The sequence below is a fragment of the Halomonas sp. TA22 genome (genome assembly GCF_013009075.1).
GTDB lineage: Bacteria > Pseudomonadota > Gammaproteobacteria > Pseudomonadales > Halomonadaceae > TA22.
Map to the genome: position 1 here is coordinate 629,212 of NZ_CP053108.1, position 112,453 is coordinate 741,664.

108 protein-coding genes and 1 pseudogene (2 of these 109 running past the window's edge) are annotated in these 112,453 nt (G+C 63.9%); 63 read left to right on the plus strand and 46 right to left on the minus strand.

What is annotated here, in order from left to right; translation table 11 throughout:
• Both HJD22_RS02820 and HJD22_RS02825 read right to left on the minus strand, forming a co-directional pair.
• A protein-coding gene (locus HJD22_RS02820; RefSeq protein ID WP_208656889.1) for an ABC transporter substrate-binding protein crosses the window boundary here: on the minus strand, window positions 1–365 show its 5' end (the start). 931 nt of this gene lie to the left of the window's left edge; 365 of the gene's 1,296 nt are visible here — the first part of the coding sequence; it begins with the start codon at window positions 363–365; its stop codon lies off the left edge, out of view.
• Window positions 365–1,534 (minus strand): ABC transporter ATP-binding protein, encoded by a 1,170-nt coding sequence (locus HJD22_RS02825; protein ID WP_208655656.1) that lies wholly within the window; start codon window positions 1,532–1,534, stop codon window positions 365–367. The genes HJD22_RS02820 and HJD22_RS02825 overlap by 1 nt, the downstream gene beginning before the upstream one ends.
• Window positions 1,535–1,761: 227 nt before the next feature.
• On the opposite strand from HJD22_RS02825, the gene HJD22_RS02830 reads away from it, so the two are divergent.
• The 3 genes from HJD22_RS02830 (at window position 1,762) to HJD22_RS02840 (ending at window position 4,965) form a co-directional block, all read left to right on the plus strand.
• Entirely contained in the window at window positions 1,762–3,357 is a 1,596-nt protein-coding gene (locus HJD22_RS02830; protein ID WP_208655657.1) for a carbon-nitrogen hydrolase family protein, read from the plus strand.
• Between the two features lies 1 nt (window position 3,358).
• Entirely contained in the window at window positions 3,359–4,195 is an 837-nt protein-coding gene (locus HJD22_RS02835) for a zinc-dependent peptidase (RefSeq protein WP_208655658.1), read from the plus strand.
• 65 nt (window positions 4,196–4,260) lie between these two features.
• A complete protein-coding gene (locus tag HJD22_RS02840; protein ID WP_208655659.1) occupies window positions 4,261–4,965 on the plus strand; it encodes a TVP38/TMEM64 family protein in 705 nt (234 codons plus the stop codon).
• A 16-nt stretch (window positions 4,966–4,981) separates the two neighbouring features.
• Here the strand turns inward: HJD22_RS02840 and HJD22_RS02845 are convergent, their stop codons facing one another.
• Both HJD22_RS02845 and HJD22_RS02850 read right to left on the minus strand, forming a co-directional pair.
• A complete protein-coding gene (locus tag HJD22_RS02845) occupies window positions 4,982–6,292 on the minus strand; it encodes a glycosyltransferase (RefSeq protein ID WP_248730074.1) in 1,311 nt (436 codons plus the stop codon).
• Window positions 6,293–6,382: 90 nt separating this feature from the next.
• Entirely contained in the window at window positions 6,383–7,294 is a 912-nt protein-coding gene (locus HJD22_RS02850) for a LysR family transcriptional regulator (protein WP_208655660.1), read from the minus strand.
• A 131-nt stretch (window positions 7,295–7,425) separates the two neighbouring features.
• Here HJD22_RS02850 and HJD22_RS02855 point away from each other — a divergent pair, with 131 nt between their 5' ends.
• Window positions 7,426–8,499: a tartrate dehydrogenase gene (locus HJD22_RS02855; protein WP_208655661.1), complete on the plus strand. Its 1,074-nt coding sequence runs from the start codon at window positions 7,426–7,428 to the stop codon at window positions 8,497–8,499.
• A 41-nt stretch (window positions 8,500–8,540) separates the two neighbouring features.
• On the opposite strand, the gene HJD22_RS02860 is transcribed toward HJD22_RS02855, so the two are convergent.
• The 8 genes from HJD22_RS02860 to HJD22_RS02895 form a co-directional block, all read right to left on the minus strand.
• Window positions 8,541–9,704 (minus strand): alpha-hydroxy acid oxidase, encoded by a 1,164-nt coding sequence (locus tag HJD22_RS02860; RefSeq protein ID WP_248730075.1) that lies wholly within the window; start codon window positions 9,702–9,704, stop codon window positions 8,541–8,543.
• A gap of 25 nt (window positions 9,705–9,729) precedes the next feature.
• A complete protein-coding gene (locus tag HJD22_RS02865; protein ID WP_208655662.1) occupies window positions 9,730–10,725 on the minus strand; it encodes a D-glycerate dehydrogenase in 996 nt (331 codons plus the stop codon).
• Window positions 10,726–10,769: 44 nt separating this feature from the next.
• Complete coding sequence (locus HJD22_RS02870; RefSeq protein WP_208655663.1) at window positions 10,770–12,326, minus strand: UxaA family hydrolase; 1,557 nt, start codon at window positions 12,324–12,326, stop codon at window positions 10,770–10,772.
• 72 nt (window positions 12,327–12,398) lie between these two features.
• A complete protein-coding gene (locus HJD22_RS02875) occupies window positions 12,399–13,316 on the minus strand; it encodes a dihydrodipicolinate synthase family protein (RefSeq protein ID WP_208655664.1) in 918 nt (305 codons plus the stop codon).
• A 23-nt stretch (window positions 13,317–13,339) separates the two neighbouring features.
• Window positions 13,340–14,461: a mandelate racemase/muconate lactonizing enzyme family protein gene (locus HJD22_RS02880; protein WP_208655665.1), complete on the minus strand. Its 1,122-nt coding sequence runs from the start codon at window positions 14,459–14,461 to the stop codon at window positions 13,340–13,342.
• Window positions 14,462–14,492: 31 nt separating this feature from the next.
• A complete protein-coding gene (locus HJD22_RS02885) occupies window positions 14,493–15,995 on the minus strand; it encodes a tripartite tricarboxylate transporter permease (RefSeq protein WP_208655666.1) in 1,503 nt (500 codons plus the stop codon).
• 33 nt (window positions 15,996–16,028) lie between these two features.
• Complete coding sequence (locus HJD22_RS02890; RefSeq protein ID WP_208655667.1) at window positions 16,029–16,496, minus strand: tripartite tricarboxylate transporter TctB family protein; 468 nt, start codon at window positions 16,494–16,496, stop codon at window positions 16,029–16,031.
• Window positions 16,497–16,526: 30 nt separating this feature from the next.
• On the minus strand, window positions 16,527–17,498 hold the full coding sequence (locus HJD22_RS02895; RefSeq protein ID WP_208655668.1) for a tripartite tricarboxylate transporter substrate binding protein: 972 nt from the start codon (window positions 17,496–17,498) through the stop codon (window positions 16,527–16,529).
• A gap of 159 nt (window positions 17,499–17,657) precedes the next feature.
• On the opposite strand from HJD22_RS02895, the gene HJD22_RS02900 reads away from it, so the two are divergent.
• Together HJD22_RS02900 and HJD22_RS02905 are read left to right on the plus strand one after the other, a co-directional pair.
• The gene (locus HJD22_RS02900; RefSeq protein ID WP_248730076.1) at window positions 17,658–19,391 is read left to right on the plus strand and encodes an IlvD/Edd family dehydratase; all 1,734 of its coding nucleotides are present in this window, start codon (window positions 17,658–17,660) and stop codon (window positions 19,389–19,391) included.
• Between the two features lie 104 nt (window positions 19,392–19,495).
• Entirely contained in the window at window positions 19,496–20,185 is a 690-nt protein-coding gene (locus tag HJD22_RS02905) for a GntR family transcriptional regulator (RefSeq protein WP_208655669.1), read from the plus strand.
• Window positions 20,186–20,221: 36 nt separating this feature from the next.
• Here HJD22_RS02905 and wrbA read toward each other — a convergent pair whose 3' ends face one another.
• A complete protein-coding gene (wrbA, locus tag HJD22_RS02910; protein WP_208655670.1) occupies window positions 20,222–20,821 on the minus strand; it encodes an NAD(P)H:quinone oxidoreductase in 600 nt (199 codons plus the stop codon).
• Window positions 20,822–20,978: 157 nt separating this feature from the next.
• Between wrbA and HJD22_RS02915 the strand changes: the two genes are divergently transcribed.
• The 6 genes from HJD22_RS02915 to HJD22_RS02940 all read left to right on the plus strand — a co-directional run bounded on the left by HJD22_RS02915 (window position 20,979) and on the right by HJD22_RS02940 (window position 26,973).
• Window positions 20,979–22,031, plus strand: a complete 1,053-nt coding sequence (locus HJD22_RS02915) for a succinylglutamate desuccinylase (RefSeq protein ID WP_208655671.1) — start codon at window positions 20,979–20,981, stop codon at window positions 22,029–22,031.
• 99 nt (window positions 22,032–22,130) lie between these two features.
• A complete protein-coding gene (locus HJD22_RS02920) occupies window positions 22,131–22,901 on the plus strand; it encodes an ABC transporter ATP-binding protein (RefSeq protein WP_208655672.1) in 771 nt (256 codons plus the stop codon).
• Window positions 22,902–22,935: 34 nt separating this feature from the next.
• Entirely contained in the window at window positions 22,936–23,637 is a 702-nt protein-coding gene (locus tag HJD22_RS02925; protein ID WP_208655673.1) for an ABC transporter permease, read from the plus strand.
• A 1-nt stretch (window position 23,638) separates the two neighbouring features.
• Window positions 23,639–24,364 carry an ABC transporter permease gene (locus tag HJD22_RS02930; protein WP_208655674.1) on the plus strand — a complete coding sequence of 242 codons (726 nt, stop codon included), beginning with the start codon at window positions 23,639–23,641 and terminating at the stop codon, window positions 24,362–24,364.
• A 150-nt stretch (window positions 24,365–24,514) separates the two neighbouring features.
• Window positions 24,515–25,285 (plus strand): transporter substrate-binding domain-containing protein, encoded by a 771-nt coding sequence (locus tag HJD22_RS02935; protein WP_208655675.1) that lies wholly within the window; start codon window positions 24,515–24,517, stop codon window positions 25,283–25,285.
• A 218-nt stretch (window positions 25,286–25,503) separates the two neighbouring features.
• Window positions 25,504–26,973, plus strand: a complete 1,470-nt coding sequence (locus HJD22_RS02940) for a DASS family sodium-coupled anion symporter (protein WP_248730077.1) — start codon at window positions 25,504–25,506, stop codon at window positions 26,971–26,973.
• A 13-nt stretch (window positions 26,974–26,986) separates the two neighbouring features.
• On the opposite strand, the gene cadR is transcribed toward HJD22_RS02940, so the two are convergent.
• A complete protein-coding gene (gene cadR, locus HJD22_RS02945) occupies window positions 26,987–27,445 on the minus strand; it encodes a Cd(II)/Pb(II)-responsive transcriptional regulator (RefSeq protein ID WP_208655676.1) in 459 nt (152 codons plus the stop codon).
• A gap of 81 nt (window positions 27,446–27,526) precedes the next feature.
• On the opposite strand from cadR, the gene HJD22_RS02950 reads away from it, so the two are divergent.
• Window positions 27,527–29,719, plus strand: a complete 2,193-nt coding sequence (locus HJD22_RS02950; RefSeq protein WP_208655677.1) for a cation-translocating P-type ATPase — start codon at window positions 27,527–27,529, stop codon at window positions 29,717–29,719.
• Here the strand turns inward: HJD22_RS02950 and HJD22_RS02955 are convergent.
• On the minus strand, window positions 29,713–30,441 hold the full coding sequence (locus HJD22_RS02955; protein ID WP_208655678.1) for a gamma-glutamyl-gamma-aminobutyrate hydrolase family protein: 729 nt from the start codon (window positions 30,439–30,441) through the stop codon (window positions 29,713–29,715). The genes HJD22_RS02950 and HJD22_RS02955 overlap by 7 nt on opposite strands.
• Before the next feature lie 124 nt (window positions 30,442–30,565).
• On the opposite strand from HJD22_RS02955, the gene HJD22_RS02960 reads away from it, so the two are divergent.
• The 3 genes from HJD22_RS02960 to HJD22_RS02970 all read left to right on the plus strand — a co-directional run bounded on the left by HJD22_RS02960 (window position 30,566) and on the right by HJD22_RS02970 (window position 33,919).
• Entirely contained in the window at window positions 30,566–30,982 is a 417-nt protein-coding gene (locus tag HJD22_RS02960) for a gamma-glutamylcyclotransferase family protein (protein WP_208655679.1), read from the plus strand.
• Window positions 30,983–31,003: 21 nt separating this feature from the next.
• Window positions 31,004–31,804 (plus strand): TraX family protein, encoded by an 801-nt coding sequence (locus tag HJD22_RS02965; RefSeq protein WP_208655680.1) that lies wholly within the window; start codon window positions 31,004–31,006, stop codon window positions 31,802–31,804.
• Between the two features lie 96 nt (window positions 31,805–31,900).
• A complete protein-coding gene (locus HJD22_RS02970) occupies window positions 31,901–33,919 on the plus strand; it encodes a PhoX family phosphatase (RefSeq protein ID WP_208655681.1) in 2,019 nt (672 codons plus the stop codon).
• Between the two features lie 87 nt (window positions 33,920–34,006).
• On the opposite strand, the gene HJD22_RS02975 is transcribed toward HJD22_RS02970, so the two are convergent.
• Window positions 34,007–35,128, minus strand: coding sequence for a 5-(carboxyamino)imidazole ribonucleotide synthase (locus HJD22_RS02975; protein ID WP_208655682.1), 1,122 nt, complete (start codon window positions 35,126–35,128; stop codon window positions 34,007–34,009).
• 55 nt (window positions 35,129–35,183) lie between these two features.
• Complete coding sequence (purE, locus tag HJD22_RS02980; protein ID WP_208655683.1) at window positions 35,184–35,690, minus strand: 5-(carboxyamino)imidazole ribonucleotide mutase; 507 nt, start codon at window positions 35,688–35,690, stop codon at window positions 35,184–35,186.
• Window positions 35,691–35,888: 198 nt separating this feature from the next.
• On the opposite strand from purE, the gene HJD22_RS02985 reads away from it, so the two are divergent.
• Window positions 35,889–36,437, plus strand: coding sequence for a CAP domain-containing protein (locus HJD22_RS02985; RefSeq protein WP_208655684.1), 549 nt, complete (start codon window positions 35,889–35,891; stop codon window positions 36,435–36,437).
• Window positions 36,438–36,525: 88 nt separating this feature from the next.
• On the opposite strand, the gene HJD22_RS02990 is transcribed toward HJD22_RS02985, so the two are convergent.
• From HJD22_RS02990 to HJD22_RS03005, 4 genes are all read right to left on the minus strand, one after another.
• Window positions 36,526–38,559 (minus strand): TRAP transporter permease, encoded by a 2,034-nt coding sequence (locus HJD22_RS02990; protein WP_208655685.1) that lies wholly within the window; start codon window positions 38,557–38,559, stop codon window positions 36,526–36,528.
• A 10-nt stretch (window positions 38,560–38,569) separates the two neighbouring features.
• Entirely contained in the window at window positions 38,570–38,974 is a 405-nt protein-coding gene (locus tag HJD22_RS02995) for a DUF1850 domain-containing protein (protein WP_248730082.1), read from the minus strand.
• Between the two features lie 176 nt (window positions 38,975–39,150).
• Window positions 39,151–40,110 (minus strand): TAXI family TRAP transporter solute-binding subunit, encoded by a 960-nt coding sequence (locus HJD22_RS03000; protein WP_208655686.1) that lies wholly within the window; start codon window positions 40,108–40,110, stop codon window positions 39,151–39,153.
• 199 nt (window positions 40,111–40,309) lie between these two features.
• Window positions 40,310–40,849 carry a YaeQ family protein gene (locus HJD22_RS03005; RefSeq protein WP_208655687.1) on the minus strand — a complete coding sequence of 180 codons (540 nt, stop codon included), beginning with the start codon at window positions 40,847–40,849 and terminating at the stop codon, window positions 40,310–40,312.
• A 240-nt stretch (window positions 40,850–41,089) separates the two neighbouring features.
• Between HJD22_RS03005 and HJD22_RS03010 the strand changes: the two genes are divergently transcribed.
• From HJD22_RS03010 to HJD22_RS03025, 4 genes are all read left to right on the plus strand, one after another.
• Window positions 41,090–41,359 carry an XRE family transcriptional regulator gene (locus HJD22_RS03010; protein ID WP_208655688.1) on the plus strand — a complete coding sequence of 90 codons (270 nt, stop codon included), beginning with the start codon at window positions 41,090–41,092 and terminating at the stop codon, window positions 41,357–41,359.
• A 218-nt stretch (window positions 41,360–41,577) separates the two neighbouring features.
• Window positions 41,578–42,447 carry a putative selenate ABC transporter substrate-binding protein gene (locus HJD22_RS03015; RefSeq protein WP_208655689.1) on the plus strand — a complete coding sequence of 290 codons (870 nt, stop codon included), beginning with the start codon at window positions 41,578–41,580 and terminating at the stop codon, window positions 42,445–42,447.
• Window positions 42,447–43,100 carry an ATP-binding cassette domain-containing protein gene (locus HJD22_RS03020; protein ID WP_208655690.1) on the plus strand — a complete coding sequence of 218 codons (654 nt, stop codon included), beginning with the start codon at window positions 42,447–42,449 and terminating at the stop codon, window positions 43,098–43,100. The genes HJD22_RS03015 and HJD22_RS03020 overlap by 1 nt, the downstream gene beginning before the upstream one ends.
• Before the next feature lie 19 nt (window positions 43,101–43,119).
• Window positions 43,120–44,610: an ABC transporter permease gene (locus HJD22_RS03025; RefSeq protein WP_208656895.1), complete on the plus strand. Its 1,491-nt coding sequence runs from the start codon at window positions 43,120–43,122 to the stop codon at window positions 44,608–44,610.
• Here HJD22_RS03025 and HJD22_RS17755 read toward each other — a convergent pair.
• Window positions 44,591–44,752, minus strand: a complete 162-nt coding sequence (locus HJD22_RS17755; protein WP_248730078.1) for a hypothetical protein — start codon at window positions 44,750–44,752, stop codon at window positions 44,591–44,593. The two genes, HJD22_RS03025 and HJD22_RS17755, sit on opposite strands and share 20 nt — an antisense overlap.
• 114 nt (window positions 44,753–44,866) lie before the next feature.
• Window positions 44,867–46,564, minus strand: coding sequence for a dihydroxy-acid dehydratase (gene ilvD, locus HJD22_RS03035; RefSeq protein WP_208655691.1), 1,698 nt, complete (start codon window positions 46,562–46,564; stop codon window positions 44,867–44,869).
• Window positions 46,565–46,681: 117 nt separating this feature from the next.
• Here ilvD and HJD22_RS03040 point away from each other — a divergent pair, with 117 nt between their 5' ends.
• Window positions 46,682–47,374, plus strand: coding sequence for a hypothetical protein (locus HJD22_RS03040; RefSeq protein ID WP_208655692.1), 693 nt, complete (start codon window positions 46,682–46,684; stop codon window positions 47,372–47,374).
• Here the strand turns inward: HJD22_RS03040 and HJD22_RS03045 are convergent.
• Both HJD22_RS03045 and HJD22_RS03050 read right to left on the minus strand, forming a co-directional pair.
• The gene (locus tag HJD22_RS03045; RefSeq protein ID WP_208655693.1) at window positions 47,371–47,967 is read right to left on the minus strand and encodes a peroxidase-related enzyme; all 597 of its coding nucleotides are present in this window, start codon (window positions 47,965–47,967) and stop codon (window positions 47,371–47,373) included. The genes HJD22_RS03040 and HJD22_RS03045 overlap by 4 nt on opposite strands.
• Window positions 47,968–47,977: 10 nt before the next feature.
• Window positions 47,978–49,477, minus strand: coding sequence for a CoA-acylating methylmalonate-semialdehyde dehydrogenase (locus tag HJD22_RS03050; RefSeq protein ID WP_208655694.1), 1,500 nt, complete (start codon window positions 49,475–49,477; stop codon window positions 47,978–47,980).
• Window positions 49,478–49,676: 199 nt separating this feature from the next.
• Here HJD22_RS03050 and HJD22_RS03055 point away from each other — a divergent pair, with 199 nt between their 5' ends.
• Window positions 49,677–50,621, plus strand: coding sequence for a LysR family transcriptional regulator (locus HJD22_RS03055; RefSeq protein ID WP_208655695.1), 945 nt, complete (start codon window positions 49,677–49,679; stop codon window positions 50,619–50,621).
• Between the two features lie 20 nt (window positions 50,622–50,641).
• Here HJD22_RS03055 and HJD22_RS03060 read toward each other — a convergent pair whose 3' ends face one another.
• From HJD22_RS03060 to HJD22_RS03085, 6 genes are all read right to left on the minus strand, one after another.
• Window positions 50,642–52,132, minus strand: a complete 1,491-nt coding sequence (locus HJD22_RS03060; RefSeq protein ID WP_208655696.1) for a YdiU family protein — start codon at window positions 52,130–52,132, stop codon at window positions 50,642–50,644.
• A gap of 104 nt (window positions 52,133–52,236) precedes the next feature.
• Complete coding sequence (locus tag HJD22_RS03065) at window positions 52,237–53,397, minus strand: DcaP family trimeric outer membrane transporter (RefSeq protein WP_208655697.1); 1,161 nt, start codon at window positions 53,395–53,397, stop codon at window positions 52,237–52,239.
• A gap of 89 nt (window positions 53,398–53,486) precedes the next feature.
• Window positions 53,487–54,752 (minus strand): TRAP transporter large permease, encoded by a 1,266-nt coding sequence (locus tag HJD22_RS03070; RefSeq protein ID WP_208655698.1) that lies wholly within the window; start codon window positions 54,750–54,752, stop codon window positions 53,487–53,489.
• Complete coding sequence (locus tag HJD22_RS03075; RefSeq protein ID WP_208655699.1) at window positions 54,749–55,306, minus strand: TRAP transporter small permease; 558 nt, start codon at window positions 55,304–55,306, stop codon at window positions 54,749–54,751. The genes HJD22_RS03070 and HJD22_RS03075 overlap by 4 nt, the downstream gene beginning before the upstream one ends.
• Window positions 55,307–55,313: 7 nt before the next feature.
• Entirely contained in the window at window positions 55,314–56,300 is a 987-nt protein-coding gene (locus HJD22_RS03080) for a TRAP transporter substrate-binding protein (protein WP_208655700.1), read from the minus strand.
• Window positions 56,301–56,413: 113 nt separating this feature from the next.
• Window positions 56,414–57,088: a GntR family transcriptional regulator gene (locus HJD22_RS03085; protein ID WP_217267809.1), complete on the minus strand. Its 675-nt coding sequence runs from the start codon at window positions 57,086–57,088 to the stop codon at window positions 56,414–56,416.
• 152 nt (window positions 57,089–57,240) lie between these two features.
• Here HJD22_RS03085 and dctP point away from each other — a divergent pair, with 152 nt between their 5' ends.
• From dctP to HJD22_RS03110, 5 genes are all read left to right on the plus strand, one after another.
• Complete coding sequence (dctP, locus tag HJD22_RS03090; RefSeq protein WP_208655702.1) at window positions 57,241–58,251, plus strand: TRAP transporter substrate-binding protein DctP; 1,011 nt, start codon at window positions 57,241–57,243, stop codon at window positions 58,249–58,251.
• Window positions 58,252–58,318: 67 nt separating this feature from the next.
• Window positions 58,319–58,840, plus strand: coding sequence for a TRAP transporter small permease subunit (locus HJD22_RS03095; protein WP_208655703.1), 522 nt, complete (start codon window positions 58,319–58,321; stop codon window positions 58,838–58,840).
• 1 nt (window position 58,841) lies between these two features.
• A complete protein-coding gene (locus tag HJD22_RS03100) occupies window positions 58,842–60,176 on the plus strand; it encodes a TRAP transporter large permease (protein WP_208655704.1) in 1,335 nt (444 codons plus the stop codon).
• Between the two features lie 13 nt (window positions 60,177–60,189).
• The gene (locus tag HJD22_RS03105) at window positions 60,190–61,548 is read left to right on the plus strand and encodes a malonyl-CoA decarboxylase (RefSeq protein WP_208655705.1); all 1,359 of its coding nucleotides are present in this window, start codon (window positions 60,190–60,192) and stop codon (window positions 61,546–61,548) included.
• Window positions 61,545–63,071, plus strand: coding sequence for a malonyl-CoA synthase (locus tag HJD22_RS03110; RefSeq protein ID WP_208655706.1), 1,527 nt, complete (start codon window positions 61,545–61,547; stop codon window positions 63,069–63,071). Before HJD22_RS03105 ends, HJD22_RS03110 begins: the two co-directional genes overlap by 4 nt.
• Before the next feature lie 40 nt (window positions 63,072–63,111).
• Here the strand turns inward: HJD22_RS03110 and HJD22_RS03115 are convergent, their stop codons facing one another.
• From HJD22_RS03115 to HJD22_RS03125, 3 genes are all read right to left on the minus strand, one after another.
• Window positions 63,112–64,602, minus strand: coding sequence for an amidase (locus HJD22_RS03115; RefSeq protein WP_208655707.1), 1,491 nt, complete (start codon window positions 64,600–64,602; stop codon window positions 63,112–63,114).
• Between the two features lie 33 nt (window positions 64,603–64,635).
• Window positions 64,636–65,334 carry an ABC transporter substrate-binding protein gene (locus tag HJD22_RS03120; protein WP_217267810.1) on the minus strand — a complete coding sequence of 233 codons (699 nt, stop codon included), beginning with the start codon at window positions 65,332–65,334 and terminating at the stop codon, window positions 64,636–64,638.
• Window positions 65,335–65,398: 64 nt separating this feature from the next.
• The gene (locus HJD22_RS03125; protein ID WP_208654196.1) at window positions 65,399–66,889 is read right to left on the minus strand and encodes a M81 family metallopeptidase; all 1,491 of its coding nucleotides are present in this window, start codon (window positions 66,887–66,889) and stop codon (window positions 65,399–65,401) included.
• A 153-nt stretch (window positions 66,890–67,042) separates the two neighbouring features.
• Between HJD22_RS03125 and HJD22_RS03130 the strand changes: the two genes are divergently transcribed.
• The 6 genes from HJD22_RS03130 to secF all read left to right on the plus strand — a co-directional run bounded on the left by HJD22_RS03130 (window position 67,043) and on the right by secF (window position 73,568).
• Window positions 67,043–67,984 (plus strand): LysR family transcriptional regulator, encoded by a 942-nt coding sequence (locus HJD22_RS03130; protein ID WP_208654197.1) that lies wholly within the window; start codon window positions 67,043–67,045, stop codon window positions 67,982–67,984.
• Between the two features lie 110 nt (window positions 67,985–68,094).
• Window positions 68,095–69,135 (plus strand): tRNA preQ1(34) S-adenosylmethionine ribosyltransferase-isomerase QueA, encoded by a 1,041-nt coding sequence (gene queA, locus HJD22_RS03135; protein WP_208654198.1) that lies wholly within the window; start codon window positions 68,095–68,097, stop codon window positions 69,133–69,135.
• A 45-nt stretch (window positions 69,136–69,180) separates the two neighbouring features.
• Entirely contained in the window at window positions 69,181–70,296 is a 1,116-nt protein-coding gene (gene tgt, locus HJD22_RS03140; RefSeq protein WP_217267811.1) for a tRNA guanosine(34) transglycosylase Tgt, read from the plus strand.
• A gap of 44 nt (window positions 70,297–70,340) precedes the next feature.
• Window positions 70,341–70,667, plus strand: coding sequence for a preprotein translocase subunit YajC (yajC, locus tag HJD22_RS03145; RefSeq protein ID WP_208654200.1), 327 nt, complete (start codon window positions 70,341–70,343; stop codon window positions 70,665–70,667).
• A 127-nt stretch (window positions 70,668–70,794) separates the two neighbouring features.
• Window positions 70,795–72,645, plus strand: a complete 1,851-nt coding sequence (gene secD, locus HJD22_RS03150; protein WP_208654201.1) for a protein translocase subunit SecD — start codon at window positions 70,795–70,797, stop codon at window positions 72,643–72,645.
• An 11-nt stretch (window positions 72,646–72,656) separates the two neighbouring features.
• Window positions 72,657–73,568, plus strand: a complete 912-nt coding sequence (gene secF, locus HJD22_RS03155; protein WP_248730084.1) for a protein translocase subunit SecF — start codon at window positions 72,657–72,659, stop codon at window positions 73,566–73,568.
• A gap of 78 nt (window positions 73,569–73,646) precedes the next feature.
• On the opposite strand, the gene HJD22_RS03160 is transcribed toward secF, so the two are convergent.
• Window positions 73,647–74,441 carry an inositol monophosphatase family protein gene (locus tag HJD22_RS03160; RefSeq protein WP_208654202.1) on the minus strand — a complete coding sequence of 265 codons (795 nt, stop codon included), beginning with the start codon at window positions 74,439–74,441 and terminating at the stop codon, window positions 73,647–73,649.
• A 184-nt stretch (window positions 74,442–74,625) separates the two neighbouring features.
• On the opposite strand from HJD22_RS03160, the gene trmJ reads away from it, so the two are divergent.
• From trmJ to der, 14 genes are all read left to right on the plus strand, one after another.
• The gene (trmJ, locus tag HJD22_RS03165; protein ID WP_208654203.1) at window positions 74,626–75,405 is read left to right on the plus strand and encodes a tRNA (cytosine(32)/uridine(32)-2'-O)-methyltransferase TrmJ; all 780 of its coding nucleotides are present in this window, start codon (window positions 74,626–74,628) and stop codon (window positions 75,403–75,405) included.
• A gap of 130 nt (window positions 75,406–75,535) precedes the next feature.
• Entirely contained in the window at window positions 75,536–76,402 is an 867-nt protein-coding gene (gene cysE, locus HJD22_RS03170; protein WP_208654204.1) for a serine O-acetyltransferase, read from the plus strand.
• Window positions 76,403–76,491: 89 nt separating this feature from the next.
• Window positions 76,492–76,962: a Fe-S cluster assembly transcriptional regulator IscR gene (gene iscR, locus HJD22_RS03175; protein ID WP_208654205.1), complete on the plus strand. Its 471-nt coding sequence runs from the start codon at window positions 76,492–76,494 to the stop codon at window positions 76,960–76,962.
• A gap of 76 nt (window positions 76,963–77,038) precedes the next feature.
• A complete protein-coding gene (locus HJD22_RS03180; protein WP_208654206.1) occupies window positions 77,039–78,187 on the plus strand; it encodes an aminotransferase class V-fold PLP-dependent enzyme in 1,149 nt (382 codons plus the stop codon).
• A 41-nt stretch (window positions 78,188–78,228) separates the two neighbouring features.
• Window positions 78,229–78,555 carry an iron-sulfur cluster assembly accessory protein gene (locus HJD22_RS03185; RefSeq protein ID WP_208654207.1) on the plus strand — a complete coding sequence of 109 codons (327 nt, stop codon included), beginning with the start codon at window positions 78,229–78,231 and terminating at the stop codon, window positions 78,553–78,555.
• Window positions 78,556–78,766: 211 nt separating this feature from the next.
• The gene (gene ndk, locus HJD22_RS03190) at window positions 78,767–79,195 is read left to right on the plus strand and encodes a nucleoside-diphosphate kinase (RefSeq protein ID WP_208654208.1); all 429 of its coding nucleotides are present in this window, start codon (window positions 78,767–78,769) and stop codon (window positions 79,193–79,195) included.
• A 61-nt stretch (window positions 79,196–79,256) separates the two neighbouring features.
• Entirely contained in the window at window positions 79,257–80,387 is a 1,131-nt protein-coding gene (gene rlmN, locus HJD22_RS03195) for a 23S rRNA (adenine(2503)-C(2))-methyltransferase RlmN (protein ID WP_208654209.1), read from the plus strand.
• Window positions 80,388–80,541: 154 nt separating this feature from the next.
• The gene (gene pilW, locus HJD22_RS03200; RefSeq protein ID WP_208654210.1) at window positions 80,542–81,234 is read left to right on the plus strand and encodes a type IV pilus biogenesis/stability protein PilW; all 693 of its coding nucleotides are present in this window, start codon (window positions 80,542–80,544) and stop codon (window positions 81,232–81,234) included.
• A 79-nt stretch (window positions 81,235–81,313) separates the two neighbouring features.
• Window positions 81,314–82,345: a RodZ domain-containing protein gene (locus tag HJD22_RS03205; RefSeq protein ID WP_208654211.1), complete on the plus strand. Its 1,032-nt coding sequence runs from the start codon at window positions 81,314–81,316 to the stop codon at window positions 82,343–82,345.
• A gap of 7 nt (window positions 82,346–82,352) precedes the next feature.
• Window positions 82,353–83,468, plus strand: coding sequence for a flavodoxin-dependent (E)-4-hydroxy-3-methylbut-2-enyl-diphosphate synthase (gene ispG / locus HJD22_RS03210; RefSeq protein ID WP_208654212.1), 1,116 nt, complete (start codon window positions 82,353–82,355; stop codon window positions 83,466–83,468).
• Window positions 83,469–83,501: 33 nt separating this feature from the next.
• Window positions 83,502–84,794, plus strand: a complete 1,293-nt coding sequence (gene hisS, locus HJD22_RS03215; RefSeq protein WP_283101552.1) for a histidine--tRNA ligase — start codon at window positions 83,502–83,504, stop codon at window positions 84,792–84,794.
• Between the two features lie 64 nt (window positions 84,795–84,858).
• Window positions 84,859–85,518 (plus strand): tetratricopeptide repeat protein, encoded by a 660-nt coding sequence (locus HJD22_RS03220; protein ID WP_208654213.1) that lies wholly within the window; start codon window positions 84,859–84,861, stop codon window positions 85,516–85,518.
• Window positions 85,515–86,666, plus strand: coding sequence for an outer membrane protein assembly factor BamB (gene bamB, locus HJD22_RS03225; RefSeq protein WP_208654214.1), 1,152 nt, complete (start codon window positions 85,515–85,517; stop codon window positions 86,664–86,666). The genes HJD22_RS03220 and bamB overlap by 4 nt, the downstream gene beginning before the upstream one ends.
• Window positions 86,663–88,066 (plus strand): ribosome biogenesis GTPase Der, encoded by a 1,404-nt coding sequence (gene der / locus HJD22_RS03230; protein WP_208654215.1) that lies wholly within the window; start codon window positions 86,663–86,665, stop codon window positions 88,064–88,066. The genes bamB and der overlap by 4 nt, the downstream gene beginning before the upstream one ends.
• A 75-nt stretch (window positions 88,067–88,141) precedes the next feature.
• Here der and HJD22_RS03235 read toward each other — a convergent pair whose 3' ends face one another.
• Entirely contained in the window at window positions 88,142–89,245 is a 1,104-nt protein-coding gene (locus tag HJD22_RS03235; protein ID WP_208654216.1) for a PQQ-dependent sugar dehydrogenase, read from the minus strand.
• The gene (locus tag HJD22_RS17760) at window positions 89,242–89,700 is read right to left on the minus strand and encodes a hypothetical protein (protein ID WP_208654217.1); all 459 of its coding nucleotides are present in this window, start codon (window positions 89,698–89,700) and stop codon (window positions 89,242–89,244) included. Before HJD22_RS17760 ends, HJD22_RS03235 begins: the two co-directional genes overlap by 4 nt.
• 145 nt (window positions 89,701–89,845) lie before the next feature.
• Between HJD22_RS17760 and HJD22_RS03245 the strand changes: the two genes are divergently transcribed.
• The gene (locus tag HJD22_RS03245) at window positions 89,846–90,469 is read left to right on the plus strand and encodes a hypothetical protein (RefSeq protein WP_208654218.1); all 624 of its coding nucleotides are present in this window, start codon (window positions 89,846–89,848) and stop codon (window positions 90,467–90,469) included.
• Here the strand turns inward: HJD22_RS03245 and HJD22_RS03250 are convergent.
• The gene (locus tag HJD22_RS03250) at window positions 90,466–91,329 is read right to left on the minus strand and encodes an ATP-binding protein (RefSeq protein ID WP_208654219.1); all 864 of its coding nucleotides are present in this window, start codon (window positions 91,327–91,329) and stop codon (window positions 90,466–90,468) included. The two genes, HJD22_RS03245 and HJD22_RS03250, sit on opposite strands and share 4 nt — an antisense overlap.
• Window positions 91,330–91,485: 156 nt before the next feature.
• Between HJD22_RS03250 and HJD22_RS03255 the strand changes: the two genes are divergently transcribed.
• Window positions 91,486–92,289 (plus strand): M48 family metallopeptidase, encoded by an 804-nt coding sequence (locus tag HJD22_RS03255; protein WP_208654220.1) that lies wholly within the window; start codon window positions 91,486–91,488, stop codon window positions 92,287–92,289.
• Between the two features lie 15 nt (window positions 92,290–92,304).
• Window positions 92,305–92,562 carry a hypothetical protein gene (locus HJD22_RS03260; protein ID WP_208654221.1) on the plus strand — a complete coding sequence of 86 codons (258 nt, stop codon included), beginning with the start codon at window positions 92,305–92,307 and terminating at the stop codon, window positions 92,560–92,562.
• Between the two features lie 18 nt (window positions 92,563–92,580).
• Here the strand turns inward: HJD22_RS03260 and aroE are convergent, their stop codons facing one another.
• The 5 genes from aroE to HJD22_RS03285 all read right to left on the minus strand — a co-directional run bounded on the left by aroE (window position 92,581) and on the right by HJD22_RS03285 (window position 97,237).
• The gene (aroE, locus tag HJD22_RS03265) at window positions 92,581–93,393 is read right to left on the minus strand and encodes a shikimate dehydrogenase (RefSeq protein ID WP_208654222.1); all 813 of its coding nucleotides are present in this window, start codon (window positions 93,391–93,393) and stop codon (window positions 92,581–92,583) included.
• Window positions 93,390–94,340: an oxygen-dependent coproporphyrinogen oxidase gene (gene hemF, locus HJD22_RS03270; RefSeq protein WP_208654223.1), complete on the minus strand. Its 951-nt coding sequence runs from the start codon at window positions 94,338–94,340 to the stop codon at window positions 93,390–93,392. Before hemF ends, aroE begins: the two co-directional genes overlap by 4 nt.
• 32 nt (window positions 94,341–94,372) lie before the next feature.
• Window positions 94,373–94,942, minus strand: a complete 570-nt coding sequence (locus tag HJD22_RS03275) for an L-threonylcarbamoyladenylate synthase (RefSeq protein WP_208654224.1) — start codon at window positions 94,940–94,942, stop codon at window positions 94,373–94,375.
• Between the two features lie 50 nt (window positions 94,943–94,992).
• Window positions 94,993–96,078 carry a DNA-processing protein DprA gene (gene dprA / locus HJD22_RS03280; protein ID WP_208656750.1) on the minus strand — a complete coding sequence of 362 codons (1,086 nt, stop codon included), beginning with the start codon at window positions 96,076–96,078 and terminating at the stop codon, window positions 94,993–94,995.
• 61 nt (window positions 96,079–96,139) lie between these two features.
• Window positions 96,140–97,237 carry a LysM peptidoglycan-binding domain-containing protein gene (locus tag HJD22_RS03285; protein WP_208654225.1) on the minus strand — a complete coding sequence of 366 codons (1,098 nt, stop codon included), beginning with the start codon at window positions 97,235–97,237 and terminating at the stop codon, window positions 96,140–96,142.
• 240 nt (window positions 97,238–97,477) lie between these two features.
• Between HJD22_RS03285 and def the strand changes: the two genes are divergently transcribed.
• From def to HJD22_RS03340, 11 genes and pseudogenes are all read left to right on the plus strand, one after another.
• Window positions 97,478–97,990, plus strand: a complete 513-nt coding sequence (def, locus tag HJD22_RS03290; protein ID WP_208654226.1) for a peptide deformylase — start codon at window positions 97,478–97,480, stop codon at window positions 97,988–97,990.
• Window positions 97,991–98,110: 120 nt separating this feature from the next.
• A complete protein-coding gene (fmt, locus tag HJD22_RS03295; protein ID WP_208654227.1) occupies window positions 98,111–99,112 on the plus strand; it encodes a methionyl-tRNA formyltransferase in 1,002 nt (333 codons plus the stop codon).
• Complete coding sequence (gene rsmB, locus HJD22_RS03300) at window positions 99,109–100,437, plus strand: 16S rRNA (cytosine(967)-C(5))-methyltransferase RsmB (RefSeq protein ID WP_208654228.1); 1,329 nt, start codon at window positions 99,109–99,111, stop codon at window positions 100,435–100,437. The genes fmt and rsmB overlap by 4 nt, the downstream gene beginning before the upstream one ends.
• A 122-nt stretch (window positions 100,438–100,559) precedes the next feature.
• On the plus strand, window positions 100,560–100,766 hold the full coding sequence (locus HJD22_RS03305) for a dodecin (RefSeq protein ID WP_208654229.1): 207 nt from the start codon (window positions 100,560–100,562) through the stop codon (window positions 100,764–100,766).
• A gap of 87 nt (window positions 100,767–100,853) precedes the next feature.
• Window positions 100,854–102,230, plus strand: a pseudogene (gene trkA / locus HJD22_RS03310) (Trk system potassium transporter TrkA); the annotation flags it as partial.
• A gap of 46 nt (window positions 102,231–102,276) precedes the next feature.
• Window positions 102,277–103,725, plus strand: a complete 1,449-nt coding sequence (locus HJD22_RS03315; protein WP_208654231.1) for a TrkH family potassium uptake protein — start codon at window positions 102,277–102,279, stop codon at window positions 103,723–103,725.
• A gap of 68 nt (window positions 103,726–103,793) precedes the next feature.
• Window positions 103,794–105,038 carry a TraB/GumN family protein gene (locus HJD22_RS03320; RefSeq protein WP_208654232.1) on the plus strand — a complete coding sequence of 415 codons (1,245 nt, stop codon included), beginning with the start codon at window positions 103,794–103,796 and terminating at the stop codon, window positions 105,036–105,038.
• A 275-nt stretch (window positions 105,039–105,313) separates the two neighbouring features.
• Entirely contained in the window at window positions 105,314–106,417 is a 1,104-nt protein-coding gene (locus tag HJD22_RS03325; RefSeq protein ID WP_208654233.1) for a TRAP transporter substrate-binding protein, read from the plus strand.
• A gap of 1 nt (window position 106,418) precedes the next feature.
• Window positions 106,419–106,928: a TRAP transporter small permease subunit gene (locus HJD22_RS03330; RefSeq protein WP_208654234.1), complete on the plus strand. Its 510-nt coding sequence runs from the start codon at window positions 106,419–106,421 to the stop codon at window positions 106,926–106,928.
• A complete protein-coding gene (locus HJD22_RS03335) occupies window positions 106,928–108,253 on the plus strand; it encodes a TRAP transporter large permease subunit (RefSeq protein ID WP_208656751.1) in 1,326 nt (441 codons plus the stop codon). The genes HJD22_RS03330 and HJD22_RS03335 overlap by 1 nt, the downstream gene beginning before the upstream one ends.
• Before the next feature lie 36 nt (window positions 108,254–108,289).
• Window positions 108,290–109,876: a gamma-glutamyltransferase family protein gene (locus tag HJD22_RS03340; protein WP_208654235.1), complete on the plus strand. Its 1,587-nt coding sequence runs from the start codon at window positions 108,290–108,292 to the stop codon at window positions 109,874–109,876.
• Between the two features lie 30 nt (window positions 109,877–109,906).
• On the opposite strand, the gene HJD22_RS03345 is transcribed toward HJD22_RS03340, so the two are convergent.
• The 3 genes from HJD22_RS03345 to HJD22_RS03355 form a co-directional block, all read right to left on the minus strand.
• Window positions 109,907–110,671 (minus strand): tRNA-uridine aminocarboxypropyltransferase, encoded by a 765-nt coding sequence (locus tag HJD22_RS03345; RefSeq protein WP_208654236.1) that lies wholly within the window; start codon window positions 110,669–110,671, stop codon window positions 109,907–109,909.
• A 75-nt stretch (window positions 110,672–110,746) separates the two neighbouring features.
• On the minus strand, window positions 110,747–110,905 hold the full coding sequence (locus HJD22_RS03350) for a hypothetical protein (RefSeq protein ID WP_208654237.1): 159 nt from the start codon (window positions 110,903–110,905) through the stop codon (window positions 110,747–110,749).
• On the minus strand, window positions 110,902–111,633 hold the full coding sequence (locus tag HJD22_RS03355) for a Sir2 family NAD-dependent protein deacetylase (protein ID WP_208654238.1): 732 nt from the start codon (window positions 111,631–111,633) through the stop codon (window positions 110,902–110,904). Before HJD22_RS03355 ends, HJD22_RS03350 begins: the two co-directional genes overlap by 4 nt.
• Before the next feature lie 178 nt (window positions 111,634–111,811).
• Here HJD22_RS03355 and HJD22_RS03360 point away from each other — a divergent pair, with 178 nt between their 5' ends.
• Window positions 111,812–112,453, plus strand: the 5' portion of a protein-coding gene (locus HJD22_RS03360; RefSeq protein ID WP_248730095.1) for a pseudouridine synthase. Its footprint extends 144 nt past the window's final position; only the first 642 of its 786 coding nucleotides appear in the window; its start codon is at window positions 111,812–111,814; the stop codon falls past the right edge of the window.

The following is a 112,453-nucleotide window of genomic DNA, read 5'->3' on the forward strand; positions in this document are numbered from 1 at the left end:
TCGCGCTCCTCGTCACTCTCGATCACCTCATCGAAGGCGACGATGGCATCCTGCTCCAGCAGCTCATAGAGGTCGATGGAGAACAGTACCGAGAGCTGCGGCGCGTCGTTCGCCTCGATGGCCGACATGGCGCGCACCCGGGTATCGTCGTAGTTGCCGGCGTAGATGGCTTCCACCGAGATGCCGGGGTGCTCGGTCTCGAAGTCGGCAACCAGCTCGTCGATCACCTCGGTCAGCGCGCCGCCGACCGACACCGGGTAGTACATGGTCAGGGCAACCTGCTCCGGCTGGGCGCAGGCCTGCCCGGCCGCCAGCAGTGTGGTCGTGGCGATGGCCAGGCCACTCAGGGGGAAACGACGCGACATCATGAATTGACTCCTGGGGGTGTGGTCCCGAAACGGGACGACTGAATCGGTGACTTGTCCGCGCGGGGAGCGCGTGCCGCCATGAGATCGATACCGTGCAGGTCGTCGCGACGCCTGTCGTCGCTGGCGGAGAAGAGGTGCGCCGCGCTGGCACGCCACTGCAGACAGCAATGTCTCCCGCCTCCCGCTGGCCGAATACCGGACAGGCGGGCACGCAGCTCCTGGGTGCCGACCTTCATGCGCAGGATGGTATCGGCGCCCAGGTACTCCTCGTCGATGATCTCGGCTGGCACGCCCGGCTCGCCGGGCGCGACCACGCGAATGTCCTCGGGGCGCACGCCCAACCGGCAGCCAGCCGCCTCGCTCGGGGCGACGAGGCAGCCGGGTTCGCCCTCGATGACGGCACCTCCCTCGCCGGCAGCGAGCGTGACGAGATTCATCGCCGGGCTGCCGATGAAACTCGCCACGAAGGCCGTGACCGGACGGCGGTAGAGTTCGGCGGGCGTGCCCTGCTGCACGATGCGACCGGCGCGCATCAAAATCACCCGGTCGCCCATACTCATCGCCTCGACCTGGTCGTGGGTGACGTAGATCACCGTCATGCCGAGACGCTGCTGCAGGGCCCGGATCTCGCGGCGCATCTCGCCACGCAGGCGGGCATCCAGGTTCGAGAGTGGCTCGTCCATCAGGCAGATGGGGTGTTCGGAGATGATTGCCCGGGCCAGGGCCACGCGCTGGCGCTGGCCGCCGGAGAGCTGTGCCGGCTTGCGATCCAGGTAGGCGTTCAGGTCGACTAGGCTCGCCACCCGGGCAAGGCGATCGCGCCGCTCGGCCTTGGGCACGCCACGGCTGCGCAGGCCGAAGACGATGTTGTCGGCCACGCTCAGGTGAGGAAACAGCGCATAGGACTGGAACACCATGCTCAGTCCGCGATCGCCCGGCGGCAGCGCGGTGACGTCGCGCCCGCCCATCTGGATGCGCCCGCTCGTGGCCTGCTCGAGACCCGCAATCATGCGCAGCGTGGTGGACTTACCACAGCCGGAGGGGCCGAGCAGAATCACGAACTCGCCCGGAGCCACGTCGAACGACACGCCATCGACGGCGGCAACGCCATGCCAGTGGCGGGTCACGTTTTCGAGCCGGATACGCGGATTGTTATTGTTATCCATGGCCTGCCCATGCGTGGCAGCGATAGTCTGCCGAGAAGTAGCCGGTGAGCGGGTGGTCAACGCCTAGCGTAGTCATGATTCTCGCTCCTGTGTTGCGTCCAATGGTCGAGGGCGAGCGTGACAGTCAGATGAAGGGGGCGTGTCAGCGATATGACACGCCGTAGGAGCCGGCAATCGGGGAGCTCATGCTAGAATGGTTGATCATTTCGCTCAGGAACACGACGTCCATGTCTCTAGACGATCTGCATCTCAATCTGCGTAATCTGACCCCTGATGACTATCCGCAGCTCAAGACGCTGATGGACTCGGTCTATGACGACATCGGCGGTGCCTGGCCCAAGCCCACCATCGACAAGCTGATCAAGGAGTTCCCCGATGGGCAGATCGTCATCGAGGATGACAAGACCATCGTCGGCGTGGCCCTGACCGCGCTGGTCGACTACGACGAGTTCTCCAACCCGCACAAGTACGACGACCTGATCGGCAAGCGCGAGACGATCCTCAACGACGCCAAGGGCGATGCCATGTATGGGCTCGACGTGCTGATCCATCCGGATTATCGCGGCTATCGCCTGGGCCGGCGCCTTTATGAGGCACGCAAGGAGCTGTGCCGCTCGATGAATCTGCGAGCAGTGCTGGCCGGTGGGCGTATTCCCAATTACCACGAGTATGCCGACGAGCTCTCGGCCACCGAGTACATCGCCAAGGTGGCGCGCAAGGAGATCCACGACCCGATCCTGTCGTTCCAACTGGCCAACGACTTTCTGGTCAAGCGCCTGCTGCACAAGTACCTGCCCGAGGATGAGAAGTCCCGGGGCTTCGCTACCCTGCTGGAATGGAGCAACATCCTCTACGAACCCGCTGCCCGGGTGCTGGAGACGCGCCGCACGCAGGTGCGCGTCGGCGCGGTGCAGTGGCAGATGCGCGAGCTCCCCTCGGTGGAGGCGGTACTTCAGCAGATCGAGTACTTCGTCGACGCGCTCTCCAGCTACCAGAGCGACTTCGCGGTATTTCCCGAACTCTTCAACGCACCGCTGATGGGACTGCAGGACCGCGCTGCCCAGCTCGACCAACTTTCGGCGATCCGATTTTTGTCCGGTTTCACCGAACAGTTCAAGAGCGAGCTGTCGCGCATGGCGGTCTCCTACAACATCAATATCATCGCCGGCTCGATGATCGAGGAAGCGGAAGACGGCAAGCTCTACAACGTTGCTTATCTCTGCCACCGAGACGGCTCGCTGGAGCGCCAGTCCAAGCTGCACATCACGCCCCAGGAGCGGCGCGACTGGGTGATCGAGGGCGGCGACGAACTGCGCGTGTTCGAGACCGACGCCGGTCGGGTCGGCATCCAGATCTGCTACGATGTGGAATTCCCCGAGCTCTCGCGGCTGCTTGCCGAACAGGACATGGATATCCTGTTCGTACCGTTCTGGACCGACACCAAGAACGGCTATCTGCGGGTACGCCACTGTGCCCAGGCCCGCGCCATCGAGAATGAGTGCTACGTGGTGCTGTGCGGAAGCGTAGGCAACGTGCCGGCGATCAAGAACCTCGATATCCAGTACGCCCAGTCGTCGGTGTTCTCACCCTCGGACTTCGCCTTCCCGCATGACGCGGTGCTCGCCGAGACCACCCCCAATACCGAGATGATCATGTTCTCCGACCTCGACCTGACGCGGCTCAAGGTGGTGCGCAACGAGGGCTCGGTGACCAACCTCAAGGATCGCCGCAAGGATCTGTTCGACCTGCGCTGGCGCGACTGGTCGTGGAAGTCCGGTGGTCGGCCGGTGGATGGCCGTACGTCCGGCAAAGATGAGAGCTAGGATGATCGACAAATGGCGCCAGTGGCGGGCCGAGCGCTTCGAGGCCCGCCACCCCTTCCCGAGCGAGGCGTGGCAGGAGGCGCGCACGCGGATTCCGCTGCTCACCGCGCTGGATGACGAGGAAGCCGCCCGGCTTGGCCCACGGGCCTGGCGCTTCGCCCATCGCAAGCGCCTGACGCTGCACCCCGCGCTTGCCGAGACCACCGGTTTCGACCTGCCGGCGCGCCTGGCGCTGGCGGGTCAGGCCTGCCTGATGACGCTCAACTGGGACGAGCACGAGCATGACGAGGCGTTCGCCAATGTGCACGAGATACTGGTGCTGCCCGAGGCGTTTCGCCGCCAGGTCGAGGAGATGGACGAGTTCGGGGTGATGCATGAGTACGTAGACGAGCGCGCCGGCGAGACCTCCTACCAGGGTCCGGTGGTGGTCTCCTTCCCCGACCTGATGGCAAGCGGCGACTGGACCGGCTTCAACGTGCTGATCCACGAGATGGCGCACAAGCTCGACATGGGCAACGCGTGCGACATCGACGGTTTTCCACCGCTCCCCCGAGAGATCGACGCTCGGGAGTGGCATCGGATCTTCTCCGGCGTATGGAATGACCTGCAGGCACGGCTCGAGCGCGGCGAGCAGACGCCCATCGACGACTACGCGGCAAGCCACCCCGGCGAATGTTACGCGGTGTGCTGCGAGCACTTCTTCAGTGCTCCGGACATGCTTGCCGAGGCGTATCCCGATCTCTATGCATTGATGGCGCGTTACTTTCGCCAGGATCCGCTGGTGCGCCTGCCTCACCCCAGCGGGCAGGTATTCGCCGATGACATCCCATCTCACTGACCAGGCACGCTTTGCCATCCTGACGTATGCTGACGAGGCCTAACTGAAGGGAATCGATTCGGCACATGCCTAAAAAGCTTGTATTGATCGGCGCTCTGCTGATCATCCTCATTGCCCTGGGCGTGCTGTGGCAGTGGCTTGCCATGCAGGACGTTCTCACGGTACGCAATCTCATGGATGCCGTGCGCCGCTCCGCTTCTTGGCGGGACTCGCCCTGGTCGATCTTTCTGGTAATAGGCATCTATACGGCAGGTTCACTGGTGATGTTCCCGTTGAGCATCCTGGTCGCCCTTACCGGGCTGCTGTTCGGCCCTCTGTGGGGCTTTGGCTATGCGCTGGCCGGCGCCATGGTCGCCGCCGCTGCCACCTACTGGGTGGGTCGTCGGCTGGGACGTGACGCCCTGCTGCACTATGGTGGGGAGCGCCTCAACGGCTTGTCGCGCTACCTGGCCGGCCGCGGCATTCGCACCATGACGCTGGTCAGCCTGGTGCCTATGGCACCCTTCACGCTGACCAACATGCTTGCCGGCGCCTTCCATATCCGATTTCGCGACTACATGCTCGGCTCACTGATCGGTAACGTGCCGGGGCTGGCCACGCTGACCATCCTCGGCAATCAGCTCGGCTCGCTGCTCACTGCGGACAACCGCCAAGAGATGCTATGGGCAGCGCTAGGTGTCGCCGCCGGGCTTGGCGTGCTTTACGGGCTCAAGCGTTATTACACCAGGAAAGCGGAAACGGCTCGTAAGGCCAAACAGCGCCAGCCCTAGCCGGCATTGATGCCGGCTATTTCGCGGCGGGATCCTGCAACACCGCATGCTCCAGCGCCTCATCCAGCGAGGCGTCGCTATTGAGCAGTGAGCGAATGACCCGACCGCGATGGCGCAGCATGTGCCACTCCGCACCGAGCCGGCTGCGCACTCGCTCCCAGGTATTGTCATCGGCATGGGTGAGCGGACCGCCGCTGGCGATCGCCTTGCGATAGACCTCCAGGCAGCGCGAGGTGCAGCGGCTCTCATCAAAGGTGGCGGCGATTTGCAGCGCCGCCTGACGCATCGGCGTGCGGCAGGCCGGATCGGCCAGCTCCAGGAGCGCCTGGGCCATGGTGACGCTGTCATCACTGGCCAGCAATCGACCCGCCTCGCCGTCGCGCAGCACCTCTCGAACGCCAGGGGCCTCCACCGCCACCACCGGCAACCCTGCGGCCATCGCCTCCACCAGCACCATCCCCTGGGTTTCGCTATGCGAGGCGAAGGCAAACACATCCATGGCATGGTAGGCATCGATCAGCGCCTGGCCATGCAGCCTGCCGGTACAGTGGAGACGTGCCTGTACCCCCAGCCGCTCCGCCTCGGCCTGCATCAGACTGCGAGCATCCCCCTCGCCTACCACCAGAAAGTGGGCATCGTCTCGCTCGGCCATCAGTTTCGCCACGGCACGCGCCAGAAACGGCAGGTTCTTCTCCTTGGCCAAGCGTCCCACATGGCCCACGACGTAGGCAGTGTCAGCAATGCCCAGGCGACGGCGCAGCTCGGCTCCACTGCCCTGGCCGAAACGACGGGTGTCCACACCACTGGGCACCACCGTGACTCGCGAGTTGGCACCGCGGCGCAGCAGCAGATCGCGAATACTCTCGCTGGGGGCGATCACGGCATCGCACAGCTGGGTATATTCGGTCGACAGCGCCACCGCAAAGCGCTGCATGCGCGGCGAGTCGCCGGGTACGTAGTGGGTATAGTGCTCATAGAGCGTATGGTGGGTGAAGACCAGCGGCAGGCCATAGGTCACGGCGGCCCGGGCTGCGGTATCGCCAAGCAGGAAGGGGTGATGGGAATGAAGGATATCGGGCTCAAAGGCCTCGATTGCCTCGGAGAGCTGGCCAGGAATCGGCACCGGTAGCGAAAAGTCGCTGCCGTTGAAGTGCTGAACCGCCACGGCGCGAAAGACATCCTCTTCCGGTACCTGCCCCTCCATCTTAGGTGCCACCACCAGCACCTGGTGCCCCTCATCCCGCAGGCGGTTCTTGAGTCGTTGAACGGACTCGCTCACGCCGCCCACGATGGGGCGGTAGGTATTGGTGAACATCAATATATTCAAGCCATCTTCCCTGCAATAGCTGGCCAACGACGTATGCTTCCCATCATACCTTTCTCCTTCCCGGCGGCCACCTGTTCACGCCTTTCGATCTCATGGCAGCGCCGGCACCCTGCCGGCCATCTCTTCCTCAAGATAGCCGATAAAGGCCCGGATACGTGCCGGCACGTGGCGCCGCTGCGGATAGACCGCATAGAAATCGGCGCGTATCCCCCGCCACTCCGGCAACAGCGGCAACAGCCGGCGCGCTTGGAGATGTTCGTGCACATCCCACCAAGAGCGCAGCATTATGCCATGTCCCTCCAAGGCGAGGTGAGTGATCACCTCCGCATCGTTGCTGGCCAGGCGCCCTTTCACCTTGACGGTCTGCTCCTCCTGCCCCGTATGGCGTTCGAAGCGCCATAGCGCGAAGTCGCTGTCATTCTCGCGTACCAGCAGGCACTGATGCTGAATCAGGTCGGCGGGTGACGTGAGTGCCGGCATCCCTTCCACATAGCCGGGGGCGGCACACAGGACCCGTCGGTTGGCGAGGAGTCTCTGGGCGATCAGCCGCGAATCGGGTGGCTCCCCGACCCGGATACCGATATCGAAGCCTTGATCGCTCAGGTTGAGGGGGAAGTTGGTCAGCTCGAGCCAGCCTTCGACTTGAGGATGTCGGGCGCAGAACGCCGAGAGTAGCGGTGCGATATGCTGGCGCCCGAAGCCGAAGGTGGCGTTGATGCGCAGCCGCCCGGAAAGCGCCCCGCGACGCTCACCGAGCGCTCCCTCAAGCTCGGCCAGCTCGTCGAGGATCGAGGCGCCACGGGCCAGGTAGAGTTCACCTTCGGCAGTCAGTGTCAGACGCCGTGTCGTCCGGCTGGCAAGTTCCACTCCAAGCCGCGCCTCGAGCTGCTTGAGGCGCTTGCTGACCGCCGAGAGCGAAAGCCCAAGCTCGCGGGCAGTGAGGGTCAGGCTGCCGCACTGGGACAGCCGCTGAAAGAAGGCCAGGTCGTCGAGCTGAGTCATGCCAGCCCATTCTCCACTTGAAAGCAACAATACCTTTCACTCTAGCCTGATTATCAAAGACAAAACAGTGGCTAGACTGTCGAGGCGACAAGCGACACACAACACGCACGCCACTGCCCAGGAGATTTCCCATGACGCACCGCATTGCAGTGATCGCCGGCGACGGTATCGGCACGGAAGTGATGCCCGAGGGGCTACGCGCCGTCAAGGCCGCCGCCCAGCGTTTCGGTATCGATCTAGAGTTTCAACACTTCGAGTTCGGCAACTGCGATTACTATCTCGAACACGGCCAGATGCTTCCCGACGATTGGTTCGACCAGCTCAAGGACTTCGATGCACTGTTCTACGGTGCGGTGGGCTGGCCCGAGAAAGTGCCGGACCATATCTCGCTGTGGGGCTCGCTGCTGCAGTTCCGCCGCCAGTTCGACCAGTACATCAACCTGCGCCCCTGCAAGCTGATGCCCGGCATCAAGAGCCCGCTGGCCGACCGCAAGCCCGGCGACATCGACTTCTATGTGGTGCGCGAGAATACCGAGGGCGAATACTCAAGCGTCGGCGGCAAGATGTTCGAGGGCACCGAGCGTGAAGTGGTGATCCAGGAGACCGTGATGACCCGTGTCGGCGTCGACCGCGTGCTCAAGTATGCCTTCGAGCTGGCCCAGACCCGCCCGCGCAAAAAGCTCACCTCGGCCACCAAGTCCAACGGCATCTCGATCACCATGCCCTACTGGGACGAGCGGGTGAAAGCGATGGCCAAGGGGTATCCGCAGATCAGTGTCGATCAGTTCCACATCGACATCCTCACCGCCAACTTCGTCATGCACCCCGACTGGTTCGACGTGGTGGTGGCAAGCAACCTGTTCGGCGACATCCTCTCCGACCTGGGCCCGGCCTGTACCGGCACCATCGGCGTGGCGCCGTCGGCCAACATCAACCCAGAGGGCAAGTTCCCGAGCCTGTTCGAACCGGTCCACGGCAGCGCCCCCGACATTGCTGGCAAGGGCATCGCCAATCCCATCGGCCAGATCTGGTCCGGCGCGATGATGCTCGAGCACCTGGGTTACAAGGAGGCCGGCGATGCCATGGTCCAGGCGATCGAAGCGATACTCGCCGAGGCGGATAGCGCAGTGCTGACGCCCGACATCAAGGGCCAAGGCTCTACCCAGAGCCTGGGACGAGCGATCGCCGAGCGTATAGCGGGCTGATGCCAGGCGGCATCCGTGCCTTCGGATGCCGCCTGCCTCGCTCAGCGGGATGGGTACAAATGCTCCTGTCCGAGCTCATCGATTCGGGTGACTCCCAGCAATGCCATATTGCGCGCCACTTCTTCCCGAAGCAGGCCAATGGCATGGGCGACGCCTGCCTCCCCCGCATAGGCCGCCGCGTAGTTGAAGGGACGCCCGACAAAGACGAAGCGCGCACCAAGCGCCAGTGCCTTGATCACATCAGTTCCGCGCCGGAAGCCGCTATCGATCATCACCGGGATATCATCCACCGCCTCGACCACCCCGGGCAGTGCGCGCAGTGTACCTAAGGTACAATCTAGCTGGCGGCCGCCATGGTTGGAGACGATGATACCGTCGGTGCCAGTATCCTGCGCCTGCCTAGCATCGTCGGGATGCAGGATGCCCTTTACGATGAGCTTGCCCGGCCACACCTCACGCACCCTCTTCAGATAGCGCCAGGTGAGATGGCTGCGGCCGGAAAAATCACGATTCACATGCTTGGCAATGACCGGGATGCCCCGGGTCGCATAGTTGTTCTCGAAGTGCGGAACACCATGCCTGGCCAGGGTACGCAGGAAGGTGCCGAACAGCCAGCGTGGGCGCATCAGGCCGTCATAGGCCAGTCGCAGGCTGGGGCGTAGCGGCGACGAGAAGCCGCTGCGCCGGTTATTGTCGCTGTTGGGCGGTACCGGATAGTCTACCGTGATGACAAGGTGTCGGAACCCTGCCAGTTCGACTCGTTCAATCAGTGCCTCGATTCCCGCAATGTCACCCGGCAGATACGCCTGAAACCAGTCGGTGCCACCCTCATCGGCGACCTCTTCCATGCGGATCAGTGATGTGCCGCTCAAGATCATGGGAATCTCAGCGCTCGCGGCAGCCCGGGCCTGGACGATATCGCCGCGATAGGCGGAAAGCGCACTGATACCCATCGCCGCGATGCCGAAAGGGGCCGCATAACGGCGGCCGAACAGCTCGGTGGCGGTGGAGGCCTGCGAGACATCGACCAGGCCGCGAGGCAGAAAACAGTAATCGCTGAAGGCCGCGCGGTTGGCGGCCAGGGTGCTCCCCTCTTCCGCAGCATTGGCCACGTAACCGAAAATGGGACGCGGCAGATGGCGCCTCGCGGCGCGCTCGAAATCGTTGAGATGGTATATCTTCGCCAGTCGTCTTCTTGTACTCACTGTGTCTGCCTGCCTCTCCAGAGGTTCAATGCCGCTCGAATAGCACCGCTGCGCCCACTTCCTTGTTGACTACATTGATCGGTCGCTCTCCCCGAAGCGCCAGGAACAGATTGTCCACGGCACGCTGCGCCATGGCAGCGCGCGTCTCGTGGGTCGCCGAGCCGGTATGCGGCAGCGTGACGACCTGCACCAACTGCAGCAGAGGCGAATCCGACGGCAACGGCTCGCGCTCGTAGACGTCGAGCCCGGCACCCGCGATCCACTCCTCCCGTAGCGCCTGAACCAGGGCCGCCTCGTCGACCACCGGCCCACGGGCGATGTTGACGAAGATGGCCGAGGTCTTCATGCGCCGGAAGGCGTCGCGGCCGATCAGGTGGTGCGTCTCGGCCGTGAGCGGCACCGTCACGCAGACGAAGTCCGAGGTTTCCAGCAATTCATCGAGCGAGCAGCGCCTCGCGCCCAGCTCGACTTCCAGCACGGGCTTGGACGAGGCGTTGCTGTAGAGAATCGGCATGCCGAACCCGAGCGCACCGCGGCGCGCCACGGCGGCACCGATTCTCCCCAGGCCGACCAGACCCAGTGTCTTGCCGTGAACGTCGCGGCCGAAATGCTTCTCGCCAATATGCCCCTGCCATTCGCTCCGCCGTACAAAGCCATCCAGTTCAGGTATCCGCCGGGCCGCGGCCATGATCAGGGCGAAGCCGGTGTCGGCGGTCGTCTCCGTCAGCACGTCGGGCGTGTTGCACAGCAGGATGCCGCGCCGCGCCATCTCATCGACGGGAAAGTTGTCGTAGCCGACCGAGATGGTGGCAACGACCTCAAGGCTTGGCGCCTCGTCAAGCATCTCCGGTGTGATGGACAGCTTGCCACCGATCAGCCCATGGGCGCGACGCAAGGCCTCGCCAAAAGCAGCCTGGTTCGTCTCGTCGAGATCGGGAAAATAATCGACATCGAATTCACGCTCGAGTTGCGCGAGATGCGTTTCATGCAGGCGGCGCGCCGCCACGACCCGTTTGCGCATGGCGCTCTCCTTGTTGGTCGGCCGTATCGTTGCCAGCATATCCCCTAACTCATGATACCGATGTGCCACGGCACGAATTCATTGTCGCCAAGCCCGAGCAGTTCGCTCTTCGAGCGCTGCCCCGAGGCGGTGGCCAGCATCAACGCGAAGATGCGCTGACCCATGGTCTCGATATCGCATGTGCCGTCGAGAATCTCGCCGCAGTTGAGATCCATGTCGTCGCACAGCCGCTCGTACATGGGCGTGTTGGTGGCCAGCTTGAGGCTCGGCGTCGGCTTGGCACCGAACATCGAACCGCGCCCGGTGGTGAAGGCGATGAGGTTGGCACCACCGGCGATCTGGCCGGTAATCGATACCGGGTCGTATCCCGGCGTGTCCATGAACACCAGCCCCTTGGCGGAGACCGGCTCGGCGTAACGATAGACTGCCATCAACGGGCCAGTGCCGCCCTTCATCGATGAGCCCAACGACTTCTCGAAGATATTGGCCAAGCCACCCATCTGGTTGCCGGGGCTGACCTTGCCGTTGATCTGCACGTCGCGGCCGACCGAGTATTCCTCTTTCCACCAGCGGATGCGCTCCACCAGCTTCTCGCCAATCTCGCGGCTCGCCGCACGGCGCGTCAGGGTGTGCTCCACGCCATAGATCTCGGGAGTCTCGGAAAGTATCGCCGTGCCGCCGTGGCGCGCCAGGATATCGACGGCGCGTCCCAGGGCGGGATTGGCGGTGATCGAGGAGAAACCGTCCGAACCGCCGCACTGCAACCCCACGGTCAGGTGCGCCGCCGACACCGGCTGACGCTCGATCCGGTTGGCCTCGGGCAGCAGCGCCCGTACCGCCTCGATGGCGGCCTCGATCGTCCGTGTCGTGCCCCCCATCGCCTGCATGGTGAAGGTCTGCAGACGGCTGCCTCCATCGAGACCTTCGTCTTCCATCAGCCCCTGGATCTGGTTTCGCTCGCAGCCGAGTCCGATCACCAGCACTGAGGCGAAGTTGGCATGCCGTGCGTAGCCGGCCAGGGTGCGCCGCAACAGCGCCATGGGTTCGCCGGTCATCTCCATGCCGCAGCCCAGCGAGTGAGGGAAGGCGACCACGCCATCGACGTTGGGGAACTCGGCCAGGCGCTCCTCAGTGAACCAGTCGGCTACCTTGCGCGCCACGGTCGCCGAGCAGTTCACCGTGGAGAGGATGCCGATGTAGTTGCGCGTGGCGACCTGGCCGTCTGCGCGCACGATGCCGTCGAAGGTGGCGACATCGGCCTTCGGCAGGCGATCGGTGGGCACGTACGCCTCGGCGTGACGATAATCGCGGTCGAACTCCTCGAAAGCCACGTTGTGGCTGTGCACCATGTCGCCCGGCTCGATGTCGCGGGAGGCGAAGCCGATGGTCACGCTGTACTTGAGAACCGGCTCGCCCTGGCGGATGGCGCGGGTCGCCAGCTTGTAGCCGGCCGGCACCTGGGCGCGGCTGGTCACGCCTTCGCTGGGCAGGAAGGTACCGATACCTACCTCCTGGCGGGCGACCACCACGTTGTCGTCGGGGTGCAGGCGTACGATGGGTCCGGCAACACGTTTTTCAGCGGCCTGGAGTGAGGTCGTCATGGCGTTTTCTCTGGAATGACCCCGGCCGGAGACGCGGGCCGGGGTGGAGTGTCGATGGAAGCCGGCCGGGTATCAGCCGGCACGACCGGGCATGGTGAAGCCCCGGGCGTCGAGCGCCTGTTTGAGCGACTGGCACTGTGCGTCGTCGAGCTCGACCAGCGGCGGGCGTACACGGCGCCAGGCGGCATCGTCACCATACAGGGCGGTAGCCGCCTTGAGCGCCGGAATCATGGGAAAGCGCTCGAACTCACCGCGCAACGCGGAGAGCGCCGTCTGGCGCGTGTCGGCATCGGCTTCCCGCCAGGCACGGGCGAGTTCCGCGATTGGCCCGGGATTGACGTTGGCCGTGGCGCTGATGCACCCCGCACCACCGGCGCGCAGGGTATCGAGCAGGAAATGCTCGCTGCCGGCGTAGACGTCGATTTCCCCGCCGAAGGCGTCGATCAGCGCCTGGGTGTTGCTCCATTCCCCGGAGCTATCCTTGATGCCGGCAATGGTATCGGGGTAGGCCGTGTGCAGCCGCTCAATCAAGTCCAAGGTCAGCGGCACTTGGGAAACCGGCGGTATGTGATAGAGATACACCTTGAGCGACGGCGACGCGACGCGCTCGATGACCTCCGCGAAGTAGCGATAGAGGCCTTCGTCGGAGACACCCTTGTAGTAGAACGGCGGCAGCATCAGCACCCCGGCGCAGCCGTTGTCGACGGCGTGGCGGGTGAGCTCGACCGCATCGCCGATGGCGCAGCTGCCGGTGCCGGGCATCAGCTGCTCACCGGCGATGCCGGCCTCGGCGAGGGTATCGATGAGCGCGCGCTTCTCGCCTACGGTCATCGAGTTGGCCTCGGAGTTGGTACCGAAGATCGCCAGGCCGACATCGTTGTCGAGCAGCCAGCGGCAGTGCGTGGTGAAGCGCCGGGAATCGGGCGCCAGGTCATCGGTGAAGGGAGTGACTACTGGCGACCATACACGGCCTGTACGGGGCTGATTCATGTAGCGTCCTCGCGTTGTGGTGGCTACTGCCAAGCATCAATAGCGTAGCGCTCAAGCGCCTCGGTTTCGAAGTCGAAGCCCAGCCCCGGCTTGGTTGGCAATGCCAGCCGTCCGTCGGCGAACTCGAGCTGGGTGTCGATCAGCCGGCGGAAATTAAGCACCTGGTCGTCGGCGAAGTATTCGACGAAGGGCGCGTTGGGCGCCGCAGCCACCAGGTGAACGTGCAGGTCGTGGAACCAGTGCGGGCAGACCTCGACACCGTAGCTGGCGGCGGTGGCGACGATGCGCCGGAACTCGGTGATACCGCCGCACACGGCGGCATCGGTCTGCAGGATCATCGCCGCCTCCTTGTCGAGCAGTTCCTTGAAGCGCCAGCGCCCGGCCTCGATCTCGCCGGTCGCCACCGGCACCGGGGTGCGCTCGGCCAGGCGTCGATGGTTGTCGATATCGTCGGGGCTGAACGGCTCCTCGATCCAGTAGGGGTCGTAGGATTCAGCCATACGCATGAAGGCGAGCGCCGAGGGCAGGTCGCGCCAGGCATTGTTGGCGTCCATCATTACCAGCACGTCGGGGCCGACCGCCTCGCGCACGGCGGCCAAACGTGCCTCCTCCCCGGCCAGGGCCTCTCGCCCGACCTTGAGCTTCACCGCCGTGAAACCCTGTTCCACGTAGCCGCGCATCTCGTCGGCCAAATGCTGCGGCGTCTTGCCCTCCAGGTAGTAACCGCCGCTGGCATAGGCCGGCACGCTCTCGGTCTCGTTGGCCCCGAGCAGCTTGTAGAGCGGCAGGTTGGCGGCACGCGCGTTGCGGTCCCACAGCGCCGTATCGAGGATACTGATGGCACGCATCACCGAGCCGGTGCGGCCGTGCAGAAGCGCTTCCTGATACATCTCGCGCCACAGCCCTTCCACGCGATGGGTATCCTGGCCGACCAGCAACGGCTTGAGCAGGTCACGCACGGCATGGACGACCAGGTGCCCGGCGTTGCTGCCGCCATAACAAAAACCGATCCCCTTGTGGCCATCGTCTCCAGTGACCTCGACCAGGGCGTAATCGCGCTTGTGCACGCGGCGGTTGGAGAAGCTCGTCGGGTTGTCCAGCGGCACGCTGACCATGCGCGCCTTGACGTCAATAATGGTAGCCATAGTGTTTCGCTCTCGTGATTTGACGTTGTGATCAAGCGGTTTTCTTGAAGCGGGATAACGTAGCGCCCAACAGCGGAGTGGCTTGGAGGACGGAGAACAGTGCCAGCAGCAGCAAGCCGAACGCTATCGGGCTCTTGACGAAGATCAGGAAACTGCCGCCGCCAATCAGCATCGACTGTTGAAAACTGGTTTCCATGACAGGCCCGAGAATCAGGCCAACCACCATCGGTGCGGGTGACATGCCGGCCTTAATCATCCAGTAGCCGAACAGGCCGAAGGCAAACATCAGGCCCACATCGAAAAAACTGTTGTTGATGGCGAAAGAACCGACCACGCAGAGCACGATGATGGCGCACGCCACGAAACCATCTGGCACCTTCGTCACGCTGACGCAGAGGCGGGTGAACATGAGACCGACCGCCAGCAAGGCAAAGTTCGCCACGATGACGGCCCAGATAAGGGTATAGGTCACTTCACCATGCTCGGTCAGCAGATTGGGACCGGGCAATATCCCATGGACCATCAATGCCCCCAGCAGGATGGCGGTAGAGGAGCTTCCCGGGATGCCAAGGGCAATGGTCGGAATCAGCGAACCGCCCACCACCGAGTTATTGGCCGACTCCGGTGCAGCGAGGCCGGCAACGTCACCCTTGCCAAAACGGCTCTTGTCCTTGGCAAAGCGCTTGGCTTCGTTGTAGGCGAACCAGCTTGCCGTATCGCCGCCGGTGCCGGGGATCAACCCAGTGACAATGCCTATCACGCCCGAACGGAAGATATTGGGCATCAGCGATACGATTTCCTTGGCCTTTGGCAGGAGTCGGTCGGTGATCTTGTTGGCCACTTTCTTGGCATTTGATCCGTTCTTCTCGATCAAGAGCAACGCTTGGGGAATGGAGAACAGGCCAATGAGCGCCACGGTGAAACTGATCCCCGAGAACAGATTCATCTGCCCAAACGTCATCCTCGGCGTACCAGTGATCAGATCCATGCCCACCGTGCTCACCAGCAGACCGATTCCCCCGGATAACAGACCGGACACTACCGAGCCTTGCGAGAGAGACCCAATGATGGTGATGCCCAGCACGGCGACGGCAAAGAGTTCGATCGGACCGAACTTCAATACCAGAATGCCCAGTAAGGGGGCTGCCACGAGCAACGCGAGGCCGCTCATGAGACCACCGCAGAAGGAAGCGAACAGTGAAATGCCCAGCGCCTTGCCGGCCTTGCCCTGCTGGGAGAGAGGATAGCCGTCAAGCACGGTGGCGGCAGCAGCCGGCGTCCCGGGGGTATTTAGCAAGATGGCCGCGATCGACCCCCCATAGGACGCCCCCACGTACAAGGAGGCCAGCATGCTCAACCCGGCCCCTGGATCCATACTGAAGGTAATTGGCAGCAGCAACGCCAAGGCCATGGTGGCCGAAAGGCCAGGCATGGCGCCTACGAACATTCCAAGCAAGGTGCCACCAATAATAAGTAGCAAGTTGCTCCATGATAGGACATTCGATATTCCAACAAGCAACATGCCTGTGTCCATAATCCACTCCATCTTCAATACTGGCGTTATACGTTATAAGGAAGGCAGTGCTGGCATGTTCAGCCCTAAAAAACGAAAGAACACCAGCCCGATGACGATCAGCAAGCAAGCGACACCGACAGCCGAATACTTAGCGCTTACGCCCCGAGCGATAAATAGCGAAATCCCTAAGAACGCCGCCGTACCTATGAAATACCCGACGATACTAATACTGTAGGCATACAGTAGTGCAGCGAAGTAAACCAGAAAGGCCCTGAAGACCCCCCCTCCTCTCCATTGCGGTTTCCGGCTAGGTGAAACACTGGCTACAGGGGAAGTACTCATCACCTTTCTGGAGACCACGGCTTCTTGAATAATCAAAGCCAATGACAACAATCCCACCGCTGTTGCAAAGATCAATGGTATTTGAGCCGCCCTCGTTGGATACTCCATGTTATTCAAAAAGAAAAACACTCCCAAGAAAATGCCGAAGGCACCCAGTGCCAGGCGACTCATATTCATGTCATCAACCTCCGCATCAGTGACATTTCGTCAGGCGTCATCTTGCACTTCCGCCCAAATGTCGATGAATGTCTCTTCCATACGTTTCATCATGTCCATGTAACCGTCACCGGTCACGATATCGATATAGAATGCGCGCTCTTCTGCCGCCCGAAGAAATTCCTCGTTGGTAGCCAGTTCTTCAAAAGCGGCAATCAACTCGTCGCGTGCCTGATCGGGAATGCCTGCCGGTGCGCTATAACCGCGAGATGAGCCATTGACCACTTCGTAGCCCATCTCTTTGAGCGTCGGCACATCCGGCAGCATCGGCAATCGATCTTCGGCAAACACAGCTAGGGGGCGCAGGCTCTCTGCCTTGATGTGACCGTACACGATCCCTACGTTGTTGAAACTGGCATCGATCTGACCGCCCATGGCAGCCGTTGCGGAAGGACCGTCTCCAGAAAAGGGTACCTTTTCAAACTTAACTCCAACGGCATTTTCCACCATGATCGTTGAGAAGTAATCGTCTCCTCCGACACCTGAATTACCTATCGTGATACGCCCAGGGTTTTCTTCAGCCGCTTGAAACAAATCCTCAACTGTCTGATAGGGGCTGTCGGGCGGGACTACAATAACGCCAGGATCCGTAACTACATTAGCTATGGGCGTAAATTGATCGATATTATAAGATACAGCAGCATTGATAATATAATTAGTCATTAACATCGGCGTATTGGTAATGCTAATCACCGAACCATCTTTAGGCGACTGGTTAGCCAGTCGATTCCAAGCAATCGCCCCAGCTGCTCCTGGTATATATTCATTTACGAAACTGACTCCCAATATCTCTCTCAGATATGGGTGTGCTAACTGCGCAAGAGCATCACTTCCTCCACCTGCCTGGAACCCCTGAAGCACTTTTATCTCATCAGTAACGGAATAGTCCGCACTTGCTGACAGTGGAATAAGCGCTGTTATCGCGAACATAGATAAAGAGGCTGGCAATAGTATTTTTTTCATTATAGTTACCTTGCTTATGGTTTTGTTTAAGGCATCGCATGAATTTTGTTTGGCATGCCTCGCAAAACCTAGTACCTTGGCAACAAGATTGTCAATAATCTTGTTGCTAATAATCCTAAAGTCTAAGCGCCCCCTCGCGAGAACCAAGGAGAATCAATTTTGAAAACAAACAATGGCCCAAAGGGGATGTCAGGAAGGCTGACCAACTACGGCGACGAGGGCTTCTCGCTGTTTCTTCGTAAAGCCTTCATCAAGGGAATGGGATACACGGATGACGCCCTCTCGCGACCCGTGATAGGTATCACTAATACCTACAGCGGCTACAATGCGTGCCATGGCAACGTGGATGCCTTGGTGGAGAGCGTCAAGCGCGGTGTCATGCTCGCCGGCGGCCTGCCCATCGATTTCCCTACCATTTCGCTGCACGAATCATTCTCCCATCCCACCAGCATGTATCTGCGCAACCTGATGGCCTTGGACACGGAAGAGATGATCCGCGCTCAACCTATGGACGCCATCGTATTGATTGGTGGTTGCGACAAGACCGTACCGGCACAGCTCATGGCTGCTGCCAGTGCCGGTATTCCGGCTATCCAGTTGGTGACCGGCCCGATGCTCAGCGGCTCGCACCGAGGGACGCGAGTCGGTGCGTGTACCGATTGTCGACGCTATTGGGCAGCCTATCGCGGTCAGGAAATCGACGATCAGGAGATCATTGAGGTCAACGACAAGCTGGTTCCCACCGTAGGGACCTGCTCGGTAATGGGCACCGCCAGTACCATGGCGTGCCTCGCCGAAGCGATGGGCATGATGTTGCCTGGAAGCGCCACAGCTCCAGCGGTCTATGCCGATCGCCGGCGTATCGCCGAATATACAGGCGCCGAGGCCGTGCGTATTGCCTCTGAGAAAGTTGTGCCAGCCGACATCATGACCGAGGCGGCCCTGGAAAATGCGCTACGCGTATTGCTGGCTCTCGGAGGCTCGACCAACGGATTGATCCACCTGACCGCTATCGCCGGGCGACTGGGCATTGACATAGACCTTAACGCCTTTGATCGCATGAGCCGGGAGACCCCGGTACTGGTCGACCTCAAGCCTTCCGGCGAGCATTACATGGAACATCTCCATCATGCGGGAGGCCTGGCGGCGCTGCTGCACGAGATCCGCCCTCTTCTACATCTCGATGCCATGACCATCAACGGCAAGACCCTGGGTGAAAACCTGGAGGCTTCCACACGCATCATCGGCCAGCAAGTGGTCAGGCCACGCGACAATCCCATCTATGCCCAAGGCGGTATCGCCGTACTGGAGGGCAACCTCGCCCCTCGTGGCGCTATCATCAAGCAGTCGGCCGCCTCTCCTGAACTCATGGACCATACCGGACGCGCCGTGGTGTTCTCATCCATGGAGGACCTGGCCATGCGTATCGACGACCAAGAACTGGACGTCAAGGCCGACGATGTGCTCGTGCTGCAAAACATTGGACCGAAGGGAGCGCCCGGCATGCCCGAGGCGGGTTACATTCCCATTCCCAAGAAGCTCGCGGCTCAAGGGGTCAAGGACATGGTACGCATTTCCGACGGTCGCATGAGCGGTACGGCGGCTGGTACCATCGTGCTACATGTCTCACCGGAGGCGGCCGATCAAGGCCCCCTGGCCTTGGTACGGACCGGCGATATCATCCAGCTGGACGTCAAGGCCCGCAGCCTGCAACTCTTGGTGGATGAGGACGAACTGGCTCGACGGCGCCAGGCACTGAAACCAGTGGAAGCCCAGTCACAGGCAGGTGGCTACCGGCGCCTGTTTCTGGAACAGATCCTCCAAGCGGAGGAAGGCTGCGATTTCCGCTATTGTCGCCCCGAACCCACCCGCAAGATACCCAGAAGAAGCTGACCACTTCTTGGTGATGGAACTTGGGTAACATAGCTGGCGCTTGACAGGCATGAGCGCCAGTCTTGGTATGACCCGTTCCAAACAATTCGGCTAGGATGCGAAGCATGGCTAATACTCAACGCAGCGAACAGTATGTCCCGATCGAGCCTCTAAATGTGGAAGATATCATCGCCGCGATTGAGGAGGACATAGTGCTTGGCCGCTTGAACCCCAAGGAGAGATTGGTCGAAGAGGATCTATTGGAACGGTTCGGCTGCAAGCGCCATGTGGTTCGTCAAGCTCTGTTCCAGCTTGAGGACATTGGCTTGGTCGAGCGCATCAAAAACCGGGGCGCCTTCGTGAAAGTCTACACACCTCAGGAGGTGAAGGACCTTTACGCCATGCGCGAGTTGCTGGAACTTGCTGGAATCGAGGCACTGTCCCTGCCGGCGCCCGAGACACTCGTGGGACGCCTGGAAGAGATTCAGGACCAGCACTCCAAGGCGGTTGAAAAGCAGGACATGCGGAGCATCTTCAGACTCAACATTGCCTTTCACCAGGTACTCTTTGCCGCAACGGGCAACAGGTACCTGACGGAAACCATCAATGACTTCGCCAAGAAGGCCCATGCCATTCGCTTCGCGGCGATCTCCGATCTCGATAGCCTCAAGCGGGCAAGGGATGAACACATTGAGATCATCGAAGCAATAAGGCAGCAGGACAGGCAAGCGCTGCGGGAACTGTGCCGCCGCCATATTCTGCCATCGAAGGAAAGCTATATCAGGATGTATGAGTTGCGCCTCGGCAAGACATAACGGAAACACCCGCCCGGTTTCCCGGACGGGTCGTTCTCAGCTCGTCAGCTTGGCGGCGAACCCGGCCACGTATTCTCCCTGGAAGCGGGCGATCTTCAGCTCGCGCTCATCGGGCTGGCGCGACCCGTCGCCACCGGCCAGCGTCGAGGCGCCATAGGGCGTGCCACCGCTGACCTTGGAGATATCGAACTGCTCTTCAACGCCATAACCGATCGGCACGATCAGCATGCCGTGGTGGGCAAGCGTGGTCCAGGTGGAGGTGATGGTCATCTCCTGGCCGCCGCCGGTACCGGTGGAGGTGAAGGCACTGGCGACCTTGCCGCGCAGCGCGCCCTTGGCCCACAGCCCACCGGTCTGGTCGAAGAAGGTGCGCATCTGGCCGGCCATGTTACCAAAGCGGGTCGGGGTACCGACGATGATCGCGTCGTAGTCGGCGAGTTCGCCCGGTGTCGCTTCCGGCGTGCTAAAGTCCTGCTTGCCACCGGCCTTGGCGAAGCTCTCGGCATCCATGGTTTCCGGCACGCGCTTGACGGTGACATCAACACCCTCCACTTGGCGGGCGCCTTCGGCCACGGCATGCGCCATGGTATCGATATGGCCATACATGGAGTAGTAGAGTACGAGGATCTTGGTCATTGGTGACGCTCCTTATTCCTGCGTTGACATGTTGCGGCTGTAGACAGTTTGCTGTGGCTCTCAGTGTAGAGAAGCCTTCGGCCAAGTTAAGCGAATGATTTCGAGCCATCATTACGATTTTATCGACTAATACTGAATGAGAGTCATGGAGCGAGACATGCTCGACAGCTGGCTGGAGACGACATTTGCCGAGACGTCGCAAGACTCGGGCCAACGCCCAAGGAGCGGCAAGGGGGAGCACCTGCAGCATGGACGCTACGTACTGCATGGCCCTGGCATACTCGAGCTGATTCCGGCAAACCCAGGGCCGCACGCCCGAGTCTGCGTCGTGTCGGCGGGCCTGCACGGCAACGAGACTGCACCGATCGAGCTTGTCGGCGAGCTGCTCGCACGCTTGGAGGCGGGCCTATTGCGACTCGGCGCGCCAATGCTGGTTCTGCTGGGCAATATCCCCGCCCTGCGCCGGCAGCAGCGCTTCATCGGCACTAATCTCAACCGACTGTTTCGCCGAGATAACGAGGAAGCCGGCGCGGAGCCCGAGCGTGCCCGCGAGCTGATGGCTGCCGTCGACCGCTTCTATGCCCGCCACGCCGCCTGCTGCTCGCCTGACACGCCGCCCATCCATTACGATCTGCACACCGCCATTCGCGATAGCCGCTATCCGCGTTTTGTCGTCGAGCCCTGTGCCGACCGCGTCACCGATAACCAGCAGTGGCGCTGGCTCGCGGCGGCGGGTATCCAGGCGGCACTGCATCAGCACCAGCACAGCTGGACGTTTTCGCACTACTCACGGCACTATCATGGTGCTCAGGCGTTTACGTTGGAGCTCGGCCGGGTCGCCCCTTTCGGCGCGAACGACCTGGAGGCGCTGCATCTCATGCGGATGCTGCTCGAAGCCTTGCTGGAAGGGCGTGCGCCCCCGGAAGCGCCAGCTTCCCGCATGGCCTTCTTTCGCGTCGAGCATGAGCTGGTCCGCCAATCGCAGTCGTTTCGACTCTGCTTTGCCGAGGAGACGCCAAACTTTACCGAATTCGCTCCCGGCACGCGCCTGGCGAGCGATGCCGAGGCCGGTGACTACCTCGTTGGCGAGCGGCCTCTGTCGGTGGTGTTTCCCAATGCCAACGTCGAGATTGGCGCGCGCGCCGCCCTGCTGGTCGCACCGGAGGCAGCGCCCGCGGCCCCCGTCAGGCAAGAACAAAGCGGAAAATAGCAATTCAATAATTGGGCTCTCCCATGACCCGTCAGGCCTGTTAGAATCGCCCATTTTTCGCGCCAGCAGTATCGATGTCCTTTGTCCGGAGCCCGTGTCATGGCCACAACGCCCATCCCGCTGGAAGTGCGTAACATCAAGAAACGCTTTGGTGACGCTGAAGTCCTCAAGGGACTGTCGTTGCAAGCCAATAAAGGCGACGTGATCACCTTGATCGGTGCCTCCGGCTCAGGAAAGAGTACCTTCCTGCGCTGCATGAATCTGCTCGAGCAGCCCGACGAGGGCGACCTGCTGCTGCATGGCGAGGAGATCCGCTTCAAGCAGACCAGGCAAGGTCGCGAGCCCGCCGACTGGAAGCAGGTCGTGCGCATGCGCGCCAGGCTCTCCATGGTATTCCAGAGTTTCAATCTCTGGGCACACATGACGCTGCTCGAGAATGTGATCGAAGCACCGGTCCATGTGCTCAAGAAACCCAGGAAGGAGGCGATCGAACATGCCCGCGCACTGCTCGAGCGGGTCGGCCTCTCGCATCGTGCCGACGCCTATCCCGCGCAGATGTCCGGCGGCCAGCAGCAGCGCGGCGCCATCGCCCGTGCGCTCGCCATGGACCCCGAGGTGATGCTGTTCGACGAACCCACCTCGGCGCTGGACCCCGAGCTGGTCGGTGATGTGCTCAAGGTGATGCGTGACCTGGCCAAGGAGGGGCGCACCATGGTGGTGGTGACCCATGAGATGGGCTTTGCCCGCGACGTCTCCAGTCAGGTGATCTACTTGCATCAGGGGCTGGTCGAAGAGGCAGGTCCGCCCCAGGAGGTGCTGACCGCCCCCCGTTCCGAGCGCCTGAAGCAGTTCCTGGCCCCCAAGTATTGATGAGGCGTATCGCCGCCCCTCGAGGGAGAGAAGCATGCTAGACCTCCACGGCTACGGCCCCAGGCTGCTGGAAGGCGCCGGCGTCACCATCCAGCTGGCAGTGCTGTCGTTGATCCTGGCCATCGTGCTGGGCCTGCTGACCGCCAGCGCCAAGATGTCGCGCAGCTGGCTGCTGCACAAGATCGCCACGCTCTACACCACGGTGATCCGTGGCGTGCCCGACCTGGTGCTGATGATGCTGCTGTTCTTCGGTGGCCAGATGGGGCTCAACGTCCTCACCGACATGCTCTACGACCGCTTCGGCATCGATCTTTTCATCAATCTCAACGCCTTCGCGGCCGGCGTGATCACCATCGGCTTCATCTTCGGCGCCTACATGGGCGAGACCTTCCGGGGCGCCTTTCTGGCGGTGGATCATGGCCAGATCGAGGCCGGCCGCGCCTACGGCATGAGCGACTGGCTGGTGTTTCGGCGTATCCGCTTCCCGCTGATGATGCGTCACGCCCTGCCGGGGCTCTCCAACAACTGGATGGTGCTGCTCAAGACCACCGCACTGGTCTCGGTGATCGGATTGACGGACATGGTACGTGTCGCCGCCGAAGCCTCGCGGGCCACCCATGAACCCTTCACCTTCCTGATCCCGGTGGCAATGATCTACCTGCTGATCGCCAGCCTCTCGGAGTGGGCCTTCGCCAGGCTGCAGAAGCGCTACAACGTCGGCTTCGGGGGCCACTGACATGCTCGATATCTCGACCTGGTTCAACGACCTGCTGGCCGGCAACGTGATCTTCACGCCACAGACCCTGGCCTACTACTGGCAGGGGCTGGTCACCACCACCCAGCTGGTGTTCTTGTCGCTGCTGGTCGGCCTGGTGCTGGCGGTGCCGCTTTCGATCCTGCGCGGCTCGAAACGTCCCTGGATCAAGTGGCCGATCTATTTGTACACCTACGTGTTTCGTGGCACGCCGCTGCTCATCCAGCTATACATCATCTACTACGGCGTGGTGTTCTTCGACGGTATCCAACAGACATTGCTGTGGCCAATCCTGCGCGAGGCGTTCTACCCCGCGCTGATCGCCTTCACGCTCAACACCGCCGCCTACACCACCGAGATCTTTCACGGCGCGATCAAGGCAACGGCCCGCGGCGAGATCGAAGCCGCCCGCGCCTACGGCATGTCCAACGGCCTGATGATGCGGCGTATCATTCTGCCCAGCGCCTTCCGACGTGCCTTACCGGCCTACGGCAACGAGGTGATCTTCATGCTCCACGCAAGCGCCATCGCAAGCGTGGTGACGCTGATGGACCTGACCGGGGCCGCACGCTTCGTCTATGCACGCTTTTATGCCCCGTTCGAGGCCTTCCTGTTCGTCGCCGCGATCTACCTGTGCCTGACCTTCGCGATCCTCTACTTCTTCCGTTTCCTCGAGAAGCGACTGCTGGCCCACCTGAGGCCCGCCTGAGGGAGCCTGTGATAGCATCGTGGCGTCAAACGAGCGTTGGAAAATCGCTCCGCAAGGGCGGTTTTCCCCTTCCGGCCAGCCACCAGCTGCGCTAACGTTAGCGGGTCTTCACGCACTGTGAACCGTGAACAACAACAGGGAGCTACACCCATGAAAAAACTGCTGACCGTCTCGATTCTCGGTGCAGCCATTGCCGCTGGCACCGCCCAGGCGCGCGATTACGACCATGTGCGCTTCGGTGTCGACGTACCCTACGAGCCGATGGAGTACCGCACGCCAGAGGGCGAACTGACGGGTTTCGACATCGACCTGGGCAATGCCCTGTGCGAGGAGATCGGCATCACCTGCGAGTGGATCGTACAGGAGTGGGACGGCATCATTCCAGGCCTTATGTCGCGCAACTACGACGCCATCATGTCATCGATGACCATCAACGATGAGCGCCGCCAAACCGTGCTGTTCTCCGACCCTTACTTCACGCCGCCTTCGGCCTGGTTCGCGCCGCAAGACAGTGACATCGACGAGGCCAGCGAATCCACCCTGGAAGGCACCACCATCGGCGTGCAGCGCGGTACCTTGCAGGATAACTATGTCACCGACATGTACGGCAGCGTGGCCCGTGTGAGCCGCTACTCCACTGCCGACGACATGGTGCTGGACATGCAGGCCGGGCGCCTGGATATCCTGTTCCTCGACTACCCGGTGGGCAAGGCCACCCTGCTCGACAGCGAAAGCCGCGACTACAAGGTGGTCGGCGACATGGTCACCGAGCCCAAGGAGTACTTCGGTGACGGCTTCGGCATCGCCTTCCGTCCGCGTGACGAAGCCTTGGCGGAGCGCTTCAACGAGGCGCTGGCGACCCTGCAGGAGGACGGCACCTACGACGAGATCTACGAGCGCTACTTCGGCGAAGACGAGTAAGCTTTCTTTCGCTCCCTCGGCGTCGCCGAGGGAGCTGGCCTCCACCACGCCTCCACATTCGCCCCTCCTCGCCACTGCTGGTATCCCCGCCCAATCCCGCTGCCACCTCTCCGCCCCCGCTTTAGACAAAGGTCGTAAACCTAAAGTCGCAGCCAGCTGTTAAGGTGTCGACAACGCAGCCAGGCGCACGCCTAGCGCCCATCGACCATGGAGAGGATATGCCGACGACGACAATGACAGGGGAGCGATCCTGGAGACATTGGGGCACGCTACTTGCGGGCCCTCTGCTGTTTGTACTGCTCCACCTGGTGATGCCCGATACGCTGATCGACCCGGCACCGCGTACCGTGCTGGCACTTACTGCGTGGATGGCGGTGTGGTGGATCAGCGAGCCGGTGCCGATCCCCGTCACTTCCTTTCTGCCCATGGTGGTGCTGCCGCTCTCCGGCGTGATGCCCTTGGATGATGCCGTCGTCGGCTATTCCAATCCGGTCATCTACATGTACATGGGCGGGTTCATCCTGGCGATCGCCATCGAGCGCTGGAACCTGCATCGGCGCATCGCGCTCAACATCGTCAACCGTATCGGCAACAGCCTGCGCAGCATCGTGCTCGGGGTGATGATCGCATCAAGCTTCCTGTCGATGTGGATCTCCAATGCCGCCACCGCGCTGATGATGCTGCCGATCGCCCTGGCGCTGCTCGCCGAGCTCGACGAGCGCGATCAGTTCGACCGCGGCCAGCGCGACGCCTTCGCCATCACCCTGCTGCTCACCGTGGCTTACTCGGCCTCCATCGGCGGCCTGGCAACGATCATCGGCTCGGTGCCCAACGCTATCGTGGTGGCGATGATCCCGCAGTTCTTCGACGTCGAAATCAGCTTCCTGCAGTGGATGATCTTCGCCCTGCCGTTGACGCTGATCCTGCTCACGGTGCTCTATTTCTATCTCACGCGCTTCTATGCCAAGGTGCCCAGCGCTCCACTGCGGGTCGACTTCATCGCCAAGGAACTCAAGGCCATGGGCCCCATGAGCCGTGAGGAACGCCGCGTGCTGGTGGTGTTCGTGTGTACGGCACTTGCCTGGGCGCTGCGCGGCTGGCTGGCCCCCTTCTTCGACCTGCCGATCAACGACACGATCATTGCCGTCGTGGCCGCCATCTCGCTGTTCGTGATTCCGGCCCACTCCGAGAATCGCAGCCTGCTGGTGTGGGAGGACATGGTAAAGCTGCCCTGGGGGCTGTTCATCCTGTGGGGCGGCGGCATGGCGCTGGCAGCCGCCTTCAGTGCCAGCGATCTGACCGGCTGGATCAGCGAGCAGCTCCAGTTGATGGGCGACATTCACTACTTCTGGCTGCTGCTGTTCATGGTCACCTTGATGCTGTTTCTCACCGAGATCATGTCCAACACCGCCACTGCCAACATGGCCCTGCCAATTACCGCAGGCATGGCGGCGACGGTGGCCACCGGCCATCCGCTGGGATTGATGATCGGCGTGGCGCTGGCTACCACCTGCGCCTTCATGATGCCGATCTCCACGCCACCCAATGCCGCGGTGTTCTCAAGCGGACGCATCAGCATTCGCCAGATGGCCACGGCGGGGCTGCTGATGAACCTCGTCTCGGTGGTGGTGATCACCGCCTTCGTCTACTTCGTAATGCCGATGCTGCTGCCCCATCCCAACGGCTGAGGCCACATGTCGGTCAAAGGCCTCGGTGGGAGCCCGGCACATGCACGCCGGGCTCCCCGTCCTGCAACTCTCCGGCCGCCAGCGGCCGGGCGAGTTCGCTGAGGATGCCGCACTCGCTCGCCGCGCTCTCGCCGTTGCAGCGCTGACGCAACCTGACCAGCGCCAGCTTAAGCGTCTGAAGCTGGACGATGCGTGACGCCACGTGATCGAGATGCGCATCGATCAAGGCATTGACCTCGCCGCAGGGCTGCTCGGGGTGGTCGTGGCACTCGAGCAGGGTGCGTATCTCGCCCAGCGTCATGTCCAGCGCCCGGCAATGGCGAATGAAGCCAAGGCGTTCTGCGTGCGCTTCGCCGTAGAGGCGATAGTTGCCGCTGCTGCGTGCCGGCTCGGGCAATAGCCCCTCGCGCTCGTAGTAGCGGATGGTTTCCACCGCACAGCCGGTGCGGGTGGCCAGCTCGCCGATCTTCATGCCCATCCTCCCCGATTTCTCTTGACCCTGTAGCGGCTTCAGGGTGTGTCATCAGCATATGCGATGACACGGAGTTCTACCATGACCGAACGATCCTGCTACTCGAACTGCAGCATCCCAGAAGCGATCCCCGCCGCACAGAAGCACAACCATCCTCCTACCGGTACAGAGCCGCTGCGCCTGCACATTGAGGCGATGGACTGCCCTACCGAGGAGGCGCTGCTGCGTCGGGCGCTGGAGGACGTGCCCGGCATCGAGCGGCTCGACTTCGACCTGATCGGCCGCGTGCTGACCGTTCATCACCGCAATGCGGCGGAAGAAGCTATTCAGCGCCGTATCGCGTCCACCGGCATGACGGCACAGCGCCACGATCCAACGCAACGCATGCCCGAAGCCAGCAGCGAAGAGCACTGGTGGAAGCTGGGTGCAGCCGCGGCTCTAGCCCTTGCCGCCGAGGCCAGCCACTGGCTTGAACTGGCCGAGCCCTGGCTTGCCGCCGCACTGGCGCTGACGGCCATCGCCCTGGTGGGCCTGCCCACCTGGAAGAAAGGCTTCATTGCCCTGCGCCACCGCACGCTCAACATCAACGCCCTGATGAGCGTGGCAGTGACCGGCGCCCTGCTGATCGGCCAGTGGGCAGAGGCGGCCATGGTGCTGGTGCTGTTCACATTGGCCGAGCGCATCGAGGCGCGCTCGCTGGGCCGGGCACGCAACGCCATTCGCGAGCTGCTCTCGCTGGCACCGGAGAGCGCCAACGTGCGCCAGCCCGACGGCAACTTCCGCAACGTTCCGGCCAGCGAGGTCACGGTGGGCAGCCTGGTGCGGGTGCGACCGGGCGAGCGCCTGGCGCTGGACGGCAGCGTTGCCGAGGGGCACCCGGCGCTGGACGAATCGCCTATCACCGGCGAGAGCCTGCCGGTGGACAAGGCGCCGGGAGCGGCCGTGTTCGCCGGCAGTGTCAATCAGGGCAGCGAGTTTCTCTACCGCACCACCCGCGCGGCGAGCGACACCACCCTGGCCCGCATCATCCATACCGTGGAGCAGGCCCAGGCCAGCCGCGCGCCGACTCAGCGCTTCATCGACCGCTTCGCTGCCGTCTATACCCCGGTTGTGTTCGCCATCGCCCTGCTGGTCGGGCTCACCTGGCCGTGGCTATTCGGTGTGAGCTGGCTGGATGGCATTTACCGCGCCCTGGTCCTGCTGGTGATCGCTTGCCCCTGTGCGCTGGTGATCTCCACCCCGGTCACCATCGTCAGCGGCCTGGCCGCTGCCGCCCGCGCGGGCATTCTGATCAAGGGCGGCAATGTGCTCGAGCAGGGCCATCGCCTCGTCACCATCGCCTTCGACAAGACCGGCACCTTGACCCGAGGCCGCCCCTCGCAGCGCACCTGGCACCCGCTCGATCCGGTGCTGGACACCCACGGACGTGAGCGCCTGCGCGCTCTGGCGGCGGGCCTCGCCGGTCGCTCGTCGCACCCGGTCTCGACGGCCCTGGCCCGCGCCGCCGAGACCGATGGCGTCGTTCCGCTGGAAGTGAGCGACGTGCGGGAGCTACCCGGCCGCGGCGTGATCGCCAGGCAAGGCGAGCGCGCCCTCTGGCTCGGCAATCGCCGGCTGATGCAGCAGTTCGCGGCGGTCGACGACGCGCTCGAGGCTCAGCTGGGGCAGCACGAGGCCCGCGGCGAAACCCTGGTCATTCTTGGCGAGGAGAACCAGCCGCTGGCACTGTTCGCCGTCGGCGATCCGCTGCGCGAGGAGAGCCAAGAAGCGGTTGCCGGCCTGCATCGTCTGGGAATCACGACGCTGATGCTGAGCGGCGACAACCCGGCAAGCGTGGCCACCATCGCCAGTCGGATCGGCATCGACGAAGCCCACGGTGCGCTGCTGCCGGAGGACAAGCTGGCCATGATCGAGGCGCGCGCGGCCCAGGGTCCGGTAGGCATGGTGGGGGATGGCATCAACGACGCCCCGGCCCTGGCCCGCGCCGACATCGGCTTCGCCATGGGCGCGCTGGGCAGCGACGCCGCCATCGAAACCGCCGACGTGGCGCTGATGGACGACGACCCGCGCCGGCTGGTCGACTTTCTGCGCCTGTCTGGCCGCACGCGCAGGGTACTGCTGCAGAACATCGCCATCGCCCTGGGCCTCAAGGCGACATTCATGATGCTGGCCTTCACCGGACACGCCACCTTGTGGATGGCGGTATTCGCCGACATGGGGGCGAGTCTCATCGTTGTGGTCAACGGGATGCGGCTACTGCGTCCCGTTCATTGAGGGAGATGTTGTCCGCCGCTGGCGCCGCGCAGGAAATTGAGCGCCCAGCGTGCCATCAGCTCGCTGTCGAGCGCTGCATTGAGCGATACAAGCCCCTCGCGCACCCGGTTGTCTCCGACCCGCTCGCTGCGTAACGACATCAGGTCCCGCGAATAGGGCTTGAGGAATTCCGGATGCCCCTGCACACCGAGAAAATGCTTGCCAACCTGCATCAGGTAGAAGGGGCAGAAGTCACTGCCGGCCAATATTTTGGCGTCAGGCGGCAGCTCCACTACCTGGTCCTGGTGGCTGACGATCAAATCGAGCCCCTCCTGCCAAGGCTCCATCCACTCGGCACGCTCAGTGAGGCGATTGAAGGAGACGCCCACACCCCACCCCAGCGGACTCTGGATTACCCTGCCGCCAAGCGCCTTGGCGATCAGCTGATGGCCGAAGCAGACCCCGAGCAGAGGCTTGCCTGCTGCATAGAGGCGACGCACGAAGCCGCACAGCTCGTCGACCCAGGCCAGGCCATCGTTGACGCCACACTTGGAGCCGGTGGTCATCCAGGCATCCACCGCCTCGATGTCATCAGGAAGTTCACCGTCCTGACAGCGCCAGACACGGAAGGTCAGCGTCGGGTCCAGCGCGCCGAACAACCGCTCGAACATCTCCGGATAGTTGCCGTGTTCGCCGCGCAGCTCCGGCGCCACGTCATCGCACTGCAGGATGCCTATCCGCATCGGTCCTCTCCACGAAACGAAAAACTTATATTAACAAAGCATCACCGACTGAACCTCCTCAGCAGCTATCCTGTAAGCCAATTAAGCCAATAACAACATCCGAGCATGGTCCACAGGAGTCCTTATGACGCACCTACTGTTCGTCTACGGCACACTCAAGCGCGGCTTCGCTCATCATGAGCGCTATCTCGGCCAGGCGGAATTTCTCGACAAGGCGATCACCTGCGAGCCTTTTCCGCTGGTGCTCAACGGTCCGCGATTCTCCCCGGTATTGATCGATGCCCAGGGGCACGGGCTGCAGGTTAAGGGCGAACTCTACCGGGTCGGCAACGCGACACTTGATGAACTCGACCGCCTGGAGCGGGTCAATTTACGCGACGGCTATTGCCGAAGGCGACTGACGATCGCCGATAGCAACGGTATCGCTCGTGCCGCCTGGTGCTACCTGAAGCATTCGACCTGGGTCGAGGATGTCAGAAGCGAACCGCTGGATATCTATGACGACGAGCGTTATCGTCCCCGCGACGATGGTTTGGATTGATACCCTGACATGGAGGTAACGATGACCGCCCCGGCAACGACACTGCACGACACCGTGCGCCCCTCTTCGACCTGGACCGGCTGGGGTCAATGGCTGGCCCTGTTCACCATGAGCGTCGATCATCTCACCCGCTATGTGTTGCCGGGCAACTGGGATCTCTCTTGGGCCGGCGCCTCGGTCGGACGCATCGCCTTTCCGCTGTTCGCCGCCATGGTCGCCTGGCATGGGCTGTTCAACACCCGTAACCCGATGCGCTATGCCAGGCGCATCCTGGTCATCGGCTTGGCCGCCCAGATCCCCTACATGATGATGCCGCGCGTCTCCGATGCCTTCGTGCTCAATGTCTGCTTCACGCTGGCGGCGGGGCTCGCCTGGGGTGCCTGGCTGCGCGACCTGCTCGACAGGCAGCGCCGGGGGGAGCTGAGCGCAGCGTGGCTGGCGCTGGGCACCGCTGCCTCGCTGGTGGTGTGGTTTCTGCTCGGTGACTGGGTGGAGTACGGCCACCGCGGGCTGCTGCTGCTTCCGCTGTTCATGCTGGCGATGTACCACCTCAACCGTGGCGGCGACTCGCTTTCCGAGCGGCTGCTGGCCGTGGCCGCCGCGCTGCCCCTGCTGATCATCGCCGGGATGATGAACTACAGCGACATGGCCAAGTCGTTTACCGTAGCGACCTGCCTGGTGGTACTGCTGCTCGCGGCGGGCGCCTCCCGCGGCGTGCCCCAGGTCGGCGTGGTCATGCCGCGTCGCCTGTGGCTGGCCTGGTACCCCGGTCACTTCGCGCTGATCGCCCTGTGGCTATGGCTGGTGGGCGCAATAGGTTGAAGGTGGCCGTTGTCACCGAACTGCCATGATTCCTTCATGGCAGTGCAACCCTCGCTGACGAGCATAGGGGCACTTCATCCCATATGAGAGAGCCCCATGAAAGGCCCCCAGCAGATCGGCAGCGCCGACCCCGTCCTCGCCGCTGGCGACGAGACCCTGAGCAACCACTCGAGCAACGCCTATTTCGGCGACATTCTTCAGGCGCGTATCAGCCGCCGCGCCATGCTGCGCGGCAGCCTGGCAGCGGCTGTCGCCGGCGCCATGGCCACCAGCCTGCCCTTCGGCTCGGCCTTTGCCGCCCAGGGGTCGCGCAGTGGACCGACTCTAGGCTTCCAGGCGATTCCCACCAGCAATGCCGATAGCGTCACGGTACCGCCAGGCTATCGGGTCCAGACGCTGATTCCCTGGGGTACGCCGATCACCGGCGACTATCCCGCGTTCTCGCTCGCCAATGGCGCCGACGAGCAGGCACAGCAGGTGGGCAGCCATCACGACGGCATGCACTTCTTCCCGCTGGAGGGGAGCCGCGACGGCCTGCTGGTGCTCAACCACGAGTACGTCGAGCCTCGCTTCATGCATGCCGCAGCCGCGGACCTGGCACTCGACAGCGAGCAGTTTCCGCAGCATGCCGACGGCTCCCGTGATGCCGACCAAGTGCGTAAGGAGATGAACAACCACGGTGTCTCGGTGGTGCGTATCCGCCAGGGCGACGACGGCCAGTGGCAGGTGGTGCGCGACGCCCACAACCGGCGCATCACCGGCCTCACGCCGATGCAGCTCTCCGGCCCGGTCGCCGGCACCCACCACGTGCAGACCAAGTACAGCCCCGATGGCAGCATGGTAAGGGGCACGCTCAACAACTGCGCTCACGGCACCACTCCCTGGAACACCTACCTGGCCGCCGAAGAGAACTGGTCGGGCTACTTCGCCAACCAGGACACCGAGATCGACCGGCGCCAGACGCGCTACGGCATCGAGACGCGCAGCGAAGGGCGTTATCAATGGCACCGTGCCGAGGGCGGTGACGATGAATACGTGCGCTTCGACGCCACCACCCGCGGCACCACGGCGCAGGAGGACTACCGCAACGAGCCTCACGCCTTCGGCTACATGGTCGAGATCGATCCCATGCAGCCCGATGCCGCCCCGGTCAAGCGCACGCACCTGGGGCGCTTCGCCCATGAAGGCGTGATCTTCGCCCCGGCCGTGGAGGGCCAGCCGGTGGTCTGCTACTCCGGCGACGACGCCCGCTTCGAGTACATCTACAAATTCGTCTCGAGTCGCCCCTATCAGGCGGCCACCGCCGAGGGTTCGCTGCTCGACGAGGGCACGCTCTATGTTGCCCGCTTCAACGAGGATGGCAGCGGCGAGTGGCTGGCCCTGGCCCCCGGCGTCAACGGCCTGACGCCGGAGAACGGCTTCGAGGATCTCGCCGACATTCTGGTCAACACCCGCAATGCCGCGGATCATGTCGGCGCCACCAAGATGGACCGCCCGGAGTGGGGTGCGGTGGACCCCGTCACCGGCCAGGTCTACTTCACCCTGACCAACAACAGCCGCCGTGCAGAGGGCCAGCAGGACGCCGCCAACCCGCGCGCCGACAACAATTTCGGGCATATCATTCGCTGGCAGGAGGCGGGTCACCACTCGGCCGAGCGCTTCGCCTGGGATCTGTTCGTGCTGGCAGGCGACGCTGACGATAGCCGCGACCTGACCGGGGAGCCCCTCGGGCAGGACGCCATCTTCGCCAGCCCCGACGGCCTGTGGATCGACCCGGACCGCCGCCTGTGGATCCAGACCGACATCAGCGAGTCGGTGATGAATACCGGCATCCATGAGGTGTTCGGCAACAACCAGATGCTGGCCGCCAATCCCGAAACCGGCGAGATCAAGCGCTTCCTGACAGGGCCCCTCGGCCAGGAGATCACCGGCGTGATCACCACGCCGGACCAGCGCACCATGTTCGTCAACGTCCAGCACCCGGGGGCGACCACCACTGCCGAGGCCTTCGCATCGGGCGACTTTGTCAGCCACTGGCCGGAGGGTGGCAATGCGATCCCGCGCTCGGCGACGCTGGTCATCACCCGCGAGGATGGCGGCATCATCGGGGCGTGATCGACAAGGGCTAGCTAGCCCGCCATGAAGCAACAAGGCCCCGCCTGCAGTACATGCAGGCGGGGCCTTGTCGTTGCACTGGTACCGCTATTCGAAGCTGAAGCGCGGCGCCGGCGAGTCCGGCAACAGTACCGCACAGGCTTGAACCTTCTGCAGCAGCTCGGCGTGGGTCGCTGCCAGCAGGTTGACGTGACCAAGCTTGCGTCCGGCACGCTCTGCCTTGTCGTAGCGGTGCAGGTGAACATCGCCGATGGCGAGAATCGCCGCCGGGTCACCCTCGCGACCGATCACATTGATCATGCAGGTGGGCAAGCGCGCCTGGGTATCGCCCAACGGCAGGCCCTGGATGGCACGTAGATGGTTCTCGAACTGACTGGTCGGTGCCCCGTCCATGCTCCAGTGCCCGGAGTTGTGCACCCGAGGCGCCATCTCGTTGGCGAGCAGCCGGCCGTCGCGGGTCTGGAACAGTTCCAGGGTCAGCACGCCGACGTAATCCAGCTCGCCGAGCAGGGCGCGGATATAGCCGTCGGCGGTGCGCTGTACGGTCTCGTCGAGATCGGGTAACGGTGCCAGCGAGTAGCGCAGGATACCGTCGACATGCACGTTCTCGGCCATCGGGTAGAAGACGATCTCGCCGTCGCGGCCACGTACGGCGATGATCGACACCTCGCGCACGAAGTCGACGAACGCCTCGACGATCAGCCGCGAGTGGCCGATGCTGGCCCAGGCCTTTGACGCTTCGGCGGGGTCCTTGAGCACCGCCTGGCCCTTGCCGTCGTAGCCTTCGGTGACCGACTTGGCGACCACCGGGCAACCCAGCTCGCGCGCCGCAGCTTCCAGCGCCTCGGCGCTCTCCACCAGCCGATAGGCCGGGGTAGGAATCGCCAGACGGTCGAACAGCGCCTTCTCTTCGGCCCGGTTCTGGCAGATGCGCAGCGCCTCGCTCGACGGATAGACCGGCTTGCGCGCCTCGATCTTGCGCACCAGCTCAAGGGGCAGATGCTCGAATTCGTAGGTGACCAGGTCGACCCGGTCCAGGAAGGCATCCAACTGGCGGCGATCCTCCTCGCCCTCCAGCATCAGCACCTCGCCGATGCCAGCGCTGGGGTGGCCGGTGGTATCCAGAAACACGAAGCGATTGCCCAGCGGATAGCCCGCCAACGCCAGCATGCGGCCCAACTGGCCGGCACCGAGAACGCCGATATTCATGCCTGCCTGTCTCCTTTCGAGTTCATGCCTGCGAGTTCATGCCTGCGAGTTCATGTCAGGCCTCGCGGGGGTCCGGGTTGTCCAGCACCGCCTGGGTCTGTTCGGCGCGAAATTCTTCGATGGCGGTGCGGATGCGCTCATCCTGCAACGCGACGATCTGTGCCGCCAGCAAGCCGGCATTGGTGGCGCCCGCCTTGCCGATGGCCAGCGTGCCCACCGCAATGCCACCCGGCATCTGGGCAATCGAGAGCAGCGAGTCGAGTCCCTTGAGCGACTTCGACTCGACCGGCACGCCGAGTACCGGAAGGAGCGTCTGCGATGCGACCATGCCCGGCAAGTGTGCCGCGCCACCGGCGCCAGCAATGATCACCTGAAGGCCGCGTTCGGCGGCACCCTTGGCATAGTCGAAGAGCAGATCGGGAGTGCGGTGTGCCGATACCACCCGAGTCTCGAACGGCACGCCCAGGCGCTCCAGCATCGCCACGCCATGCTCCATGACTGGCCAGTCCGACTTGGACCCCATGATCACGCCCACTAGCGGCGCCTGGTTCGACGACGACATGGCACTCCCCTCTCGCTCGTTGGTCCCGCTCTAGAATGGTGACGGCGCGTCGCGCCGGCTATCGGAAAATCGCGCAGCATACCGCCATATATGGTTTGGGGAAAGAGCAGGCCAAGACTGCATGGGCATCGCCCATTCGGATCGCCATATTCGGGCTAGGCTATGGTAAGGGTGACTAACGTGCACAAGGAGGCCAGCATGCCCCACTCGCTACATCGTTATATCGTACCCTATATTGCGCTCGCGCTCGGAGTGACAGGGCAATCCCAGGCCGGCGAGGGCCCTGCGGCTCGCGATCATTCGCGCTCTCAAGGCGCATGCGAAGTGAGCGAGATGCAACGGGAGATGCTCGAGCGCGTCAACGCGGCCCGCCAGGAGAGTCGCCAGTGCGGCGATGACGACTTCGACGCGGCACGCCCCGTGGCATGGAACTGCGATCTCGCCGCCGCTGCCGAGGCCCACTCACGAGACATGGCCGAAAACGACTACTTCAGCCATACCGACCCGGAGGGTGAGGGACTACAGGCCAGGGTCGAGGCCGAAAGTTACAACTGGAGAGCCATCGCCGAGAACATTGCCGCCGGTCAGGAAAGCATTGTCGAAGTCGTCGAAGGCTGGCTCGCAAGCCCCGGACACTGCGCCAACCTCATGAACGATACCTTTACCGAAATGGGCATGGCCAGGATCGAGGAGGCACAATCGCTACGCTCTCCCTACTGGACTCAAGTTTTCGCCCGGCCCCGCTAGGTCTTCGCCCGCCCGCCAGTTCACGCAGCCACGAAAATGAATGCCCCCGCCGTCAGGCAGGGGCAAGAGGGTCACGACTGTCAGGTCGCTAGTAGCCAGCCCTGGGCATCGGGTCCGTCACCTCGCTGCCATGCCGGCGAGCATGCAGCCAGTTCCCTCCCAGCACCAGGATGATCGCCACCAGGCTTGCCGCCTCACTGTAAATGCTGGGGTAGAACACACCGACGGTTGCTGCCACCAGCACCAGCCGCGACAGCGGATTCATTCTAGTGAAGAGGTAGCCCTCAAGGCTCGCCGCGAAGGCCAGCAAGGCGGCGATCGCAATCACGCCGTTCCAGATCACCACCGGTACCGGGCCGCCGACGATGATCTCGGGATTGAAGACCATGAACAGCGGAATCAGGTAGAGCCCCTTGGCGAACTTCCACGCCTGGACGCTAGTCTCCATCGGCTTGCTGCCGGCGATCGCCGCGCCAGCGAAGCCGGCAAGCGCAATCGGTGGCGTGACGTTGGAATCCTGGGAGTACCAGAACACTACCAGGTGGGCGATCAGCAGCGGCACGCCGAACTCGGCGGTCAGCGCCGGGCCGACCAGCACGATCAGCACGATATAGCTGGCAGTGACCGGCAGGCCCATGCCCAGGATCAGGCTCGCCAGCAATACCATCACCAGCGCCAGCACCAGGTTGCCGCCGGAGAAGGCCATCATCATCGAGGAGAACTTGAGGCCCAGGCCGGTGAGGCCCACCACACCGACGATGATGCCGGCCACGGCGCAGGCCATGGAGACCGCCACCGCGTTGCGCGCGCCGAGTTCGAGTCCTTCGACTAGCTTGACCACTCCTGCCCACAGCGTGCGGCGAATGCTTGTCGCGGTGATCTTCTGGCCCTGTTGCGGCGCGATGAAGAGGAACCACAGCGCATAGCGCAGCACCGCTACCGCGATCATGGTGACCACGGCATAGAAGCCCACCCGCATCGGTGACAGGTTCATCACCAGCAGCCACACCAGCACCGCAAGCGGCAGCAGGAAGTGCCAGCCGTCGCGCATCACCTGGCGCATCTGCGGCAGCTCCGAGCGCGCCATGCCCTGCATGCCCTGCTTGAGGGCGATGATGTGCACGAACAGGTAGACGGTGGCAAAGTACATGATCGCCGGCAGGATACTGACCTTGACCACTTCCAGATAGGGGGTGTTGGTGTATTCGGCAATCAGGAAAGCCCCGGCCCCCATTAACGGCGGGGTGATCTGCCCACCGGTGGAGGCCGCCGCCTCGATGCCGCCGGCCTGGTGAGGCTTGTAGCCCAGGCGCTTCATCAGCGGGATGGTGAAGGCCCCGGTGGTCACCACGTTGGCAATCGCACTGCCGGAGATCGAGCCCATGCCGGCCGAGGCGAGCACCGCGGCCTTGGCCGGGCCGCCGCGCTGGCGGCCGGTCGCGGCGTAGGCCATGTCGATGAAGAACTTGCCGGCCCCGGTGCTCTCCAGAAAAGCCCCGAACAGCACGAAGATGAAGATGTAGGTCGCGGCCACTCCGAGCGGCAGACCGAAGATTCCCTCCTGCCCCAGATAGAGCTGGCCGGCGACACGCTCGAGCCCGTAGCCGCGGTGATTCATGATCCCGGGCATGAAGTCCGACAGCCAAGGCAGTGCCCCACGCGGCCCGGCGAAGGCGTAGATGATCGCCAGCAGGCCGATGATGGTCATTCCCAGGCCCACCGCGCGGCGGCTTGCTTCAAGCACCGTGACTACGGCGATACAGGCCACCGTGATGTCGGTCTGGTTCCAGAAGCCCGCACGACTGATGATCTCGTCGAGGTAGAGTACCAGGTAGCCCCCGGTCACCACCGCGCCTGCGAAGAAGACGATATCGATGATCCAGCCCAGCACGCCGCGCTTGCGATTGGGCCCGAACGCCGGAAACATCAAGAACGCCAGCATCATGATCAGCGCCAGGTGGATGCCGCGCTGATAGAACAGACCCAGCGGCTGGATCCCCGCCGAGTAGAGCTGAAACAGTGAGAGACCCACCGCCACCAGGGTGATCAGCCACAGTACGACGCGTGGCTGAATGGCGCTGCCCCCCGGTATCACGATGGGTGGGGTCGTGGTCTCTTTCATGGATTCCTCGTCAGACGTCGTCTGGCTTGTGTAGTTGTAGGGTGACTCTCTGACCCGCTGCGATATCGCTCAGGCTCGCCTGCCGCTGCCCCTCGGGAGAGTCCCATATCAAGCGATGGTCGACGGCAGCCGAGCCGACCCGCAAGACATAGCGACTGCCGGGCACCGGCTCATCGATATCGACGATCCAGTAGCCGCCCTGGCCGTCGGAGATCTGTTCGCCACGCCCCTCGGTATGTCCAAGGCCGGCGGCAAAATCGGGTTGGTGGCTGCGTTCGAGCCACATCCGCCCCTCACGGAAGCGATAGCAGTCGAGCACCGTGAACTTCGCCACCGAGTGGTTCCAGCCCAAGCACCAGCCATCATCCTCCACCAGCGGCAGGCTGAACAGCCTTTCGCCATAAGCGTCGATCACTTCAAGGACGGTAGGATCTTTAGCCCTCTCCTCGGCCTGTGAAGAGAGCGGAGAGAGTGCCAGGCAGCACAGCAGCAGGGCGAGCCACCAGGCCCGCCCTACTTGTCGTTGCTGCAACGATTGGTGCCGTCGCGACATCAGCCGCATGAGCAGAACATCGTATCGTTAAGACTTCATTACGGACGCAGGTCGTCGGGAATATCGGCCTCGACTTCCTCGTAATAGCGGATCGCACCGGGGTGCAGCGGCACCGGTGTGGAGTTCATGGTGAACTCGATGGTGGTGTCGTTGGCTGCCGGGTGAACGGCGATCAGGTCGTCGATGCGCTCGAACAGCAGCTTGGTGAGCTCATAGGCGAGCTCCTCGTCCATGTCGGCATTGACGACCAGCACGTTGGGAATGCTGATAGTCTGGACCGCTTCGTCCATGCCCTCGTACATGCCGGCACGCAGTTCGTAGGCGGCGAATACCGGCTCCTCCTCACGGGCGTTCTCGATCTCCTCGTCGCTAAGCCCGATCAGGCGGATATCGCGGGTGGCAGCAAGGTTGAGGATCGAGCTGGTGGGCGGCCCCACGCTCCAGAAACCGGCGTCGATATCGCCATCACGGATCGCATCGGCGGTTTCGTTGAAGTTGAGGCGTTGCGGCGTGAAGTCATCGTAGCTGATGCCGTTGGCTTCAAGCACGGCGCGGGCGTTGAGCTCGGTACCGCTACCCGGTGCGCCCACCGAGACGCGCTTGCCGCGCAGATCGTCAATGGACTGGATATCGGAGTTGGCAAGCGTCACCAGTTGCACCGCATTGGGGTAGACCGAGGCCAGGGCGCGGGTATTCTCGATCTGCCGGCCCTCGAAATCGCCGGTGCCCGACCACGCCTGGTAGACGGTATCGGCCAGGGCGATGGCGATATCGGCATCGCCGCGCATGATCAGTCCCATGTTCTCGACAGAGGCGCCGGTGACTTCCGCAGTGGCGCTGGCCCCTTCGATGTTGTCGTTGATCAGCTCGGCAAGGCCGCCACCGATCGGATAGTAGACGCCGCCGGTGCCGCCAGTGGCGATGGAGAGCTGCTGAGCGAGGGCCGCCGGGGCCGTGGCGATCAGCGAGGCAGTAATTGCATACTTGAGAATGCGCATGGAGTTCCTCCGGTCGTGAGACCTGAACATTATTATTGGTGATTCGCGTGGTGATACGGCGCTTGCGCCAACATACGCGACTGGATACCTGAAGAAGCTAGCACGCTGGCGGCGCACTACACACCACGACTATTGCCCCATTGCCATGGCAGTCGCGGCATGCTCTGTTGATCGATTGGCCTTGGTGAAGAGCCGACGCTTAGCGCTCGCCCATCAGCCACTCGGGCTGCAGCTCGTGCTGCCCTTGGGCGTCGGTGATGAACAGCGTGCCCTCGCTGATCATCACCGACCAGTTGATGGTCCGCGGCAGGTCCCGGGCAAGCTCAGCAAGTGGCGCTTCGGGCAGGCTGGCGATATGCAGGTTCTTCAGAGTGCTCACCGCCGGCAGTACCCGCGACTCCCACACGCCGACCCGGCCATAGGCGAGCAGCGATACTCGCTCGGCGCGCCGCGAACACCAGGTCAGCCTTTCGGCATCCGGCAATCCCACCTCGATCCAGTGCAGCACCCGGCCATCCAGGCTCTTCTCCCACAGCGCCGGCTCATCGACATCCGACAAGCCGCGCCCGAAGGCCAGCGACTCGCTGTACCACAGCGCATGGGCCAGCAGCCGCGCACTCAAGCGCTGCTCGGTTTCCGACGGATGGCGCGCCACGGTGAAGCGCTGCGTATCATAGACCCCGCGATCCAGATCGGTGAGGTTGAGTTCTACCTTATAAGGCGTCGCGGAGAGGGCCATGGCGATATCCTGAGCGTCGAAATAGGCAGGCAGTCTACGCCATGGATAACGCTGCACGGTACCGGGATATTGCCAGTGCCGTGCGCCATGCCGATGTGAACGAGACTCTGGTGCGTTCGACACCGCCCTAGGGCAGCGCCCTGCGGTTGGCCTGTTACAAAAATTCTTCGAAACAGGTCTGGAACAACGTGGCAAAACCTTGCATGCTGAACGCGTAAAAAGCCACGCCTACGGAGCCACATGAGCACGGCACGATTAACGACCGGTTGGGACTTTCGCACTCCTCCGCGACTGACACCCGACCTGGACGTACGAGAACTCGAGAAGCGTTCTCGCCTGATGCGCGTCGTCACCCGCCGCATCGCCCTTTCGGAACTGCCCAACCGCGAGATTGCCCAGCGCGCCGGCATCCCTCCCCAACGGCTCAGCGACCTGCTGGCCGGCAAGATCGAACAATTTTCCGTCGAAGAGTTGGAACTGCTACGCGATAGCGTCGAAGAGGAAGGCTAGCCGTGCCATGACTTGCGCCGGCTGAGCGAGCTTGCCGGTGCGCAGCTGGTATGCGACGAGGCCGCGGGTATCGAACGCGAGTCGCGCTGAGTGCTGTGCCGTTCGCAGCCGCCCGTTGGGTGTGGCGTGGCTGGATGGGCGCTTCGTGAAGCGCTACCGCGAATAACTTCTCTTTTTGCTATCATGGCCAGCCGTTTTCCCATCATGGATGTCCACTCATGCTTCGTCGTCTGTTTCTCGCCAGTACCGCTGGCCTGACGCTGCTCGCCTCCTCTCTGGCGGTTGCCGATACCCTGGTCTTCACCGCTATTCCCGACGAGGACGAGACGCGCCTGCAGGAGCGCTTCCAGAAGGTCGCCGACTATCTGGCCGACGAGCTCTACGTGGACGTGCGCTTCATTCCGGTCACCTCCTACGCCGCCTCGGTCACCGCATTTCGCAACAACCAGGTGCAGCTGGCTTGGTTCGGCGGCTTCACCGGCGTGCAGGCGCGTGAATTGGTGCCGGGATCGCTGGCCATCGCCCAGGGTGTCGAGGATCCGGAGTACAAGAGCTACTTCATTGCCAACCGCGAGACCGGCATCGAACCCCATGAGGGCGACACCGCTCCGGAAGCGCTGCGCGGCTTGACCTTCACCTTCGGCTCGCAGAGCTCCACCTCGGGCCGGCTATTGCCGGAGTACTTCCTGCGCGAGCACCTCGGCGAAGCGCCGCAGGAGCTGTTCGCCCGGGTCGGCTTCAGCGGTAACCACAGCCGCACCGTGTCGCTGGTGCAGTCCGGCGCCTACCAGGCCGGCGTGCTCAGCTACACGGCATGGGAGAATGAGGTCGAGGCCGGCAATGTCGACCCCGAGCGCGTGCAGCTCATCTGGGAGTCGCCCTCCTACCCCGACTACCACTGGACGGTGCGCGGCGATGTCGACGAGCGCTTCGGCGAAGGCTTCACCGAGCGCCTGCAGCAGGCGCTGCTCGACATGGATGATCCCGAACTGCTGGCGAGCTTCCCGCGCAGCGGCTTCATTCCCGCGAGCAACGACGATTTCAGCATGATCCTCGACGTCGCCCGCGAGCTGGACCTGCTCGACTGATGAGCTCACTTGCGCTGATCGACGCCGTTGCCGCCTACGGCGAGATAAGGGTGCTCGGCCCACTGAGCCTGACACTCGCCCCGGGCGAGCATGTCGCGCTGGTGGGCAAGAGCGGCGCCGGCAAGTCGACGCTGCTGTCGATGATGTATGACCAGTGGCGCGATCAGGGGGCAGCGCTGATGCCCCAGGACCTGGGGCTAGTGCCGACGCTGTCGGTATTTCACAACGTCTACATGGGGCGACTCGACCGCCACCCCTGGTGGCGAAATCTGCTGACCCTGCTGCGTCCACGGCACGGCGATGTGGAGACGATCGACACCCTGCTGGGCAGGCTTGGCATCGCCGAGAAGCGCTGGGTAGCGTGCGGCGAACTCTCCGGCGGCCAGCGCCAGCGGGTGGCAGCAGCGCGGGTGATCCATCAGGGCGGCCAGGTGCTGCTTGCCGACGAGCCGGTCTCGGCGCTGGATGGTCCCCAGGCCACCATCGTGATGGACGCGCTCACGGCGACCTATCCGATGTCGGTACTGGCGATGCACGATCTCGACTTGGCACTGCGCCACTGCAATCGGGTGATCGGCATCCATGCCGGCGAGATCGCCATCGACCAGCCAAGCAGCCGCCTGACCGCCCACGACCTGCTGCCGCTCTACTGACCATGGCGCGTCCTTGACTATGCCGCTCACCGCTACCGTCCGCGTCACCCTCGGCCTGATCACCCTGGCGGTGGTCTGCCTGTTCTTCGGCGACTTTGAGATCAGCTCGCACGATCCCTGGCAAGAGCTCGGCCGGCTGTTCATGGGGCTGCTCCAGCCCAACTTCTCGAGCGTCGACTTCCTCGGCGAGGCGCTGCTGCGTACCGTGGCCTTCGCCTTCGTCGGCGTCGGGCTCGGTGCCGTTGCGGGCATGCTGCTGGCGCTGTGCTTCCAGCACTGGTGGGTGCGCACCTTCTGCGCCTTCATCCGTGCCATTCATGAGCTGTTTTGGGCGCTGATCTTCCTGCAGAGCTTCGGGCTGCATCCGATCACCGGGGTACTGGCCATCGCCATCCCCTATGCCGGTATCTTCGCCAAGGTATACTCCGAGATCCTCGACGAGACCGATCCGCAACCGACACGCACCCTGCCATACAGGGTCGGACGCCTCTCGGCGCTGGTCTATGCCCGCATCAGCCAGGCCTGGCCGCATCTGGTCAGCTACACCGCCTACCGCCTGGAGTGCGGCCTGCGCTCAAGCGCCGTGCTTGGCTTCGTCGGCATGCCGACGCTGGGCTTTCACCTGGCCGGCGCCTTCGCCCAGGGTCACTACGGCACCGTGGGCGCGCTACTGCTGCTGTTCTACGCCCTGATCGCCACGCTCAGGTGGTGGGTACGCCCCAGGCTGCTGCCCCTCTACCTGCTCGCCGCCCCCTTCCTGCTGGGAACGGGTCTGCCGATCATGTGGAGCAACGTGACGCGCTTCTTCACCCACGACATCGTGCCCGCGCCGCTGCGTCGCGGCGACGGCCTCGAGGGGCTGATACCATGGCTGAACGAGCTGTTCGTCAATCAGGCACTGCCGGGGATCTGGAACACCCTGCTGCTGACCCAGATCGCGCTGGTACTTACCGGGGTGGTGGCAATGGCGCTGTTCCCGCTCATCTCTCATCATTTCACGGGGCGCCACCTCACTGGAAGAGTGCGCGGCACTCTCGGGCATGGCGTGCTGGTGGTGATGCGCTCGACCCCGGAGTACCTGCTGGCCTTCATCCTGCTGCAGCTGTGGGGACCGTCGATGCTGCCGGCGGTGGTGGCACTGGCCCTGCACAACGGCGGCATCATCGGTCACCTGGTGGGGCGACGCAGCAATGAGATCGCCCTGCGTCAGGATGCCCCCAGCGGCATGGACCGCTACGCCTATGAGGTGGCGCCGCGCGTCTACGGTCCGTTCCTCGGCCTGCTCTTCTACCGCTGGGAGATCATCATGCGCGAGACCGCCATTCTTGGCATTCTCGGCATCGCAACGCTTGGCTTCTACGTCGACAGCGCCATCCAGGAGATTCGCTTCGACCGCGCCATGGTACTGATCCTGATCACCGCCCTGCTCAACATCGGGGTGGATATCCTCGCCCGCCGCCTGCGCAACCGGCTACGCCTCAAGCACACCATCAATCGCCAGAGCTGTTGATCTTGCGCTTCATCATGCTGTCGCTGTAGGCCGTGCCGTACTTGGCCCGGGACCAGGCATAGAGCGCAAACCCCAGCAGCATCCAGCCGATGAACATGGCCCACTCCACCGGGGCCAGCGATGCCGCAATGTGCCAGGGCATAGATCGCCCGCGAGCCGCCCACGTAGAAGGCGTTCCAGCTGGTCACGATACCGGCGACACCGGCGAGTATCATCAGCTTGCCGGCCCAGGGCGCCTGGAAGACGGCCTGCTTGACTACTTATCGCCCACGGGCAGGTCCGTGACCGCACCGGTCGAGGCCGAGCTCACCGTTCTGGCGTACTTGGCCAGCACGCCTCGCGCATAGCGCGGCGCTGGCTGTTGCCAGGCTGCCCGGCGACGCTCGAGTTCAGCATCATCGAGTTCGACGCTCAGTGTATCGAGCTGTGCATCGATGGTGATGGTATCGCCATCCTCGACCAGCGCCAGCGGTCCGCCATCGAAGGCCTCCGGCGAGACGTGGCCGACCACGAAGCCATGGCTGCCACCGGAGAAGCGCCCATCGGTGATCAGTGCCACGTCGTTGCCTAGCCCGCGGCCCATGATCGCCGAGGTGGGCGTCAACATCTCGCGCATGCCAGGACCGCCCTTGGGCCCTTCGTAGCGGATCACCACCACATCACCGGCCACCACGGTGCCGTCGTTGATTCGCGCCTGGGCCTCCTCCTCGGAGCCGAACACGCGAGCGCTGCCACTGAAGCGGGTGCCCTCCTTGCCGGTGATCTTGGCCACCGCCCCTGCCGGGGCCAGATTGCCGAACAGGATGCGCAGGTGGCTCTCGGCCTTGATGGGCCTGTCCAGCGGAGCAATGATGCTCTGGTCATCCGGGTAGGGGGCCACGTCGGCCAGGTTCTCGGCCAGCGTCCGGCCCGTGACCGTCAGGCAGTCGCCATGCAGCAGGCCGGCATCGAGCAGCATCTTCATCAGCGGCTGGATACCGCCGATCTCGACCAGCTCGCTCATCATGTAGTGACCGCTAGGGCGCAGGTCGGCGATCACCGGCACCCGCTTGCCGATCTCGGTGAAGTCCTCGAGGGAGAGCGGCACCCCGATGGTGCTGGCCATGGCGATCAAGTGCAGTACCGCGTTGGTCGAGCCGCCCAGCGCGATCACCACGGTGATGGCATTTTCGAAGGCTTCGCGTGTCATGATGTCGGAGGGCTTGATGTCGCGCTCGAGCAGCTCAAGCACCGCAGCGCCAGCGGCACGGCTGTCGACACGCTTCTCCATCGACACGGCATTCTGCGCCGAACTGCCCGGCAGGCTCATGCCCATCGCCTCGATCGCCGAGGCCATGGTATTGGCGGTATACATGCCACCGCACGAACCGGCGCCGGGAATGGCCGTCTCCTCGATCTGCTTGACCTCGATCAGATCGAGATCGCCGCGGCTATAGGCGCCCATCGCCTCGAACACCGAGACGATATCGGTGTGGTTGGCACCGGGCAGGATGGTGCCGCCATAGACGAAAATGCTGGGACGATTGAGGCGTGCCAGCCCCATCAGGCAGCCTGGCATGTTCTTGTCACAGCCACCGATCGCCACCAGGCCATCGAATCCTTCGCAGCCGGCCACCGTCTCGATCGAGTCGGCGATCACCTCCCGCGACACCAGCGAGTACTTCATCCCCTCGGTACCGTTGGCGATGCCGTCGGAGATGGTGATGGTATTGAAGATCAGCCCCTTGCCGCCAGCCGAGTCGGCGCCTGCGCACGCTTCCCGGGCCAGCTCGTCGATATGGCTGTTGCAGGGGGTGACCTGGCTCCAGGTCGAGGCGATGCCCACCTGCGGCTTGGTAAAGTCCTCGTCCGTGAACCCCACCGCGCGCAACATGGCACGACCGGCGGATTTTCCTACCCCATCCACCACCGGTGCCGAGTGGCGGCGGCGCGAGTCCTGTGGCTTGTCGCTCATGCATTGGCTCCCTTGCCATGATCCATCGAATCGATCTGTTGATAGTGGGACTTGCTTCCATTAGTGCATCGGCATGATACTCGTCGATAACAATACCTATCCTCACGAGACATCACCATGTCTTATCAAGAAGCTCATGAGCACGCCAAGTGCCGGTTGCATGCCATCTTCACGGATCCCTACTCCGCCTTCGACAATGATGTACTCGAACGAAAGCTTCACCTCGATATCACCCTCAAGACGCTGCTCGAACTTCCGCTGACGAATGGCCGGCTACGGCTCCAGGTGATCCACGGGTGGGAAAACGGGGCATTCGATCCTGGCGCCCTGCAGCACAGCGAACATCCGGTCTCAGGACTTGACGACATCCATGAGGTGACCGCCCGCTACAAGGGGGCATTCGAACGCAGCGAACCGCTGCCGGACGACGGCGGCTCGCTGCTCTCCGAGGCGCGCGACGAGGCGATCGCCCAGGCCAGGCGGCATGGCCAGGCGGTCGATGCCGAGACCCGCGAGAATCCCGCACGCTGGCCGGCCTTCGAGAAGGGACTGACCCTCTATACACTGTTCAAGGTCTATCACCGCCTGACCTACGGCGAGGATGAAAGCTATCGCTCCATCCTGTGCGAGATGCCGGAGGGACAGCGCGAAATCCATGAGTTTCATCTCGAGGAGTGCGAGTTCGCGCTGTGCGTGCCGTCCGATACGGCAGATGCCGAAACTGCCGAGGAGTCGCTGCTCATCCTTCACGAGAGCCAGCTCGAGCCGATGATCGCGCTCCTCGACAAGCACCTGGGCGCTGGCCGTTAACCAACGCTCCCCTTCTTTGGCACGCGCCCCATCAGGTAGAACTCGGCATTGGGCGGCGTGCCGGCAAGCGTCACCAGGCGATTCGACATCCCGAAGAAGCCGGCCACCGCGCCGATGTCCCAGATGTCGTCAAGCGTAAAGCCTGCCTCGAACAGGCGATGCTGCCAGGCGTCGGTCAGTTCGCCAAGCTCGATCCCCACATAGAGCGCGAAGTCGAGCATCACCCGATGACGCTCGCTGATCGGTGCGGCGCGATGGTTGATCGCCACCTGATCGGCAAGCAGTGCATCCTTGCTGTAGAGACGCACCAGCGCGCCGTGGGCCACCACGCAGTAGAGGCAGCGATTGCGCGCGCTGGTGGCGACCACGATCATCTCCTTCTCGGCCTTGGTCAGGGTGTCCGACTCACGCTCCATGAGGGCGTCGTGATAGGCGAAGAAGGCGCGAAACTCGTCCGGCCGATGGGACAGCATCAAGAACACGTTGGGCACGAAGCCGGCCTTCTCCTGCACCGCCAGAATCGCGTCGCGAATGTCGGCGGGCAGCGCCTGGAGCGTCTCGGGAATCGGAAAGCGACTGAGGGAGGGGGTCATGGCGCTCTCCTCAACCCAGTGAAATGGTGCTGTTGATGCCGCTGGAGATATTCTCCGGCTCGAACCAGCGCGCGGTGACGGTCTTGGTCTGGGTCCAGAACTGGATCGCCTGCTTGCCATTGGGGCCGAGATCGCCAAGCTTGGAGGCGCGTGACCCGGTGAAGCTGAAGTAGGCCACCGGCACCGGGATCGGCACGTTGATGCCCACCTGGCCAACATCGATGTCGCTCTCGAAGCGCCGCGCCACCCAGCCGGAGTTGGTGAAGATCGAGGTGCCGTTGCCGTTGGGGTTGGCGTTGATGAAGGCGATCGCCTCGTCCAGCGTCTCGACGCATGCCACGCACAGCACCGGGCCGAAGATCTCCTCGCGGTAGATGGCCATCTCGGCGCTGACATCGCTGAACACGGTCGGGCCGACGAAGTTGCCGTCGGGATAGCCTTCTACCTGAAGCTCACGACCATCGAGGGCCAGCGTTGCCCCCTCTCGCTCGCCGGTATCGATCAGGCTGATCACCCGGTCGCGTGCGGCGGGCGAGACCAGCGGGCCGAGATCGGCATCGCGCTGGGTGCCGGGACCGACCTTCATGTTGCGTGCCCCCTCGACGATATCCTCGAGCCAGCTGCGCGCCTCGCCCACCAGTACCACCACCGAGTTGGCCATGCAGCGCTGGCCGGCCGCGCCGAACGCCGAACCCAGCAGGTTGTTGATCGCCTGGCTGCGGTTGGCATCGGGCATCACGACACAATGGTTCTTGGCGCCCATCATCGACTGCACGCGCTTGCCAGCGGCGCCGGCACGCTCATAGATGTGCGTGCCGACATGGGTCGAGCCGATGAACGACAGCGCCTTGATATCCGGGTGGTCGCAGATCTGGTTGGCCACATCGGGTCCGCCATGCACCACATTGAGCACGCCAGGCGGAATCCCCGCCTCGTGAGCCAACTCGACCAGGCGCATGGTGGAGCTGGGATCCTGCTCGGAGGGCTTGAGCACGAAAGTATTGCCGGTGGCGATGGCCAGCGGGAACATGAAGCATGGCAGCATGATCGGGAAGTTGAAGGCGGTGATGCCCGCGCCCACGCCGAGCGGCTGGTTCAGCGAGTAGACGTTGACGTCTCCGGCGGCATTCTCGGCGATCTCGCCCAGCTGCAACGAGGTGATCGAACAGGCATGCTCGACCACTTCCAGGCCTCGGCCCACCTCGCCTTCGGCATCCGGCAGGGTCTTGCCATGCTCCTCGGTGATCAGCGCGGCCAATTCCTCGGTATGTTCGCGAATCAGCGCCTGGAACTTGAGCATGATGCGCATGCGCTTGCCCAGCGGCGCCTTGCGCCAGCTCCTGAACGCCTCCTTGGCGCTGGCGACGGCGCGGTCGACCTCCTCAGGCGTGGCAAAAGGCACCCGGGCGACCACCTCCTGGGTAGCCGGGTTGACCACGTCGCGCCACTCCTGGCTATTGGACGGGACGGGTTTGCCATCGATATACAACGCAATCTCCTTGACTGACATGACCTGGCGCTCCTGTTGTGTTTGTTAAGTTCGCGCCTGTGCGGCACGTTATTAGACTTTATGTGCATATCTACACAAACATCGTATTAGATAGTGCGGTTTTTAGTGTGGGCGCAGATGGATTGACAGACAACGGGCAGCGAAGCACATTGCTTGTGCATTAGCACACAAAGACAATGGCAGACTCGGCAGGTTATCCATGCTCGATTGGCAGGACATTCAGGTCTTTCTGGAGGTGGCGCGCAGCCAGCGGCTGACCGATGCCGCACGCCGTCTGGGACTCGATCACTCGACGCTGTCGCGGCGTACCCGGCGCTTCGAGCAGAAGCTCAATACCCAGCTGTTCGAGCGCAGCACGCATGGCTACCAGTTGACCGACGCCGGCCAGCGGCTACTTGCGCATGCCGAGGAGATGGCGCGCCACGCCATCGAGGCGGGCGAAAGCCTCAGCGACCAGAACCACCGCATCGGTGGACAGATTCGCCTCGGTGTCACCGAGGGCTTCGGCACCTGGGTGATTGCCCCGCTGCTGGCGGCGTTCTGCGACCGTTACCCAGGCATCACCATCGACCTGCTGGCGCTGCCCCGCGTCGTCAACCTGAGCCGCCACGAGGCTGATCTGGCGATCACCGTGGAGCGCCCCAGCAGCGCCGGCCTGGTGATCTCGCGGCTCTGCGACTATCGCCTGCGACTGTATGGCAGCCAGGCGTACCTGACCCGCCACGGCACTCCCGCCGCCCTATCGGCGCTGAGCCATCACCGGCTGATCGGCTACATCGACGATCTGATCTTCAGCGACCAGCTCAATTACCTCGCCCCGCTGCTGGATCCGCTGCTAGACGCGGGGCTGTCCGGAGCGCCCCACTTCAGCATCCGCAGCACCAGCGTCACCACCCAGCATACCGCCGCTCTGCATGGCGCCGGGCTTGCAGTGCTGCCCTGCTTCATGGCCAGTGGCTCGCAAGCGCTGCATGAGGTGCTCGGCGACGAGATCGACATCACCCGTCAGTTCTGGATCACCGCGCGCCAGGAGCAGCGCCGCCTGGCGCGGGTACGCCTGCTGTGGGAGTTCCTGCGCAAGGCGATCGAGGAGAACGCGCCCTTCCTGATGGGCGAGACGGAGACGCTGGCCATGCCCGGATGAGACTGATTCGGCGGGCAGTATCAGGTCCCGCAGAAGGTGCGAAAGACCTGTTCGCTTGGCGCTGCCGGCAGCGTATAGGCCTCGCGACCCGGCTGCTCCTCGAAGGGCGTGGCGAGTACCTCGTGCAGTGCCTCGAAAGGCGCAAAGTCACCCTCGGCGGCGGCGGCCAGCGCCTCCTCGACACGATGGTTGCGTGGGATATAGAGCGGATTGACGCCACGCATGCGCTGGGCGATCGCCTCGCGCCCTACCGCCTCCCTGGCCAGCCGCTCGCGCCACTGCTCGAGCCACGCCTCGATAGGCTCGCGCCGCTCGAACAGTTCCAGTAGCGCTTGTGGTGTCTCGACGGTTTCGGCAGCGTTGCACAGCTCGCGAAAGCACAGCGTGAAGTCGGCACGCCCGGCCTGCATCGCCTCGTGCAGCGACTCGATGAGCGCCTTGTCGCCGGGCTCTTCTCGCGCAAGCCCAAGCTTGGCCCGCATCACACCAAACCATTGCGTCTCGTACTGCTCGGGAAAGGCCTCAATCACAGCCGTTGCCTGCTCGATGGCGCGCTCCTGCTCGTCATCGATCAACGGCAGTAGGGTCTCCGCCAGCCGCGCCATGTTCCACTGGGCGATTCGGGGTTGGTTGGCGTAGGCATAACGTCCCCCCTCATCGATGGAGCTGAATACCGTCTGCGGGTTGTAGGACTCCATGAAGGCGCAGGGACCGAAGTCGATGGTCTCGCCGGAGATCGCCGAATTGTCGGTATTCATCACGCCATGGATGAAGCCCAGCCCCATCCATTGGGCGATCAGCGCGGCCTGGCGGGCCTGGACGACCTCCAGCAGCGCCAGGTAGCGCTCGCCTTCGGGACGCGAGAGCAGCTCGCTACTGGCCAGTTCCGGATAGTGGCGCTCGATGGCATGATCGGCCAGCGTGCGCAGCCCGTCGCTATCCCCACGCGCAGCAAGATACTGAAAGGTGCCGACCCGGATATGGCTCGAGGCGACCCGCGTGAGAACGCCGCCGGGCTCCATGCCACGCCGCATGACCCGCTCGCCGGTGGTCACTGCGGCCAGGGCGCGCGTCGCGGGCACACCCAGGATGTGCATCGCCTCGCTGACAAGGTACTCGCGCAGCACCGGCCCCAGCGGTGAGCGGCCATCCCCTCCGCGCGAGAAGGGCGTGCGCCCGGCGCCCTTGAGCTGGATGTCGCGCAGCCGCCCCTCGCGATCAGTCACTTCGCCAAGCAGCACGGCGCGACCGTCGCCCAGCCGTGGCGAGAAGCCGCCGAACTGATGGCCGGCGTAGGCCATGGCCAGGGGCCTCGCTCCCGGGGGCACTGCATTGCCAGAGAACCAGGCGGTGGCCTGCGCCTCGTCGAACGCCTCGAGCTCAAACCCCAGCGCCTCGGCGAGCGGGCGGTTGAAGGCCACCAAGGTCGGCGCCTTGACCGGCACGGGATCGAAGCGCTCGTAGAAGCGCTCCGGCAAATGGGCATAACGCAAGGAAAAATCGGGAAACATCGTCTCTCCGGAGGCACTTGGCCTCGTTCGATGAATGATTTGCCTGTCACCATTACGGTTCAGGGTAGATCATGCGGGTCATGGTGGCCCGCGCCACGCCAGGGCTAGAAGTCGTATTTCACCATCCCCTGCAGGCGAGCCGCGGAGCCATCCTGGCCGTCGACCTGAGAGCGGGCATGGTACCCCGCCTCGAGACCGTAGGAGAGATTGCCCCGCGAGGACCAGATGTAATTGAGAAAGACGCTCTGGTACTCATCGCTATCCGACGCCTCGACATCGCCGTTGGCGTAGGCCCTGTCGAGGTCGGCGCGCACGATGCCGTAGCCGAAGCTGACATCCCCCGGCCCGACCTCGACACTGAGACTCGCCCCGCCACCGGTGGCGCGGATGGTGCGCAAGCGTCCCTGGTCGTCGACGTAACCGGGGTCGGCGGGATTGAGATAGAGATAGCTGCCGACACCATCGCCGTGGGTGACCGAGCCACGCAGCGTGACCCGCTCCGTCAATGACTTGCTCGCTTCGAAGGTCACCCCCCAGCCGATCGTACTGTCGTCGCTCCAGGCGGCGTTCTCGACATCCATGCCCGCCGAATCGTACTCGAGGTAGCGCAGCACGCCGGCCAGCGCATAGTTGAAGTCGCCATCGTCGGTCTCGTAGCGCAGGGTCAGGTCGGGGTAACGCCGCCGATCGGCGCCGTCTGCGGCGATGTCCCCGCCCACCTGGCCATTGCCCGTACCACGCGCGTCCTCCAGGGAGGCCGAGAAAGGTCCGGTCGTGTAGCGAAGCTGCAGCTGGCGATCATTATCTTGACTAGGTAGAGCATTGATGTCGATGGAGGGAAAGGCACTGAGGTTGTTGCCAAAATTACTCCAGGTCTGACCGATGAGAATGCCGTTCCACTCGCCATAGAGATGGCGCAGGCGCAGTCCTCCGCCCCTGCCGTGCAGGAAGTCGGCCTCGATCATGGTCTCGAGTTCACTGTCCGCTAGCGGCGTCGAGATGGAGACACCGAAGCGGCTCTCGTAACCATGGATACGCGTATGGCCATCCTCGCCCTCGTCATCCACACGAATGCTCTCACGGTCGATGGTATTGCCCAGGTCGGCATCCAGATCGCGGATCACGTCGAGCTTGAGGTAGCCCTCAAGACCTATCGTCGTGTTGCCCACCTCGCGCTCCAGTGCGCTTGAGGAGGCGGTAACCAGCAGGGCTAGGGCGCCGCCGGAGAGTAGCGTGGCCTGCTTGAGGGGATGAGGACATGTCATTGGCCATTCCTTTGGCACTCATGCGAGAGGCGATGAAGTGTTTGGCACGGATACAGATGAGCGTAGGACATATCCGCGGACTCGGGCATTTACCTGCCAATCAACCCCGTGGTCAGCCAGGGTTGCCAGGCGAGCAGCACCAGCGTCACCAGAGTGCCGAACAGAAACGGCAGCAGGGCGCGGAAGATGCGCAACGGCGAGGCACCGGTCATCGACGAGGCGATGAACAGCCCCGCCCCCACCGGGGGGGTGAGCAATCCCATCACCAGTGTCAGGCACACCACCACGCCAAACTGGTAGGGGCTCACGCCGAACTGGCTCTGGGCGATGGGCAGCAGGATTGGCACCACCAGGATCAGCGCGGCGATGCCGTCGACGATCATGCCCACCAGCAGCAGTGCGCCGATCACCAGCAGCAGGAACAGGAACGGATCGGTGGTCAGTGCCGAGATCCAGGCCGCCGCCATCTGCGGCAGGCGCTCGTAGGTGACCACCCAGCCGAACACCCCGGCGGCGGCGATCAGCATGATCACCAGCCCCGCGTTCACCGCCGTGCGCTTGAGCAACTCGGGCAGTCGGGCAAGCGCCAGGTCACGATACAGAAAGCGCCCGATCAGCAGCGCGGCAAGCGAGGCGAGCGCCGCCGATTCGGTGGGTGTGGCCAGCCCCAGCAAGATGCCGCCGATGATGATCAGCGGAATGCTCAGTGCCGGCAGTCCCATCAGAAGGGCACGCAGCGCCTGGGCCCTGGTCGGCCACTGGCCGCGCGGATACTGCTGCACCAGGCCAACCCCAGCGATGGCCAGAAAGAAGGTGAAGCCGAGAATCAGCCCCGGCAGAATGCCGGCGATGAACATTTCGGCGATCGGCACCTGGGCCATGACACCGAACAGCACGAACAGCATCGACGGCGGGATGATCGGCGAAAGCAACCCCCCGGCGGCAGTGATTGCCGCGGCGTAGGACCTGTCGTACCCCTCGGCCTCCATGGCCGGCACCATGGCCCGCGACATGATCGCGATCTGCGAGGCCGCCGAGCCGATGATCGCCGCCATCATCATGTTGGCGACCAGGTTGATGTAGGCCAGGCCACCGCGAAAGCCGCCCACCAGCAGTCGTGCCAGGTCGATCAGCCGGCGGGTCAGACCGCCCTCGTTCATCAGCTCGCCGGCCAGCATGAACAGTGGAATCGCCAGCAGACCGTAACTCTCGATAGCACCGAACAGCTGCTGCGGATAGGAGTCGAACAGCACCGTGTTGCCAGACACGGCAATGTAGAACAGCGCCGTGAGCGCCAGCACCAGGGCGATCGGTACCGCTGCCAGCAAAAGCAGGGTGAAGGCCGCCAGCGTCATGGCGTCTCTCCGTGGGCAGCCAGGGGATGGCGCAGGCCGCAAAGCGCCTGGCCGACATTGACCAGGCTGTGCAGCGTCAGCGACAGGGCGAACAGCGGCATGATCAGCCACACCCAGAACTTGCGAATACCCAGCGTCGAGGTGTTCTCGGAGTAGATGAAGTTGAAGGTCTGGCCCTGGAAGGCCTGGAAATCGAAACCGGCCCGCGCCAGGGCGAGCGGCTGATACCAGCGCCAGCACAGCCACAGCAGGGCCAGCGCGAAGATGAGCACCATCAGGTCGACGAACAGCATCAACAGGCGCCGCGGCGTGCCCGGCAGCAGGTCGATCACCAGTGTCACGGCGATCCCCTGGCGACGCTTGAGCACCGCCCCCGCGATCAGGAAGGTCATCCAGATCATGGCGTAGATCGAAAGCTCGCTGATCCAGTAGAGCGGGCTGCCTGCGGCACGAAACGCGATATTGATCAGGATCAGCAGGGTCACGGCCGCCGCGAGCAGCGCGGCGGCGATCTCCTCGCCTCGAGCCAGGGTGTCGGAAAGACGTGCCAGCATCGGCCGATCAGTCCTCTCTCAGCCGCTCGGCTTCCTCGCGCAGGCGCTCCAGCGCCGGCGCCTTCTCAGCCCAGATGCCTTCCCACTGGGCGATGGCCTCGGAGAAGAACTCGGCATCGGCCTCGACGATATTGATGTCGAGCTCGCGAATTTCCGCCTCCTGGTCGGCATCCATCTGCTCGAAACCGGCCAGCACATTCTCCAGGTGCTCGGCCATGGTGGTTTGGATCAGCTCGCGATCCTGCTCGGAAAGCTGGCTCCATACACGCCCCGAGAACACGCCCACCATCGGGAACATCATGTGGTTTGAGATCAGTAGGTGGTTGGCCTGCTCATGGAATTTGAGAATCAGGATTGAATCGAAATCCATGTCGATGGCGTCGACCTGGCCGTTGGCCAGCGCATCGTAGACCTCCAGCAGCGGCATCGGTGCCGGCGCCGCCCCAGTGGCGGTGTAGAAGTCGCGGATCGGATCGAAGGGCGTGATGCGCAGGCGCTTGCCGCGCATGTCCGCGGCCGATTCGATCGGTGCGCGGCTGAGCACCTGGCGCATGCCGACCATGCCGTAGCCTAGCCCCACCATGCCGACCCCGGCCGGCATCAGCTCGAGCAGTTCGGCGGCGGCATCGGAACGCAGCAGACGCCCGGCGTGGTTCACGTCGTCGACCAGATAGGGGGCGTAGAGCGCGCCGAAGTCGGGAATCCGGTTGGATATCTCGGCAATGGTCAGAAAGGCCATATCCAGCGCACCGGTCTGCAGCTGCTGCACCATCTGCGCCTCGTTGCCGAGCTGCTGGGCGGGAAAGACGCTGACGCTGTGCTCGCCCCCGGAGCGCTCGTGAAGGGATTCAGCAAAGGCCTCGGCCTCGGTGGACCACAGGTGCTGGGGCGGCGTGATCAGCCCCAGACGGAAGTCACGGGCCTGCACGGCAAGTGAGGAAGCGACCAGGGTGGTGGCCGCGATGGCCAGTGTCAGCGTCTTGAGCGATCTCATTACAGCCTCGGCGGTGAGTATCTTGTTGGCGTATTGGATACGCCACAGATTACCCCAGCGCCTGCGTTGATGGCACCTTGTCGGAAGAACGCTCTCGCACTTCGCTCCTCTTCTCACGCATCAACCTGCTCCAACCGCTTCACGCTGGCGGCGAAGTCGCTGAACCTTTCGCCCTGAATCAGGACATGCTCGCGCATCGCGGATTCCGCCCTTGCGGTATCGCCCGCCTCGATGGCATCGACGATGTCACGATGCTCGGCAAGCGAGTTGCTCATGCGATGACGCACCTGCAGCTGCAGGCGCCGATAGGGTTTCAGGCGCTGCTTGAGCTGCTGGGCCTCGTCCGCCAGGAAGCGGTTATGGCTCGCCTGATAGATGCAGAGATGGAACAGCTCGTTCTCATAGTAGTACTCGTCGGTGTCACCAGCCTCGGCGGCCGCCTCGCAGCGCTTGAGCGTGCCGCGCAGGGTCTCAAGCTCCCCTTGCGAGATACGCCGTGCCGCCAGACGCCCACACATCCCCTCGAGCTCGGCCATGACCTCGAACATCTCGATCAACTGTTCGAGGCCGACCTTGGCCACGAAGGTGCCCTTCTTGGGCGATACCGTGACCAGACCGCTCGCCACCAGCTGCTGGATCGCCTCGCGAACCGGCGTGCGCGAGACGCTGTACTCCTTGCCCAGAGCCTCGGGATCGAGCCGTTCTCCGGGAATGCGTCGCCCGTTGATGATGTCGTTTTCCAGCGAATCCCTGAGACGCTGGGCATTCGATCGTTTCACTCCACTCACCGCCTTCTCCCTATCGCCGTGTCCCACGCTTTTACGGTGTGATGTTGCGATTGGCAACGATTGATTCATTGACACTGGTATACGAAACGTCTATTGAAATATATATCATCACCGATGATATACACATATAACAATAATGATTGGAGACGCCAATGAAACGCCCCCTCGCTTCTACCGCCACCCTCACCGCTACCCTGCTCGGACTGACCCTCGCGCTCAGTAGCGCCGCCTCCGCCCAGACCATCCTGCGCGCCTCGCATCAATTCCCGGGAGGCCAGGGCGATGTGCGCGACGAGATGGTACAGATGATGGCTCGACACGTCGCCGAAGCCGATGTCGGCCTCGAAATCCAGGTCTACCCTGGGCAGTCGCTGTTCAAGGCCAACGAGCAGTGGGGGGCCCTGTCGCGTGGTCGCCTGGACATCACCTCGCTGCCGCTCGACTACGCCAGCGGTCGCCATCCGGAGTTCTCGGCGACGCTGATGCCCGGCCTGGTGCGCAACCACGAACATGCGCAGCGGTTGAACGACTCCGAGTACATGGAGATGATCAAGCAGGTGATTCTCGATGGCGGCGCCCGCGTGCTCGCCGATAGCTGGCTGTCGGGCGGCTTCGCCTCAAGCGAGCAGTGCATCACCTCGCCGGAGACGATACGTGGCCAGAACATTCGCGCCGCCGGTCCCGCCTTCGAGCAGATGCTGCAGGCCGCTGGGGCATCCATCGCCTCGATGCCCTCCTCCGAGATCTACACCGCGATGCAGACCGGAGTGCTCGACGCGGCCAATACCTCGTCGATGTCGTTCGTCTCGTTTCGTCTCTACGAGCAGGTCGAGTGCCTCACCGAGCCGGGCGATTACGCGCTGTGGTTCATGTACGAGCCGGTCTTGATCTCGGAGCAGGTCTGGCAGCGCCTGAGCGAGGAGCAGCAGAACGCTCTGCTTGAGGCCGGCCGAGCCGCCGAGGAGTTTTTCGTTGCCGAAGCCCAGGCGATCGACGACAGGATGGTCGAGGTCTATCGCGAGAATGGCGTCGAAGTGGTCAGCATGAGCGAAGAGGATTACAACGCCTGGCTGGAAATCGCCCGCCAGACCTCCTACAAGAACTTCGCCGACAACGTCCCCAACGGTCAAGCCATCATCGACGCCGCCCTGGCAGTCGAATGATCCAGGCGTGACATCCACTGGCTCGGCCACCCTGTCGGTGGCCGCCCGACTTGGACCAGGGGGAACCATGAGCAACTCCACCACCCACGGCGCAGCCGACATCGGCGGCGCAATCGGCGGTTACATCCGTTTGATGGACATCCTATCGAGAGCGACCGCCTACCTGGCGAGCGCGCTGTTCATCGCCGGGGTGATCGTCGTCTGCCAGATGGTGTTCGTGCGCTACGTGCTGGGCATGAGCACCAGCTGGCAGACCGAGTTCACGGTCTTCTCGGTGACCGGTGCCATGCTGCTGGGAAGCCCCTATGTCTTGATGACCGGCGGTCACGTCGCCATCACCTTCCTGCCGGATGCGCTGGGCGGCATTGCCCGCAAGATCATGCGTTTCATCGCCGCCCTGGTAGGACTCGGTTTCTGTATGGCGCTGGCCTACGCCTCCTGGGTCTATGTCTGGGAGGCCTGGGAGGGCAACTGGACGACGGGAACGGTGTGGAACCCGCTGCTGTGGCCAGCGCTTATGCCGATGGCGGTCGGCGCCACGCTGCTGTCGCTGCAGTACGTGGCCGAAATCCTGCGCGGAGAGAGCTGATATGGATCCCGTGACCATGGGGTTACTGGTGGCCATCGGCCTGATCGTGCTGATGGCCATCGGCACGCCTATCGCCTTCGCGCTTGGCGCCGTCTCGCTGGTCGCCCTGATGGCCGATCGCGGCCTGCCGGAGCTGACCTACTTCGGCGAGACCTTCTTCGACCGCATTGCCGAGTTCGGCTTCGTGGCCATCCCGATGTTCATCCTGATGGGTGCGGCGGTGGCCTCGTCGCCCACCGGGCGCGACCTCTACCGCTCGCTCGACCTGTGGATGGGACGCCTGCCCGGCGGGCTTGCGGTCTCCAACATCGGTGCCTGCTCGATCTTTGCTGCCCTCTCCGGCTCCTCTCCCGCCACTTGCGCCGCGATCGGCAAGATGGGCATTCCCGAGATGCGCAACCGGGGCTACCCGGATGGCGTGGCGGCAGGCTGCATTGCCGCCGGCGGCACCCTGGGCATTCTGATTCCGCCCTCGGTCACCATGATCATCTACGGCATCTCCACCGAGACCTCGATCGGCCGGCTATTCATCGCCGGCGTCGTCCCCGGTTTCATGCTCGCCGGTCTGTTCATGATCTGGACGATGATCGCCTGTCGCCTGGCCGGCGGCTACGACAACCCCCTGGCGCAATCCAGCGAGCGCATGAAGCAGACCATCAGGGCCAACGTGGACGCCAACCTCAAGGCCCTGGTGCGCGTGCTGCCGTTCCTGTGCGTAGTGGCCGGCATCCTGTTCGCGCTGTATGGCGGGGTGGCGACCCCCTCCGAAGCCGCAGGCGTTGGCGCGTTCTTGTGCCTGGGTCTGGCCATCGCGATCTACCGCATGTGGCAGGTGGGGCCGATCAAGCTGATCATGCGCGACTCGCTGCGTGAAAGCGTGATGATCATGCTGATCATCGCCACCGCAGAAGTCTTCGCCTACGCCCTGTCGTCGATGTTCATCACCCAGACCGTGGCCGCCGCCATCGCCGACATGGAGGTCAACCGCTGGGTGTTGATGGGGGTCATCAACCTGTTCCTGCTGGTCGCCGGATTCTTCCTGCCACCGGTGGCCGTGATCGTGATGACCGCGCCGATTCTGCTGCCGATCATCCTTGCCGCCGATTTCGATCCCTACTGGTTCGCCGTGATTCTGACCATCAACCTGGAGATCGGCCTGATCACGCCCCCGGTGGGACTCAACCTGTTCATCATCAAGAGCATCGCGCCGGATATCTCGCTGCGTAACATCCTGATGGGAAGCCTGCCCTACGCACTGTGCATGGTGCTTGGCATCCTGCTGCTGTGTCTCTTTCCCGGCATCGCCCTGTGGCTGCCCAACCTGGTCATGGGCTAAAAGGAGTCGCGTCATGAACATGAGCTTCCTGCAGGAGCTGTTCAACAACATCACCCAGCGCGATGCGTTACTGAGACGGCGTAGCAGCCCCGAGCCGCCACCCGACCACGAGCGCGTGATCAACGCCTGTCGCGTTCTGCTCGAGAGCGATGGGGAAGCCTCGAGCATCACCCTGGCGAGTCGTGCCCTGGCGCTCTATTCGCGGTTGGACGACGACGAGAAGCAGCGCTTCTTCGTGCAGCTTGCCGAGGCGTTCACCGCCGAACCCGCAGCGCTGGACGCCGCTTATGAAGAGTATCGTGAGCGACGCGACAGCCAGGCGCTGCATCGCCTGTTCAATGCCTGCGAGCCGCGTAGCCAGGAGTTGCTGCGGCGGCTCAATGTGCCAAGTGGCGGTACCTTTGAGCTGGTGCGCATGCGCGAGGATCTGCTCAAGGTCATGCAGGATCACCCCGAGCTGTTGGCGCTGAACGAGGACTTCGCCCATCTCTTCGGCTCCTGGTTCAATCGCGGCTTTCTGGTGCTCAAGCGTATCGACTGGGACACGCCAGCCTCGATACTCGAGAAGATCATCCGCTACGAGGCGGTCCATGAAATCCACGACTGGAATGACCTGCGCCGGCGCCTGGATGCCCGCGATCGTCGCTGCTTCGCCTTCTTCCACCCGGCGATCGGCGACGAGCCGTTGATCTTCGTCGAAGTCGCGCTCTGCAAGGGGCTGCCCGACCAGATCCAGCGGATTCTCGACAGCGATCGCCACGACATCGACGACCCGGAAGGGGCGGACAGCGCGGCCTTCTTCGGCATCAGCAACTGCCAGACCGGCCTGCGTGGCATCTCCTTCGGCAATTTCCTGATCAAGCAAGTGGTCCAGGAACTCAAGCAGGAGCTCCCCCACCTGAGCCACTTCGTGACGCTGTCACCGGTGCCCGGCTTCAGGCAGTGGCTCGAGGAGCAGGTGAACGAACAGGACGGCGTGACAGAAGAGGCCCGCAGCACGCTCCAACTGCTCGAAATCCCCGACTGGCACGCCTCGCCGGAACAGGCCGACAAGCTCAAGAGCGTGATCCGCCCCCTGGCAGCGCGCTACCTGGCGCATGAAAAGAACCGTCATGGCGTCCCCCTCAACCCGGTTGCCCGGTTCCATCTCGGCAATGGCGCCTCCCTGCACCGCATCAACTGGCTGGGAGACACCTCGAGCAAGGGGCTCAGGCAATCCGCCGGCCTGATGGTCAACTATCTTTATGCGCTCGACGACATCGAGCGCAACCATGAAAACTACATCGCCAATGCCACGGTTGCCTGCTCCAACGAGGTGCGCGACCTGGGCCGGCGAGCCAGCAAGCTGGCGAAAGGAGAGACCGTCAAATGAATCACAACCTCTTTGCCACCCTGGCCGAGCGCATGCGCATTCGCGGCGATGCGCCCTTCATCGTGACCCAGAGGGGGGCCGGCTACACCCATGCCCAGGCACTGGAAACCACCGCCAGGCTGGCCGGCGCCCTTCGTCAACGTGGCGTCACCCAGGGCGAGCGCGTCGCGGTCCAGGTCGACAAGAGCCCCGAGGCGATCCTGCTCTACCTGGCCTGCCTGCAGGTGGGAGGCGTCTACCTGCCCCTCAACACCGGCTATACCGGCGAGGAGATTCGCTATTTCCTGAGCGATGCCGAGCCTGCACTGTTCGTGTGTCACCCCGCCATGTTCGACGAGGCCCGGCGCATTGCTGGCGAGTGTGGCTGCCCGGCGGTGGAGACCCTGGGCGACAGCGGCGAAGGCAGCCTGATGACGATCGCCAGGGATGTCGAACCCTGCATGGCCATTGCCGAGCTGGGTAAGCGGGATCTGGCGGCCATTCTCTATACCTCAGGCACCACCGGGCGCGCCAAGGGCGCCATGCTGACCCACGACAACCTGCACTCCAATGCCAGGACCCTGGCCGAGGCCTGGCGCTTCAGCGAAGCGGACCGGCTGATCCATGCGCTGCCGCTATTTCATACCCATGGCCTGTTCGTGGCCTGCAACGTGGTGACGATCAGCGGGGCCAGCCTGCTGTTCCTGTCGCGCTTCGATCCCGATGCGATCATCGAGGCAATCCCCGACGCCAGCGTGATGATGGGCGTGCCCACCTTCTACACCCGGCTGCTGCAGGACGAGCGCCTGACTCGGGAGCTGACCGCGCACATGCGGCTCTTCGTGTCAGGCTCGGCCCCACTGACCGCCGAGACCCACCAGGCCTTCGAAGCCCGTACCGGCCATGCCATCCTCGAGCGCTACGGCATGACCGAAACCAACATGAACATCTCCAACCCCTACGATGGCGAGCGCATCGCCGGCACCGTGGGCATGCCGCTGCCGGGCGTCGAAATACGCGTCACCGAACGCGAGACGCACCAGCCGTTGCCGAGCGGCGAGATCGGCATGCTCGAAGTGCGCGGCCCCAACGTCTTCATCGGCTACTGGCGCATGCCGGAAAAGACCCGCGAGGAGCTCCTCGACGACGGCTTCTTCGTCACCGGGGATCTGGCGATGGTCGACGAGCGCGGCTATATCCATATCGTCGGGCGCGACAAGGACCTGGTCATCACCGGCGGCTACAACGTCTACCCCAAGGAGGTCGAACAGGTGATCGACGAACTCGACGAGGTAGTCGAATCCGCCGTGATCGGTGTCGCGCATCCCGACTTCGGCGAAGGCGTGACGGCCGTGGTGGTACGCCAGCCATATGCCTCGCTCAGCGAGGAGGAGGTGATCGCCTCACTGAGCGACCAGCTCGCCAAGTACAAGCAGCCCAAGCGGGTAATCTTCGTCGACAATTTGCCGCGCAACACCATGGGCAAGGTGCAGAAGAACCAGCTTCGCCAGCTGTATCGGGATATCTACCGTCCGACTCATTGAGTCCCTCGGCCGAAAATGCTGGCAAAAATGCCCACCGGCTCTAGCCAAAACCGAGAAACCCCTCGGCTTGGCTGATCGGTGGCGCCTTCTGCAGTGCATCGATATCGACCCGGGGGCGCGCCAGTTGCGGATTGCCCGCAAAGAGCGTTTCGAGTTCCCTGGCAAAGGCCAGCGTGGCGAGATCCTCGCCACGGCGTCCGATGATTTGCAGACCGAAGGGCAAGCCATTGCGATCAAGCCCCGCCGGGAGCGTGATCGACGGATGCCCGGCAAGCGTCGAGGCATAAGCCATGGAGAGCCAATGGTAGTAGCTGTCGGTGGGCTGACCATCGATCTCCCGTGGATAGAGCTCGTGCCAATCGCGGGGACTGATGGTCGTGGTGGGCGCCAGAATGAAGTCGTGCTGGTCGAAAAAGGCTTGCCAGTGTCGATACAACCGGGTCTGCAGGTTCAACGCGTCCACCACATCGAGCACCGAGTAGCGCTCACCCTCTTCCACGTTGAGCTTGATGTTGGGTCCCACCTTGTCAGGATACTTGAGCAGCAGGTCGCGGTGGTGCCCGGAGAACAGCACCGCCCGCAGGACGGCGAATGCCCTGTCCGCCCCCTCGCAATTCGGGTGCGTTTCATCGAGACGGGCGAAGAGGCTGCCGAACTGCCCAAGCTTGTCATGAAAGCTGTCGGCAATCGTCTTCTCGGTCATGGCGAAGCCGAAATCGTGAGTCACGGCGATCCGCGCACTGCACAGGTCGTAGGTCGGCAGGTGGGTGAAGCGCTCGCCCCGATGAGGTGAGCGATCCTCGACAACCGAGACCCAGGGATCGCGTCGATCGGCACGAATCATCGCCGATAGCATCAGTGCCGTATCCTCCACGGTACGTGCCATCGGGCCACTGGTCGACAGTGGCAGCAAGGCCATGGCACGACCATGCCCAGGCACCACGCCAGGTGAAGGGCGAAAGCCGACCACGCCGCAGAATGCCGCCGGGTTGCGCAGGCTGCCGCCTGTATCCGAGCCGGTGGCCAGCGGCGACATGCCGCAGGCCAGCGCCGCCGCCGAGCCACCCGACGAGCCCGCCGCAGAGCGTGACAGGTCGAAGGGGTTGGCCGTCACGCCATAGACCGCATTGCGAGTATTGCCCCCGGCACTCCACTCGGGATTGTTGGTCTTGCCCATGATCACCGCACCGGCTTCGCGCAGCTGCACGACCATCGGATCGTCCGCCTGGGCAACATTGTCGGCATAAAGCTCGCTGCCATAGGTCGTCGGCAGCCCGATGACATCGACCATGTCCTTGACGCACAACGGTAGGCCATGCAGAACACCCAGCGGCTCGCCCCTGTCGATGGCTCGCTGGGCCTGGCGGGCATGGGAGAGCATGGTGTCGTAGTCATGGCTGACCAAGGCGTTGACAGCGGGGTTCACCGCCTCGGTTCGAGCGATGCAGCTTTCAGCAAGCTCAACGGCCGAGAGCTGTTTGGAACCCAGCAGGCGGCGTGCCTGGGTGGCACTTAAATCGCAAGGCGTCATGTCCGCTCCTTCATCATTTTTCATTGCAAAACCTCAGCCACCGGCGCCCCGGCTATGAAATCCCAGCCACGCCCCGGGGCCGCCTCCATCAGTCGCCGCGACCACCCGGTTGCCGGGCTGGAACTCCTCAGCGACGAAGCGGAACGGGCCGGAGCCGATCTGTTCGGGGATCGCCTCCTCGGCACTCGTGCTGGCAATCCGCTCGGGCATCATGAAGGCCGGCACCGAGGAGGGCTTGGCGAGCAGTTCGAGTACATAGCTGAAGGGGGATGCCAGCATCAGGGTGATGGTGCGCTCATCGGTGGCTTCCAGAGACTCGACATGACCCATCAGCATCAGGCCACCGGAGTCGCGCTTCGCCCAGCGCTCGAGAGAGGCGACGCAGTCGGCGGCGGTCACCGCCTCGCCATCGTGCCAGGTGAGCCCGTCGCGCAGGGTGAAGGTGTAGGTCAGGCCATCGTCGGAGATTTCCCAGTCGGCCATCTGCGGCTGCGGCTGGAACGCTTCATCCATCCCGAGCAGAGTATCGAAGACCATGTAGCCGTGGTTGCGGGTGATGTGCGCCGTGGTCAGGATCGGGTCGATGATCCTCAATCCCGAGTGCATCACCGCATTGACCGTCTGCGCCTGGCTCTCGGCGGCAAGCGTCATGGCGCCAAGGCCGAGCAGTGCCGTGCCGAGCAGGGTGCGGGCCATGCCGGGGGTGGATTTCATCACTACTGTGGGTTGCATCGCGATACCTCTCTTCGTTGTTGTTGTTGAGCCACCCAGGGCGGCCAAGTAGAGCGGGAATTCTTTATGCAGACGAAGCAAATGGCTCTCCCATCGGCCGAGTGCGCAGTCCCGGCGCCAAACGGGTCCAGGGTAGCTCGCTGGGGTCGGCGGCCATCGGACCGGGCGACTTGGCGATCAGGATCGCTGCGGCGATCGGCTGGAAGTCGGCGCGAAAGTGCACCGAGCTCTTCAGCACCAGGATGCTCATCGCCTCGGGTTCGATGCCAACCATGCGCAGCAGATTGCGATCGAGCAGTTGCGTCTTGCGACTGGTGACCAGCACCGCGACCCCCCCGATGCGCAGTTGTGCGCTGGGGCCGAGATTAACCTGGTTGCCGTGCATCATCGGGCCGTCGTAACGGCAGCGGCCATCGCTCAAGCGCACCACCTCGAACTCGGCCTCGAGCGGTGCATCGCCGACGCTTGGTTCACCACCCAGGGCCAGGAGGAGTCGTGCGCCCTCGCCTGCCGCATGCGCCTTGGCGGCCGCGATGGGATCGCAGATCAGTCCCAGTGCGGCCTGCTGGGCGCTGGCCTCGACCAGCGCCCTCAGCATGCCGGTGGTGGTGGCATCACCGCCAGCGCCGGGGTTGTCCTGAGTATCGGCGATGACCACCGGCTTGCGCTCATGCTCGGCGAGACGCATCGCCTCGCGCACCGCCTCCTCGGGCGAGAGAAAGGGCACCTGCCAGCGCGGTTCGAAGTCGGCGATTTCAACGGCGAGCGCCGACACTTCGGCTTCAAGCAAAGGCTGGTCGGCACCATACCCCCACACCACGGGCCCGCACTCGTCAAAGTCCGCTGCGGGAAAGCCGGCCGCGAAGGAGAGCGTTGCCGCACAGCGCCGGTCATGCTCGGCCAGCCCGGCATAGACGCTGTGCGCCGGCTCGAGAAAGGTGCTGCCGGCGGAGATCGGAATCAGAAAAGGAATGCGCCGCGAGACGCAGTGGAGGAGTTCGCCATTCAGCAGCCGGGTAAGCAGCGCTGCCGCACGGCCACCGGTGTCAGCCATGTCGACATGCGGATAGGTACGATAGGCCACCAGCGCCGAGGCGGACTCGAGCATGCGGCGGGTGACGTTGGCGTGCAGGTCTAGACTGGCGACGATCGGCATCTTGCTGCCTACGACCTCTCGCAGACGGGCCAGCAATTCTCCCTCGCCATCATCGAGATGCTCGCAGACCATCGCACCGTGCAGGTCGAGATAGATGGCATCGACGCAGGCGGCCGAGGCAGCCGCGACGATCTCACCGGCTATCCGCTCGAAGGCCGCTTCGGTGACATGCGCCGAAGGGCTCGCCGCTGCCCATACCGCCGGCAGCAACTGATAGCCACTCGCCTTGGCGGCGGCAATGAACCCGCCCACCGGAATGTTCACCCACTCGAGTGCCAGCACCTCCTCACCCCGGCACAGCGCGGGAAAGCCTCCGCCCTGAACGAAGCTCGAGTAGTCCGCCCTGGTGGGGGCAAAGGTATTGGTTTCGTGCTGGAAGCCCGCAATCAGGATCTTCATGTCATCCTCTGTTCTTATACTTAGGTGTATGACGCAGTGCAGCAGCACCTTGTTTGTCACGTTAGGCGTGACGTGGACAGAGATGCAATGACCGGCGCATCATGTATCCGTTGCCCATTGAGCAACACTGCTGCCAACAGGATGAAAACCGATATGTCACCGCGTCTCTCGTCGAGTGATGAAGGGCTCAATTCGCGCCGCCTGCGCTACGCCTTCGAAGCGATGACGCAGGGATCGATACGGCGCGCGGCCGACCAGCTCGATATCGAACCTTCGGTGATCAGCCGCCAGATCGCCCGCCTGGAAGCGGAGCTGGGGGTAAGACTACTGGAGCGCCATGGCCGGGGGGTGCGCGCCACCGAAGCCGGCGAGCTGCTGCTCGACTTTCACCGCGAGCGTCAGGCCGCCGAGGCCGCGTTGCTGAGCGATCTTGCCGAGCTCGACAATCTCAGCCGCGGCACGCTGCGCCTGGCGATCAGCGAGGGCTATAGCGCGACCCTGATGAGCGAAGTGGTCAACGACTTCTCCCAATGCCATCCACAGCTGCATCTCGAGGTGAGCATCGCCAGCGTCAATCAGGTGGTCAGCCGGGTGCTGGAGGGCGACGCCCATCTCGGCCTCGCCTATTCGCCGCGCCTGTTGCCGGGGGTTAAATCGATCGCCTCGGCCCGCCAGCCGGTGTGTGCAGTGATGCACCCCGACCATCCATTGACTCGGCTTACCCCGCCACTGTCACTGGATGATCTTCTCCACTACCCGCTGGGGCTGATCTCCCAGGGTTATGGCCTGCGCCAGCTTGTCGACACCGTGGAGATACTCGACAAGCGACACTTCACGCCGAGCCTGGTCAGCAACTCGCTTGCCACCCTCAAGCAGTACGTGACGGCTGGTCACGCCGTAACCTTCATGCCCGAGGTGGCCCTCAGCCACGAACTGGCACGCGGCCAGTTGGTGGCACTGGCCATTGCCCATCCGGTATTCGTCGAGGCTGAATCGCACCTCATCGTACGCCAGCATCGTCCCCTGTCGCTGGCCGCCTCACGGCTGATCGACGCCATATGCCGCATATCGCCCTTCGCCAGGATCGAGCAGTGAATCTCTGGCACCGCAACTGACTTCGCCTGCGTAGTCGAGTATCCTATGGCCCCCTTGCCGGGCCCAATGCCCGGCTCTCTCCACTCTCCGGCGAAGCTTCTTTACTCCTCATGCAGCGCTCCGATTTCCATTACGACCTTCCCGATGAGCTGATTGCGCGCTACCCCTCCGAGCAGCGCAGCGACTGCCGCTTGCTGTGCGTGAATGGCAATACGGGAGCACTCGCTCATCGTCGTTTTCCCGAGCTGCTCGAGCTGCTCGCGCCAGGCGACCTGCTGGTGTTCAACGACACCCGGGTGATTCCCGCTCGCCTGCATGGGCAAAAGGCCAGCGGCGGCAAGATCGAGATGCTGCTCGAACGACCGCTCGATGCCCACCGCGGCCTGGCGCACATTCGTGCCAGCAAGTCGCCCAAGCCTGGCACCGAGCTACTTCTCGAGGGCGATATTCGTGCCGTGGTGGAGGGGCGGCGCGAGGCGCTGTTCGAGCTGCGCTTTCTTGGCGAAACCCCGCTGATCGAACTGCTCGAACGCCACGGCCATATGCCGTTGCCACCCTATATCGACCGTGCCGACGAGCTTGCCGACCGCAGCCGCTATCAGACCGTGTATGCCCGGCGCGACGGCGCGGTGGCGGCTCCCACCGCAGGATTGCACTTCGACGAAGCACTGTTGTCCAAACTCGCCGACAAGGGCATCGAGAGCGCTTTTGTCACCCTGCACGTGGGTGCCGGCACCTTTCAGCCGGTACGCGCCGACGACATTCGCGATCACCAGATGCACAGCGAGTGGTGCGAAGTCTCCAAGACAGTGAGCGAGCAGGTGCGCCGCGCCCAGGCCGCCGGGAGACGGGTGATCGCAGTGGGCACCACCAGCGTGCGCTGCCTGGAAAGCGCCTGCGCGGCGAGCCCTGACGGCGCAATAGCGCCCTACAGTGGCGAAACCGACATTTTCATCTATCCGGGGTACGAGTGGCGCTGTGTCGATGGCTTGGTGACCAACTTCCATCTGCCGGAGTCGACGTTGATGATGCTGGTGGCATCGTTCGCCGGATTCGACACGGTGATGGGGGCCTATCGCGAGGCAGTCCGAGAGGGCTACCGCTTCTTCAGTTATGGCGACGCCATGTTCCTGACCCGCCAGGGCGCCTGAACCGCCCGCCAGTTTTGAGAACTCTTCATGCGCAACGAATGCTTTATGAAATTCGAACAGCTGGCCAGCGACGGGCGCGCCCGCCGCGGCCGGCTGAGCTTTCCCCGCGGCACGGTGGAGACGCCCGCCTTCATGCCGGTCGGCACCTACGGCACCGTCAAGGGCATGACGCCGCAGTCGGTGGAGGAGATCGGCGCCGAGATCATCCTTGGTAACACTTTTCACCTGTGGCTGCGCCCAGGTGCCGAGGTCATCGCCGCACATGGCGATCTGCATGACTTTTCACAGTGGAAGAAGCCGATCCTCACCGACTCCGGCGGCTTCCAGGTCTTCTCGCTGGGCGAGATGCGCAAGATCACCGAGCAGGGCGTGCACTTCCGCTCGCCGGTGGATGGCGCCAAGGTGTTCATGGGACCGGAAGAGTCGATCGCCATGCAGCGCACGCTGGGTTCGGACGTGGTGATGATCTTCGACGAATGCACCCCCTACCCAGCCACTCCGGAAGCGGCGCAGACCTCGATGGAGCTGTCACTGCGCTGGGCCAGACGCTCCCGCGACGCCCATGGCGACTCACCATCGGCGCTGTTCGGCATCATTCAGGGTGGCATGTACCCGGAGCTGCGCAAGCGCTCGCTCGAGGGACTGCTCGAGATCGGCTTCGACGGCCTGGCCATCGGCGGACTCTCGGTGGGCGAGCCCAAGGAGGAGATGATCAAGGTGCTCGACTACCTGCCGACCTGGATGCCCGAGCAGATGCCGCGCTACCTGATGGGTGTGGGCAAGCCAGAGGATCTGGTCGAGGGCGTGCGCCGCGGCATCGACATGTTCGACTGCGTGATGCCGACCCGCAATGCCCGCAACGGTCATCTGTTCACCGCCGAGGGTACGGTCAAGATCCGCAACGCCAAGCACCGCCATGATACCCGGCCGCTGGAGGAACACTGCGATTGCTACACCTGCCAGCACTTCTCGCGCGGCTATCTTCATCATCTCGATCGCTGCGGCGAGATGCTCGGTTCGATGCTCAACACCATCCACAATCTACGCTACTACCAGCGCGTCATGGCCGGTTTGCGCGGTGCCATCGAAGCGGGTACATTGGCGAACTTTGTGGAACTGTTCTATGAGCAGCGCGGCCTACCCGTGCCGCCCGCTCCGTAGCGCTGGCCAACCTCTTACCCCCTCTGATCCAGGAGACACAACCAATGCTGGACTTCTTCATTTCCCCGGCCCATGCCGAAGGCGGCGCCGCCGGTGGCGGCATGGCGCAGATCATCATGCTGGTCGGCTTCGTGGCCATCTTCTACTTCCTGCTGTGGCGTCCGCAAGCCAAGCGGGCCAAGCAGCACAAGCAGCTGGTCGGCGGCCTCTCCAAGGGTGACGAAGTGGTCATCGGTGGCGGCATTCTGGGCCGCATCACCAAGGTGAGCGACGAGTTCATCAGCATGGAAATTTCCGAAGGCACCGAGGTCAATGTCCAGAAGAACGCCGTTGCGGCGGTGCTTCCCAAGGGAACCATCAAGTCCATCTGACCCTCGGATACCGTTGTGATACCGCCGCGCCGTCACCTCGCGCGCGGCGGCTGTCGCACCGCTCAAGACGCCATGCCGACCGTCTCTCCATTGCGTCTGCATTAGTCAGCTACAAGGCAGGGCTTGCATGCTCAACCGTTATCCCCTGTGGAAGTATCTTCTTATACTTCTCGTGCTCATCGTGGGCCTGATCTACTCACTGCCCAATCTCTTCCCCGAAGACCCCGCGGTACAGATCAGCAGCGCCCGAGGCGAGGCCGCCCTGGATCAGCGGCAGGAAGAGGCCGTCCGCCAGATGCTCCTGGATGCCGGCATCGAGATCAAGGCTATCGACACTGACAATGGCACCTTGCTGATCCGTCTCGAGGAGGCCGATGATCAGCTGGGCGCCCGCGATCTGATCGCCGAACAGCTCGGCAACGATTTCGTGGTCGCCATCAACCTGGCCGAGTCCACCCCCACCTGGCTGCAGAGCCTCTCCGCTTCACCGATGACATTGGGACTCGACCTGCGCGGTGGCGTGCACTTCCTGCTCGAAGTCGACATGGACGCCGCACTGACCCAGCGTCTCGAGGTCAATGCCAGCGCCATGCGCGAGATGCTGCGCAGCGAGCGCATCCGCTATCGCGGCTCCGAGGTCGAGGCACGCAGCCTGACGCTCTCCTTCATCAATGCCGAGGATCGCGACGCCGCCCGCCGCCTGATCAGCCGCGAATTCCGCGACTTCGACTACGAATCAGTAGGCGACGGTCGTGGTGCCAGCCTGGTGATGACGCTTACCGATCAGGCCGTCAACGAGATTCAGGACTACGCCGTCAACCAGAACCTCACCACCCTGCGCAACCGTGTGGACGAACTGGGCGTGGCCGAGCCGATGGTGCAGCGCCAGGGGCCCAATCAGATCGTCGTCGAACTGCCCGGCGTGCAGGATACCGCCGCCGCCAAACGTGTGGTGGGCGCCACCGCGAACCTCGAGTTCCGCCTCGAGGCGCGTCCGGACACTCCGGATGCCGAGACCCAGAGTTTCCCCTTCCGCAACGATCCTTCGCGCACCGCCGACCTGATGCGCGACGTGATCATCACCGGTGATAGCGTCTCCAGCGCCAGCCGCAGCTTCGACGAGAATGGCCGCCCGCAGGTCAACATCAACCTCGATGGTACCGGCGGCACGCTGATGAACCGTGCCACCCGGACCAACATCGGTCGCAACATGGCGGTGCTGTTCATCGAGCATCACACCCGCACGCGCATCGTGATCGAGGGTGGCGAAGAGGTCGAGGTGCGCGAGCCCTATGTGGAGCGCGGCCTGATCAGCCTGGCGACGATCCAGAGCGCGCTGGGCAACAGCTTCCGCATCACCGGCCTGGATTCGCCCACCGAGGCGGCGGAGCTGGCCCTGCTGCTACGCTCGGGCTCGCTGGCCGCGCCGATCTACTTCGTGCAGGAGCGCACCATCGGCCCGAGCCTCGGCCAGGACAATATCGACCGCGGCGTGATGTCAATCATGATCGGCCTGCTGCTGGTGGTGATGTTCATGCTGATTCGCTACAAGGTGTTCGGCATGTTCGCCAATGTGGCGCTGGCCATTAACCTGACCCTGCTGGCCGCCGCCATGTCGCTGCTCGGCGCCACGCTGACACTGCCTGGCATCGCCGGTATCGTGCTCACGCTGGGCATGGCAGTGGATGCCAACGTACTGATATTCGAGCGCATCCGCGAGGAGCTGCGTGCCGGCATGTCGGTGCAACAGGCGATACACGCCGGTTATGAACGCGCCTTCACCTCGATCGTCGATGCCAACATCACTACCCTGCTGGTGGCAGTGATCCTGTTTTCGATCGGCACTGGTCCGGTGCAGGGCTTCGCCGTGACGCTGTCGCTTGGCATCCTGACCTCGATGTTCACCGCCCTGCTGGTGACCCGCGCCATGGTCAACCTGACCTATGGCGGCAAGCCGGTGAAGAAACTATGGATATGAGGAGCCCCGCGATGCGACAGTTCGACTTCATGGGCAAGCGCCGCCTGGCTTTCATCGTCTCGGCAGTGCTGTTGCTGATCTCGATAGGCTCGCTGGTAATGCAACAGCTCAACCTGGGGCTCGATTTCACCGGCGGTACGCTGGTGGAGGTGCGCTACGCCACGGCGCCGGCGCTGGACATGATCCGCCAGACGCTCACCGACGCCGGTTTCCGTGACGTCTCGGTGCAGACCTTCGGCGCCTCCACCGAGGTGTTGATCCGCCTGCAGCAGGCCTTCGATCCTGAGGTGGGCGATCAGATCATCGGCTTGCTGCGCGAAGGTGGTGCAAGCGTTGAGCTGGTACGCGCCGAGTTCGTCGGCGCCCAGGTCGGTGAACAGCTGCGCGACCAGAGCGGGCTCGGCTTGCTGGTGGCACTGGCAATCGTGATGGTCTATGTCGCCTTCCGCTTCCAGTACAAATTCGCTCTCGGGGCGCTGCTGGCATTGATCCATGACGTGGTGATCGTGGTCGGCATATTCTCGCTGTTCCAGCTCGACTTCGACCTTACCGTGCTGGCAGCACTGCTGGCGGTGATCGGCTACTCGCTGAACGACACCATCGTCGTCTATGACCGGATTCGGGAAAACATTCGCAAATCGCGTACCGACGACATGGCGGCGATCTTCAACGATGCCATCAACATGACCCTGTCGCGCACGCTGGCGACGTCCGGTACCACCCTGCTGGTACTCATGGCACTGCTGGTGCTGGGTGGCGACATGATTCACCATTTCTCGGTGGCGCTGATCATCGGCGTTGCCGTGGGTACCTTCTCCTCCATCTACATGGCAGCGGCGCTGCTGCTGGTACTCAAGCTGGAGCGCCAGGATCTGATCCCGTCAAAGAAGGAAGACCCGGAGGCAGAGGAGGAGTTGCCGTAACCCGCCCTCCTCGAAGGCAAAAACGAAACCGCCCCCGCAGCGCTGCTGCGGGGGCGGTTTTCTTTGGATACTGATGAGTTAGAAATGCGGTTTGAGTTGCTGCACCAGCGCCTTGTAGAGGCGCGGGCCGGCGGCCAGCAGCTGACCCTCGTTGTCGATGCTGGGGCGGCCGTCGAAACTGCCCATTAACGCACCGGCTTCCTTGAGCAGCAGGCTACCGACCAGCTTGTCCTGCTCCTCGAGCCCTAGCACGAAGGCCGCATCGGCACGGCCCGAGGCGAGCTCCGCCATGTCCAGCAGGCCACTGCCGGTGGCTCGCTGCATCTCGATCTGCGGGCCGAGCTGCTGAACCAGGGTAATGTAGGCGGGCAGATGGCGCGGGCGCAGCCAGGTTTCCGGCAGGCTCATGGCAATACGCGCACCACCGATGACGGTGGTCTTGGGCACCCGAATGCGCTTGCCGTTGTACTGGGCGCCACGCCCACGGCTGGCCAGATACTCGTCGTCGCTGAACGGACAGATCACCACCGCATGCTCAGGGCGCCCCTTGATCAGGCACACCAGTGAGATGGCGAAACCGGCGCTCGCCGCGCTCAGGTTGGAGTAGCCATGGAAGGGTTCGATCCTCCAGTGGATGTCCTGGCCTTCGGCCGTTCCTTCGCGATAGGGGGTAAATCGACCGGAGATCCCATGCAACGGGTAGCCGCGTACCAGCTGACTTGCGATCAGGGTCTCGGCGTTGCGGGCAGTATCTTCCAGCAGACGATCGAGGTTGTGTTCTTCGTGAGCGTTCTCGATACGTTCACGAATGCGCAGAAACTGTTCGGCGGCAGCGCGCGCGGCGCGCAACCCGAATTGGACCATCGGATGCATGATCGGGCCTTGAGGAGTCGGTAGCTGTTAAAGAACGTGTTGCACGCAGATGACTTTACATGACGGCAACGGCGCGCATGCTAGCAGAATCCTCACCGCGAGGCCATCGCTCAAGCATGCGCGCCTGGCTCATGGTAGACTCTGCGGCCAACTTTTCCGCTCAACGCTATCGCCAAGGCTTCCCATGCTCGACCGTATTCGCATCGTGCTGATCGGCACCAGCCACCCCGGCAACATCGGCGGTACCGCCCGCGCCATGAAGAACATGGGGCTCTCCGAGCTGGCCCTGGTCGCGCCGCGCGGCGAGCCGCGCTCGGCGGAGGCGATCTCGCGCGCCTCGGGTGCCGACACAATCCTGGCGAGCGCCCGCCGAGTCGAAACCCTCGAGGAAGCGGTGAGCGACTGCACCCTGGTGGTGGGCGCCAGCGCCCGCTCGCGCACCCTGCCCTGGCCGATGCTCACCCCTCGCGCCCTCGGCCAACGGCTGCCGAGCGAGCTTGCCAGCCGCGAGGCACGCTTGGCGCTGGTCTTCGGCCGCGAGGATACTGGTCTGACCAACGCCGAGCTGCAGCGCTGCCACACGCATGTGCACATCCCTTCCAATCCCGACTTCAGCTCGCTGAACCTGGCCACCGCAGTACAGGTACTCGCCTATGAGTGCCGCCTGGCCTGGCTCGAAAGCGAGGCGCAGGGTACCGACAGCAAGGCCGAGGAAGCGCCCTTCGGCATCGAGTGGGACAACCCGCCAGCCAGCCACGAAGAGCTCGAGCACTTCTTCGCCCATCTGGAGCGCACCCTGATCGAGATCGATTTCCACGATCCCGACCGGCCACGCCAGCTGATGGCGCGCCTGCGCCGCCTCTACCTGCGCGCCAGACCCGACCGCATGGAGGTCAGTATCCTGCGCGGCATTCTCACCGCAGTCGACAAGCGATGTCCAAACTCACCCAACGACGCACCATGACCACAGGAGGCGAGCCTTGCAGGACAAGGCTCGCACCCCAATAATGTAGGCGCCCATCCCGCGCCTTCGTCTTGCACGCCACACCGGCCGCTCGGCAATTGACGGTCGCTCGTTATTCAAGGAATGCCGCATGTTTCGTCGACTGCGTGAAGATATCAACAGCGTATTCGCCCGCGACCCCGCCGCGCGCAACTTTCTCGAGGTGCTTACCAACTACCCGGGGCTCCATGCGCTGCTGGCCCACCGCCTGAGCCATTGGCTGTGGAACTGCAACCTCAAGTGGCTCGCGCGCACCCTCTCGTCGCTGTTTCGCTGGCTGACCGGCATCGAGATCCATCCCGGCGCGCGTATCGGCCGGCGCTTCTTCATCGACCACGGCATGGGCGTGGTCATCGGCGAGACTGCCGAGGTCGGTGATGACGTCACGCTCTACCAGGGCGTCACCCTGGGGGGCACCAGTTGGAACAAGGGCAAGCGCCACCCGACGCTGGGCGATGGCGTGATCGTGGGGGCCGGGGCCAAGATATTGGGCCCCTTCACGGTGGGCGCCGGCGCCAAGATCGGCTCCAATGCGGTGGTCACCAAGGAGGTGCCGGCCGGCGCCACCGTGGTGGGTATTCCCGGCAAGGTGGTCAAGCGTGCCGAGCCCGACAGCGAGGCGCCGCTCGAGGTGGACCCGGCACGGCGCGAGGCGATCTGCCAGAAATTCGGCTTCGATGCCTACGGCGTAAGCCAGGACATGCCCGATCCGATGGCCCGCTCGATGCAGGCGATGCTCGATCATATGCATGCCGTCGACGAGCGCATCGAGCGGATGTGCTCGACGCTGCGCAAGCTCGATGCCAGCTATCGCGAGGGTCGCTTGCCGGAGCTGCGCGACGAGGACTTCGCCGAGATCCTCGACGATCTCGATGGCTGCTCCTCTCCCGATACCACACCGGCCCACGAGACGTCCATCTCCCCGGAGGCGTCACGCATCGACAAGCGTCAGCCTTGAAAGGCCGACAGGACCCGCCGCCGAGCTATAGTTGACCGAGACACTGGGTTTTTCCATAATGGCCCAAATATTATGCCGGCTATGATGTTATGCGCTTGACCACCAAGGGACGCTACGCCGTCACCGCGATGCTTGACCTGGCCCTGAATGCCGCCGAAGGCCCCACCAGCCTCGCCGACATTTCACGCCGCCAGGAAATTTCGCTCTCCTATCTCGAACAGCTGTTCGCCCGGCTGAGGCGTGCCCAGCTGGTCAAGAGCGTACGCGGGCCGGGCGGTGGCTATCTGCTGGCCCTACCTCCCGCCCAGATCTCGGTGGCTCGGGTCATCGATGCCGTCAACGAGTCGGTGGATGCCACCCGCTGTCAGGGGCTGTCGGACTGCCAGCATGGCGACACCTGCCTCACCCACCATCTATGGTGCGAGCTCTCCGGTAAGATTCATGGCTTTCTCGATGGCATTACCCTGGGCGACCTGGTCGGTCGTCAGGAGGTACGCGGCATCGCCGAACGCCAGCGCCGCCGTTGCGACGCCTCGACCATTGCCATGACCTCTCCCTGACCGATACATGCAGCGCCGCTACACTCCAATGCAAGCCCGACTCCTTTCACCGTCACGAGCGATATAACACGAGCCCATGAGCGCACCGGTCTATCTCGATTACGCCGCCACTACCCCCGTCGATCCGCGCGTGGCGGAGCTGATGAGCCGGCATCTGACCCTGGATGGCATCTTCGCCAACCCGGCATCGCGCAGCCACATGTCCGGCTGGCTGGCAGAGCAGGCGGTAGAGGGAGCGCGCCGCCAGGTTGCCGATCTGATCAACGCCGATCCCCGCGAAATCGTCTGGACCAGCGGCGCCACCGAGTCGGACAACCTGGCGCTGATCGGCTACATGCGCGCCAACCGTGCCCGGGGCCGTCACCTGATCACCTCGAGTATCGAGCACAAGGCCGTGGTGGACACGGCCAAGGCACTGGAGGCCGAGGGCTTCGAGGTGACCTGGCTTGAGCCCGGCGAGGATGGCCGGGTCTCCCCCGATCAGCTCGCAGACACCCTGCGTGACGATACCGTACTGGTCTCGTTGATGGCGGTGAACAATGAGCTTGGTTGCATCAACGACCTTGCTGCACTCGCCGAGGTGGTGCATGCCCATGGTGCCATTTTTCACGTGGACGGCGCACAGGCCGCCGGCAAGATTGTGCTGGATGTGGAAGCGATGGGCATCGATATGCTGTCGCTCTCGGCCCATAAGATCTACGGTCCCAAGGGGATCGGTGCACTCTATGTGAAGCGCCATCCGGACATTCGCCTTGACGCGCTGATCCATGGCGGAGGCCACGAGCGAGGCATGCGCTCGGGCACCCTGCCCACCCACCAGATCGTCGGCATGGGCGAAGCCTTCGCCATTGCCGGACGCGAGCGTGAGGTCGATCAGGCTCGCATCCTGGGCTTGCGTGATCGCCTGCTGAGGGAACTGACCGGGCTTGAGGGCATCCATCACAATACCGACACCCGGGTCGCGATACCCAACATTCTCAACCTGGCCTTCGATGGCGTGGATGGCGAGTCGCTGTTGATGGCACTGCGCGGCCTGGCGATCTCCACTGGCTCGGCCTGCAACTCGGCGAGTGTCGAGCCCTCCTACGTGCTGACGGGGATCGGGGTACCACGCTCACGGGCACTGGCATCACTACGCTTCAGTTTCGGCCGCTTCACCAGTGATGCCGACATCGAGACCACCATCGCCGAGCTGCGTCATGCGGTGAGCGCACTGCGCCGCTGACACCGCATGATGAGACCACCGCTTCACAGGAGAGTATCCATATGGCGCACCTTACGATAACCGCATCCGCCGCCAGCCAGATCCGCACCGTGCTCGCCGAGCGCGGCCAGGGCCTTGGGCTGCGCGTATCGGTCAAGCCCAGCGGCTGCTCCGGCTACAGCTACGTGCTCGACTTCGCCGATGAGTTCACCGAAAGCGACGTGGCCTTCGAGGAGCATGGCGTCAAGGTCTTCGTCGCCCCCGAGGCGTTGGAGATGCTCGATGGCAGCGAGGTCGACTACGTTTCGGAGGGGCTAAATCGCTTCTTTCGCTTCAACAACCCCAACGTCAAGGATCAGTGCGGCTGCGGCGAGAGCTTCAGTGTCTGACATCGGGGACTGGCCGATTGTTACCCGTCGCGCGAAAGGGTTATAATGCGCGGCCAATCGGCAACGCCGCGCGGCCGCGGCCTGTGTTTCCCAAACCGATCCGTTTTCTCGACGCGCCGCCCCGAGGCCAGGTAATGGCAACTCCCGGGCGGCGCAGCTTCATCCAGAAGACATTCACGACCTTCACTACCAACCCATACGGAGAATGCCCATGGCTACCGAGCGCACCCTGTCCATCATCAAGCCCGATGCCGTCGCCAAGAATGTGATCGGCGAGATCGTCAGCCGCTTCGAAAAGGCCGGCCTCCAGGTCGTTGCCTCCAAGATGCTGCACCTGAGCCGCGAGCAGGCCGAAGGCTTCTATGGCGAGCATAAGGAGCGCGGCTTCTTCGGTGAGCTGGTCAGCTTCATGACCTCCGGCCCGGTCGTGGTGCAGGTGCTCGAAGGTGAAGGCGCGATTGCCAAGAACCGCGAGCTGATGGGCGCTACCAACCCCAAGGAAGCGGCAGCCGGCACCATTCGCGCCGATTTCGCCCAGTCCATCGACGCCAACGCCGTTCACGGCTCCGACTCCGCCGCCTCCGCCGAGCGCGAAGTGGCGTTCTTCTTCGGTAGCGACGAGATCTGCCCGCGCAGCTGATCTCGCCTGCCCGCGGGAGCCTGGCTCCCGCGTTCACCGCCCCACCGACCAGCTGACCGCCATGACTGCCACCACCGTCTCCACCCGCACCAATCTGCTCGGTCTCTCACGCGAACAGATGGAAACCTTCTTTGTCTCCATCGGCGAGAAGAAATTTCGCGCCGCCCAATTGATGAAGTGGATTCATCACGAAGGCTGCGACGACTTCGACGCGATGACCAACCTCTCCAAGGCGCTGCGGACGCGTCTCGCCGAGGTGGCCGAAATTCGTGGTCCAAGCGTGGTCTACGAGGGCACGTCAAGCGACGGCACCCGCAAGTGGGTGCTCGAGGTCGATGACGGCAGCTATGTCGAAACCGTGCTGATTCCGGCCGAGAACGGCAACCGCCGTACGCTGTGCGTCTCCTCGCAGGTCGGCTGTTCGCTGGATTGCAGTTTCTGCTCCACCGGCAAGCAGGGCTTCGAGCGCAACCTCACCGCGGCCGAGATCATCGGCCAGGTGTGGGTGGCCAGTCGCAGTCCAGGGGCGATTCGCAAGGACACCGCCAACCGGCCGGTGACCAATGTGGTGATGATGGGCATGGGCGAGCCACTGCTGAACTACGACAATGTGGTGCCGGCGATGAAGCTGATGCTCGACGACAACGGCTATGGACTCTCAAAGCGCCGCGTGACGCTCTCCACCTCTGGCGTGGTGCCGATGCTCGACAAGCTCGGCGACGAGCTCGACGTGAGTCTAGCGATCTCCTTGCATGCCGCCACCGACGAGCTGCGCAGCGAGCTAGTACCGATCAATCGCAAGTACAACATTCGCATGTTGCTCGATGCCTGCCATCGCTATCTTGCCAAGTGCAGCGACACGCGCATGGTGACCGTCGAGTACACCCTGATCAAGGACGTCAACGACCAGCAGGAGCATGCAGAACAGCTTGCCGCGCTGCTCGAGGAGTTGCCGTGCAAGATCAACCTGATTCCGTTCAATCCCTTCCCGCACTCCGGCTACGAGAAGCCTTCGCGCAATCAGGTGATGCGCTTCCAGCAGTGGCTCTACGAACTGGGCTATACGGCCCCGATTCGCAGCACGCGGGGAGACGATATCGATGCGGCCTGCGGCCAGCTGGTAGGTCGCGTCAAGGATCGCACCAAGCGTCACGCGCGCTATATCCAGTCGATCCAGCTCGACGCCGACTGAGGTGTCCGGCGACCTTGACTTCAACTGGACACAGCGCTTTGATGGGTAGGCTTTTCAAGCCGTTGTCGCGTTTTTCGCCCGCTAGGGCAAGGCGAGCCTGGTGTTGTTCATGACATGTCGCCCGGTGTCCTTCATGACGTATCGAGAGGAGTCCATGATCCGTCTTCACCCCCTGCTAGAGCGTTGGACATCGCGACCGTTTCTGGCCGCCGTGCTGAGCGCTGCCTGGCTATCCGGCTGTGCCGGCCAGGGCCCGCAGACACAGTCCGGCGCCAACCCTGCCGACGCCTATACCCAGCTGGGGGTGGCCTACCTGGAGCGTGACAACCTGCCGCGTGCCAGGGGTGCACTCAACCGGGCCCTGGAGATCGCGCCCGACGATGCCGAGACACTGCAGGCCATGGCGATGGTCCACCAGCGTCAAGGCGAGCAGCGACTGGCCGATGACTATTTTCGACGCGCGCTCGAGTCCAATCCCGACTCGACACGGGCGCGCAACAATTATGCGGCATACCTCTACGAGCATGGCCGCCTGGCGGAGGCCTGCTCCCAGCTGGAGCTGGCAACCCGCGACACTCAGTACGACAATCGGGCCCAGCTGTTCGCCAACCTGGGCCAGTGCCAGCGCGACATGGGCGATACCAGCGCCGCCCGCGCCAGTCTCGAGCGTGCGCAGGCCATCGATGCACGCAGCCCGCGCAGCTACTTCACGCTGGCGCAGCTCGAATATTCGCAAGGCAACTATCTACGTGCCTGGGAGCAGTTGCAGGTTTTCAAGCGTCTTGCCGGCACCACCACCGAAAGCCAGAGTCTGGCGGAGCAGATCGCCACGGCCCGGGGAGAATGAGTCCAAGGTTTTTACCGAGCAATCCGACGCTTGCGGCAATGCTCTCTGACAATTGAATCTAGCTTAAGGATGCTCAGATATGAGCGACACCCACGACAACGAAATGGTTGAATTCGCCTCCCAAGCCTCACCCGGCATCATTCTCAAGCACGAGCGCGAGCGCCAGGGAATGTCGATCGAGGAGGCGGCAGTCGCCCTCAACCTGCGTCCGGCCGTGGTCATCGGTTTGGAGAGCGACCGCTACGAAGAGGTACCGGTCAGCGCCTACCGGCGTGGCTATCTGCGCGCCTACTCGCGCATGCTGGGTATCGACGAGAAGAGCGTGATCGCCGCCTACAATACCCAGTTCGGCGGCGACGAGACCGATCGCAAGGTGACGCCGGTACACGTCACCCGCCCCCCCTCGCGGATCGGCGCCTGGCTCTTCAAGCTGGTGACACTACTGGTGGTGGTGGGGTTGATCGGCCTGACACTACTGTGGTGGCAGAGCCGCGGCGGCAACGAACTTCTCGGGCTTGGTGGCAGCGAACCGGTGGCGGTCGACACTCTGGATGGCACCACCATCACCGAGGGCGACGAGTCGCCGCCCGCAGGTGAACCGCTGCCGCCCCTTCCCGCCGACAGCGGCGAGATGGGCCTGGTCGACGATCGGCAGCCGGCCGAGCCCACACCAGCCGCCCCCGGTGATCCCACTGTCGACGACAGCGTTGCCGTGGCGCCAGTCGAAACAGACACTGCGACAGAGGCCGGCAACATTATCGCCTCCACCCCGCCCCTCGAGCAGCCGGGCTCTCAGCAGCCCGTTGCCAACGAAGAGGCAGTACAGGAGGAAGAGGCGCCGGCCACCGAGCAGCCCGCAGCAGCCGACCCGCGCGTGCTCGAGCTGACCTTCAACGAGCAGTCGTGGACCGAAATCTTCGATGCCAGCAACCAGCGCGTGTTCGTCGGTCTTCAGGAGCCCGGCACCCAGGCCACCGCCGAGGGTCAGCCGCCCTTCCGCCTGACCATCGGCAATGCCAGTGGCGTCGAATTGCGCTATCGCGGCGAACAGGTCGATCTGACCGCGCGGGCCGGCACCAACAATGTCGCTCGCTTCACTCTGGGAGAATGACCTAGCCATGCACGCTCAATCTCCGATCAAACGTCGCGTGTCACGACAGATCCATGTCGGCAAGGTAGCCGTGGGCGGCGACGCTCCCATCGCCGTGCAGAGCATGACCAATACCGACACCCTCGATGTCGCCGCCACCGTGGCCCAGATCCGCCAGCTCGAGGCCGCCGGCGCCGATATCGTGCGCGTCTCGGTGCCCGACATGGATGCCGCCGAGGCATTCGGCAAGATCAAGCGCGAGGTCGATGTCCCGCTGGTCGCCGACATACACTTCGACTACAAGATCGCCTTGCGTGTCGCCGAGCTGGGGGTCGACTGCCTGCGTATCAATCCCGGCAATATCGGCCGCGAGGATCGCGTCAAGGCGGTGGTCAGTGCCGCTCGCGACAACGGCATCCCGATCCGCATCGGCGTCAACGCCGGCTCGCTTGAGAAGGATCTACAGAAGAAGTACGGCGAACCGACGCCCGAAGCGTTGGTCGAATCCGCAATGCGCCATATCGACCATCTCGAGCGTCTCGATTTCCATGAATTCAAGGTCAGCGTCAAGGCCAGCGACGTATTCATGGCCGTCGCTGCCTATCGCCAGCTTGCCACGCTGATCGAACAGCCGCTGCATCTGGGCATCACCGAAGCCGGCGGACTGCGCTCGGGGACCGTCAAGTCGTCGATCGGTCTGGGCATGCTGCTGATGGATGGCATTGGCGATACCATTCGCGTTTCGCTTGCCGCCGACCCGGTCGAGGAGATCAAGGTCGGTTTCGACATGCTCAAGAGCCTGCGGCTGCGCAGCAAGGGCATCAATTTCATCGCATGCCCCAGCTGCTCGCGTCAGAACTTCGACGTGATCGGCACCATGAATGCGCTGGAGGCACGCCTCGACGACATCCTGACGCCGCTCGATGTGTCGGTGATCGGCTGCGTAGTCAATGGCCCGGGCGAAGCCAAGGAGGTCGACATTGGTCTTACCGGCGGCAGCCCGGCCAACCTGGTCTACATCGATGGCAAGCCGGCCTCGAAGCTGCGCAACGAGCATCTGGTCGACGATCTCGAGGCGCTGATTCGTGAGAAGATTCGCGAAAAAGAGCTGTCGGAGCAGAATGTCATCGCCCGCCTCCCCTGAGGATCTGGCGAGCGAAACGTTAAGGAGCACGTGTTGAGCACCAAGAAGATCCAGGCCATTCGTGGCATGAACGACCTGCTGCCCGGTCAATCCTCCCTGTGGCAGTATTTCGAAGGCCAGGTTCGGGCACTGATGCAGCGCTATGGTTATGACGAGATCCGCACACCCATCGTCGAGCAGACCGCCCTCTTTTCACGCTCCATTGGCGAAGTCACCGATATCGTCGAGAAGGAGATGTATACCTTCGAGGATCGCAATGGCGATAGCCTGAGCCTGCGTCCCGAAGGCACCGCCAGCTGCGTGCGGGCGGCCATGGAGCATGGCCTGCTGCACAATCAGACGCAGCGACTGTGGTACCAGGGACCGATGTTCCGTCACGAGCGTCCGCAGAAAGGGCGCTATCGCCAGTTCCATCAGGTCGGTGTGGAAACCTTCGGTATGCAGGGCCCCGATATCGATGCCGAGTTGATCCTGCTCTCGGCCCGACTATGGAAACAGCTCGGGCTGATCGAGCACGTGACGCTCGAGCTCAACTCGCTGGGCTCGAACGATGCCCGCGCCGCCTATCGCGAGACCCTGGTAGCCTATTTCGAGCGCCACCGCGATGTGCTCGACGAGGACTCGCTGCGCCGTCTCAAGAGCAATCCGCTGCGCATCCTGGATTCCAAGAATCCCGACATGGCGGCGATGCTCGCCGATGCGCCCCAGTTGGTGGATCATCTCGACACCGAATCCCGCGAGCACTTCGAACAGCTCAAGGCGATTCTCGACGAGGCCGGTATCGCTTATACGCTCAACCCGCGGCTGGTGCGCGGCCTGGACTATTACTCGCGCACCGTCTTCGAGTGGACCACCACCGCACTCGGCAGCCAGGGCACGGTGTGTGCTGGCGGGCGCTACGACGGCCTGGTGGAGCAGCTTGGCGGCAAGCCGATTCCCGCGGTGGGTTTTGCCATGGGCATCGAGCGTCTGGTGCTGCTGCTCGAGACACTCGAGTTGGTACCCGACGAGGCACGCACGCTCCCCGACCTGTATCTGCTCGGCATGGACGAGTGCGCCACCCGCGCCGCGCTCATGCTTGGCGAGACCCTGCGCAACGAACGGCCCGAGCTGCGCGTCCAGGTCCACTGTGGCGGTGGCAGCTTCAAGAGCCAGATCAAGCGCGCCGACAAGAGCGGCGCCCGCCTGGCGCTGCTGCTTGGCGAGGATGAAGTCGCCCAGGGCAGCGTGACGGTGAAGTTCCTGCGCGACGATCGCGAACAGTTGACGCTCGCCCGGGACGCCCTGGTCTCGCAGTTACCCGAGCTGCTTGGCCTGAAAGGCTGAGGCACCCATCGTATTGGCCACCTGTGCGCAGGTGGCCGGCAACCCGAATCAGAGGAGACCGCCCGTGGCGGAGCTGAGAAGCGAAGAAGAGCAGCTTGATGCGATCAAGCGCTGGTGGAAAGAGAACGGTACCTCGCTGATCGCAGGGATCGCGCTTGCCATCGCCGGGGTGCTGGGCTGGAACGCCTGGCAGAACTATCAGGAGAATCAGACCTATGCCGCCTCGGACCGCTACCAGCAGTTGATCACCCTCACCGCCCAGGAGGAGTTCGATGAAGCCGGGCATGCACAGGCGCGTGGGCTGATCGACGAGATCACCGACAACCACGGCCGCACGCTGTATGCCGAGCTTGCCCAACTGATCGAAGCGCGTCTGGCCGTCTCCGAAGGCGACCTCGCGGCGGCGCGTGCCGCGCTTGGCGATATCATCGATACCAGCAGCCGCGATTACGTACGTGGCCTGGCACGCCTGCGTCTGGCCCGCATCCAGCTGGTGACGGGTGATGGCGAGGCGGCATTGGCCACCCTCGACAGCGGCATTCCCGACTCGCTGGCGGCCCAGGCGTCGGATATTCGCGGTGATGCCTACCTGGCACTTGGCCGCGAGGACGATGCGCGCAACGCCTACCGCCAGGCCATGGCGCTCTCCATCGAGTCTGGCCAGTCGCTATATGGCGTACAACTCAAGCTCGACAATCTCGGCGCAGAGGATGCCACCCTATGAAACCGACCTATTTGATCGCCGCTCTTGCGCTGTCGCTATTGGCGGGCTGTGCCGGCAAGGTGGAGCCACAGTATCCTCCCACGGAGCTCACCCGCATCGAGGCCCAGGCCGAGATGCGTAGCGCCTGGAACCAGCGCATCGGCCGCGGCCTCGGGCGCGCCATCTACCCTATCGCACCGGCACGCGAGGGCGGCACGCTCTTCGCTGCCGATGAGCGCGGCGAGGTGAGAGCGATTCAGGCCGAGAGCGGCGAGACCCTATGGCGCAAGGAGATCGAGACATCTGTCTCCAGCGCCCTGACCGCCATGGCCGGTCAGCTCTACCTGGGCACGCGCAATGGTGAAGTGCTGGCGCTGGACCAGAACGATGGCACGGTGCTGTGGCGTGCCCGGGTCACCAGCGAAGTGTTGGCCGCTCCCCAGGCCAACAACCAGCTTCTAGTGGTGCAGAGCGTCGATGGTGCCGTCACCGCCCTCGATCGTGCCACGGGCCGAGAGGTATGGGTGCATACCACCTCGCAACCCGCCCTGACCCTGCGCGGCACCGGTACACCGCAGGTCATCGATCCGATCACCTTCGTCGGCTTCGCCAATGGCCGCCTGGCGATACTGGACAATGCCAGCGGACAACCGTTGTGGGACATGCGCGTAGCAGTCCCCCAAGGGCGTAGCGAAGTGGACCGCTTGGTCGACCTGAACGGTCAGCCGCTGCTGACACCCGATGGCCGACTCTACGTGACCAGCTACAACGGTCGCCTGCTCGCGCTCGAAGCGACCAGTGGCGAGGTCCTGTGGGAACGTGAGCACTCAAGCCATCTCTCGCCGCTGCTGGTCGGCGATACCCTCTATACTGTCAACGCAGCCAGCCACGTGCTCGCCCTGGATGCGCTCTCCGGGCGCCTGCTGTGGAGTTCGGAGGCACTTGAGGGACGCTGGCCCACCGCCCCGGCCTTTGCCGGCAACCGGCTGGTGTTTGGCGACTTCGAAGGTTACGTCCACCTGATGGATCGCAATAGCGGCGATCTCGTCGGACGCACCCGCATCAACAAATCAGGCATCAGCGTGCGTCCGCTCACCGATGGCCGTTGGATCTTTGCCATGGCCAATGATGGCCGCCTTGAAGCCCTGCAGATACGCGAGACGCAATGAACCCTGTCATCGCCTTGGTCGGTCGACCCAATGTCGGCAAGTCCACTCTCTTCAACCGGCTGACCCGCACACGGGACGCGCTGGTGGCCGACTTTCCCGGCCTGACCCGTGATCGTAAGTACGGTAACGGCCAGCTTGGCGACAAGATCTATACTGTGATCGACACTGGTGGCATCAGCGGTGACGAAGAGGGCATCGACGCTGCCATGGCCGAGCAGTCGCTGATGGCCATCGACGAGGCCGATATCGTACTGTTCCTGGTCGATGCCCGAGCCGGTCTCAACGTCGCCGACGAAGCCATCGCCAACCACCTGCGGGTCAATCAGAAGAAGACCTGGCTGGTGGTCAACAAGACCGACGGCCTGGAGGAGCACGCCGCGGTTGCCGACTTCTGGAGCCTAGGGCTCGGCGACCCTCGCCCCATCGCTGCCGCGCATGGGCGCAATGTCACTTCACTGATCGACGAAGTACTCGAGCCCTTCCCCGAGCGCGAGGAGAATGCCGCACCGGCGGATCTCAGCAACGGCATTCGTATCGGCGTGATTGGCAGGCCCAACGTTGGCAAGTCGACGCTCGTCAACCGCCTGCTCGGCGAAGAGCGGGTAGTGGTCTTCGACGAGGCCGGCACCACCCGCGACGCCATCGAGATCCCCTTCGAGCGGCGTGGCAAGCCCTATGTGCTGATCGATACCGCAGGCGTCAGGCGGCGCAAGAACGTCCGTGAGATCGCCGAGAAATTCTCGATCATCAAGACTCTCGAGGCGATCAAGGAGTGCCATGTCGCGATCATGGTACTCGACGCGCGTAATGGACTGGTCGAGCAGGACCTGCATCTGCTCGACTACGTGCTGACCTCCGGGCGTGCGCTGGTGCTGGCAGTCAACAAGTGGGATGGCCTGGAGAGCGAAGCGAAGGAGAAGATGCGCGCCGATATCAAACGCCGCCTGGGCTTTGCCGACTACGCCGAGCTGCACTTCATCTCGGCGCTGCACGGTACGGCGGTGGGGGATCTCTATCCCTCGATCGAGCGGGCCTTCACCTCGGCCAACAGTCACTGGTCGACCAACCGCCTGACGACCATCCTGCAGGACGCGGTGAGCGAGCATCAGCCGCCGCTGGTGCATGGACGGCGCATCAAGCTGCGCATGGCCCACCAGGGCGGCAGCAACCCGCCGATCATCGTGGTGCATGGCAATCAGACCGACTCGCTGCCGGAAGCCTACAAGCGCTATCTCACCAACACCTTCCGCAAGGTGCTCAAGGTGCGCGGCACGCCGATCCGCTTCGAGTTCCGCTCCGGCAAGAACCCCTTCGATGCCGATGCCAACGCCAGCGATCGAGAGAAAGCCAAGAAGCGTGAGCTGGGGCGCACCAAGGAGGCGCGCAAGAGCCGGCGCTGACGGCCTACGGTTGTGTGCACTTTCGTCTGAACTATCAAGGGCGCCTGACTCAGGCGCCCTTGGCGTATCAAGCGCTTACTCAGGCGCGGGCACCACTCGCAACAGCGCCCCCTCGGCGTGATCGGTGAGCAGGTAGAGGTAGCCGTCAGGGCCGACCCTGACGTCGCGGATACGCGCTCCGAGCTCCTCGAAGAGCATCTGCTGCTCGACTACCTGGCCCTCCTCGCGGATCAAGCGGCGCACCTGCTGACCGGCCAGCGCCGAGACGAACAGATCGCCCTGCCAGTCGGGAAAGGCCTCGCCACGGTAGAGCGCCATCCCCGACGGAGCGATCGAAGGCGTCCAGTGCAACAAGGGCGACACCAGTGACGGCAACTCGCGAAACGGGGTGATTCGCGCTCCGGTGTAGTCGACGCCATGGGTGGTCAGCGGCCAGCCGTAGTTGGCGCCGGGCTCGATTCGATTGAGCTCGTCGCCACCGCGCGGGCCATGTTCGTTGATCAGCAGTTCGTCGCGTTCGGCATCGTAGACGATGCCCTGCACGTTACGATGGCCCAGGCTGTAGAGCTCGGGACGCGCTGTCTCGTCGCCGTGGAAGGGATTGTCCTCCGGCACCCGGCCATCCAGTGTCAGGCGCACCAGGCTGCCCAGATGATTGCCGGTGTTCTGCGCCTCCTCACGATAGTCGAACCCGTCGCCCAAGGTCAGCACCAGGGTATCGTCAGGCAGCAGGGCCAGACGACCGCCATAGTGCGATGCGCCACGCTTGGCGGGCAGTGCGCAGAACAGCACCTCGCCGCCACTCAGACGCTCGCCATTGAAGCGCGCCCGCCCCAGGCAGGTATTGTTGGCGCTCAGGTCGCCATAGGCATAGCTCAGGTAGAGCAGCCCGCTCTCGGCGAAATCCGGCGCCAGCATCACCTCGAACAGCCCCGCCTGGGCCTCGGCGAACACTCTCGGCACCCCGGCCAGCGGTGCCTCGCGCAGCTGGCCTTGACTATCGATCAGGCGCAGTCGCCCAGGGCGCTCGGTTACCAGCATGCCGCCATCGGGAAGGAAGGCCAGCGACCAAGGGTATTCGAGCCCCTCGGCCACGCGCTCGACCCGGTAGTCAGCATGGGCAAGCCCAGTCAATAGCGGCGCCGCCAGCCACAGGCCTAGCGCATGCCAACACCTCATGAACCCCTCCCGACGCGGCAGCAGGTATAGCGGGTATAGAGAAAACCACCCAGCGCAGCACCACCCAACATCGCCAGGGTACCCGCCAGACTGCGCGTCGCGGCAATCAGCGTGGGCATCGGCGCCAGAAGATCGGCGACGACAAATGCCAGCCACAGCCCCAGCGCCGCGGCCAAAGCAAAGCGCATGCCGGCCGGCAGTGGCAGCCAGCGCCGACTCAGCGCCGCCAGCGGTAGCGCACCCGCCAGCGCAACCGCCACCATGGCGGCGTAGAGCGGGGCGAAGCCGACCAGGTCCTGCGCACTGGTGGCCAATCGCATTGCCAGGCTGACCTCGGCCCCCAACGCGGCAATTGCCGCCAGGTTGACCTGTGTCTGGATCAGCGAACCGCTCAAGGTCGTCGTCAGTAGCGCCAACGCAAAACCCAACAGCCTTGTCTTCCATCTCGCCATCATCGGCATTCCTTGGCAAATCGTTGACGGCGGCAGCACGACGCGAAATTACTTGGTAGCCAGCTACACTGCCCCTGAGAATGCGCGCGTCCTGCGACCGCTCCCGGGAGCGCCCCGGCCATTATTCCACGCTCAGGAGTCCGTGATCATGTCGTTTCTCGCTTTTCGTCTGCGCCGCCGCTGGCGCCTGCTGCTGCCCAGCGGCCTGGCCCTGCTGCTCGCTGGTTGCCTGGCGCTACCGCAGACCGGCCTTTTCGCCATGCGCCTGGCGATCACCTCGTTGGGCGTCGAGGAGGTGCGTATCGGCCCTTATCCCATCCGGGCCGGACTCGATACCCGCGATATCACCTCTCTGATCGGCTCTGCCCTGGGTACTGGCAGCCTGCCGATCCAGGCCACGCTAGCCTTGGGACTGGGGCTGCCCAGCGGCATGCCGCCGGTAGAGCTCAATGGCTTCGCCTGGACGCTGAACGTGCCTGATGCAGAGGCGGTCAGCGGACGCTATGAGGAGCGCGTGGCACTGACACCGGGCGACGACGCCGACCTGCGTCTGCCGGTGAGCTTCGATGTGCTCGGCGACCGTCAACGCTTCGCGCCCATGGTGCAGCTGGCAAGCCAACTCGCCAATCGTGGCGAATTGCCGGTGGGCAGCGAACTCTCGATCACCCCCGGCGGCATCCGCGGTCTCGGGGTCAGCCTGCCGGCTGGCCTGTTCATGCCCACCGTGCGTCTCACCGTGGGCGAAAACGGCCAGCTCCAGCCGCAAGGCTAGCCAGACAAGCGCTGCCGGCCAACCCACTGACAGGCGAACTGCCAGGCGGCGCGGCCGCTGCGCCCGCCGCGCAGGGTGGCGAAGCGTATCGCCTCCTCCCGCGCCAGGGCGTGCCAGTCGCTCGCCGCGCCGATTCGCACGACCCAGTGCTCGCACACCTCCAGGTAGGTCGCCTGGTTGAAGGGGTGGAAGGCGAGCCACAGCCCGAAGCGATCCGACAGCGAGATCTTCTCCTCTACCGCATCGCCATGGTGCAGCTCGTCGCCGACCAGCCGGGTGGCCTCGTTGTCCGCCAGCGACTCGGGCAGCAGGTGGCGGCGGTTCGAGGTGACGTAGAGCAGCACGTTCTCGGGGGGGCCGGTCAGGGTGCCGTCGAGCACGCTCTTGAGCGCCTTGTAGGCATCGTCGTTGCCCTCGAAGGAGAGGTCGTCGCAGTAGACGACGAAGCGCTGCGGCGCATCACGCAGCTGCTGCACCAGCAACGGCAGGCCCACCAGGTCGTGACGGTCGACCTGGATCAATCGCAGCCCCTCCCCGGCCAGGGTATTGAGCAGGGCGCGCACCATCGACGACTTGCCACTGCCACGCGCCCCCCACAGCAGCGCGTGGTTGGCCGGCAACCCCTTGAGGAAGGCGCGGGTATTGTCGAGCAGCGCCCGCTTCTGGCGCGCCACTCCCAGCAGGTCATCCAGGGTCAGGGCGTCGCGCACCTGGACAGGCAGCAGTTGCCCGCCCAGCGCATTGCGCTGCCATAACGCGGCGACATCGCTCTCCCAGTCGATGCGCGGCGGCGTCGGCGGCAGCCATGCCTCGGCACGATCGAGTAACTCGAGTAGACGCTGCGACAGCTCGGCATCCATGTTCTCTGCTCCTTGTACTTCGATGATGAGTAGACCGTGGCCGCCTCGTTGATGGTTGACCTCTGACAACATCAGGGTATCTTGTGGCACATTATCCGCTTACGTCCATCGCTCGCCTGACATCGGGCGAGCAACGGGCATGACGAGGCCTTATCCATGCGTTGGACTTCCCGACTCGCCGTTGGCGCACTGTGTCTCTCTCTGGCCGCTTGCGGCAGCTCTCCCACCGGCCGCCAGCAGTTCACTCTCTACTCGGATGAGCAGCTCAATCAGATGGGCCAGCAGGCCTTCGACCAGTATCAGCAGGATCTGACCGTGGTTGGCGGGGCGACTCATCGTTATGCCGAGTGCATCGCCGATGCGCTGGTCGAGGCGCTGCCGGAGCGTTATCGCAACCAGAACTGGCAGATTCGCGTGTTCCAGGATGACTCGGCCAACGCCTTCGCCCTGCCCGGCGGCTACATGGGTGTGCACACTGGCCTGCTCAATATTGCCACCGACCAGGACCAGCTCGCCGCGGTCGTCGGCCACGAGATCGGTCACGTCATGGCCAACCATGCCAACGAGCGCGTCTCGACCCAGTCGGCGACCCAGGCCGGCCTGTCGGTACTCTCCTCGGTCGCCGGCCTGCAGGGCGCACAGAGCGAGCAGATGATGGGGCTGCTCGGTGCCAGCGCCCAATACGGCATCCTGCTGCCCTTCTCGCGTCGTCACGAGAGCGAAGCCGACGTCATCGGCCTGCAGTTGATGGCCGATGCCGGCTTCGACCCCCGGGCCAGCATCACCCTGTGGCAGAACATGCAGTCGGCGAGTGGCGGCCAGCCACCGGCATGGATGTCGACTCACCCGAGCCAGGGCCAGCGCATGGCCGGTCTCGAGGCCAACATGGGTGACGCCCTGGCGCGCTATGAGCAGGCGCGCAGCGCCGGACGCCAGCCCAACTGCCAGCGTCCCGGCTAAGGTGATAGACACCTGATGATGCGCCTGGGCCTGCTACTGCTGGTGACCCCCCTCTTCATGCTGATGGGGGTCTACTTCTGGGAGCTGGGGGATGTGCGCGAGTGCACGCTCTCCGGCGGTTACTGGGACTATTACGAGCGGCGGTGCCGCGACACCCCCCAGCCCTTCGTCTCATGGCTCGAGCGCCATCCGTTGTTGGTCAACGGCGGCATGCTGCTGTCGGTGCTGGGGCTGGTGATGTGCATGGTGGGGCTGTATACCAAGCGGCGCTGATACCAAGTACTGAAAACGTTATAGCGCCTGACGCAGGGCCTCCATCACCGGCGCGGTATCGGGGCGGGCATTTCGCCACTGGAAGAACGACTCGGCGGCCTGCTCGACGAGCATGCCGAGGCCGTCGATACAACGCGCACCGCGCTCGCCGGCCCAGCGCAGGAAGACGGTAGGCTCGGCGCCGTACATCATGTCGTAGGCGGTGGCATGCTCGGCGAACAGCGCGTCGGGCAGTGGCGGAAGATCCCCGGCAAGGCTTGCACTGGTACCGTTGATGACCACGTCGTAGCGGCCGGTCACGGCATCGAAGCCAGCGCCTTGAATGGCCCCCAGGTCGGCGAAGTCCTCCGCCAGCCGCTCGGCCTTTTGCGGCGTGCGATTGACGAGAGTGATACTCGCCGGTCCCTTCTCGAGCAGCGGTTCGAGAATTCCACGCACCGCCCCGCCGGCCCCCAGCACCAGCACACGCCCTCCCGCCAGCGGAACCGCATGCCGCTCGAGATCGCGCACCAAGCCCACGCCATCGGTGGTATCGCCGTAGGTCAGGCCATTCTTGCCCAGCACCAGGGTGTTCACCGCGCCGGCACGTCGGGCGCGGCCGCTGAGGGTATCGCAGAGACGAAACGCCTCCTCCTTGAACGGCACGGTCACGTTGGCGCCATGCCCACCCGAGGCGGCGAAGTTTCGCCAGGCCTCGGTAAAGCCATCCAGCGGCGCCTCGATGGCGCGGTAGTCGATCTCCTGGCGGGTCTGCTCGGCAAAGGCGGCATGGATGGCAGGGGACTTGGAATGCCCTATCGGATGACCAAAGACTGCGTAGCGATCGTTCATGCGCGCTCCTTCCCTGCGCTTGTCTCTCCCTCGAGCTCACCCAGCCAGTCGCGAGGCCTGAGATAGTCGCGGTAGAGGATCTCTTCCGCGCTCTTCGGCTCGGGGGCCCAGCCGTAGTGCCAGGCCGCCAGCGGCGGCATCGACATCAGGATCGACTCGGTGCGCCCGCCACTCTGCAGGCCAAACAAGGTGCCGCGGTCCCACACCAGGTTGAACTCCACGTAGCGGCCGCGCCGGTAGAGCTGGAAATCGCGCTCGCGCTTGCCATAGTCGTCATGGCGGCGGCGCTGGACGATAGGCAGGTAGGCCTCGATGAAGCTGTCGCCGACGGCACGCTGGAAGGCGAAGCAGGGCTCGAAGCCGCCCTCGTTCAGGTCATCGAAGAACAACCCGCCAACGCCCCGGGTCTCGTCGCGATGCTTGAGATAGAAGTACTCGTCGCACCACGCCTTGTAGCGCGGGTAGATCTCGTCACCAAAAGGCGCACAGGCCGCTCGCGCCACCCGGTGCCAGTGCTGTACGTCCTCGAGCACCGGATAGAAGGGAGTCAGGTCGTAGCCGCCCCCGAACCACCATACCGGCGCCTCACCCGACTTCTCGGCGATGAAGAAGCGCACGTTGCCATGACTGGTGGGCACACAGGGATTATGCGGATGCAATACCCAGGAAACGCCTACGGCATGGAAGCTGCGGCCGGCGAGCTCGGGCCGTACGGCCGTTGCCGAAGGCGGTAATCGCTCGCCGAACACATGCGAGAAGTTGACTCCCCCCTTCTCGAACACACCGCCATTTTCGATCACTCGCGAGCGGCCACCGCCACCCTCGGCGCGCTCCCAAGCCTCCTCCTGAAACTCGGCCTGGCCATCTTCGCTGGCCAGCGCTCGACAAAGACGATCCTGAAGATCGAGCAGATAGGTCTTGACCGCTTCGAGATTGGCGTGCGCCACGAGGCCTCCGGTAGATAAGCTGGAAAGAGTATTCAGCAGCGCAGCACGCGTCCGCTGACCAGATCGCGGATGGTGCTGGGGCGCTCGAGCCCGCCAAGCTCTCCCTCGAGAATCGCCGCGAGTTCGCCGCCGAAGCACTCGGCTATATCGTCCGCCGTCATGGCGGGCGCTTCGCCACTGTGGTTGGCCGAAGTCGACACGACCGGCCCCTCGAAGGCGGCACACAGCGCCTGCACGAGAGGATGGTTGCTGACGCGCAGCGCCACACGATCATGACCCCCGCGCACCAGCGGATGGGCGTGGCCGTTATCCGGCACCAGCCAGGTGTTGGGCCCCGGCCAGCTGGCTACCAGCGGCGCGTGCAGCTCGAGGGGCAATCCTTCCAGATAGGGCGCGAACTGGTTGATATCACCGGCGATGAGGATCATGCCCTTGGCCGGATCGCGCTGCTTGAGCCGCAACAGGGCGGTCAGCGCCACATCGTTGCAGGGATCGCAACCCAGGCCCCATACCGCTTCGGTGGGATAGGCGACCACTCCTCCCTGACGCAGGGCCTTGGCGGCAAAGGAGACTGATGCGCTCCTGTTGGCAGGTTCACTCATGCGACACCGTTCGTTCCTGATCGAATGTGGAAATACCGAGTCTAGCATGGCTACCGGGGCAGGCGAATCCAGCCGCCGGCGGCCTGAGTGGCGAGTCCCTCGAGCTCCAGCTCCAGCAGCTGCAGCTGACAGGCGGTGACATCCTGCCCTGTCAACGTGACCAGTGCATCGAGCGGCGTCGGCACATCGCTGAGCCAGCCAAGCATCGGATCGTCGTCATCGCTTCCCGGGACTGCCGGGGCAGCTGACCGAGTCCCGGGTGTTTCCGCCCAATGGCCCAGTTCATCGAGGATGTCGTCGACACAGGTAGTCAGCACGGCACCCTCGCGTATCAGGTTCAGGCAGCCACGCGCCTGGGGATTGTTCAACGAACCGGGCAGCGCGAAGAGCTCGCGATTCTGCTCGATGGCCAGGCGTGCACTGACCAGCGACCCACTCTTCTCGGCTGCCTCGACCACCAGCACACCGAGCGACACACCGGTGACGATACGGTTGCGGCGCGGAAAGAAGGCCGGCCTGGCACGCGTGCCGGGCGGGTGCTCCGAGAGCAGCAAGCCGCCCTCGTCGAGCAGGCGACGGTAGAGCGTGGCATGGCGAGGCGGATAGATGACATCTACACCACAGCCGAGCACGGCGATGCTTCGTCCCCGGGTGTTCAATGCCGCCTCCTGCGCGGCGCCGTCGACCCCCAGCGCCAGGCCGCTGACCACGCACCAGCCGCGCTCGGCAAGCTCACGACCGAAGCGGTGAGCCTGATGAAGCCCCTCGCGACTCGGGCGCCGCGAACCGACGATGGCAAGCGTAGGCAAGGAAAGAGCGGTGAGATCGCCGCTCGCCCATAGCACGCCAGGCGGGTCGGGCAGTTGAGCCAGCAGCGCCGGCCAGGCGGGGTGGTCGGGATGCAGCAGGGTATTGCGTGGATCGGCGGTGAGCCAAGCGTCCAGACCATCGAACAGCGCACCGAAGGGGCTGCGCTGAGGATGATCGAGCCACAATCGCAAGGCGCTGGCGGCCTGTTCGGGTAGGCGTGAGAGCCAGCCGTCGGGCCACACAGGGCATTCGCAGGCCAATCGCGCCAGGCGACGTGCCCCCATGCCTGGTAGCGCGGAGAGCACCAGCCACTGCCTATCGCTCAAGCCAAGGCCGCTCGGCAAAGGATCGGAAAGCAGGTCGGACAGCGTGGTCATGGCCGCTGCCTCAGGGTCGCGCCGGAGACTGGGCCAACCAGCCGCGGCGCTCCGGGTTGTGCACTCTATCGCCTACCGACAGCGTGCGGCTGGCCTGCATGACCAGTGCATAGCTGACCCTATCGTAGCTGCGGAAGACCATCACCATTCCCGCCTCTTCGCCGGGAAGGCGCAGCGACTCGCCAGTGACCGGATCGTTGGTAAGCTCACCGCGCTGCTCGACCGCCAGCACATGACCGGGTGCCAGGCCATCCTGCCGCCCCAGATCCAGCGCCACCACGTCGAGGCGGCCGACGAAGTGTACGCCCCCCGGCACCGAGAGTATCCGGCCCTCGATCTCGCCCTCCGGTGCCCGAGGATGGAACTCGGTGGCAAGCGAAGCCGCCTCGAGCGGCATGACTAGGTCGCCACCGCGCACCTCCTCGCGTGCCGACACCACCTCGAGCAGCGTAATGTCCCCTTCGCCGCGCACCCAGCGGGCCTGACCGATACTCTGCAACTCCAGACCAAGGAACTCGCCGGTGCTGGCATGCTGGTAGCGCTCCCCCTCGCGATACACCCCCAGCAGGCCGCTATCGGCGATCTCGCCGCGGGCATAGAGCCTGTCGCCCGCACCACTGATCAGGCGCCGGTCGTCGCCCGCCACCACATAGGCGAGATCGGCGGCCTGGGCGGGATCATCGAGAATTCGATGGGCGGCCAGGAAGGTTTGCACCGACTCCAGCGGCAGCGGTGGGATCGCCTCGCGACGTGGCGTGCGTCTCACTTCGGGGGAGAGGCGCACCACCCCCTGCCCCCGCTCGAGCCCCAGGCGCGGCTGGCCATCCTGATAGTAGAGATAGACCGTATCGCCCGGATAGATCAGGTGGGGATTGCTGATCTGCGGATTGACCTGCCAGACCTGCGGCCACTGCCAGGGGTGAAGAAGAAAGCGCCCAGCAATATCCCATAGCGTGTCGCCGCTCACCACGCTGTAGCGACGGGGGGCGTCATCTCGCAGCCCGCTCTGCGCCAGGCTTGCACCGCTCATCGCCAGGCATAGACCGGCCACCAACCAGGCAAGCCCAACCCCGACCCAGCGCCGCGAACGGGCTGTGGTGATTCTCATGTTCGTACTCCTGCGCACCATGCCGTTATTATCGCCTCTGGTTGTTATCGACACCTGTCGCGTTCGATGAAGGGTCGAGCAGCGTAAACGCTGACGTTATCGAGGCGTTTAATTTTCCAAGACTTTGATAGTCGAATCCTATCATGCCGCGTAAAATAGTCGGCAGTATCGTTGTCCGTTAAGGCCCTCTACACTAGGGGTCATATTTCCCGAATACAGCATAACGGTGATTTCAACGCCATGGCCAAGTTACCCATTCTCGAATTTCCGGACGAGCGCCTGCGCACCAAGGCCGTCCCGGTCTCCGAGGTCGATGACGAGGTACGTCGACTGGTCGACGACATGCTCGAAACCATGTACGACGCACGAGGGATTGGCCTGGCCGCGACCCAGGTCGACGTGCATCGCCGCATCGTGGTGATGGATGTCAGCGACGGCCAGGGGGAGCCTCGGGTAATGATCAATCCCGAATATACGCCGCTTGGCGACGAACGCGAACCCCTGCAGGAGGGGTGCCTGTCGATCCCTGAATACTATGCCGAGGTGCCCCGCGCTCTGCGCGTCCATCTCAAGGCGCTCGACCGCGACGGCAATCCCTACGAACTCGAGGCCGACGGCCTGCTCGCCCACTGCATTCAGCATGAGTACGATCACCTCGAAGGGGTGCTGTTCGTCGATTACCTCTCGCCGCTCAAGCGTGATCGAGTACTCAAGAAGATGCAGAAGCGCCACCGGATGATGCAGGACAACTGACATTGCTCGCCTTGGCGCGAAGGCCGGCATCGGGCACATCCGGGCCGGCCTTCGCCGTTTGCAGCCACAATCCGCTATCATGATGTCATTGATGAAAGTGACTTAGCCAAGGCTCATTCCATGACCCAACCCCTGCGCGTCATCTTTGCCGGTACGCCAGACTTCGCAGCCGCAAGTCTTCAGACGCTGCTCGCCAGCACGCACCGCGTCGTGGCCGTCTATACCCAGCCCGACCGCCCCGCCGGGCGCGGGCGCAAGCTCACTCCAAGTCCGGTCAAGACGCTGGCCCTCGCCCATGGGTTGCCCGTCCATCAGCCGGTAACACTCAAGAGTACCGAGGCCCAGGCGCAGCTTGCCGCCCACGACGCCGATATCATGGTGGTGGTGGCCTACGGTCTGCTGCTGCCCCAGGTGGTGCTCGACACGCCTCGGCTGGGCTGTCTCAACGTGCATGCCTCGCTGCTGCCGCGCTGGCGCGGTGCCGCGCCCATACAACGCGCCATCGAGGCGGGCGACAGCGAGAGCGGCGTGACCATCATGCAGATGGATGCAGGGCTCGATACTGGCGCGATGCTGCTCGAGCGGCGTACACCGATCACCGCTACCACTACCGGCGGCGAACTTCACGACATACTGGCCACGCTCGGTGGCGAAGCGATCGTGACCGCGCTCGATGGCCTGGCCGGATCGGGCCTCACGGCCACGCCGCAGCCAGAAAGCGGCGTCACCTACGCAGCCAAGCTCTCCAAGGCCGAGGCCGAACTCGACTTCACCCGGCCGGCAAGCGAGCTTGCCGCGCACATCCGCGCCTTCAACCCCTGGCCGGTGGCCTGGACGCTGCTGGAGGGTGAACCGCTACGACTGTGGTTCGCCGAGTGCGGCGATCGCCTGCCCGACGACCCCACCGAAACGCCGCCCGGCATGCTGCTGCCCACGTCGGGGGGTGCGTTGCGCATCGCCTGCGGTGAAGAGGGACGCGATATCTTGCGGGTGACGCGCGCCCAGCTGCCTGGCGGCAAGCCGCTCGACGCGCGCGACCTGCTCAATGCTCGGGGCGAGCGATTTGCCGCGCTGACACGCCTGGGCGAGCCCAAGGCATCATCACAGGAGCCGAGTGCATGAATGACACGTTTCAAGCCCCCGCCAATGGCCAGGCCGTGCGTGCTGCCGCCGCTCGTGGCCTGATCCCGGTACTGACCAGCCAGGGCTCGCTTGCACGCCTCGACGAGCAGCAGGTGAGCGCACGCGACCGTGCCTTTCTGCGCGCCCTCTGCTATGGGGTATGCCGTACGCTGCCACGCCTCGAGGCCCTCACCGGCGAGCTGCTGCGCAGCCCCTTCAAGTCACGCGACCGCGACGTTCACGCCCTGCTGCTGCTCGGCATCTATCAGCTGCTCTATCTACGCGTGCCGGCGCATGCCGCGGTGGGCGAGACCGCAGGTGCCGCGCGCCTGCTCGACAAGCCGTGGGCCACGGCGGTCATCAATGGCTGTCTGCGCCGTCTGCAGCGTGAAAGCAGCGCCCTGCAGGAGAAAGTCGACCGTGACCCCTGCGTGGCGCTATTGCATCCGGCCTGGTGGCTCAAGCTGCTGCGTCAGGCATGGCCCGACGACTGGCGCGAGATTGCCATCGCCAACAACCAGCCGGGCCCCATGACGCTGCGTATCAACCGCCGGCATGGCGATCGCGAACGCTACCGCGAGCGATTGGCCGAGAGCGGACTGGGCTGCCAACTCTGCCAGCACGCTCCGGATGGCCTGACCCTGGAGGAGCCGTGCGACGTACGCTCTCTGCCGGGCTTCGCCGAGGGCGAGATCAGCGTCCAGGACGAAGCCGCCCAACTCGCCGTGGAACTGTTGGGGCCGGCACTGGCACCCCGCCCCGGTGCCCGGGTGCTCGACGCCTGCTGTGCGCCGGGCGGCAAGACGGCGCATCTGCTGGAGGTCTTCGAGATCTCCCTTACCGCACTGGACAGCGATGCAGCCCGTCTTGAGCGGGTTACCGAGACGCTCAACCGCCTGGGCCTCGATGCCACGCTCAAGCATGCCGATGCCAGCGGCCTCGAGTGGTGGGACCGGGCGCCCTTCGATGCGATCCTGCTCGACGCGCCCTGCTCGGGGAGCGGCGTGATTCGCCGTCACCCCGACATCAAGCGCCTGCGTCGTCCCGAAGATATTCGTCATCTGGCCAGCCTGCAGGCCGACCTGCTCGACACGCTATGGCAGACACTGGCCCCGGGCGGCACCCTGCTCTACGCCACCTGTTCAGTACTCCCGGCGGAGAACACCGAGCAGGTCGAGGCCTTCCTGGCGCGCACCCCGGATGCCCGCGTGACCACGCCTGAGGATGTCGCCTGGGGCCGGACCGCGGGGGCCGGACGCCAACTGCTGCCACGTGAGGGGGGGCATGACGGCTTCTTCTACGCACGACTGGAGAAGCAGGCGTAACGGCAAGTGCCTCACCAGGCGTGACTTGCAAGGTCGGCGGTATTGAGCCCTATACTGGAGAGGCTACCGGAGGAGATGACCCGGCAGCCGGAGCTTTCATTTTTTCAGGCAAGGAGCCATTCATGTCCGACCACGTCTACAAGCATATCGAATTGACCGGATCCTCTCCCAACGGCATTGAGGCCGCCGTCGCCCAGGCGCTCGGACGCGCCAACCAAACCCTGCACGACATGCGCTGGTTCGAGGTCACCGATACCCGTGGCCATATCGAGCATGGTCGGGTCGCCCACTGGCAGGTCACCGTCAAAGTTGGCTTCACCCTCGATTGACCCTCGGTGCCGTCCTTGACGGCACCCGCCTGTCCATCGTCAATGGCGTGGTTTATGCTGTGCGCACCTACGTAATGGAATGCGTGCGGCATGAAGATCATCATTCTCGGCGCCGGACAGGTCGGCGGTACGCTTGCCGAACATCTGGCCCACGAAGAGAACGACATCACCGTGGTGGATACCGACGGCAAGCGGCTGCGCGAGCTGCACAATCGCCTCGACATCCGTACCGTCTCGGGCCCGGCCTCCTATCCGATGATCCTGCGCCAGGCCGGCGGCGAAGATGCCGACATGTTGATCGCCGTGACCAACTCCGATGAAGTCAACATGATCGCCTGCCAGGTCGCCCACACGCTGTTTCGTACCCCGACCAAGATCGCCCGGGTACGCGCCAACGCCTACCTGACCCGCAAGGGTCTCTTTGCCCACGACGCCGTGCCGATCGACGTGCTGATCAGCCCCGAGCAGGTCGTCACCGACCATATCCGCCGCCTGATCGAATACCCCGGCGCCCTGCAGGTGCTGGAGTTCGCCGGAGGCCAGGCGCAGCTGGTCGCCGTCAAAGCATTCTACGGCGGGCCGCTGGTGGGCCAGGAGCTCGGCTTCCTGCGCCGCCACATGCCCAACGTGGATACCCGGGTGGCCGCCATCTACCGGCGCAATCGTCCGATCATCCCGCGCGGCGACACGGTGATCGAGGCCGACGACGAGGTATTTTTCATCGCCGCCCGCCGCGACATCCGCGCGGTGATGAGCGAACTGCGGCGCCTCGACCGCGACTTCCGTCGAGTGGTGATCGCCGGCGGCGGCAACATCGGCGAACGGCTGGCCGAAAATCTCGAGCATAGCCATCAGGTCAAGATCATCGAGCATAACCTCGACCGCTGTACGACGCTCTCCGAGCGCCTCGACCGCACCGTGGTGCTGCATGGCAGTGCCACCAGCAAGCAGCTGCTGCTGGAGGAGAACATTGAGGATTGTGACATCTTCTGCGCGCTGACCAACGACGACGAGGTCAACATCATGTCGTCGATGCTGGCCAAGCGGCTCGGCGCCAAGAAAGTGCTGACGCTGATCAACAATGCCGCCTACGTCGACCTGGTACAGGGCGGCGAGATCGATATCGCCATCTCCCCCCAGCAGGCCACCATCGGTAGCCTGCTGACTCACGTACGGCGCGGCGACATCGTCAACGTGCACTCGCTGCGGCGCGGTGCCGCCGAGGCGATCGAAGCGATCGCCCACGGCGACTCGCGCTCCTCCAAGGTGGTGGGACGCACCGTCGACGAGATCGACTTGCCCAACGGCACCACCATCGGCGCCGTGATACGCGGCAAGGAGGTACTGATCGCCCACGATGATGTGGTCGTGGAATCGGGCGATCATGTCATCCTGTTCGTGATCGACAAGCGCCGTATCCGCGAGGTGGAGCGTCTTTTCCAGGTTGGCCTGACCTTCTTCTGATGGCGGTGTCATGCATATCGACTACTGAGGCAAGGAACGCACCGCCATGAGCCTGCGCGTGATCTTTCGCATTCTGGGCATACTGCTGATGCTGTTCAGCCTGTCCATGGTGCCGCCGATGCTGATCGCCCTGCTGTTCAGGGATGGCATGTGGAGCGGCTTCGTCATCGCCATGGCCATCACCCTGGCGACCGGCGCGCTGCTCTACTGGCTCAATCGCCATGTACGCAAGGAGCTGCGTACCCGCGACGGCTTTCTGATCGCCGCACTGTTCTGGACGGTGCTCGGCCTGTTCGGCGCCCTGCCGCTGATGATGGATGGACCCTATGCACTGTCGCCCACCGACGCGGTATTCGAATCCTTCTCCGGGCTGACCACCACCGGCGCCTCGGTCATCACCGGCATCGACTTCCTGCCCGAGAGCCTGCGCTACTACCGCCAGCAGCTGCAGTGGCTCGGTGGTATGGGGATCGTGGTACTGGCGGTGGCGATCCTGCCGACGCTGGGGGTCGGCGGGATGGCGCTCTATCGCACCGAGATCCCAGGCCCGCTCAAGGACTCCAAGCTGACTCCGCGCATCACCGAGACCGCCAAGGCGCTGTGGTATATCTACGCCAGCCTGACGGTGACCTGTATCGCGGCGTACTGGCTGGCGGGGATGGACTGGTTCGATGCCATCGGACACGGCTTCTCGACGGTGGCCCTCGGCGGTTTCTCGACCTATGACGAGAGTATCGGTCACTTCGACAGCGCCCTCATCGAGATGATCTGCATCGTGTTCATGATCATCTCGGCGATCAGCTATAGCCTGCACTTCGCCGCCTGGCGCGAGAAGCGGCTCTCCCAGTACCTGAACGATCCGGAAGCGCGCTTCCTGCTGCTCTTCCTCGCCGGCCTCTCCGTGGTCACCGTCATCAGCCTATGGCTGACCGCCACCTATGGTGACGTTCTGGGGCTGCGTCACGGCCTGTTCCAGGTGGTCTCGATCGCCACCACTGCTGGCTTCGGCGTGGCCGAGTTCTCTGCCTGGCCCGGCGCCCTACCATTTCTGCTGTTCGTCGCGGCCTTCGTCGGCGGCTGTTCGGGCTCCACCGGGGGCGGCATGAAGGTGATCCGCATCATCCTGATCTTCAAGCAGGGCATGCGCGAAGTGATGCGTCTGATCCATCCAAGCGCGGTGATCGCCGTCAAGGTCGGCAAGGTGAGCGTGCCGGATGGCATCGCCCAGGCGGTATGGGGCTTCTTCTCCGTCTACGTGATGCTGTTCTTCCTGATGCTGATCGGGGTCATGGCTACCGGGGTGGATCAGGTGACCGCCTGGTCCACGGTGGCCTCGGCACTCAACAACCTGGGGCCGGCGCTGGGCGAAGCCTCCAGCCACTATGGTGACATGCCGACCCTCTCCAAGTGGATACTGGTCATGGCCATGCTGCTCGGACGGCTGGAGATCTTCACCATGCTGGTACTGTTCACCCCCGCCTTCTGGCGAAGATAGGCCCGCGGTTTGGCGTGGCGGGCGGCATCGTGGATAATCCTTCGATCATCCCGTGACAGCGAGCGTTCATGACCCACTCCCAGGACATCACCGCCAGCGCACCCGAGCCTGCGGCTCCGCCCTCCGGTGGGCCGCGCCAGACCGTGCGGATCGGCGACACCCGCTACACCCTGCTGGGAACCGCCCACGTCTCGGCCGAAAGCGCCAATGAGGTGCGTGACCTGATTCGCTCCGGTGAATACGATGCGGTGGCCATCGAGCTGTGCGCCTCGCGCCATCAGAGCCTGATCGAGCCCAACGCCCTGGCCACCCAGGATCTGTTCGAGGTGTTCCGCCAGGGCAAGGCCGGCATGGTCGCCGCGAGCCTGGCACTGGGCGCCTTCCAACAGCGCGTCGCCGAGCAGTCGGGCATCGAGCCGGGGGCCGAGATGCGCGCCGCGTTGGAGGAGAGCCAAGCGGCCGGCCTGCCGCTGCTGCTGATCGACCGCGATGTCGGTGTCACGCTCAAGCGCATCTATGCCAATGTCCCCTGGTGGCAGCGCTTCAGCCTGTTCACCGGCCTGCTCGGTAGCGTCATGTCGCGCCAAGAGGTCTCCGCTGCGGATATCGAGCGTCTCAAGGAGGGCGACGTGCTGGAGTCGACCTTCAACGAATTCGCCGAGCAGTCCGAAACCCTCTATGTGCCCCTGATCAGCGAGCGCGACCGCTACATGACGCTGCGCCTTGGCGAGGAGAGCCCGCCGGGACGTTACCGTCATGTGCTGGTGGTAATCGGCGCCGGCCACCTCAAGGGCATGGCCGAGCATCTACACACCCCGCTACCCGCCGAGCCGCGCACCGAGCGCGAAACGCTGGAAGCGTCGCCACCACCCTCAAAGCTCTGGAAGATCTTGCCTTGGGCGATTACCGCCCTGGTGCTGATCGGCTTCGGCATCGGCTTCTCGCGCAACACCGATCTGGGCTGGCAACTGGTGATCGAGTGGTTCCTGATCAATGGCGTGCTGTCGGCGGCAGGCACCATCATCGCCCTGGCCCACCCGATCACCGTGGTGGCGACCTTCTTCGCCGCCCCGCTGACCTCGCTCAACCCCACCATCGGGGCCGGCTTCGTTGCCGCCGGGGTGGAGCTGTTCATGCGCAAGCCCAAGGTCAGCGACTTCTCGCAGCTACGCCATGACGTCATCTCGCCGCGTGGCTGGTGGCGTAACCGGGTATCGCGCACCCTGCTGGTCTTCATGCTGGCGACCGCCGGCTCGGCGATCGGCACCTGGGTGGCGGGGTTCCGTATCGCCGGGGCGCTGCTGGGCAACTAGCCTCAGCGGCTCGCGGTGCCTGCGGCCGTCGCCAGTACATGGCGACGGCCGCTCTCTTACGATCGATTAACATTTTCGCGCTACTCCTGCCTCTGCCTGATCTCTCCCCGCCACAGTAGCGCCATCACGGTGCATGAGCGGGATTGTGAGCCCTCTGCCAAAACGATAAATTCTCACAAAACATAAACCAACATAAAAAATCGATTTTATGGCATGCCCGTTGCATCGTTCAGTGAGCAACCCTGATCCCAACAATTCAAATGCATGGGTGAAACATGTCACTGTCTCGACGCAAGTTCCTCGCTACCGCTGCCGTATCCTCCACCGCCGGACTGATCATGGGGGCGCCCGCCATTGCGCGTGCTCAGTCGTCCGAAACGTTCCAGTGGCGCATGACCAACGCCTACGGCCCCGGCTCGCCCTTCTATGTCGAAGGCCCGGGCAGCCCTACCGACATCATTCGCAAGATCAACGCCATGTCCGGCGGACGACTGAACATTCAGCACTTCGCCGCCGGTGAACTAATCCCTGCCTTCGAAGGCTTCGAGGCGGTGCAGAGCGGCACCATCGAGATGAATGCCGCCAACAGCTACTTCTGGTCCGGCACCACCTTTGCCGCGCAGTACTTCACCACCGTGCCCTTCGGCATGAGTTACATGGGTCACATGGCCTGGCTCTACCATGGCGGCGGCCTCGAGCTGTGGCAGGAGGTCTACGAGCCCTACGGCCTGATGGCCCTGCCCATGAACAATACCGGCGTGCAGATGACCGGCTGGTTCCGCGAGCCGATCGAGGATGTCAGCCAGCTCAACGGCCTGCGCATGCGCATTCCGGGGCTGGCAGGCCAAGTCTATGCCGCGCTCGGTGTGGATGCTCGGGTGCTGCCGGGCGGCGAGATATTCCCTGCGCTGGAGCGTGGCGTGATCGATGCCGCCGAATTCGTCGGCCCCTACCAGGATCGCCGGCTGGGGCTGCAGAACGCCGCCAGGTACTACCACACCACCGGCTGGCACGAACCCGCCACCACCGGCGAGCTGCTGATCTCGAAGCGCCACTGGGATGCGTTACCCGAGGATCTGCAGATGATCGTGCGCAGCGCCTGCCAAGCCGCATGCCTGGAGAGTCTGACCTGGTCGGAGGCGGTGAATGGCGAGGCACTGACGGATCTGGTCGAGAACCACGGCGTGACGGCAACGGTGCTCCCCGAGCCGGTGGTGGCGGCACTGCGTGAAGCCACGCTCGATACACTGGCGACCCAGGCCAATGCCGACCCGCTGGTGCGCAAGGTCCATGACAGCTACATGACCTTCAAGGCCAATCACGATCGCTGGGCTGCCGTCAGCGAGGGGCCATGGCACAAAGACATCCTGGGAGTGTGAGATGAGAGCCGTGGAAACCTTCGTCCACGGGACCGAGGCGGTGGTGCGGTTCTTTGGTTGGGCTGCCGCCTGGATCTGCGTGCTGCTGGTGCTGATGGTCACGGGGGATGTCTTCCTGCGTTACTTCTTCCGGATCGGTGCATTGTGGCTCCAAGAGCTGCAGTGGCACCTCATCTCACCCATCGCGCTGTTCGGCATGTCCTACGCCCTCTACTGCGGGGAGCAGGTGCGGGTGGACGTGTTCTACGAGCGCTTTCCCGATGGGCTTCGCCGCGCCATCGAGGTGCTCGGCGGACTGCTGCTGATGGGTATAGCGCTCTATGTCGCCTGGCTGACACTACCCTGGCTCAGCCAATCCTGGTTGCGCAACGAAGGGTCACCCAACCCTGGTGGCCTACCCTGGCGCTGGGCGCTCAAGGCCTTCATCCCCTTCGGCTTCGTGCTGCTTGCCATGCAGAGCCTGGCACATGCGCTGCGTCACGCTTTTGCCCTTCCTCCACGAGGTGAATGATGTCTCCCAATGAGTGGCTAGCGATCGGCATGATCGTGGCATTCTTCGTGCTGCTGTTGATTGGCTTGCCAGTGGGCATCGCGATCGCCGCCACGGCCTTCGTCTTCGGCTACGTCGGCTTCGGTCCCATGCTGTTCAACCTGCTACCGTCGCGCATCTACGGGGTAGTGACGAATTACACCTTCATGGCCATACCGCTGTTCGTGTTCATGGGCGTGATGCTCGAGAAATCGAAACTGGCCGAGGAGCTGATCGATGTGGTCGGCCACCTGTTCGGTGGCGTCTCAGGTGGCATGGGGGTGGCGATCATCTTCGTCGGCGTCCTGCTGGGTGCGGCCACCGGCATCGTCGGGGCCACCATCGTTACTCTCGGCCTGCTGACGCTGCCGACCCTGCTTCGCCGCGGCTATCCCAAGTCTCTGGCGACGGGGATGATCTGCGCCTCGGGAACCCTCGGGCAGATCATCCCGCCAAGCCTGGTACTGATCCTGCTGGCCGAGATTCTTGGGGAATCCGTCGGCACCATGTTCGCCGCCGCCATGGTGCCCGGCCTGACCCTGGCAGCGGTCTACATCATCGCCATTCTGGGTCTGGCCGCGCTGCGCCCGGGCTTGATGCCGCCGATTCCCCTGGAGGAGCGCTCCGCCATGTCGCGCGGCGTGCTGGTTCGCAAGGTGCTGCTGGTGGTGGGCCCGCCGGTCGGCCTGGTGGTGGCGGTGCTCGGCTCGATCATCGGTGGCATTGCCGCGCCCACCGAGGCGGCCGCCATGGGGGCGGTCGGTGCCATGCTGTTCGTCGCGCTCTCCGGCCGCCTGACGCTGGGCCTGCTCACGGAGGTGGCCAAGGCCACACTGCTGATTTCCGCCATGGTGTTCTTCATTCTGATCTGCGCCCAGGTCTTCGGCCTGGCCTTCCGTGGCTTGGGCGGCGAACATCTGGTGGGTCGCATGTTCGACTGGGTCCCGGGCGGCGAGTCCGGTGCGCTGCTGTTCATGCTGCTGCTGATGTTCGTGCTCGGCTTCTTCCTCGAGTGGATCGAGATCACCTATATCGCCCTGCCGCTGTTCCTGCCGTTCTTCGTCCAGATGGGCGTGGACATGGTGTGGATGGGTATACTGATCGGCCTGATCCTGCAGACCTCGTTTCTGACCCCGCCCTTCGGCTGGTCGCTGTTCTTCCTCAAGGGGGTTGCCCCCCGGGAGGTGAGTACGCTGGACATCTACAAGGGAGCGCTGCCGTTCATTGCACTGCAGTTCCTGGCAGTGGGGCTGGTGTTTGCCTTTCCCGCCATCGCCACCTGGCTACCCGCGGCGATAGGCTGGTGAGCCGATCCGCATAAGAAGAATCAACAAGGAGAGCCGATGATTCACACTCGACGCAGTTACGGCGGCATGTGCGTAGCCCCCCACCATCTTGCCGCCGAAGCGGGACGCGACGTGCTCAAGGAGGGCGGCAACGCCGTGGAAGCGATGGTCGCGGCGGCCGCGACCATCGCCGTGGTCTATCCGCACATGAACGCCATCGGCGGCGACGGCTTCTGGCTGATCCACGAGCCCGGCAAGGCGCCGGTGGCGATCGACGCCTGCGGCCCCGCCGCCGGCCTCGCCACGCCCGAGTTCTACGCCGGCCATGACGCCATTCCCGAGCGCGGCCCGCTGGCAACCCTGACCATGGCCGGCACCGTGGGCGGTTGGCAGGAGGCGCTCGAGGTGTCGCGGGGCTGGGGCGGCAAACTGCCGCTATCGCGACTGTTCGGCGATGCCGCCCACCATGCCCGCCAGGGTGTGGCGGTGTCGAAAAGCCAGCAGGCGCTGACGACTCGCCACCGCCACACCTTGGTCGGCAGCCCAGGCTTCGCCGAGACGTTCCTCGTCGACGGCAACGCGCCTGTCGAGGGCAGCCGCCTGCGCCAGCCCCGCCTGGCGACGACGCTCGAGCATCTCGCCAAGGCGGGGCTTGACGATTTCTATCGCGGCGAGCTCGCCGCCGGCATGGCGCGCGACCTGGAAGCGCTGGGCAGCCCGCTGCGTCTGGCGGATTTCGCCAGCTACCGCGCCCAGCGGGTCGCCCCGCTCGAGGTTGCCCTCAAGGATGCCACACTCTACAACCTGCCCGCCCCCACCCAGGGCATCGCCTCGCTGCTGATCCTGGCGCTCTATGAGCGGCTCGAGGTGGCCGAAGGCAAGAGCGTGGCCCACCTGCATGGGCTGATCGAGGCGACCAAGCGCGCCTTCATCCTGCGCGACCGCTGCGTGACCGATCCCGGTCGCTTGCCGGTGACGCTGCAGAGCCTGCTCGAGGAGGACAATCTCATCCGGGAGGCCGCGCAAATCGACATGGCCAGTGCCCTGCCCTGGCCCCATGAGCCGGCAGCTGGCGATACCATCTGGATGGGTTGCGTGGATGCTGAAGGCCGTGCGGTGAGCTTCATCCAGAGCATCTTCTGGGAGTTCGGCAGCGGTGTGGTGTTGCCCGAGAGCGGTGTGCTGTGGCAGAACCGCGGCATCAGCTTCGAGCTGGACGGAGAAGCGCTGCGCGGCCTCGCCCCGGGCCGCAAGCCCTTTCATACGCTCAACCCCGCCCTGGCCCGCTTCCGGGATGGGCGCACGCTGGTCTACGGCACCATGGGCGGCGAGGGTCAGCCGCAGACCCAGGCCGCGGTGTTCTCCCGCTACGCCTTCCAAGGCGAAAGCCTGCAGCAGGCGGTGACGGCGCCGCGCTGGCTACTTGGCCGTACTTGGGGCGAGAGCACCACCACTCTCAAGCTGGAGCCGCGCTTCTACCCCGCCATGGTCTCGGCACTGCGTGCCCTGGGTCACGAGGTGGAGGTGCTGGAGGAAGCCTTCAGCGACACCATGGGCCACGCCGGGGGCATCGTGCATCACCCGGACGGGCTGATCGAGGGCGCCCACGACCCGCGCAGTGACGGCGGCGCGGCGGGCTATTGAGCTGGTTGATCGATGAAACCGCCAGGAGAACTAGTCCTCCTGGCGGGCCAGCAAGCGACGCATGGCGACAGTGGGTCGCTCCAGCTTGTGATGGGTGCGGCTCGCCGCGTAGCTGTCGTTGAAGGCGTCGAAGTAGTCGTCGAGAACCCCGGCAGCCTCTCCGTCCCCGCTTTGACGCAGCAGTTCGATGGCCACCTCGGCGGTACACAGATGCGCTTGTGATGCCGGCTTGCGCAGGCGATAGCGCGTCTGACGCTGGGTTGCCAGCGGCAGTACCGGCAGTCTCTCCAGGTAGGGGCTCTTGCGAAACATGCGACGCGCCTGACGCCAGGTGCCGTCGAGGATGATGAAGACCGGAATTCGCGCCTGCGTTTTGGCCTCGCCGATCGCCTCGATCCCCACCACACGCTCAGCGTAGTCGGGCTGGTCGTCGGGAAAGATGATGAAGGGGGCATAGGCCGGATCGCCGAGCAGCGCCATCAGGCGTTCGTCGGGCGTCGTGCGATACCAGGTGAACACCTCGGTGGTATCGAGCACGTCGCTGATCAACCGCCCGGTATTGGTCGGCTTGTGATGCTCCAACGGATGGGTCAGCAGCCAGACACGAGCATGGCTCTCGGCCGTGACGCGGTAGGGGCACAGGCAGTTGAGCGCCGGCAGGCCACACCCCGCACAGCGCGTGACGAAGCTGCCACGCGCCTTGAACTCGCGACGCACCGGGCGCGTATGCCCAGTGGCGGGGTCGTGGGCGCACAAGGGGTCCGGCGCATCCTCTCGGCAGATATCGTCAGGCATGGCATCACGCAAATCGCAAAGGGGCGGCATTCTAGCATGGCCGCCTGCGAATCATCCCCCTCACGCCGCTCCTGCCTACCCTATGTCGCCAACGCCCCCGGCGGCAATCAGCGCAATCATCAACTGAGCAATGCTCGAGAGCATACGCCACACCGGCACTCTGGCGGCCAGCACCATACCGGTGGTGAGCTCGGCGGAGAGCCACACCAGCGATACGCCAAGCGCCGCCGTCATCCCAGCAGTGTCTCAGGTACCCACAATCTGCCCTCCTGGCGCCAGTGGCTCACCAGTGCCGGCACCCCCGTGCCGGCCGGCTGAGAGAGGCGCGTCACGCCCGGTGGGGCGAGCGTTTCGGCCTGGGGGTCGACGAGTATCGCCGCCACGTCCATGGGCACCTGATGCAGCAGCGACGCGGCGGGCATCACGGCAAGCGAGGTACCCACCACCAGCAGCAGGTCAGCCTGCTCGACGATCTCGCACGCCTCACCGTAGCGCGGTACCGCCTCGCCGAACCACACCACATCGGGACGCAGCTGGCTGCCCATGTCGCATATGTCGCCCATGCGGATACCGCGGCGCGTCAACGGGTAGCGCAGGCGGGCATCGACACTCGAGCGCGCCTTGAGAATTTCACCATGCAGGTGCAGCACGTCGGTCGAGCCAGCCCGCTCGTGAAGGTCGTCGATGTTCTGGGTGACGATGCTCACCCGAAAACCCTGCCGCTCAAGCTCCGCCAGGGCAAGGTGGGCCGCATTGGGGCATGCCCGTCGCACCTGCTTGCGACGCTGGTCGTAGAAGCGCAGCACCTGTTCGGGATCGCGGTGCCACGCCGCGGGCGTGGCCACGTCCTCCACACGATGGTTCTCCCACAGGCCATCGCTGGCGCGAAATGTCTGGATGCCGCTTTCGGCACTGATCCCGGCACCTGTGAACACTACGAGATGAGGGCGTTGGTCAGTCATGGTTAAGGACCTTAATTCAGGCACTCCCTTCGGTCAAAGCGAAGCACGCCGAGCCACGGGTGACTTACATGCCGCCAGCGGCGACAATGCCTCTCCATTCTGCGTTGCCACCGACGACTCCATGCCCCCCACGAATTCAATTGATGCAGCGTTGCCTGAGATAGTTCCACTTCGGCAATTGTCTGCTCCCTTGCCGATCCTCTATCGTGACGCGCATCTGGTCGCGATCGCCAAGCCCTCCGGCCTGCTCGTGCACCGCACCAAGCTTGCCCATGGCGATACCCGCTTCGTGGTCCAGACCCTGCGCGACCAGCTCGGCCAGTACGTCTATCCGGTGCACCGCCTCGACCGGCCTACCTCCGGGGTGATGGTCCTGGCGCTCTCGTCGGAGATCGCGGCGCGCCTTGCCGAGGCGTTCTCCCGCCAGCAGGTGAGCAAGCGCTACCTGGCGGTAGTGCGCGGGGTGGGGCCACAGCAGGAGACGTTGAGCTATGCCCTGCGCGAGGAGGATGGCAGCCGTCCCAAGGCGGAGATGCCGGCCCTGTCTGCCGTCACCGAGGTGCGCAGGCTGGATAGCGTCGAGTTGCCGGTACAGGTCGACCGCTACCCCAGCACTCGCTATTCGTTGATGGAGGCGCGCCCGCTGACCGGACGCCGCCATCAGATCCGTCGCCACCTCTCGCAGCGGGGCTATCCGATCATCGGCGATGCCAAGCACGGCAAGGGTAACCACAACCGCTTCTTTCGCGACAGGCTCGACGCCCCCCGGCTGCTGCTCGCCGCGGTGGAACTCTCCTTCATGCACCCCGTCGAAGGGGCT

What these genes read in the sequence shown, in the direction of transcription:
- HJD22_RS03235 (WP_208654216.1), bottom strand. Translation starts at nt 89,245, where the DNA reads ATGAGGTGTTGGCATGCGCTAGGCCTGTGGCTGGCGGCGCCGCTATTG.
- HJD22_RS02865 (WP_208655662.1), bottom strand. Translation starts at nt 10,725, where the DNA reads ATGCGCAAACGGGTCGTGGCGGCGCGCCGCCTGCATGAAACGCATCTC.
- HJD22_RS03080 (WP_208655700.1), bottom strand. Translation starts at nt 56,300, where the DNA reads ATGAGATCGCTCAAGACGCTGACACTGGCCATCGCGGCCACCACCCTG.
- der (WP_208654215.1), top strand. Translation starts at nt 86,663, where the DNA reads ATGAACCCTGTCATCGCCTTGGTCGGTCGACCCAATGTCGGCAAGTCC.
- HJD22_RS02915 (WP_208655671.1), top strand. Translation starts at nt 20,979, where the DNA reads ATGCTCGACAGCTGGCTGGAGACGACATTTGCCGAGACGTCGCAAGAC.
- HJD22_RS03075 (WP_208655699.1), bottom strand. Translation starts at nt 55,306, where the DNA reads ATGCTGGCACGTCTTTCCGACACCCTGGCTCGAGGCGAGGAGATCGCC.
- HJD22_RS02870 (WP_208655663.1), bottom strand. Translation starts at nt 12,326, where the DNA reads ATGACGACCTCACTCCAGGCCGCTGAAAAACGTGTTGCCGGACCCATC.
- HJD22_RS02970 (WP_208655681.1), top strand. Translation starts at nt 31,901, where the DNA reads ATGAAAGGCCCCCAGCAGATCGGCAGCGCCGACCCCGTCCTCGCCGCT.
- purE (WP_208655683.1), bottom strand. Translation starts at nt 35,690, where the DNA reads ATGTCGTCGTCGAACCAGGCGCCGCTAGTGGGCGTGATCATGGGGTCC.
- HJD22_RS03050 (WP_208655694.1), bottom strand. Translation starts at nt 49,477, where the DNA reads ATGTCAGTCAAGGAGATTGCGTTGTATATCGATGGCAAACCCGTCCCG.
- HJD22_RS03100 (WP_208655704.1), top strand. Translation starts at nt 58,842, where the DNA reads ATGGATCCCGTGACCATGGGGTTACTGGTGGCCATCGGCCTGATCGTG.
- HJD22_RS03020 (WP_208655690.1), top strand. Translation starts at nt 42,447, where the DNA reads ATGAGCTCACTTGCGCTGATCGACGCCGTTGCCGCCTACGGCGAGATA.
- HJD22_RS02825 (WP_208655656.1), bottom strand. Translation starts at nt 1,534, where the DNA reads ATGGATAACAATAACAATCCGCGTATCCGGCTCGAAAACGTGACCCGC.
- HJD22_RS02835 (WP_208655658.1), top strand. Translation starts at nt 3,359, where the DNA reads ATGATCGACAAATGGCGCCAGTGGCGGGCCGAGCGCTTCGAGGCCCGC.
- aroE (WP_208654222.1), bottom strand. Translation starts at nt 93,393, where the DNA reads ATGAACGATCGCTACGCAGTCTTTGGTCATCCGATAGGGCATTCCAAG.
- HJD22_RS03185 (WP_208654207.1), top strand. Translation starts at nt 78,229, where the DNA reads ATGGCGCACCTTACGATAACCGCATCCGCCGCCAGCCAGATCCGCACC.
- HJD22_RS03005 (WP_208655687.1), bottom strand. Translation starts at nt 40,849, where the DNA reads ATGGCCCTCTCCGCGACGCCTTATAAGGTAGAACTCAACCTCACCGAT.
- HJD22_RS02955 (WP_208655678.1), bottom strand. Translation starts at nt 30,441, where the DNA reads ATGCGGATAGGCATCCTGCAGTGCGATGACGTGGCGCCGGAGCTGCGC.
- pilW (WP_208654210.1), top strand. Translation starts at nt 80,542, where the DNA reads ATGATCCGTCTTCACCCCCTGCTAGAGCGTTGGACATCGCGACCGTTT.
- HJD22_RS03120 (WP_217267810.1), bottom strand. Translation starts at nt 65,334, where the DNA reads ATGCAACCCACAGTAGTGATGAAATCCACCCCCGGCATGGCCCGCACC.
- secF (WP_248730084.1), top strand. Translation starts at nt 72,657, where the DNA reads ATGCGACAGTTCGACTTCATGGGCAAGCGCCGCCTGGCTTTCATCGTC.
- rlmN (WP_208654209.1), top strand. Translation starts at nt 79,257, where the DNA reads ATGACTGCCACCACCGTCTCCACCCGCACCAATCTGCTCGGTCTCTCA.
- wrbA (WP_208655670.1), bottom strand. Translation starts at nt 20,821, where the DNA reads ATGACCAAGATCCTCGTACTCTACTACTCCATGTATGGCCATATCGAT.
- HJD22_RS02850 (WP_208655660.1), bottom strand. Translation starts at nt 7,294, where the DNA reads ATGACTCAGCTCGACGACCTGGCCTTCTTTCAGCGGCTGTCCCAGTGC.
- HJD22_RS02875 (WP_208655664.1), bottom strand. Translation starts at nt 13,316, where the DNA reads ATGAATCAGCCCCGTACAGGCCGTGTATGGTCGCCAGTAGTCACTCCC.
- HJD22_RS02965 (WP_208655680.1), top strand. Translation starts at nt 31,004, where the DNA reads ATGACCGCCCCGGCAACGACACTGCACGACACCGTGCGCCCCTCTTCG.
- HJD22_RS03350 (WP_208654237.1), bottom strand. Translation starts at nt 110,905, where the DNA reads ATGACGGCGGCGCTTGGCGTATCGCTGGTGTGGCTCTCCGCCGAGCTC.
- HJD22_RS02840 (WP_208655659.1), top strand. Translation starts at nt 4,261, where the DNA reads ATGCCTAAAAAGCTTGTATTGATCGGCGCTCTGCTGATCATCCTCATT.
- HJD22_RS02830 (WP_208655657.1), top strand. Translation starts at nt 1,762, where the DNA reads ATGTCTCTAGACGATCTGCATCTCAATCTGCGTAATCTGACCCCTGAT.
- HJD22_RS03110 (WP_208655706.1), top strand. Translation starts at nt 61,545, where the DNA reads ATGAATCACAACCTCTTTGCCACCCTGGCCGAGCGCATGCGCATTCGC.
- HJD22_RS03025 (WP_208656895.1), top strand. Translation starts at nt 43,120, where the DNA reads ATGCCGCTCACCGCTACCGTCCGCGTCACCCTCGGCCTGATCACCCTG.
- HJD22_RS03125 (WP_208654196.1), bottom strand. Translation starts at nt 66,889, where the DNA reads ATGAAGATCCTGATTGCGGGCTTCCAGCACGAAACCAATACCTTTGCC.
- HJD22_RS03245 (WP_208654218.1), top strand. Translation starts at nt 89,846, where the DNA reads ATGTCGTTTCTCGCTTTTCGTCTGCGCCGCCGCTGGCGCCTGCTGCTG.
- HJD22_RS03345 (WP_208654236.1), bottom strand. Translation starts at nt 110,671, where the DNA reads ATGCCTGACGATATCTGCCGAGAGGATGCGCCGGACCCCTTGTGCGCC.
- HJD22_RS03205 (WP_208654211.1), top strand. Translation starts at nt 81,314, where the DNA reads ATGAGCGACACCCACGACAACGAAATGGTTGAATTCGCCTCCCAAGCC.
- HJD22_RS03055 (WP_208655695.1), top strand. Translation starts at nt 49,677, where the DNA reads ATGCTCGATTGGCAGGACATTCAGGTCTTTCTGGAGGTGGCGCGCAGC.
- HJD22_RS03010 (WP_208655688.1), top strand. Translation starts at nt 41,090, where the DNA reads ATGAGCACGGCACGATTAACGACCGGTTGGGACTTTCGCACTCCTCCG.
- yajC (WP_208654200.1), top strand. Translation starts at nt 70,341, where the DNA reads ATGCTGGACTTCTTCATTTCCCCGGCCCATGCCGAAGGCGGCGCCGCC.
- iscR (WP_208654205.1), top strand. Translation starts at nt 76,492, where the DNA reads ATGCGCTTGACCACCAAGGGACGCTACGCCGTCACCGCGATGCTTGAC.
- HJD22_RS03340 (WP_208654235.1), top strand. Translation starts at nt 108,290, where the DNA reads ATGATTCACACTCGACGCAGTTACGGCGGCATGTGCGTAGCCCCCCAC.
- HJD22_RS03255 (WP_208654220.1), top strand. Translation starts at nt 91,486, where the DNA reads ATGCGTTGGACTTCCCGACTCGCCGTTGGCGCACTGTGTCTCTCTCTG.
- ndk (WP_208654208.1), top strand. Translation starts at nt 78,767, where the DNA reads ATGGCTACCGAGCGCACCCTGTCCATCATCAAGCCCGATGCCGTCGCC.
- HJD22_RS02890 (WP_208655667.1), bottom strand. Translation starts at nt 16,496, where the DNA reads ATGAATATGAGTCGCCTGGCACTGGGTGCCTTCGGCATTTTCTTGGGA.
- HJD22_RS03250 (WP_208654219.1), bottom strand. Translation starts at nt 91,329, where the DNA reads ATGGATGCCGAGCTGTCGCAGCGTCTACTCGAGTTACTCGATCGTGCC.
- HJD22_RS03330 (WP_208654234.1), top strand. Translation starts at nt 106,419, where the DNA reads ATGAGAGCCGTGGAAACCTTCGTCCACGGGACCGAGGCGGTGGTGCGG.
- HJD22_RS03000 (WP_208655686.1), bottom strand. Translation starts at nt 40,110, where the DNA reads ATGCGCATTCTCAAGTATGCAATTACTGCCTCGCTGATCGCCACGGCC.
- HJD22_RS02975 (WP_208655682.1), bottom strand. Translation starts at nt 35,128, where the DNA reads ATGAATATCGGCGTTCTCGGTGCCGGCCAGTTGGGCCGCATGCTGGCG.
- HJD22_RS02905 (WP_208655669.1), top strand. Translation starts at nt 19,496, where the DNA reads ATGGCTAATACTCAACGCAGCGAACAGTATGTCCCGATCGAGCCTCTA.
- HJD22_RS03095 (WP_208655703.1), top strand. Translation starts at nt 58,319, where the DNA reads ATGAGCAACTCCACCACCCACGGCGCAGCCGACATCGGCGGCGCAATC.
- HJD22_RS03065 (WP_208655697.1), bottom strand. Translation starts at nt 53,397, where the DNA reads ATGACATGTCCTCATCCCCTCAAGCAGGCCACGCTACTCTCCGGCGGC.
- HJD22_RS03275 (WP_208654224.1), bottom strand. Translation starts at nt 94,942, where the DNA reads ATGAGTGAACCTGCCAACAGGAGCGCATCAGTCTCCTTTGCCGCCAAG.
- HJD22_RS02940 (WP_248730077.1), top strand. Translation starts at nt 25,504, where the DNA reads ATGCCGACGACGACAATGACAGGGGAGCGATCCTGGAGACATTGGGGC.
- HJD22_RS03285 (WP_208654225.1), bottom strand. Translation starts at nt 97,237, where the DNA reads ATGAGAATCACCACAGCCCGTTCGCGGCGCTGGGTCGGGGTTGGGCTT.
- HJD22_RS03045 (WP_208655693.1), bottom strand. Translation starts at nt 47,967, where the DNA reads ATGACCCCCTCCCTCAGTCGCTTTCCGATTCCCGAGACGCTCCAGGCG.
- ispG (WP_208654212.1), top strand. Translation starts at nt 82,353, where the DNA reads ATGCACGCTCAATCTCCGATCAAACGTCGCGTGTCACGACAGATCCAT.
- HJD22_RS02990 (WP_208655685.1), bottom strand. Translation starts at nt 38,559, where the DNA reads ATGAAAGAGACCACGACCCCACCCATCGTGATACCGGGGGGCAGCGCC.
- HJD22_RS03130 (WP_208654197.1), top strand. Translation starts at nt 67,043, where the DNA reads ATGTCACCGCGTCTCTCGTCGAGTGATGAAGGGCTCAATTCGCGCCGC.
- HJD22_RS02855 (WP_208655661.1), top strand. Translation starts at nt 7,426, where the DNA reads ATGACGCACCGCATTGCAGTGATCGCCGGCGACGGTATCGGCACGGAA.
- def (WP_208654226.1), top strand. Translation starts at nt 97,478, where the DNA reads ATGGCCAAGTTACCCATTCTCGAATTTCCGGACGAGCGCCTGCGCACC.
- HJD22_RS03015 (WP_208655689.1), top strand. Translation starts at nt 41,578, where the DNA reads ATGCTTCGTCGTCTGTTTCTCGCCAGTACCGCTGGCCTGACGCTGCTC.
- HJD22_RS03105 (WP_208655705.1), top strand. Translation starts at nt 60,190, where the DNA reads ATGAACATGAGCTTCCTGCAGGAGCTGTTCAACAACATCACCCAGCGC.
- HJD22_RS02985 (WP_208655684.1), top strand. Translation starts at nt 35,889, where the DNA reads ATGCCCCACTCGCTACATCGTTATATCGTACCCTATATTGCGCTCGCG.
- HJD22_RS03060 (WP_208655696.1), bottom strand. Translation starts at nt 52,132, where the DNA reads ATGTTTCCCGATTTTTCCTTGCGTTATGCCCATTTGCCGGAGCGCTTC.
- HJD22_RS02885 (WP_208655666.1), bottom strand. Translation starts at nt 15,995, where the DNA reads ATGGACACAGGCATGTTGCTTGTTGGAATATCGAATGTCCTATCATGG.
- cysE (WP_208654204.1), top strand. Translation starts at nt 75,536, where the DNA reads ATGTTTCGTCGACTGCGTGAAGATATCAACAGCGTATTCGCCCGCGAC.
- HJD22_RS02925 (WP_208655673.1), top strand. Translation starts at nt 22,936, where the DNA reads ATGCTAGACCTCCACGGCTACGGCCCCAGGCTGCTGGAAGGCGCCGGC.
- HJD22_RS02930 (WP_208655674.1), top strand. Translation starts at nt 23,639, where the DNA reads ATGCTCGATATCTCGACCTGGTTCAACGACCTGCTGGCCGGCAACGTG.
- HJD22_RS17755 (WP_248730078.1), bottom strand. Translation starts at nt 44,752, where the DNA reads ATGCCCTGGCACATTGCGGCATCGCTGGCCCCGGTGGAGTGGGCCATG.
- trmJ (WP_208654203.1), top strand. Translation starts at nt 74,626, where the DNA reads ATGCTCGACCGTATTCGCATCGTGCTGATCGGCACCAGCCACCCCGGC.
- HJD22_RS03315 (WP_208654231.1), top strand. Translation starts at nt 102,277, where the DNA reads ATGAGCCTGCGCGTGATCTTTCGCATTCTGGGCATACTGCTGATGCTG.
- HJD22_RS03305 (WP_208654229.1), top strand. Translation starts at nt 100,560, where the DNA reads ATGTCCGACCACGTCTACAAGCATATCGAATTGACCGGATCCTCTCCC.
- HJD22_RS17760 (WP_208654217.1), bottom strand. Translation starts at nt 89,700, where the DNA reads ATGATGGCGAGATGGAAGACAAGGCTGTTGGGTTTTGCGTTGGCGCTA.
- ilvD (WP_208655691.1), bottom strand. Translation starts at nt 46,564, where the DNA reads ATGAGCGACAAGCCACAGGACTCGCGCCGCCGCCACTCGGCACCGGTG.
- HJD22_RS02880 (WP_208655665.1), bottom strand. Translation starts at nt 14,461, where the DNA reads ATGGCTACCATTATTGACGTCAAGGCGCGCATGGTCAGCGTGCCGCTG.
- HJD22_RS03355 (WP_208654238.1), bottom strand. Translation starts at nt 111,633, where the DNA reads ATGACTGACCAACGCCCTCATCTCGTAGTGTTCACAGGTGCCGGGATC.
- tgt (WP_217267811.1), top strand. Translation starts at nt 69,181, where the DNA reads ATGAAATTCGAACAGCTGGCCAGCGACGGGCGCGCCCGCCGCGGCCGG.
- HJD22_RS03320 (WP_208654232.1), top strand. Translation starts at nt 103,794, where the DNA reads ATGACCCACTCCCAGGACATCACCGCCAGCGCACCCGAGCCTGCGGCT.
- HJD22_RS02960 (WP_208655679.1), top strand. Translation starts at nt 30,566, where the DNA reads ATGACGCACCTACTGTTCGTCTACGGCACACTCAAGCGCGGCTTCGCT.
- HJD22_RS03160 (WP_208654202.1), bottom strand. Translation starts at nt 74,441, where the DNA reads ATGCATCCGATGGTCCAATTCGGGTTGCGCGCCGCGCGCGCTGCCGCC.
- HJD22_RS03070 (WP_208655698.1), bottom strand. Translation starts at nt 54,752, where the DNA reads ATGACGCTGGCGGCCTTCACCCTGCTTTTGCTGGCAGCGGTACCGATC.
- HJD22_RS02920 (WP_208655672.1), top strand. Translation starts at nt 22,131, where the DNA reads ATGGCCACAACGCCCATCCCGCTGGAAGTGCGTAACATCAAGAAACGC.
- HJD22_RS03115 (WP_208655707.1), bottom strand. Translation starts at nt 64,602, where the DNA reads ATGACGCCTTGCGATTTAAGTGCCACCCAGGCACGCCGCCTGCTGGGT.
- secD (WP_208654201.1), top strand. Translation starts at nt 70,795, where the DNA reads ATGCTCAACCGTTATCCCCTGTGGAAGTATCTTCTTATACTTCTCGTG.
- HJD22_RS03325 (WP_208654233.1), top strand. Translation starts at nt 105,314, where the DNA reads ATGTCACTGTCTCGACGCAAGTTCCTCGCTACCGCTGCCGTATCCTCC.
- bamB (WP_208654214.1), top strand. Translation starts at nt 85,515, where the DNA reads ATGAAACCGACCTATTTGATCGCCGCTCTTGCGCTGTCGCTATTGGCG.
- HJD22_RS03180 (WP_208654206.1), top strand. Translation starts at nt 77,039, where the DNA reads ATGAGCGCACCGGTCTATCTCGATTACGCCGCCACTACCCCCGTCGAT.
- HJD22_RS03040 (WP_208655692.1), top strand. Translation starts at nt 46,682, where the DNA reads ATGTCTTATCAAGAAGCTCATGAGCACGCCAAGTGCCGGTTGCATGCC.
- rsmB (WP_208654228.1), top strand. Translation starts at nt 99,109, where the DNA reads ATGAATGACACGTTTCAAGCCCCCGCCAATGGCCAGGCCGTGCGTGCT.
- cadR (WP_208655676.1), bottom strand. Translation starts at nt 27,445, where the DNA reads ATGAAGATCGGCGAGCTGGCCACCCGCACCGGCTGTGCGGTGGAAACC.
- queA (WP_208654198.1), top strand. Translation starts at nt 68,095, where the DNA reads ATGCAGCGCTCCGATTTCCATTACGACCTTCCCGATGAGCTGATTGCG.
- HJD22_RS02895 (WP_208655668.1), bottom strand. Translation starts at nt 17,498, where the DNA reads ATGAAAAAAATACTATTGCCAGCCTCTTTATCTATGTTCGCGATAACA.
- fmt (WP_208654227.1), top strand. Translation starts at nt 98,111, where the DNA reads ATGACCCAACCCCTGCGCGTCATCTTTGCCGGTACGCCAGACTTCGCA.
- HJD22_RS03260 (WP_208654221.1), top strand. Translation starts at nt 92,305, where the DNA reads ATGATGCGCCTGGGCCTGCTACTGCTGGTGACCCCCCTCTTCATGCTG.
- HJD22_RS03335 (WP_208656751.1), top strand. Translation starts at nt 106,928, where the DNA reads ATGTCTCCCAATGAGTGGCTAGCGATCGGCATGATCGTGGCATTCTTC.
- HJD22_RS02950 (WP_208655677.1), top strand. Translation starts at nt 27,527, where the DNA reads ATGACCGAACGATCCTGCTACTCGAACTGCAGCATCCCAGAAGCGATC.
- dctP (WP_208655702.1), top strand. Translation starts at nt 57,241, where the DNA reads ATGAAACGCCCCCTCGCTTCTACCGCCACCCTCACCGCTACCCTGCTC.
- HJD22_RS02935 (WP_208655675.1), top strand. Translation starts at nt 24,515, where the DNA reads ATGAAAAAACTGCTGACCGTCTCGATTCTCGGTGCAGCCATTGCCGCT.